Here is a 112,657-nt window from a genome sequence, read left to right as displayed (position 1 = left end):
AACGCGCTTTCGTGGCGCCTCATGCGGCGCAAGCAGCTGCAGCCCTGGGTGGGATTGCCCAACATCCTGTGCCGCGATTTCGTGGTGCCCGAGCTGCTGCAGGAGGCGGCCACCCCCGAGGCGCTGGCCCGGGCCACGCTCGACTGGCTGGACGCGCCTGAAAAGACCCGGGCGCTGCAACAAAGATTTTCAGAGCTGCATGTGCAATTGCAGCGCGATACGCCCACACTCTGCGCCGATGCGATCCAGAAAGTTCTTGAAGGCTGAGCAGGCCCCGCTGGTGTGGGACGCACCCGGCCTGATCGCGGGCGTCGACGAGGCGGGCCGCGGGCCCCTGGCCGGGCCCGTGGTGGCTGCAGCCGTGATCCTCGACGACATGCGGCCCATCCGCGGTCTCGCGGACTCCAAGACGCTGACCGCGCTGCAGCGCGAACGCCTGCACGACCAGATCCTCGCCAAGGCGCTGTGCTGCTCCATCGCGCAGGCTACCGTCGAGGAAATCGACACTCACAACATCCTGCAGGCGACCATGCTGGCGATGCGCCGGGCCGTCGAGGGGCTGCGGCTCAAGCCGGTGAAGGTGCTGGTCGACGGCAACCGCCTGCCCACGCTCGACGTGCTCGCCGAGGCCATCGTGAAGGGCGACGCCCGGGTCAAGGCGATTTCCGCCGCGTCGATCCTGGCGAAGGTGCACCGCGACCGGCTGTGCGAGCAACTGCACGTCGAATTCCCGCACTACGGCTTTGCGGGCCACAAGGGCTACGGCACGCCGGAGCATCTGGAGGCGCTGCAGCGCCATGGTGCCTGCGTGCATCACCGGAAGTCCTTCAGCCCGGTGGCGGCGGCGCTCCTCCGCACCGGCGGCGTCCTGAACGTGATGCTACCGGCCGAATCCGATGGGCAGCCGGCGATGGGCATCGGTGCCATCGAGGTCGCGCGGTCCGAGCTTCGCGCTGCTCCCTGAACCCGGCCCGATGACTTCCGATACCGGCGCCAGCCACATCAGCTCGCGCGACAACCCCCTGCTCAAGGACTTGCGCAAGCTTGCCCAGGATCCGGGCGCCTATCGCAAGCTGGGCCGCATCTGGCTCGAGGGCGACCATCTGTGCCGGGCGGCGCTGGCGCGGAGCGTGAAGCCCGCCATTGCCGTGTTCTCGGAGTCGTTCTGGCTGAAAGCGCCGGCGGAGTGGTCGATGGGTGCTATCAAAACCGTAGTTGTCGCGGACAGCCTGCTGCGCGACGTCAGCGGCCTCGAGTCGCCAGCGCCGATGGGCTTCGTGCTCGACGTACCGGCCCGCCCCGAATTGCTGCCCGATGCCCCGAGCGTCGTGCTCGACCGTCTGCAGGACGCCGGCAATGCCGGCTCCATCCTGCGCAGCGCCGCCGCATTCGGCTTCGCGCAGGTGATCGCGCTCAAGGGCACGGCCGCGCTGTGGGCGCCCAAGGTACTGCGCGCCGGCATGGGGGCGCATTTCGGCCTGCGGCTGATCGAAGGTGTGGACGCAGATGTGCTCGACAGCCTGAGTGTGCCCCTGGTGGCGACCAGCTCGCACCGCGGCGACTGGCTGCACAAGGCCGCTCTGCCGCATCCCTGCGCCTGGCTTATGGGGCACGAGGGGCAGGGCGTTTCGGCGGCGCTGGAAGCCCGGGCCTCGCACCATATCCGCATCGCGCAGCCGGGCGGAGAGGAGTCGCTGAACGTGGCCGCGGCCGCGGCGATCTGCCTGCATGCGAGCGGAGCAGCCCTGCTGGCCGAATAACACACCCAGTCCGGGCTACAATCGGGGGCTTACTCGCAAATCAGCGTCGCCCGGCCGCCTACAACGCCATCTTCCCCTTAAGCAGCAGTCCCCAGGCTATACGCCTGAGGCTCCGGGCGACCGTAACCATCCGGAGAACCCAGTGCTTTTGTCTCTCAAGGGAAGTTTCCCGCCCGCCATCCTGGCGCTCGCAGACGGCACGGTCTTTCTCGGCAACTCGATCGGAGCCACCGGCTCCACGACCGGTGAAGTGGTGTTCAACACCGCCATGACCGGTTACCAGGAAATCCTTACCGACCCGAGCTACTGCCAGCAGATCGTGACGCTCACGTATCCGCACATCGGCAACTACGGCGTCAACGGCGAGGACATCGAAGCCGACAAGATCCATGCCGCGGGCCTGATCATCAAGGACCTGCCCCTCGTCGCCTCCAACTTCCGCAAGACCGCCACGCTGACCGAGTACCTCGTGTCCGGCAACACCGTGGCCATCGCGAACATCGACACCCGCAAGCTCACCCGCCACCTGCGCACCAACGGCGCCCAGAACGGCTGCATCCTGGGCCTGGCCGCGGGCGAGACCGTGACGCAGGCGCTGATCGACAAGGCCATCGCCTCCGCCAAGGCCGCGCCGAGCATGGCGGGCCTCGACCTCGCCAAGGTGGTGTCGGTCAAGCAGACCTACGAGTGGACCGAGACCGAGTGGAAGCTGGGCTCGGGCTACGGCGTGCAGATCACGCCGAAGTTCCACGTCGTGGCCTTCGACTATGGCGTCAAGAAGAACATCCTGCGCATGATCGCCCAGCGCGGTGCGCGCATCACCGTGGTGCCGGCGCAGACGCCCGCGGCCGACGTGCTCAGGTTGAAGCCGGACGGCATCTTCCTGGCCAACGGCCCTGGCGACCCGGAGCCCTGCGACTACGCCATCAGCGCCGTCAAGGAGCTGATCGAGACCGGCATTCCCACCTTCGGCATCTGCCTGGGCCACCAGATCATGGCGCTGGCCTCCGGCGCCAAGACCTTCAAGATGAAGTTCGGCCACCACGGCGCGAACCATCCGGTGAAGGACCTCGACAACGGCCGCGTGAGCATCACCAGCCAGAACCACGGCTTCGCGGTCGACGAGAAGTCGCTGCCGGCCAACCTGCGTCCCACCCACATCAGCCTGTTCGACAACACGCTGCAGGGCCTGGCTCGCACCGACAAGCCCGCGTTCTGCTTCCAGGGCCACCCTGAAGCCTCGCCTGGCCCGCACGACATCGGCTACCTGTTCGATCGCTTCACGGCACTCATGGAAAAGAACAAGACGGAAAAGACGGAGAAAGAGAATGCCTAAGCGCACAGACCTCAAATCGATCCTCATCATCGGCGCCGGCCCGATCATCATCGGCCAGGCCTGCGAGTTCGACTACTCCGGCGTGCAGGCCTGCAAGGCGCTGCGCGAAGAGGGCTACAAGGTCATCCTGATCAACAGCAACCCCGCGACGATCATGACCGACCCGGCCACGGCCGACGTCACCTACATCGAGCCCATCACCTGGCAGACGGTCGAGAAGATCATCGCCAAGGAACGCCCCGACGCGATCCTGCCGACCATGGGCGGCCAGACCGCGCTGAACTGCGCGCTCGACCTGTGGCGCAACGGCGTGCTCGACAAGTACACGGGCGCTACCACCAACAGGCCCGTCGAGCTGATCGGCGCCACGCCCGAGGCCATCGACAAGGCCGAAGACCGCCTGAAGTTCAAGGACGCGATGACCAAGATCGGACTGGGCTCGGCCCGTTCCGGCATCGCGCACTCGATGGAAGAGGCCTGGGCGGTGCAGAAGCACGTCGGCTTCCCGACCGTGATCCGCCCCAGCTTCACGCTCGGCGGTACCGGCGGTGGCATCGCCTACAACCCGGAAGAGTTCGAGACCATCTGCAAGCGCGGCATCGAAGCCTCGCCGACCAACGAGCTGCTGATCGAAGAATCGCTGCTCGGCTGGAAGGAGTACGAGATGGAAGTCGTGCGCGACAAGGCCGACAACTGCATCATCGTCTGCTCCATCGAGAACCTCGACCCGATGGGCGTGCACACCGGCGACTCGATCACCGTGGCGCCCGCGCAGACGCTGAGCGACAAGGAATACCAGATCCTGCGCAACGCCTCGCTGGCGGTGCTGCGCGAGATCGGCGTGGACACCGGCGGCTCGAACGTGCAGTTCTCCATCAACCCGAAGGACGGCCGCATGGTCGTCATCGAGATGAACCCGCGCGTGTCTCGTTCGTCGGCGCTGGCCTCCAAGGCCACGGGCTTCCCGATCGCCAAGGTCGCGGCCAAGCTGGCCGTCGGCTACACGCTCGACGAGCTGCGCAACGAGATCACCGGCGGTGCGACGCCGGCGTCGTTCGAGCCCTCGATCGACTACGTGGTCACCAAGATCCCGCGTTTCGCCTTCGAGAAGTTCCCACAGGCCGATTCGCGCCTCACCACGCAGATGAAGTCGGTGGGCGAGGTGATGGCCATGGGCCGCACTTTCCAGGAATCGTTCCAGAAGGCGCTGCGCGGCCTCGAAGTCGGCGTCGACGGCATGAACGAGAAGACGCAGGACCGCGAAGTGCTCGAGAAGGAACTGGGCGAGCCCGGCCCCGAGCGCATCTGGTACGTGGGCGATGCCTTCGCTCAGGGCATGAGCGTCGAGGAAGTGTTCGCGCTCACGAAGATCGACCCGTGGTTCCTGGTGCAGATCGAGGAGATCGTGAAGATCGAGCTCGAGCTGGAAACCAAGTCGCTCGACGACATCGACGCCGCCACGCTGCGCCTGCTCAAGCAGAAGGGCTTCTCCGACCGCCGCCTGGCCAAGCAGCTGCGCACCACCGACACGGCCATCCGCGAGAAGCGCCGCGCCCTGGGCGTGCGCCCGGTCTACAAGCGCGTGGACACCTGCGCGGCCGAGTTCGCCACCAACACGGCCTACATGTACTCGACCTACGAGGACGAGTGCGAGGCCGACCCGAGCGACAAGAAGAAGATCATGGTGCTCGGCGGCGGTCCCAACCGCATCGGCCAGGGCATCGAGTTCGACTACTGCTGCGTGCACGCCGCGCTCGCCATGCGCGAGGACGGCTACGAGACCATCATGGTCAACTGCAACCCCGAGACCGTGTCGACCGACTACGACACCTCGGACCGCCTGTACTTCGAGCCGCTGACGCTGGAAGACGTGCTCGAGATCGTCGACAAGGAAAAGCCGCTGGGCGTGATCGTGCAGTACGGCGGCCAGACGCCGCTGAAGCTCGCCCTCGACCTGGAGGCCAACGGCGTGCCGATCATCGGCACCTCGCCCGACATGATCGACGCTGCCGAAGACCGCGAGCGCTTCCAGAAGCTGCTGCACGAGCTCAAGCTGCTGCAGCCGCCGAACGCCACCGCGCGCACCGAAGCCGAGGCGCTCGAGAAGGCCTCCGAGCTGGGCTACCCGCTGGTGGTGCGCCCGAGCTATGTGCTGGGCGGCCGTGCGATGGAAATCGTGCATGAGCAGCGCGACCTGGAGCGCTACATGCGCGAAGCCGTCAAGGTCAGCAACGATTCGCCGGTGCTGCTCGACCGCTTCCTGAACGACGCCGTGGAATGCGACGTGGACTGCCTGCGCGACGCCGAGGGCCAGACTCTCATCGGCGGCGTGATGGAGCACATCGAACAGGCCGGCGTGCACTCGGGCGACTCCGCCTGCTCGCTGCCGCCCTACAGTCTGAGCGCCGAGACGGTGGCCGAACTCAAGCGCCAGAGCGCCGCCATGGCGGCCGCGCTGAACGTGGTCGGCCTGATGAACGTGCAGTTCGCCATCCAGCAGAAGGACGGCAAGGACGTCATCTACGTGCTTGAAGTGAACCCGCGCGCCTCGCGCACCGTGCCCTACGTGAGCAAGGCCACCGGCATCCAGCTCGCCAAGGTGGCGGCCCGCTGCATGGCCGGCCAGTCGCTGAAGTCGCAAGGCATCGAGAAGGAAGTGACGCCGCCGTACTTCAGCGTGAAGGAAGCTGTGTTCCCGTTCGTCAAGTTCCCGGGCGTGGACACCATCCTCGGCCCCGAGATGAAGTCGACCGGCGAAGTCATGGGCGTGGGCAAGACCTTCGGCGAAGCTTTCGTGAAGTCGCAGCTGGGTGCCGGTACGCACCTGCCGAAGTCGGGCAAGGTCTTCATCTCTGTGAAGAACAACGACAAGGCGCGCGCGGTCGAAGTGGCTCGCGGCCTGGCCAAGCTGGGCTTCGAGCTGATCGCGACCAAGGGCACGGCCGCCGCCATCAACGCTGCCGGCGTCGAGTGCGCGACGGTGAACAAGGTGACGGAAGGCCGCCCGCACATCGTGGACATGATCAAGAACAACGAGATTGCCCTGGTCATCAACACGGTCGAAGAGCGCCGCAACGCGATCACCGACTCGCGCCAGATCCGCACCTCGGCGCTGCAGGCGCGCGTGACGACCTTCACCACGATCTTCGGCGCCGAAGCCGCGGTCGAGGGCATGGGCTTCATGGACGAGCTCGGCGTGATCTCGGTGCAGGAAATGCACGCGCAACTGGCCGCGGCCTGAGCGTCATCGCGATCATGGAAACGCAGCTCGTCGAACTCGGCCTGACCGACTGGAACGCGGCCACGCCCAACGAGGCGTGGATCGCGGAGCTGGAAGCGGGCAAGGTGCTGTACTTTCCGCGCCTGGGTTTCGAGCTGCTGCCCGAAGAGCGCAGCCTGCTCACGCCCAGCCTGCTGTCGCCCGATGTGCGCAACATCAGCCTCGACGCCAACGGCAAGCTCAAGGGCGCCGTGGGCGACGAGACGGTGCAGCGTGCGGCTGCCGCGATGGTGGGGCGCTTCAGGGCGCAGGCCACGCAGCTCATCCACGGGCTGCTGCCGCACTACGCGCCGGCGCTGCGGCTGGCGCCGACCAGCTACCGTCCTGCGCAGGTCGAGACGCGGGTGCAGTCGTGGCGCGCCGACGACCGGCGCCTGCATGTCGATGCATTCCCGTCGCGGCCGAACTACGGCGAGCGCATCCTGCGCGTCTTCACCAACGTGAATCCTGACGGCGCGCCGCGCGTGTGGCGCGTGGGCGAACCCTTCGAGGACATCGCGAAGCGCTTCCTGCCGCGCGCCAAGCCTTACTCGCGCTGGCAGGCCAAGCTGCTGCAGGCGCTGCATGTGACCAAGTCGTTCCGCAGCGAGTACGACCACCTCATGCTGCAGTTGCACGACGGCATGAAGTCGGACATGGCCTATCAGGAGAACTCGCCGCAGGAAACCGCGAAGTTTCCGCCGGGTTCGGTGTGGGTCTGCTTCTCCGACCAGACTTCGCACGCCGTGATGGCGGGCCAGTACATGCTCGAGCAGACCCTCCACCTGGACGCTTCCAAGCAATACAATCCCGCTTCGAGCCCGCTCGCCATCCTGAGCCGGCTGACAGGACGGACGCTCGTCTGAGCGCAGTCCCCCATCGACCGCCGAACGGCAGCGTTCGGCGGTTTCGCTTTATGGAGAACTAGATATGGCGACCATCCCCATCACCAAGCGCGGCGCGGAGAAGCTGCGCGAAGAACTGCGCCGGCTCAAGTCGGTGGACCGCCCCGCCGTCATCAATGCGATCGCCGAAGCGCGCGCGCAGGGTGACATCAGCGAAAACGCCGAGTACGAATCCGCCAAGGACCGCCAGGGCTTCATCGAAGGCCGCATCCTGGAGATCGAGGGCAAGCTCTCCGCCTCGCAGGTGATCGACCCCAGCGAGCTCGATGCCGGCGGCAAGGTGGTGTTCGGCTCCACCGTCGAACTCGAGGAAGAAGACAGCGGCGACGCTGTCAAGTACCAGATCGTGGGCGAGGACGAGGCCGACCTGAAGCAGGGCCTGATCAACGTTTCCAGCCCGATCGCCCGCGCGCTCATCGGCAAGGAAGAGGGCGACACCGCCGAGGTGCAGACGCCCGGCGGCCTCAAGCGCTACGAGATCGTGGCGGTCAGCTACCTCTGATCGCCGCGCGCATGAAGGACCTGAAAGACCGTATTGCGCTGATGCTGGCTGCCTTCTGGTGGGGCAGCCTGACGACGATCGGCTTTCTCGTCGTGCCGATGCTGTTCGCGAAGCTGGGCAACCCGGCGGTGGCGGGCAATTTCGCGGCGCAGCTGTTCGAGGCACAGAGCTGGATCGCCATCGCCTGCGGGGTGATCCTGCTGATCCACTTCCGCTCGAAGGCCGACGAGCGCATGAGCGGGCCGGCGATGACGACCATCTTCTTCATCCTGGGCGCGTTGCTGCTGGCGCTGCTGCAGCAGTACGCCGTGGCGCCGCGCATCGTGGCGCGGGAGAACCTGAAACTGTGGCATGCCATGGGAACGGGCATGTACTTCGTGCAGTGGCTCTGTGCCGGCGTGGTGCTGTGGCGCGTGGGAGGCCGCACGGCGGGCTGAAGGCAACGACGGAACGCACGGCAAAAAAAAGGCGGCTCGCGGGCCGCCTTTTCTCTTTTCTGTTTCTGCAGGGCGCTCCTACTCTTTCCAGTATTTCGCGACCCAGCGCGCCGGCTTGATGAACCGGAAGGCGCGGTTGCGGCGGCCAGCCAGCGCGTCGGGCGGGTTGCATTCGCCGTGGAACACCATGATCCGCGCGCCTTCGGGCACGAAGGGCTCTTCCCAGTAGTTGGTCGGCCAGGTCGGGATGCCGTGGTACTTGAAGCTGGGGCACCAGCCGTCGGGCCAGTAGGACAGCTTGCCCTGCTTGTGGAGCACGTCCGACAGGTAGGTCTGCTCGTTGCGGTACTCGGCCTGGACCTTGTCCATGTTGGCGCGGAAATAGGCCAGCACGTCGGCATGGGCGCCGAGCTCGAAGCGGTAGACCGACGAGTTGCCTGTGATGCGCCCGCGTCGCCAGGGACGGTCGTAGTCGTGAATGATCAGGAACTCGCCCGGCTGCTCGAAAAACGCGTCCAGGCTGCCGACGACCACCACGTCGAGATCGAGGAAGAGGGCGGGGCCGCTCAGGCCGTGCAGGTCTTTCTCGAAGGTGGTGAGCTTCTTCCAGGCGCCGTCGCGCTGGCCGGGGGCCAGATGCAGGTTGAGTGGGGGGATCGGCAGGCAGGTCACCTCGGGGCGAACACCGTTGCCGTCGTCGGTCAGGCAGACGAACTTGAAGTCGCCGCCGAGGTTGCGGCGGACCATCGCGTAGAGCCGGTTGACGTATTCGGGGCCGTACTTCGTGCCCCACTTCATGCAGAGGATATGGCGCTGGGCGCCTTGCGCTGGCGCCAAGTTCAATCCGCCTGGTTGCGTTTCTTGACCGACAGGGGCCGTTTCGCCTTGGCGCGCTTGATGGTGCCGCCAGGGGTGAGGCGCTGGTTGCCGAGCACGCGCAGGGTCTTGATTTCAGGGCGCTGGCCGCCGCGCTTGCTGTACTTGACGATCTTCACGTCGCGCGGGCCGGGCATGCGGTCTTCGTCGACCACGCGCTCCTTCTCGGCCTTGGGGCGCCACAGCACGAGCAGCTTGCCGATGTGCTGGATGGGGGCGGCGTCGAGTTCTTCGGCCAGTTCGCGCAGCATGGCGTCGCGGGCCAGGCGGTCGTCGGAGAAGACTCGGATCTTGATCAGGCCGTGGGCCTTGAGCGCCGCGTCGGCTTCCTTCTTCACGGCAGGGGTGAGCCCGTCTCCACCGACCATGACGATCGGATCCAGGTGGTGAGCTTCGGCGCGATGCACCTTGCGCTCGGCAGGGGTAAGTTGAATGGCGGGCATCCCCGTATTATCGACCCGTACACGAAGACCCCCATGAGCACCAAAGCCAAAAGCAAGAAAGTCAACAAGGCGTGGCTGCACGACCATATCAACGACCCCTACGTGAAGCTCGCCACGAAGGAGGGCTACCGGGCTCGCGCCGCCTACAAGCTCAAGGAGATCGACGAATCCCTCGGCCTGGTCAAGCCAGGGCAGCTGGTGGTTGACCTCGGCTCCGCCCCGGGCGCATGGAGCCAGTACCTGCGCCGGCGCATGTCGCCGGGCGGAGCCGCGGCCGGTGAACTGAACGGCACCATCGTCTCGCTCGACCTGCTGCCGATGGAGCCCATCGAGGGCGTGATCTTCCTGCAGGGGGATTTCCGCGAAGACGAGCTGCTGCAGCAACTGCTGGGCGTGCTGGCCGGGCGCAAGGCCGATCTTGTGGTTTCGGACATGGCGCCCAACCTGTCGGGCATCCATTCGGCCGACGCAGCCCGCGTTTCGCACCTGATCGAGCTCGCCATCGACTTCGCCCAGAACCACCTGAAGCCCGAGGGCGCGCTGGTGGCCAAGGTTTTCCATGGCAGCGGCTATGACGAGCTGGTGAAGCTTTTCAAGGCCAATTTCCGTGTCGTGAAACCCTTCAAACCCAAGGCGTCCCGGGACAAATCGGCCGAGACCTTCCTGGTCGGGGTAGGACTGAAGGCCGTGGATACGCCTTGATACCGGCCCGAGCAACAGCCGCGGCGGCACAAACCCACGTCAGGCTATGGCCGCATTAGGGAAATGCCAGCTTTTCGCAGCTTGAAAAGCCTAAAATGGGGCGCAATTGCGTACCCACAGCGCGTTTTTTCATTCACCTGTCACGCGCTTTAGCCTGGAGCTTCGTTTGAACAATCAGTGGTTTTCCAAAGTTGCCGTGTGGCTCGTCATCGCCATGGTGTTGTTCACTGTCTTCAAGCAGTTCGACACCCGCGGCGGCGTCGGCTCGGGGACAGTCAGCTACTCCGAGTTTCTGGACCAGGTCCGCAACAACCAGATCAAGAGCGCCGTCATTCCTGAAGGCGCCGCAGGCGGCGAGATCGTCGCCGTCACGAACGACGACCGCAAGATCCGCACGACTGCAACCGTGCTCGACCGCGGCCTCGTGGGCGACCTGATCGACCACAACGTCAAGTTCGACGTCAAGCCGCGCGAAGAAAGCTCCCTGCTCATGACCCTGCTGGTCAGCTGGGGGCCGATGCTGCTGCTGATCGGCGTGTGGATCTACTTCATGCGGCAGATGCAAGGCGGCGGCAAGGGCGGGGCGTTCAGCTTCGGCAAGAGCAAGGCCCGCATGATGGATGAGAACAACAACACGGTCACCTTCGCCGACGTCGCGGGCTGCGACGAGGCCAAGGAAGAAGTCCGTGAAGTGGTCGACTTCCTGAAGGACCCGCAGCGCTTCCAGAAGCTCGGCGGCCGCATTCCTCGAGGCCTGCTGCTGGTCGGCCCTCCGGGCACCGGCAAGACGCTGCTGGCCAAGTCGATCGCCGGCGAGGCCAAGGTGCCTTTCTTCTCGATCTCCGGTTCCGACTTCGTCGAAATGTTCGTCGGCGTGGGCGCTGCCCGCGTCCGCGACATGTTCGAGAACGCCAAGAAGAACGCGCCCTGCATCATCTTCATCGACGAAATCGACGCGGTGGGCCGCCAGCGCGGTGCCGGCCTCGGCGGCGGCAACGACGAACGCGAGCAGACGCTCAACCAGATGCTGGTCGAGATGGACGGCTTCGAAACCAACCTCGGCGTGATCGTGGTGGCTGCCACCAACCGCCCGGACATCCTGGACGCCGCGCTGCTGCGCCCCGGCCGTTTCGACCGCCAGGTCTACGTCACGCTGCCCGACATCCGCGGCCGCGAGCAGATCCTTGGCGTGCACATGCGCAAGGTCCCGCTGGGCCAGGACGTGAACCCGAGCGTGATCGCCCGCGGTACGCCCGGCATGTCGGGCGCAGACCTGGCCAACCTCTGCAACGAAGCTGCCCTGATGGCCGCCCGCCGCAATGCGCGCGTGGTCGAGATGCAGGACTTCGAAAAGGCCAAGGACAAGATCTTCATGGGCCCCGAGCGCAAGAGCATGGTCATGCCCGAGGAAGAGCGCCGCAACACGGCCTACCACGAGTCCGGCCATGCCCTCATCGGCAAGCTGCTGCCCAAGTGCGACCCGGTCCACAAGGTCACGATCATTCCGCGCGGCCGCGCCCTCGGCGTGACCATGAGCCTGCCCTCGCAGGACCGCTACAGCTACGACCGCGAGTACATGCTGAACCAGATCAGCATGCTGTTCGGCGGCCGCATCGCCGAGGAAGTGTTCATGCACCAGATGACCACCGGTGCCAGCAACGACTTCGAGCGTGCGACCAACCTGGCGCGCGACATGGTCATGAAGTACGGCATGAGCGATGCCCTTGGGCCGATGGTCTACGCCGAGAACGAAGGCGAAGTGTTCCTGGGCCGTTCGGTCACCAAGACCACGAACATGAGCGAGCAGACCATGGAGAAGGTCGACTCCGAAGTTCGCCGCATCATCGACGAGCAGTACGCCCTGGCGCGCCGCCTGATCGAGGAGAACAGCGACAAGATGCACGCCATGGCCAAGGCGCTGCTCGAATGGGAAACCATCGACACCGAGCAGCTCGACGACATCATGGCCGGCCGCGCGCCCCGTCCGCCCAAGGACTGGACGCCGCGCATCCCGCCTTCGGGCAGCGGTGGCGGCAGCGGCGGCACGCCGGCCGTGACGACCGACCCGGCTCCCAACGCAGCGTGAGCGCGAATCCGGCGTCAAACCACAACGGGGCCTCTGGCCCCGTTTTCGATGGCGAGCACGCGGCGGCCGGCAGCGCTTTCTGGCAGACCTCCCGCTTCCGCATCGACCTCGCGCAGCCGCGCGTGATGGGCATCGTCAATGTCACGCCCGATTCCTTTTCCGACGGCGGCGCTCATGCCTCCACCGAGACGGCCCTCCGGCACTGCGAGCAGTTGCTGAAGGAGGGCGCAGACATCCTCGACATCGGCGGCGAATCGACCCGCCCCGGCAGCCCGGCGGTGCCGCTCGAAGCCGAGCTGGCACGCGTGGTGCCGGTGGTGCGCGAGGCGGTGAAGCTCAATGCGCCGATCTCCATCGACACCTACAAGCCCGAGGTCATGCGCGCCGTGCTCGACCTGGGCGCGGACATCGTCAACGACATCTGGGCGCTGCGCCAGCCGGGCGCGCGCGAGGCGGTCGCGGCGCATCCTTCGTGCGGCATCTGCCTGATGCACATGCACCGCGATCCGCAGACCATGCAGGCCGTGCCCATGTCGGGCGATGTCGTTCCGGAAGTGCTTTCCTTCCTGCAACAGCAGGCGCAGCTTCTGCGCGCGCTCGGCGTCGATGCTTCTCGCATCACGCTCGACCCCGGCGTGGGTTTCGGTAAGACGGTGGCACAGAACTTCGCCTTGCTCGCGCGCCAGCGCGAGTTGCTCGCAGGCGGCTATCCGCTGCTGCTGGGCTGGTCGCGCAAGTCGTCGATCGGCGCCGTCACCGGCATCGAGATGGCGGGCGAGCGCATCGTGCCCAGCGTTGCTGCTGCCATGCTGGCGGCGGATCGGGGCGCTGCCGTGGTGCGCGTGCACGACGTGCGCGACACTGTCGCCTCGCTCGCGGTATGGCGCGCAATGAAGGCTCAGGAAAAGTCACAACTACAACCACAAGGACAGGCACCCACACCATGACCCGCAAATATTTCGGCACCGACGGCATCCGTGGCACCGTAGGCAAGGCGCCCATCACTCCCGACTTCGTCCTGCGCCTCGCGCACGCCGTGGGCCGCGTGCTCAAGAAGACGCAGTCTCGCCCCACGGTGCTGATCGGCAAGGACACGCGCATCTCGGGCTACATGCTCGAATCCGCGCTCGAATCCGGCTTCAATTCGGCAGGTGTCGACGTGGTGCTGCTGGGCCCGCTGCCGACGCCCGGCGTGGCCTATCTCACCCGCGCGCAGCGCGCGAGCCTCGGCGTGGTGATCAGCGCCAGCCACAACGCGTATCCGGACAACGGCATCAAGTTCTTCAGCGCGCAGGGCACCAAGCTCGACGACGCCTGGGAGCTGGCCGTCGAGGCCGCGCTGGAGGAAGACCCGGTCTGGGTCGATTCCGCCAACCTCGGCAAGGCCCGCCGCCTCAACGACGCGCCCGGCCGCTACATCGAGTTCTGCAAGAGCACCTTCGCCAACGACCTGACGCTGCGCGACATGAAGCTGGTGGTCGACGCGGCCCATGGCGCGGCCTACCAGGTGGCGCCCAACGTGTTCCACGAGTTGGGCGCGGAAGTTACGAGCATCGGCGTCGCGCCCGACGGGCTGAACATCAACAAGGGCTTCGGCGCCACGCACCCCGAGGCGTTGATCGCCGCGGTGACGGCGCAGAAGGCCGACTACGGCATCGCACTCGACGGCGACGCCGACCGCCTGCAGCTGGTCGACGCGAGCGGGCGCCTGTTCAACGGCGACGAACTGCTCTACCTGATGGTGTCCGAGCGCATCGCGCGCGGCGACAAGCCGGTGGGGGTGGTCGGCACGCTCATGACCAACAAGGCCGTCGAAGTCGCCCTGCGCGGGCAGGGCATCGAATTCGTGCGCGCGAAGGTCGGCGACCGCTATGTGCTCGAAGAGCTCGACAAGCGCGGCTGGCTGCTGGGCGGCGAGGGTTCCGGCCACCTGCTGGCGCTGGACCGCCACACCACCGGCGACGGCATCGTGAGCGCGCTGCAGGTGCTGCAGGCCTGCGTGCGCAGCGGCAAGACGGTGGCGCAGTTGCTCGAAGGCGTCACGCTGTTCCCGCAGACGCTGATCAACGTGCGCATCTCGCCCGACCAGGACTGGAAGGCCAACATGGCGCTGGCCAGCGAAACCACGCGCATCGAGGCCGAACTCGGCGATTCGGGCCGCGTGCTGATCCGCGCGAGCGGTACCGAGCCGCTGGTTCGGGTGATGGTCGAGGCTCGCGATGCGAAGCAGGCCGAATCGTGCGCCAGGCGCCTCGCGGCCACGCTGGAGCCTGCGCGATGACAGCAGCGGCCGGCGCGCAGCCGATCGAAGTCTTCATCGCCGACTACCGCAACGCCGCCCACGCGACCGCCCTGGTCGGTCTGCTCGACGCCTATGCCGGTGACCCGGCCGGCGGCGGCACACCGCTCGATCCCGCGGTGCTCGCAGGCTTGCCCTCGGCGCTGGCCGCGCGTCCCCAGGCCTTCAGCGTGCTGGCTTTCGACGGCGGGCAGCCTGTGGGCCTGATCAACTGCATCGAAGGCTTCTCGACCTTCGCCTGCAAGCCGCTGGTGAACGTGCACGACGTGGTCGTGCTGCCCAGCCATCGCGGGCAGCGCGTGGCGCAGAAGATGTTCTCGCTGGTAGAGGAAGAAGCTCGTCGCCGCGGCGCGTGCAAGCTCACGCTGGAGGTGCTTTCGGGCAACGCGCCCGCGCTGCGCGCCTACGAGCGCGAAGGCTTCGCGGGCTACCAGCTCGATCCGGCATTCGGCACCGCAGTCTTCCTGCAGAAGAAGCTCTGAGCGCAAGCAACCAAGGGAAAAGGGCCGGGGCGAATCGTTCGCCACCGGCCCTTTGTTCTTTACCGCCAGATCAGAAGCGCGTCACCGGCATTTCGGCGTCGGCCTTGCCCGGCGCGTACTTGCCCAGTTCCCACTTGGCGATCGCATTGCGGTGCACTTCGTCCGGACCGTCCGCGAAGCGCAGCGTGCGCGCGCCGGCGTAGGCCGAAGCCAGCGGGAAGTCGTCGCACATGCCGCCGCCGCCGTGGACCTGCATGGCCCAGTCGATCACCTGGCAGGCCATCGACGGCGCGACGACCTTGATCATGGCGATCTCGTTCTTCGCGACCTTGTTGCCAGCCACGTCCATCAGCCATGCAGCCTTCAGCGTGAGCAGGCGAGCCATGTCGATCTTGCAGCGGGCCTCGGCGATTCGCTCCTGCGTCACGGTCTGCGATGCCACGGTCTTGCCAAAGGCCACGCGCGAGGAGGCGCGCTTGCACATCAGCTCCAGCGCGCGCTCGGCCAAGCCGATCAGGCGCATGCAGTGGTGGATGCGTCCCGGGCCGAGGCGGCCCTGGGCGATCTCGAAGCCGCGGCCTTCGCCCAGCAGCATGTTGCTGGCGGGCACGCGCACGTTCTCGAAGTACATCTCGACGTGGCCGTGCGGCGCGTCGTCGTAGCCCATCACGTTCAGTGGGCGCACGATGCGGATGCCCTTGGCGTCGGCCGGCACCACGATCATGCTCTGCTGCGAGTGGCGCGGCGCCTCGGGGTCGCTCTTGCCCATGGTGATGAAGACCGCGCAGCGCGGGTCGGCCGCGCCCGAAATCCACCACTTGTGGCCGTTGATGAGGTACTCGTCGCCCTGGCGCTCGATGCGCGTGGAGATGTTGGTGGCGTCGCTCGAGGCCACTTCAGGCTCGGTCATGGCGAAGGCAGAGCGGATCTGGCCTTCGAGCAGCGGCTTGAGCCAGCGGGCCTTGATCTCTTCGGAGCCGTAGCGGGCAATGGTCTCCATGTTGCCCGTGTCGGGCGCCGAGCAGTTGAAGGCTTCCGAGGCCCATGGCACGCGGCCCATGATCTCGGCCAGCGGTGCGTATTCCTGGTTGGTCAGGCCCGCGCCGTCATAGCCCGAGGCGGCAGCGCTGTCGACCGGCAGGAACAGGTTCCACAGGCCCTGGGCCTTGGCCTTCTCCTTGAGCTTCTCGACCGTCTTGAGCGCCGTCCAGCGCTTGCCGGCGGCGGTGTTCGCGGCCAGCTCGGCGGCGTACTCGGCTTCGGCCGGATAGATGTGGTCGTCCATGAATGCCTGCACGCGCTTTTGCAGGTCCTTGGTCTTGGCCGAGTATTCGAAGTCCATCTTTGTCTCTCCTGGTGGGTGGGGCGGCTTATGCCTTTTGGGCAAACTGCCAGGCCATGTCGGCCATGGGGCGGGCGCCGCGGGCCGAAGCCACGGCTTGCTCGCTCGACGCGGTGCCGGCCTCGACTCGCTTGGCAATGCCTTGCAGGATCGCGGCCATGCGGAACAGGTTGTAGGCCTGGTAGAAGTTCCAGTCCGGCGCCAGCGCCTCGGGCGTGCTGATGCGGGTGCGCTCGCAGTAGCGGCGGATGTATTCGCTCTCGGTGGGGATGCCCAGCGAGGCGACGTCGACGCCGCCGATGCCGCGCCCGGTGGTCGGGGGCATGTGCCACGACATGCAGTGGTAGCTGAAGTCGGCCAGCGGGTGGCCGAGCGTCGACAGTTCCCAGTCGAGCACGGCGATGATGCGCGGCTCGGTGGCGTGGAACATCACGTTGTCGAGGCGATAGTCGCCATGGACGATCGACACCTTGCTCTCGTCGCGCGCGCTCGCGGGCATGTGCGCGGGCAGCCAGTCGATCAGCCGCTCCATGGCCTCGATAGGCTGCGAGAGCTCGCCCGCACCGTCGGCCGAGGCCTTGTACTGCTTGCTCCAGCGGCCGATCTGGCGCTCGAAGTAGTTGCCGGGCTTGCCGTAGTCGGCCAGGCCGCGGGCGGCGAAGTCGACGGTGTGCAGCGCGGCGATCACGCGGTTCATCTCGTCGTAGTGGGCGGCGCGCTCGGCATTGCTCATGCCGGGCAGCGACTGGTCCCACAGCACGCGTCCCTGCATGAACTCCATGACGTAGAAGGCGCGGCCGATGACGCTCTCGTCCTCGCACAGGCAGTACATGCGCGGCACGGGCACATCGGTGCCGGCTAGGCCGCTCATCACCTTGTACTCGCGCTCCACCGCGTGGGCCGAGGGCAGCAGCTTCGCGACCGGGCCCGGCTTGGCGCGCATCACGTAGCTCTGCGTGGGCGTGACCAGCTTGTAGGTCGGGTTCGACTGGCCGCCCTTGAACATCTCGACCGTCAGCGGGCCCTTGAAGCCGTCGAGGTTCTTCCCGAGCCAGGCTGCGAGCGCGTCGACGTCGAAGGCGTGCTGTTGCGAGACGGCACGGGTGCCGATGAAGGAGGAGAAGTCCTGGCTCATGTCGGTATGTCTATCTGCCTGTCGTTGTCGTTCTAGCTTTCAGCTTCCGAGACGCGCATCAGCGCCGAGCGGTCGAGCACCACGAGGCCGCCCGGCTCGATGCGGATCGTGCCCTCGCGCTCCATGGTCTTGAGCTCCTGGTTGACCCGCTGGCGCGATGCGCCCAGCAGCTGCGCCAGTTCTTCCTGCGCCAGTTGCAGGCCGATGCGCATCTGGCTGCCGTCTTCCAGGTTCGGCACGCCGTAGCTGCGCACCAGATGGATGAGCTGCTTGGCCAGCCGTGCGCGCAGCGGCAGGGTGTTGAGGTCTTCCACCAGCCCGAAGAGCGTGCGGATGCGCCGCGCCTGCAGCCGCATCAGCGCCTCGTACAGCTCCACATGCGAGGCCAGGATCTTCTGGAAGTCGGCGCGCGCCACGCACAGGATGGTGGTATCGCCATGCGAGTAGGTGTCGTGCGTGCGCCGGTCCCCGTCGAACATCGCCACGTCGCCGAACCAGATGCCCGGCTCCACGTAGGTCAGCGTCACCTGCTTGCCCGAGACGGCCGTCGAGCTGACCCGCACCGCGCCCTTGGCGCAGGCGATCCAGTGTTCGGGCGGATCGCCGCGGGCAGCGATCAGGTCGCCGTCCTTGTAGCGTTTGACGAAGGCGCATCGGAGGATGTCGTGCCGCAGCGATGGAGAAAGGGAAGAAAACCAGCGACCACTGTTGATCGCTTCACGTTCTTCGATGGTAAGAATGGGGTCGTCCATTGGTCTGTCCTCTCGGCGACTGGAAGGCTGGTGGGTGTCACGGGAGCGACGCTATGCGGCGTTGCTCGGTTACTCGGCTATTCGTAATGCGGCGGTTTCTTCTCGAGGAACGCGGCGATGCCGATGCCTGCGTTCGCGTGGTGCAGGTTGCGCACGAAATGGTCTCGCTCCTGCGCGAGCTGCGATGCCAGCGTGGCGCCCCGGGCCTCGCTCAGCAACTCCTTGATGCTGGCCAGCGAATTCGGCGCGCGGGCATTGAGCCGGCCCGCCAGCGCCAGCGCGCCCGCAAGGGCCTGGCCGCTTTCGGTGAGCTCGTTGACGAGGCCCAGCGCATGCAGGCGCGAAGCCTCGATGCGCTCGCCGTTCATCAACCATTCGCTCGCAAGCTGGCGCGGCAGCTGCCGGCCCAGGTGCCAGCTCAGGCCGCCGTCGGGCGACAGCGCCACGTTGCTGTAGGAGGCTGCGAAGACCGCATCGCGCGCCGACACCACGAAGTCGCAGGCCAGCGCGAGCGAGAAGCCCGCGCCGGCAGCCGCGCCCTCGACGGCGGCGATGACCGGCTTGGGAAAGGTGCGGATCGAATCGATCCAGTTGTGCAGGCCCTCGATGCTCTCGGCCTGAACCGAGCGGTCGAGCTGCCGGTTGGCCAGCAGCCGCTGCAGCGAGCCGCCGGCGCAGAACCATGAGCCTTCGCCCACGATGACCACGCTGCGGATCTCCGCGCTGTTCTCGGCGCCGTTGAGCGCCTCGATGCCCGCTGCGTAGATGTCGGGGCCCAGCGCGTTGCGCTGGCTCGGGTTGGAGATCGTCAGCACCATGGTGCTGCCCTCGCTCGTGCTCTTGAGTTCTGCGGTGCTCATGGCTCGCTTCCGTGCTCCTCGTTCATTTCGTGATCATTCTTCCTCGTGCAGCAGGCTCAGGCCCAGCGCGCCGCGGCGGCGCAGCCATGGGCTCGGGCGATAGCGCGGGTCGCCATACACCGTCTGCAGGTTGAACAGCACCTCGAGCATGTTGGTCGGTCCGTAGAGGTTGCCCATGGCCAGCGGGCCGCGCGGATAGCCCAGGCCCAGCTGCACGGCGGTCTCGAGGTCGGCCGGCGTGCACACGCGCTGCTGGCACATGTCGGCGGCGATGTTGACGATGGTGCCGATCACGCGCTGCGTGACGAAGCCGCCACTGTCGCGGATCACGCTGACGGCCTTGCCGTCGCGCGCGAAGAGTGCGTGCGCGGCATCGCGGATGTCTCGGCGCGTGGCCGGGTTGGTGGCGAGCACGCGGCGCTTGGTGGCCGCGTCGTCGATCAGCATGTCGATGCCGACGGTGCGCGTGGCGTCCAGGCGCTCGACCGCGGCCACCGTCGTCACGTCGAAGCCCAGCGGCGCCACCAGGATCAGCGAATGCGGCGCGGCGGTGGCGCCGCTGTCGATCTGCGCACCCAGCGTGTTCACCAGGCGCAGCAGCTCGGCACGGCGTGCCGCACGCGGCGACACCCACACCGAAGGCGTGCCCTCGACCACCGGTGCGGGCGCCTCGGGCGCCTGCTGCATCACGCCGTCGTCGTAGCGGTAGAAGCCTTCACCGGTCTTGCGGCCCAGCGCGCCGGCGGCAAGGCGCTGCGCGGTGATCACGCTGGGGCGGAAGCGCGGCTCCTCGAAGTACTGGTGATAGATCGACTCCATCACCGGGTGCGACACGTCGAGCGCCGTCAGGTCCAGCAGCTCGAAGGGGCCGAGGCGGAAGCCGGCCTGGTCCTTGAGGATGCGGTCGACGGTCGCGAAGTCGGCCACGCCTTCGCCCACGATGCGCAGCGCCTCGGTGCCATAGCCGCGGCCGGCGTGGTTGACGATGAAGCCGGGCGTGTCCTGCGCCTGCACGGCGCTGTGGCCCATCTGCGTGGCGTAGCCGGCGAGCTGCTTGCAGACCTCGGGCGAGGTCTTGAAGCCCGCGACCACCTCGACCAGCTTCATCAATGGCACCGGGTTGAAGAAGTGGAAGCCCGCGACGCGCGCCGGATGCTTCAGGCCGGCCGCGATGGCCGTCACCGAGAGGGAGGAGGTGTTGGTGACCAGGGTGGCGGTCTCGGTCACCACGCCTTCGAGCTCGCTGAAGAGCTTGCGCTTGACTTCCAGGTCTTCGACGATGGCTTCGACGATCAGGTCGCAGCCCGCCAGCGCCTGGATCGAATCGACAGCCTTCACGCGGGCGATGTACGCGTCGCGCATGGCGGCATCGATCTTGTTCTTCTCGTGCAGCTTGTTCCATTGGGCGCAAAGGGCTTCGCGCCCGCGTTCGGCGGCGCCCGCGAAGCTGTCGAGCAGCAGCACCTCGCTGCCTGCCTGCGCCGCGATCTGCGCGATGCCGCGCCCCATGGCGCCGGCGCCGACGACGCCGATTCGGGAGTAGTTCACTGTCATTTGCTGGAGATTTTCACTGGTTGGGTGGTATCCGGACCTGCGGGGCAGGCCTCGACACAGGTGCCGTACGCATCGGCACCGCCGTCGAAGTCTTCGATTTTGCAGCCCCGCGCGGGCGGGGCGCGACGGGTTTTACGCGGGGGCGCGCTTTCAGGGCGCACGACGGCTGCGGTCGATGGCCACGCTCAGCGAGATGGCGACCATCAGCAGGCCGAGGCCGACCCAGCTCATCCATGCGCCCGCATCGTTGGCGAGCAGCCAGCCACCCAGCGCTGCGCCCACGGCTTGCCCGGTGTAGATGCCGGAACTGTTGAGCGCCACCGAGCCCGGCGCCAGCGCGGGCGCCAGGCCCACCAGGCGGGCCTGCTGCGCCGAGTTGGTCGCGAAGCAGCCCAGTCCCCAGGGAACGAGCACCACCGCCAGCCACGCCAGCGTGGAGGCCAGCGGCCACAGCAGCAGGCTGGAGGCGATCAGCACCGTGGTGACGAGCACCATGCGCCCGGCGCCCACGCGGTCGATGAAGCGGCTGACCACCATGTTGCCGACCAGCCCGCAGGCACCGAACAACGCCCACATCACGCTCAGCGTGGTGGCGTCGGCGCCGAAGCTCTGCTTGAGGATCGGGCCGAAATAGCTGAACAGCACGAACTGGCCCGCGCCCTGCAGCGCCGTGACCGAGACGATGCCCATCAGCACCGGGCTGCGCAGCACGCGCGACCATGCGGCGGCCGTCAGCGCGGCGGGGCGGATGCCGTTGGGCAAGGTGAGCCACACCGATGTCGCGCTCGCGACACTGAGCGCCGCAATCGCCGCAAAAGCCATGCGCCAGCCAAGGTGCCCGCCGATCAGCGCGCCGATGGGCAGGCCCAGCACCGAGGCCATCGACCAGCCGAGAAAGACGAAGGTCACGGCGCGTCCGCGATGCTCGGGCGGTACCAGCAGGCCGGCGCAGGCAGCGGCTTGCGGCGTGAAGATGGCCGGCGCGATCACCGTGAGCATGCGCACCGGCAGCAGGGCGCCGAAGGTGGGCATCAGCGCGCAGAGCACGTGGCCGATGGCGTACCAGAGAAGGGTGAGGGCGAGGAGCTGGCGGCGGTCCCATCCGGCCACTGCGGCGGCCAGCAACGGTGCGCCTACGCACATGACCGCCGCGGCGGCAGTGATGAGCTGCCCCGCCGTGGCGGCCGTGACCGAGAGCGAGACGCTGATCTCGTTGAGCGTGCCGGGCACGACCATCACGCCCGTTCCGATCACGAAATTGCCGGCAAGCAGCGCCCAGAGCGCCCTCCGTGGCGCCGGCTGGCTCACCGACGGACCTGCAGCGCGCCGGGATTCACGATGTTCGTGGGGTTGCCGTTGATGTAGCTCACGACGTTGTCGAAGGCCTGGCCGAAGTAGCTCTCGTAGCTTTCCTGCTCGACGTAGCCGATGTGCGGCGTGCAGATGCAGTTCTCGAGGCGCAGCAGCGCGTGGCCCTGCAGCGGCGGTTCGCTCTCGAACACGTCGACGGCCGCGAGCCCCGGGCGGCCGCGGTTGAGGGCCGCGAGCAAGGCATCGGCCTCGACCAGCTCCGCGCGCGAGGTGTTCACGAACAGGGCGGTCGGCTTCATGCGCGAGAGGTCCTCGAGGGTGATGAGGCCGCTGGTCTCTTCGTTGAGCCGCAGGTGCACCGACAGCACGTCGGCCGCGGCGAAGAACTCATGGCGGTTCTGGGCCACCTGGAAGCCGTCGGAGCGCGCCTTGGCGCAGCTGGCTTCACGGCCCCAGATCACGACCTGCATGCCGAAGGCCTGCCCGTAGCGCGCCACCAGCTGGCCGATGCGCCCGTAGCCCCAGATGCACAGAGTCTTGCCCTTGAGTACGGAGCCGATGCCGAAATTGGGCGGCATCGAGGCCGACTTGAGCCCGGACTGCTGCCAAGCTCCGTGCTTGAGGTTGCTGATGTACTGCGGCAGCCGGCGCATGGCGGCCATGATGAGCGCCCAGGTGAGCTCGGCGGGCGCCTGGGGAGAGCCGGAACCCTCTGCCACGGCCACGCCGCGCTCGGTGCAGGCCGCGACGTCGATGTGCCCGGCGACGCGCCCGGTCTGGGAAATGAGCTTGAGCTTCGGGAGCTTCTCGATGAGCTGGCGCGAGATCTGGGTGCGTTCGCGGATCAGCACGATCACGTCGGCGTCCTTGAGTCGGACCGACAACTGCCCAATGCCTTTGACCGTGTTGGTATAGACCTTGGCCGCGTAGGCGTCCAGCTTGGAAGCGCAGCGCAGCTTGCGTACGGCGTCCTGGTAATCGTCGAGGATCACAATGTTCATGGCGTGCCATTGTGCCTCGCAGCATTGGAATGTCGCGCCGGCGAACGTTTGGATACCCGCCCTGCAGCCGCTTGCAGAGCGGTTCGGGCCCGGTACAGGATCCGATACCGGGCTCAGTGCAGGTTCAATGCAGACGTGTCGAGCGAGGGGCCGCGGCCAGTGTTTCGGCGGCTTCCAGAGCGGCCAGGCGGTCGAGTTCGGCGCAGACGTCGGCCATGCGGCCGGAGATCAGCACCCGATTGCTGTTGCGCTGCTGGCCCTTGCCGTCGACCACGCGGACCACGCGCAGCGGGCGTGCCGCAGCGGCTGCTTCAGAAGGGGCGGTGCCGCCGGTGCGGGCTGTACAGGCGGGGCGCACGGCCACGTAGCGCAGTCCAGCGGAGGACTCTGCGGAATCGAGATGATCCCTGCGATGGGAGGGGCGGCGTGCGGGCATCAGCCGGTTGGCCAGCGATTGCAGCGGCATCCAGATGTCGGCGATGGCGAGAAGGGCGATTCCCATGTGAACTCCAAAAAAGTATGAGGTTGAACACAGGCAGGATTTCTTGAATCGGCCGCGACAGGGTGATGGCGACTCTTCGCCATACGCCCGCCACCTGTCGCTGCCGGATGGGGTGCTGTTGCTCTGGAAAGCAGGTCGCAGCGGCCTACATCAGCATGGTGTTCCGAATGAGTCCGACGGCGAGGCCTTCGATTTCGAAAGGCTCGCCGGGCTGCACGATGATGGTCGGGTAATCGGGGTTCTCGGCGTGCAGCTCGATGACCTGTTTGTTGCGCTTCAGGCGCTTGACGGTCACTTCGTCGCCCAGGCGCGCGACAACGATCTGGCCGTTGCGTGCTTCCTTGGTGGCCTGCACCGCGAGCAGGTCGCCGTCCATGATGCCGGCGTCGCGCATCGACATGCCGCGCACCTTGAGCAGGTAGTCGGGCTGGCGCTGGAACAGCGTGTTCTCGACGTAGAAGGTCTGGTCGACGTGCTCTTGAGCCAGGATTGGCGAGCCGGCTGCGACGCGGCCGATGAGCGGCAGCGCCAGCTGGGCCATGCCGGGCAGCGAGAGGGAGAACTGTCCACCCTCGCGATGGCGCGTTTCGTTGAGCGAGCGCAGCGCGTCGCCCTTGAGGCGGATGCCGCGGGAAGTGCCGCTGACCAGCTCGATGACGCCCTTTCGCGCCAGTGCCTGCAGGTGCTCTTCGGCGGCATTGGCCGATTTGAATCCGAGTTCATTGGCGATTTCGGCGCGCGTGGGTGGCGCACCGGTGCGTGCGATGGCGCTCTGGATGAGGTCCAGGATCTGCTGCTGGCGGGCTGTAAGCTTCACGGCGAACTGCATGTGTGGTTCCTTGCGGCACTGGTTGGATATCCAGTGCCTGTATTTTTAACCAGTTTTTAGAAGTTGACAAGCCATGGTCAATTCCTCTTCGTCCGAACTGCCGCGCCGTGTGGTGGTTCTGGGCACCGGCGGCACTATCGCGGGCCGGGCCGCCAGCAGCGGCGACAACATCGGCTACACCGCCGCGCAGGTGGGCGTGGCCGACCTGCTGGGCGGCATCGAGGCACCCGACGGCGTGATGCTGGAGGCCGAGCAGGTGGCTCAGGTCGACAGCAAGGACATGTCCTTCGCCATCTGGCAGCAGCTGGCCCGGCGCTGCGCGCACTGGCTGGCGCAGGCCGATGTGGCGGGTGTGGTGATCACGCACGGCACCGACACGATCGAGGAAACCGCGTTCTTCCTGCATTCTGTGCTGGTGCCGTCCAAGCCCGTCGTGCTGACCTGCGCGATGCGCCCGGCCACTGCGCTGTCGCCGGACGGTCCGCAGAACGTTCGTGATGCGATCAGCGTCGCCGCCACACGGGGTGCGCACGGAGTCACCGTGGTGTGCGCGGGGGCGATCCAGGCCGGCGTCGACATTCAAAAGGTCCATACCTATCGGCTGGACGCCTTTGCTTCGGGCGATGCGGGCCCCGTGGGCTATGTGGAGGAGGGCGAGGTACGCCTTGTCCGGTCGTGGCCGCAAGGCGGAACGCTGCCGGTAGTGAAGCTCTTCGGTGCTACCGAGGTGCAGTGGCCACGCGTGGAGATCGTGATGAGCCACGCCGGTGCCAGCGGTGCGGTGATCGAGGCGCTGCTTCAGGCGGGCGGAGTGGATCCTCTGCGCGGGCTGGTGCTTGCCGCCACCGGCAACGGCACCTTGCACCATGCGCTGGAAGCGGCCGCGCTCAAGGCCCGGGACGCCGGCATCGAGGTGCTCCGAGCCACGCGCTGCTCGAGCGGGCGCATCCTGCCGAAGGCGGGGGATCCGCTTCGCGATGCGGGCTCGCTGACGCCCGCGAAGGCCCGCATCGCCCTGATGCTCGAATTGCTGGGCTGAAAGCAGAACCGCCCCTCTGGAGGGGCGGTTTGCTGCGAGTCGGATGATCGGTCGATCTTTCGATCAGCTGCTCAGCGCGGCCAATGCGCGCTGGGTGATCTCGTCGACCGTGCCCACGCCCTTGATGGCGCGGTACTTAGGCGCGGCGGCCGGATCGGCCTTGGCCCAGGCGGAGTAGTAGTCGACCAGCGGACGCGTCTGCTGGCTGTACACGTCGAGCCGCTTGCGCACGGTTTCTTCCTTGTCGTCCTCGCGCTGGATGAGGTCCTCGCCGGTCACGTCGTCCTTGCCTTCCACCTTGGGCGGGTTGAACTTGACGTGGTAGGTGCGGCCCGAAGCCGGATGCGAGCGGCGGCCGCTCATGCGCTCGATGATGTCGCCGAAGGGCACGTCGATCTCGAGCACGTAGTCGAGCTTGACGCCTGCCACCTTCATGGCGTCGGCCTGCGGAATGGTGCGGGGGAAGCCGTCGAACAGGAAGCCGCTAGCGCAGTCGGGCTGCGCGATGCGTTCCTTCACGAGATTGATGATCAGGTCGTCGCTGACCAGTGCGCCGGCGTCCATGACGGCCTTGGCCTGCAGCCCGAGGGGCGTGCCGGCCTTGACGGCTGCGCGCAGCATGTCGCCGGTCGAAATCTGGGGAATGCTGTATTTCTGGCAAATGAAGGCCGCTTGCGTGCCTTTGCCCGCCCCGGGCGCGCCCAGCAAAATTAGTCTCATGGTGTCCTCGGACGGTTCTTAGATTTTGTGTCGCGCCGAGCGTCGGCCCCATGGCTGGGCTGGGCGGAGTTGCTTCGAGGATAGCATGCGTGCCCTTCGGGAAATCCCGCTGTCGGTGGCCGTGGAGACGCGCAGGCTCAGGCGCCGGCCGCCGCGAAGACGGCTCGCACGCGCGCCAGGTCTTCCGGCGTGTCGATGCCGGGCCCCGGCGCCACATGGCTCACATGCACCGCGATGCGATGTCCGTGCCACAGCGCGCGCAGCTGTTCGAGTGCCTCCGTCGACTCGACGGGCGCAGGGGGCAGCGAAGGAAATCGCCGTACGAAGCCGGCGCGGTAGCCGTAGATTCCGATGTGGCGCAGTGCCGCGGGGGTGGCAGGCAGCATCGCAGGTGCGGCGCCATTGGCGGAGCCGTCGCGCCACCAAGGGATCGGCGCGCGGCTGAAGTACATCGCGTTGTCCTGCGCATCGAGCACGACCTTCACGACATTGGGATTCATGAAGTCGCCGACCGAGTCGATCTCGTGGGCGGCGGTGCTCATCGCCGCCTCGGCGTGCGTGGCGAGCGTGGACGCCACGGCGTCGATCAGCGCGGGGTCGATCAGCGGCTCATCGCCCTGTACGTTGACGACGATGTCCTCACCATCCAGGCCCAGTTGCTCGCAGGCTTCGGCCAGCCGGTCGGTGCCGCTGGGGTGATCCTGCCGCGTGAGCACAACCTCGACGCCATGCGCCTTGCAGGCTTCGACGATGGATGGATCGTCGCCAGCGACCACCACGCGTGCAGCGCCCGACTCGCTGGCGCGCTGCGCCACGCGCACCACCATGGGCACGCCGGCGATATCGGCCAGGGGTTTGTTGGGAAGCCGTGTCGACGCGAGCCGCGCCGGAACCAGAACGGTGAAGCTCACAGCCCGAGCTCTTCGTCGGAAAGCGTGCGTGCCTCGTTCTCGAGCAGCACCGGAATGCCGTCGCGCACCGGATACGCCAGGCGGGCGCTGCGCGAGCACAGCTCCTGCTTCTCGGGGTTCCAGGTCAGCGGCCCCTTGGTGACGGGGCAGACGAGCAGTTCAAGCAGCTTGGTATCCATCGAGCGATGATAGCTTTGCGTCGAGTGCGGCGAAGAATTCCGCGGACGGCACGAACTCCAGCGGCACGGCCAGCGCATCGGGCGCCTTGCGCCACAGCTTGACGGCGTCCTTTTCGGTGCAGACGAGGATCTGCTCCTTGCCGGACGGGCGTTGCCAGCTCTCGAAATCGAAGTGATCGGGCAGGGCGATGACGTCGGCGAGCGTCAGGCCGCGGGCGCGCAGCATTTCGAAGAAGGCTTCGGGCCGGGCGATCGCCGCCAGTGCGGTCAAGGGCTTGCCTGCGAGGGATGCCAACGATACGCGGTTTCCGTCGCTGCCCAGGGCATCGTTCGCGAGGGTCCGCGTGGCGGTATGGCCGCCCGCGAAGGCCGGCCGCGATCCGCTGTGCAGCACCAGATCGCAACGGCGCGGCCAGGCTTCGCGCAGCGGGCCGGCAGGCAACCGCCAGCCGTTTCCGATTCCCCGGTCGTCGAATACGCAGATCTCGATGTCGCGCGCCAATGCCAGGTGCTGAAGCCCGTCGTCGCTGACGATGACCTGCGTGGCCGGATGCCGCTCGAGCAGCGCGCGGGCCGCATCGATGCGCTGGCGCGCCACGAATACCGGGACCCCGGTCGCATGGTGGATCAGTGCCGGCTCGTCGCCCACATCCTGCGGATCGCTGTCGCCGAGCACTTCGCGGCAGTCATCGGTACGGCGGCCATAGCCGCGCGACACCACGCCGACCCGAATGCCCCGCGCCTGCAGGTGGCGCACGACGGCCATCACGACCGGCGTCTTGCCCGCGCCGCCAGCGATCACGTTGCCGACCACGATCACAGGTACGCGCACGCGCTCGGTCCGCAGCCATCCCATGCGATAAAACAAGCCGCGCACGGCGAACAGCGCGGCGTAGACGAGCGACAGCGGCCACAGCATGCAGGCCAGGAGGCCGCGGTGCAGCCAGGCCTCCTGCAGGCGCGAAGCCGGGTTGCCGCCGTTGCTGCCGCCGTCCGAAGGCACTCAGTGTCCGGCTTGCGCCGTCGACTGGGCCGCGAAGGTGATCTGCATCAGGCCGGCGCGGCGCGCGGCTTCCATCACCGTCACCACGGCCTGGTGCGGGCTCGTCGCGTCGGCGCTGATGATCACCACGCTGTCCTTGCCCCCGGTGGCCGCGGCGGCGAGGGCGGCCGTCACGGTTTCCACGCTGCGGTCGGCCACGGCATTCTTGTTGACCGAATAGCGGCCGTCGGCCGACACCGCCACGATCACTTCCTTCGGATAGTCGCGCTGGGCGTCGACGTCAGCCGTGGGCAGCCGCAGCTGCATCTCGGTGAACTTGCTGTAGGTGGTCGACAGCATCAGGAAGATCAGGATCACCAGCAGCACGTCGATGAACGGGATCAGGTTGATCTCCGGCTCGTCGCGCGCGCCGTGGCGGAACTGCATGCGGGCGCGGCTCATTTGCGCAGTGCGTTGAGATGGCGGGCGAAGCGCTCGCCGGAGAGTTCGAGATTCAGCAGGTACTCGTCGACCCGGCTGCGGAAGTAGCGCCAGAAGATCAGTGTCGGGATGGCCACGATCAGGCCGAAGGCGGTGTTGTAGAGCGCGATCGAGATCCCGTGCGCCAGCTGCGCCGGGTTGCCCGAGCCCACCGCGCCGCTACCGGGCGATTGCGAGCCGAAGATCTCGATCATGCCGATCACGGTGCCCAGAAGGCCCAGCAGCGGGGCGGCCGATGCGATGGTGGCCAGCGCGGGCAGGTAGCGCTCGAGCTTGTGGGCGACGGTGCGGCCCGAGGCTTCCATGGCGGCGCGCAGGTCGTCTTCGGTGCAGCGCGGATTGGCGTTCAGCGCGCGCAGGCCGGCGGCCAGGACCTGGCCGAGCATCGAGTTGCGTTCGAGTTTGGTCACGACATCCGGACCGGGAATGGCTCCGTGCGACGCGGTGATGGTTTCGTCGAGCAGCTTCGGCGGAAGTACCCTCACGGTCTTGAGACTCGTGAAACGTTCTATAACCAGCGCGAGCGCAATGATCGAACAAGCAAGCAAGGGCCAGATCGGCCAACCCGCGGCAACTATGATGGAAAACAAGAAAATCCTCCGGCCCGTAGACTGCAAATGCGCGGCGATTATCCACTGAGGTCACCATCGTCACGCGCCTTGTTTTTGTGTCAGCAAGGACGCACAGATTCTGTGGATAACTTTGTGATTAACCCGCTGCGCAACGCGTCCGGACCCGCATGGGACGGCCTTTTCGCTGGATCGACTGAATTTTGAGCAGCACTTTTTTCAATGAAATCAATGGGTTGCACGAGAAACCGTGCGCCTGTCTCGCCTCGGGGGGCCAGGGCCGGGGCCTTGCCGCGTGTTGTGGAAGAGTGGCATCTGGCCGAGCGTGCATTTTGTGAGCGTGCGTGAACAGAATTCCGCGCCGGGGCCGCGCGTCTGGGCCGTCGGCGCCTTGTGCCGGGCGGTGGCCGACGCGCTCGACGCGCGCTTCAATCCGGTGTCCGTGCGTGGCGAGATCTCCGGCTTTTCGCGCGCCTCAAGTGGACATTGTTACTTCGCGCTCAAGGACGAGTCGGGCCAGCTGCGCTGCGCGATGTTCCGCCGGGCCGCCGGCCTTCTCGATTTTTCGCCGCGCGATGGCGACCAGGTCGAGGTGCGCGGGCGACTTGCGGTGTACGAGCCGCGCGGCGATCTGCAACTGGTGGTCGAAAGCCTGCGCCGGGCTGGGCAGGGGGCCCTGTTCGAGCAGTTCCTGCAGCGCAAGGCGCGCCTGGAAGCCGAAGGCCTCTTCGATCCTGCGCGCAAGCGGGCGCTGCCGACCATGCCGCGCTCGATCGGCATCGTCACTTCGCTCGGCGCCGCGGCATTGCACGACGTGGTCACCGCGCTGCGAAGGCGTGTTCCACACATTCCGGTCGTACTGGCCCCCGCGGCTGTGCAGGGAGTCAACGCACCGGGTGAACTGGTGCGGGCGCTGCAGTCGCTGTATGAGCTCACGCCTGCCGTCGACGTGATTCTTCTGGTGCGCGGAGGCGGCTCCATCGAGGACCTCTGGGCCTTCAACGACGAGGCGCTGGCGCGCACCATCGTGCAGAGCCCGGTGCCGCTGGTCAGCGGCGTGGGGCACGAAACCGACTTCACCATCGCCGACTTCTGCGCCGACCTGCGCGCACCCACGCCGACTGCCGCGGCGGAGTTGGTGAGCGCGCCACGCGACGTGTGGCTGGGAGCGCTCGATCTGATCGAGGAGCGGCTGGGCGAGGCGCTGGGCGGACGCCTCGATGTGCTCGGGCAACGTCTGGACCAGGCTGCGGGGCGCCTTGGCCGGCCTTCGGGCCTCGTGAATCGGCAACAACTGCGCCTGGCACACCATGCGCAGCGTCTTCGCTACATGGTGCTGGCCAGAAGGGAGCGCCTCACGCAGGCGCCGCGCCTGATCGCCGCCGACTTTCCGCAGAAGCTGGGCCGCGCGGTTGTGCAGCGGCGAGATCGGCTGGAACGTGTGGCTCTTCGTATGCGGCTGCTCGATCCGGCACTGGTCTTGCAGCGCGGCTATGCATGGCTGACCGATACAGACGGTCATGCGATCGTCAGCGCGAAGCAACTTGCGCCTGGCGATGCAGTGAAGGCGCGATTGGCCGACGGTGAAGTCGACCTGACCGTCGCACCGGGCGGCGCGACGGGAACGCGTCCGACGTCGCCCCAATAATTACTTCCTAGAATCCTTCATTTCCACAACCAACCCACGAGAAAAAACCATGGAACATGTGCTCCCACCCCTGCCGTACGCACTCGACGCACTGGCACCCGAGTATTCGAAGGAAACCCTCGAGTACCACTACGGCAAGCACCACAACGCCTATGTGGTGAACCTCAACAACCTGCAGAAGGGCACCGAGTTCGAGTCGATGACGCTCGAAGAGATCGTCAAGAAGTCCAGCGGCGGCATCTACAACAACGCCGCCCAGATCTGGAACCACACCTTCTTTTGGAACTGCATGAAGCCGCAAGGCGGCGGCGCTCCCACCGGTGCGCTGGCCAAGGCCATCGAAGCCAAGTGGGGCAGCTACGACGCCTTCAAGGAAGCCTTCGTGAAGTCGGCCGTGGGCAACTTCGGCTCGGGCTGGACCTGGCTGGTGAAGAAGGCCGATGGCTCGGTCGACATCGTGAACACGGGCGCAGCCGGCACGCCGCTGACCACCGCCGACACCGCGCTGCTGACGGTGGACGTCTGGGAGCACGCCTACTACATCGACTACCGCAACCTGCGCCCGAAGTTCGTCGAGACCTTCCTGGCCAAGCTGGTCAACTGGGACTTCGCAGCGAAGAACTTCGGCTGATCCCGCGTTCTGCCGAAAACGAAAAAGCCGACCATGGGTCGGCTCTTTTTTTGGCTTTTTGCTGGCTATGGACGGCAGGTGCTCATCGTTTGCCGGCTGCGAAAAGCTCGCCGCCGAGCTTCGCGCCCTTCTTGATGTTCTTCTTGGCGAACCACCCCTGGTTCATCTCGAGCACGTAGCGCACCGGTTCTTGGGAGCAATGCGTGTTCTCGGTCATGGGCTGCATGTCCGCGAGGTTGACGATGCGGCCGTCGTCGGCAACGAAGGCGGCGGTCAGCGGCAGGATCGTGTTGCGCATCCAGAAGCACTGCGTGGCGGGCTGCTCGAACACGAAGATCATGCCCTCGGCCTGTGGCATTTCCTTGCGGAACATCAGGCCGATTTCACGTTGCAGAGGGGTTTGCGCGACCTGCGCGTCGATCTTGTACAGCCCGATCGACAACTGCGTGCGCGACAGATCGGTCTGGGGTTGCTGCTGGGCATGCGCCGGCATCATGAACGACGCGGATGCAAGGAGCAGGGGGAGCAGGGCGGCGAGGCGCTTGAGCATCGGACGACTCTTTCAGGGCGGGGCCAGGGCCCGGCCTGGATTGAAAAATACCAATAAAAATGCCCGCTGATGCGGGCATTGCCGGTGAGCGTGGAAGCTTACACCTTCTTGGCAGCGGCCGTGTGGGCCTTGGCCACGTGGCGAACCTTGTGCTTCTTGGCGGCTGCGTGCTTCTTGGCCGAAGCGTGCTTGGCAGCCTTGGCGGCGGGAGCGGGAGCAGCCGGAGCGGGTTCGGCTTGTTGAGCGAAAGCGCCGACTGCGAAGAGACCGGCGACCAGGGCTGCGAGCAGCTTGTTCATGAACATATCCTTTGAAATTCGTTGATCTGGATTGCCCTCCCTGCGGAAGGTAGACATTCAACGGAGGCCACTGCACCCGGTTGACAGCAACGAGGGAGCCTCAGGCGAAAAAAAAGCGCTCCGAAGAGCGCTTTTTTTGCGGGGCAGCCGAATTACTTCGGGGTGCCGCCTTGGGTCGACTTGCGCTTGACGCTGCCGTCCTTGTTGCGACGACGCTGGTCGCGGGTTTCGGCACGCTTCTCGCCAGAGGCAGCAGCCTTGTCGGCACCGATGGCGCCGCCTTCGGGGGTCTTGGCTTCGTCGCCAGCCGGGGCCTTGACCTGGCCAGCGGGCTTGGCAGCCTTCTTGGCTTCGGCGCGTTGCTGCGACTTGCTGTTGGTGGCGTTGCCTTGCTCGGGCGTCGTACCGGCCGGGTTCTGGGCGTAGGCGCCAGCGGCGAACAGGCCGGCGATCATGACTGCGAGAATTTTGCTCATTGATGATTCCTCTATCGAGAATTGGTTGGAAACGCCTCCCGGCGAGCAGAAGGTCAGCCACTAACGACGCCGTCGGGCCGCCGGTTGACAAACGCTTGCTGATGGGTTGCGTCTAAAATGTACAGCGATTTGTTCGCCGGCTGTACAGCTGAATACTCGCCGTGTCTGAATTCGCTGACAGTCGTCAAAAGTACGTCAATCCCGGAGTCGTCCCCTCTCATGACCAGTTATCAGCACATCAAAGTCCCGACCGAAGGCCAGAAGATCACGGTCAACGCCGACAACTCCCTCAATGTGCCTGACCAACCGATCATCCCCTTCATCGAGGGCGACGGTACCGGACTGGATATCACCCCGGTGATGCTGAAAGTGGTGGACGCCGCCGTGGCCAAGGCCTACGGCGGCAAGAAGAAGATCCACTGGATGGAGGTCTACGCCGGCGAGAAGTCGACCAAGGTCTACGGCCCCGACGTCTGGCTTCCCGAGGAAACGCTGCACGCCGTGCGCGACTACGTTGTTTCCATCAAGGGCCCGCTGACCACGCCCGTCGGCGGCGGCATCCGCTCCCTGAACGTCGCGCTGCGGCAGGAGCTCGACCTCTACGTCTGCCTGCGCCCCATCCAGTACTTCGAGGGCGTTCCCAGCCCGGTGCGCGAGCCGCACAAGACCAACATGGTGATCTTCCGCGAGAACTCGGAAGACATCTACGCCGGCATCGAGTTCGAGGCCGAAAGCGAGAAGGCGAAGAAGCTCATCAAGTTCCTGCAGGACGAGATGGGCGTCAAGAAGATCCGCTTCCCGAACACCTCGGGCATCGGCGTCAAGCCCGTATCGCGGGAAGGCACCGAGCGCCTCGTGCGCAAGGCGCTGCAGTACGCAATCGACAACGACAAGCCCAGCGTCACCCTGGTTCACAAGGGCAACATCATGAAGTTCACCGAAGGTGGCTTCCGTGACTGGGGCTACGGCCTCGCGGCCAAGGAGTTCGGTGCCGAACTGATCGACGGCGGCCCCTGGATGAAGTTCAAGAACCCGAAGACGGGCAAGGAGATCACCGTCAAGGACAGCATCGCCGATGCATTCCTGCAGCAGATCCTGCTGCGTCCCGCCGAATACAGCGTGATCGCCACACTCAACCTCAACGGCGACTACGTGTCCGACGCCCTGGCTGCGCAGGTCGGCGGCATCGGCATCGCCCCGGGCGCGAACCTGAGCGACACCGTCGCCATGTTCGAGGCCACCCACGGCACGGCCCCCAAGTACGCTGGCAAGGACTATGTGAACCCCGGCTCCGAGATCCTCTCGGCCGAGATGATGCTGCGTCACATGGGCTGGAAGGAGGCCGCCGACCTGATCATCAGTTCGATGGAAAAATCCATCGCCAGCAAGAAGGTCACCTACGACTTCGCCCGCCTGATGGACGGCGCTACCCAGGTGAGCTGCTCGGGCTTCGGCCAGGTGATGATCGACAACATGTAATTGCTGCGCTTCGACGTCCATGGCGGCGTTGCGGTAAACGAGGAGCCCTTGAACTTTCCGGAAGGAATTCAAGGGCTTTTTGCTGCTTCTTCAGTCAATTGCTGCGGACTTTTTTGCCTAAAACTCCTGCCTGGGGCACCGTTGCGGAAATACTGTCGCAACGGCCGCAAACCCCTTGAATTGTCGGATACGCGCCACCACGTTTTTTTCGCTCGGCACGGCGCTGGCACGCTCTATAGAATGATTTTCATGGCAACGAGAATTCCAAAAACTCCCAGCGCTCCACCGGCCCAGAAACCGGCTGGGGACGACGGGGATTCGGTCGTCCTGGAGCGCCGGCCGCAGAAAACCGCGCCGCCCCAGATGTACCAGGTGGTGATGCTGAACGACGACTACACGCCCATGGAGTTCGTGATCGTCGTGCTCCAGGAATATTTCAGCAAGGATCGCGAAACCGCGACCCAGATCATGCTCAAGATCCACCTCGATGGCCGGGGCGTCTGTGGGGTCTATTCCCGCGACATGGCGGCCACCAAGGTCAACCAGGTAATGGAAGCCGCCCAGCAGGCGGGGCATCCACTCCAGTGCGTCAGTGAACCTGTTGCATGAACCAGTTGAATTGCGCAAGCTCCAACCCATCTGAGAACTTATTTACAGCAAGGCAAAAGGAAATCACATGATTGCCCAGGAACTGGAAGTCAGCTTGCACATGGCCTTCGTAGAGGCCCGGCAGCAACGCCACGAGTTCATCACCGTGGAACATCTGCTGCTCGCTTTGCTGGACAACCCGAGCGCCGCGGAAGTTCTGCGCGCCTGCTCGGCCAACGTCGACGACCTGCGGGCGTCGCTCACCAACTTCATCAAGGACAACACGCCCCAGGTGGCGGGTACCGACGATGTCGACACCCAGCCCACCCTGGGTTTCCAGCGCGTGATCCAGCGCGCCATCATGCATGTGCAGTCCACCGGCAACGGCAAGAAGGAAGTCACCGGCGCCAACGTGCTGGTCGCGATCTTCGGCGAGAAGGACTCGCACGCCGTGTACTACCTGCACCAGCAGGGCGTCACCCGCCTCGACGTGGTCAACTTCATCGCCCACGGCATCAAGAAGAGCGATCCGCCGGAAGCCGTCAAGGGCAGCGGCGAAGCTCCCTCGGGTGAAGGTGAAGAGGGCGGCGGCGAGCGCAACGAGAAGGCTTCGCCGCTCGAGCAGTTCACCCAGAACCTCAACCAGATGGCCAAGGACGGCAAGATCGACCCGCTGATCGGCCGCGAGTACGAGGTCGAGCGCGTCATCCAGATCCTGTGCCGCCGGCGCAAGAACAACCCGCTGCTGGTCGGCGAGGCTGGCGTGGGCAAGACCGCCATCGCCGAGGGCCTCGCATGGCGCATCACGCAGGGCGACGTGCCGGAGATCCTGGCCGAGTCCAACGTGTTCTCGCTCGACATGGGCGCGCTGCTGGCCGGCACCAAGTACCGCGGCGATTTCGAGCAGCGCCTGAAGGGCGTGCTCAAGTCGCTCAAGGACAAGCCGAACGCCATCCTCTTCATCGACGAGATCCACACCCTGATCGGTGCGGGCGCAGCCTCGGGCGGCACGCTCGACGCGTCGAACCTGCTCAAGCCGGCGCTTTCCAGCGGCCAGCTCAAGTGCATCGGCGCGACCACCTTCACCGAATACCGCGGCATCTTCGAGAAGGACGCGGCCCTGTCGCGCCGTTTCCAGAAGGTCGACGTGGTCGAGCCTTCGGTGCAGGAAACCGTCGACATCCTGAAGGGCCTGAAGTCGCGCTTCGAGGAGCACCATGGCGTGAAGTACGCCGTGGCGGCTCTGCAGGCCGCGGCCGAGCTCAGCGCCAAGTACATCAATGACCGTCACCTGCCCGACAAGGCGATCGACGTCATCGACGAAGCCGGCGCCGCCCAGCGCATCCTGCCGCCGAGCAAGCGCAAGAAGACCATCAGCAAGACCGAGGTCGAGGAAATCGTCGCGAAGATCGCGCGCATTCCCCCGGCCAACGTCAGCAACGACGACCGCAGCAAGCTGCAGACCATCGAGCGCGACCTCAAGAGCGTGGTGTTCGGCCAGGACAAGGCTCTCGAAGTGCTCGCCTCGGCGGTCAAGATGGCGCGCTCTGGCCTGGGCAAGGGCGACAAGCCGATCGGCTCGTTCCTGTTCTCCGGCCCCACCGGTGTGGGCAAGACCGAAGCCGCGAAGCAGCTCGCCTACATCATGGGCATCGAGCTGATCCGCTTCGACATGTCGGAATACATGGAACGCCATGCGGTGAGCCGCCTGATCGGCGCGCCTCCGGGCTACGTCGGTTTCGACCAGGGTGGCCTGCTGACCGAGGCCATCACGAAGAAGCCGCACGCGGTGCTGCTGCTCGACGAGATCGAGAAGGCGCACCCGGACATCTTCAACGTGCTGCTGCAGGTCATGGACCATGGCACGCTGACCGACAACAACGGGCGCAAGGCCGACTTCCGCAACGTCATCATCATCATGACGACGAACGCGGGTGCCGAGACCATGAACAAGGCGACCATCGGCTTCACCAACCCGAGGCAGGCCGGCGACGAAATGGGCGACATCAAGCGCCTGTTCTCGCCCGAGTTCCGCAACCGGCTGGACGCCATCGTCAACTTCAAGGCGCTCGACGAACAGGTCATCCTGCGCGTGGTCGACAAGTTCCTGCTGCAGCTGGAAACCCAGCTCGGCGAGAAGAAGGTGGAAGTCACCTTCAGCGACAAGCTGCGCAAGCACCTGGCGAAGAAGGGCTTCGATCCGCTGATGGGCGCACGCCCGATGCAGCGCCTGATCCAGGACACGATCCGCCGTGCGCTGGCCGACGAGCTGCTGTTCGGACGCCTGACCGACGGTGGCCGCCTCGAAGTCGACCTCGACGACAAGGACGAAGTGCTGCTCGACATCCAGCCCCTTCCGAAGAAGGAAGGCAAGCAGAAACCCGAAGCAGAGGAAGCAGCGGCAGGCTGAATGAGCCCGCAGCGGTTTCTGCAATGAAGTCAAAGGCCGGTAGCATCGCTACCGGCCTTTTTCTTTGCGGCCACGCATATCGAACCGCGCACCAGCACCAACCGTTTTTCCGCCTTGATCCTCCCCGAACTCAGCCACGAATGGAAAACCGGCCTCTCCCTGGCATGGAGCGGCTACATCGCGGTGTTGTCGGTCTGGATCGTGATGCAGAAGCGCGCGCCGGTCTCGACGATGAGCTGGATCCTCTCGCTGGCGCTGCTGCCGTTCGCGGGCTTCGTCGTCTACTACTTCCTCGGGCCGCAGCGGCTGAAGAAGCAACGCCTGAAGCGCCTGCGCAGCCGCGCCAGTGCCTTCGCCCAGGCCGACGTGGCGCGGCTGCGCGACGCGGCGCGCGACGCTCCTCCAGCGCTGCAACAGATGGCCAAGCTGGGCACCGCGACCTGCGGCCTGCCGGTGTCCAGCGCGCTCGATGTCGAACTGCTCTCCGGCGGCGCGCGCACCTTCGACGCGATCTTCGACGCCGTGCGCGCCGCGCGGAACCACATTCACCTCGAGTACTACATCTTCGAGCCCGACCGCATCGGCACCGCGCTGCGCGACCTTCTGATCGAACGCGCGAAGGAGGGCGTGACGGTGCGCCTGCTGATCGACGCGCTGGGCTCCAAGCGCATAGGCCGCAAGTTCATGGCGCCGATGCTCGACGCGGGCGTCAAGGTGGCGCTGTTCCACGACACCAAGATCGGACGCCGCCTGCGCCCTGTGACCAACTACCGCACCCACCGCAAGATCGTGGTGTGCGACGGCCGCGTGGGCTTCACCGGCGGCGTGAACATCACCGACGAGGAAGACAAGCGCACCAACCCCGACGCGTATCACGACGTGCACCTGCGCGTCGAAGGCAGCGCGGTGCGCTGGCTGCAGACCACCTTCCTCGAAGACTGGACCTACGCCACCGGTGAAGACCCGCGCGGCATGGACGATGCCCTGAACGCCATGCTGCCGCAGCTGGAGGCCGGCGACATCCCGGTGCAAATCGTCACCAGCGGCCCCGACAGCCCGATGGAAGCCATCCACCGCATGCACGTCGAGGCCATCCATTCGGCCACGCACCGCGCCTGGCTCACCACGCCGTACTTCGTGCCCGGCGAGCCCGCGCTGATGGCGCTCACGAGCGCCGCGCTGCGCGGTGTCGACGTGCGCCTGCTGGTACCGCGGCGCAGCGACTCGGCCGTCGTGAGCGCCGCCGCGCGTTCGTACTTCGACGAGCTGATCGCCGCCGGCGTGAAGGTCTGGGAGTACAAGGCGCGCATGCTCCATTCCAAGACCCTGGTGGTGGACGACCATTGCGCGATGATCGGCACCGCCAATTTCGACAACCGCAGCTTCCGCCTCAACTTCGAGGTCTGCGCGGTGGTCTACGGCCCCGAGCTGACCCGCCCGCTGGCGGCGCAGTTCGAGACCGACCTGCACAGCTCCGGCGCGGTGCGCGCCAACCGGCGCCAGGGTTTCTGGCGCCGCCTCGGCGACGCGATCGCACGCCTGTCTTCACCCTTGCTCTGAATGAACCACACCTTTCTCTGGCACGACTACGAAACCTTCGGCGCGGTGCCGCGCCGCGACCGTCCCTCGCAGTTCGCGGCCATCCGCACGGACGCCGAGCTCAACGAAGTCGGCGAGCCGCTGATGATCTACTGCAAGCCCGCGCCGGACTACCTGCCCAGCCCCGAGGCCTGCCTCATCACCGGCATCACGCCGCAGCTGTGCCTGGAGCGCGGCATTCCCGAGCATGAGTTCGCCGCCCGTATCGAGAAAGCGTTCTCGCAGCCCGGCACCATCGGCGTGGGCTACAACACCATCCGCTTCGACGACGAGGTCACGCGCTTCCTGTTCTGGCGCAACCTGATCGACCCGTACGCGCGCGAATGGCAGAACGAATGCGGCCGCTGGGACCTGCTGGACGTGGTGCGCCTCACTTATGCGCTGCGCCCAGAGGGCATCGAGTGGCCGAAGAAGGAAGACGGCAAGCCCAGCTTCAAGCTCGAAGACCTGGCGCGCGCCAACGGGCTGCTGCACGAATCGGCGCACGATGCGCTGTCGGACGTGCGCGCCACCATCGCGCTGGCGCGCCTCATCCGCAGCAAGCAGCCCAAGCTGTTCGACTTCGCCTTCGGCCTGCACAGGAAGGACCGCGTCGCCACCGAGCTGGGCCTGCCCGCGACGCGCGAGACCGCCAAGCCCTTCCTGCACGTCTCGGGCATGTTCCCGGTCGAGCGCGGCTGCCTTGCAGTGATGTGGCCGCTGGCCAGCCACCCCACCAACAAGAACGAACTGCTGGCCTGGGACCTGGCCCACGACCCCAGCGAGCTGCGCGACATCGACGTCGAGACGCTGCGGCTGCGCCTCTTTACCCGCACGGCCGACCTGCCCGAGGGCGTGGTGCGCCTGCCGATCAAGGGCGTGCACCTCAACAAGTCGCCGATGGTGGTCGGCAACCTGCGCACGCTCGCGGCGCCCATGGCCGAGCGCTGGGGCGTCGATCTCGAAGCGGCGATGCGCCACGCGGCCATTGCGCGCGACCTGCCCGACATGAGCGCGATCTGGTCGCAGGTCTACGCCCGGCCCAGGGAGGCCACGCCCGATGTCGACGAAGACCTGTACGGCGGCTTCGTCGGCAACGCCGACCGGCGGCGCCTGAACCAGCTGCGCGGCTTGTCGCCAGAGGAGCTGGCCAAGGATCGCACGGGCTTCGACGATGGCCGTCTGGAAGAGATCCTCTTCCGCTATCGCGCGCGCAACTGGCCGCAGCTGCTGAACGAGGACGAGACCGAGCGCTGGGAATCACTGCGTGTCGCGAAGCTCTTCAAGGGCGAGGGCGGGGCGCGCACCATCGAGATGCTGTTCAGCGAAGTCGACGCGCTCTCCGAGAACGCCGACGAGCGTGGAGAAGAAATCCTCGGCGCGCTCTACGAATACGCCGAGGCCATCGCGCCCGAGGCCTGAGCAACGCAACCGAGCGCCCAGCCATGAGCCTGACGATCAACACCGAACTGTCGAAGGGGCTCGAAAGCTACGGGCTCTTCCTGTCCGACGGCTGCCTTCTGCCGACGCCGTTCCGCTTCGAGACTCCGGTGCGCATCTGGCACTCGGCCCAGCTGCATGCGAGTTGCTCCGTGGGTGCGTATACGAGCATCTCGCCCGGCGCGCTGCTCGTCGACGTGCGCATGGGGCGCTATTGCTCCATCGGCGACGGCGTGCAGACCCTGTCGGACCATCCGGCCGACTGGTTCACCACGCACATGCTGGCCTATGCGCCTAATTTCCCCGAGCCGTACCGCCACCAGTCGGTCGGCCAGTTTCCGTCGCACTCGCCGGTGACCATCGGCAACGACGTGTGGATCGGCTCGCGCGTCAGCCTCAAGAGCGGCATCGCCATCGGCGACGGCGCGGTGATCGGCGCGGGCGCGGTGGTGACGCGCGACGTGGCGCCCTTCACCGTGGTGGGCGGCGTGCCCGCCAAGGTGATCCGCCAGCGCTTTCCCGACGCACTGGTCGAGCGCATCCGCACCTGCCCCTGGTGGAATTGGGACCTGCGCACTCTGGCGCTGGACTGGCAGCACCCCGAAGCCGCCCAGTCGATGCTGGAGGAGGCCGTTGCCGAAAACCGCCTTTCGCGCTGGAATCCCGGCTGGCGGCTGCTCGACCGCGGCCAGCCGCCCGCCGAGGGCCAGCCCGCGCCGCTGGTCTTTCTGCCGGGCTGAACAACGACGATGCAAGGAGGTGCGCGCATGACAACCAGAAGAGCGACCCTGTCTGCTGCCCGTGTCGCGCTTGCGGCCGCCGGGGCCACCCTGGCGCTGGCCGGCTGCGGCACCTTGCCGCCCCCGGGGTCCGGCGGCGCAAGGGCCTGCGGGAGCGGCTTCGAGACCTTCGAGCGCGACACCCTGTTTTTCGGCCGTGCCATTCCCTCGGGCGGCCAGGTGTCGGACGCCGAGTGGACCGCCTTCCTCGACGGTGCCGTGACACCCGCGTTCCCGCAGGGCCTGACGGTGATCGATGCGGCGGGCCAGTGGCGCGGCGTGTCGGGCGAGGTGGTGCGCGAGCGCTCCAAGCTGGTCGTGCTGCTGCATGCGCGCAGCGAGAAGGACGACGCCGCCATCGCCGCCATCATCGGCGCGTACCGCCAGAGGTTCGCGCAGGAAGCCGTGCTGCAGGAGAGGCAGGCTGTCTGTGTCCGTTTCTGAGGCCTTGCCGCGCGATCGCAACGTCGTCCGCCGCCTGAGCGCGGCCGACGCCGAGGCCTATCGCGCCGTGATGCTCGACGCCTACGCCAGGGACCCCAGCGCCTTCACCTCCACGGTGGAGGAGCGTGCCGCCTTGCCGCTGAGCTGGTGGATGGAGCGCCTCGGGGCCGCAGATGGTGCGAGCGGCGACAGCGTGGTCTACGGCGCATTCGACGACAGCGGCGCGCTGGTCGGCGCGGCTGGCCTGAGCTTCGAGACGCGCGAGCGAGCCAGCCACAAGGCCACGCTGTTCGGCATGTCGGTGAAGGCCTCTGCGCGACGCGTGGGCTTCGGCCGCCGGCTGGTGCTGGCCTTGCTCGACCACGCGCGGGCGCGCGCCGGCCTGCGGGTGGTGCAGCTCACCGTCACCGAGGGCAACGAAGCCGCGCAGAAACTCTACGAGGACTGCGGCTTCCGCAGCTTCGGCGTCGAGCCGATGGCCATTGCGCTCGGTGGTGCCTTGCTTGGAAAGGTGCACATGTGGTGCGACCTCGGCGAGGGCCGGGCCTGACCCTTGGAGCTTGTCAGGCCGATGGCGCGGGTTCCGCGTCCGCTGCAGGCAGCCCGCTCAGGTTCTCGGACCACGCCAGCGCCGAGCGGCACCATATCCGGTGGCGCGGGGCCAGCAGTGCGCGCTGCGCCAGCGGGCCGATGCGAAGCGTGTAGCTGGGAGGCGTGTCGCTGTCGGCGCTGGCCCAGACCGGCGTACCGCAGTTCTCGCAGAAGCTCTGCCGGCGCAGCACGCCGCTGTCGGCCGTCTTCACGTAGCCGCGGGGCTTGCCGCTCAGCAGCCTGAAGCCGGCGGCGGGCACCGTCACCGACACGCGATACGCCGTGCCCGAGAGCACCTGGCAGTCGGTGCAGTTGCACAGCCCGACCTTCTCGGGATCGACCTCGGCTTCGTAGCTGATCCGGCCGCAATGGCAGGCGCCCTGTACTTTCATCATGCGAACTGGCTCCTTCGAGGGAAAGACCGCCATCCTAGGAACGCAGGCTGCCGTACGCAATGCCGGCTGCCGCCAATCCCCGGCGCGAGCGGCCCACGGCGCGCCCACGTATGCTCGCCCGCATGGACGCCAATTCCGCCGCGCTGGCCGACTTCGCCACGCGCCACCGCAAGCTCTTCGTGCTCACCGGCGCAGGCTGCAGCACTGAATCGGGCATTCCCGACTACCGCGACCTCGACGGCGAGTGGAAGCGCCCGTCGCCCGTCACCTACCAGGCCTTCATGGGCGAGGAATCCACGCGCAAGCGCTACTGGGCGCGCAGCCTGATCGGTTGGCCGACCATGGCGGGCGCACGGCCCGGCGCCGCGCACCGCGCGCTGGCGAAGCTGGGCGACGCGGGGCGCGTCGGCCTGCTCCTCACGCAGAACGTCGACGGCCTGCACGATGCGGCCGGCAGCCGCGGCACCGTCGACCTGCACGGGCGCATCGACACCGTGCGCTGCATGGGCTGCGAGCGGCGCACGCCGCGCTCCGAACTGCAGCTCGAACTGCGGCGGCGCAACCCGCGCTGGGCCGAGCTGGAAGCCCGCGCCGCACCCGACGGCGACGCCGACCTCGAAGGCCGCGATTTCTCCACTTTCGACGTGCCCGCCTGCCCGCACTGCGGTGGCCTGCTCAAGCCCGACGTGGTGTTCTTCGGAGAGAGCGTGCCGAAGGAGCGCGTCGCAGCCGCCTTCGCCGCGCTCGAAGAGGCCGATGCGGTGCTCGTGGCCGGCTCTTCGCTGATGGTCTATTCGGGCTTCCGCTTCGTGCAGGCGGCCGCCGCGGCAGGCAAGCCGGTGGCGGCCGTGAACCTGGGGCGCACGCGGGCCGACGCGCTGCTTTCGCTGAAGGTCGAGCAGCCTGTCGGCGAGGCGCTGACGACGCTCGCGCGGCAGCTGGCCTAGCTCCGGCCGGGCGTCCCGGTCAGCGAGCGGACGAAGGCATCCACCGCCGAGGTATATGCGCCGGGCTGCCCCAGTTCGTCGTTGATCTGCGCGTGCGAAAGATCTTCCGGCACCACCTCCGCACGGCCACCCGTTGCCCCGATGCGTGCCGCGAACTGCCGCGCCTGCGTGCACGAGCCGTCGCGGCGCTGCGTGGAGCACACCAGCAGCATCGGCGGCGCGCCAGGTGCGAGCGCGTCGGAGGGCGACACGCTGCGCCAGAAGGCGGGGTCGCTGCCGAACACGCGGTCGTAGAAGGGCATGTGCCGGCGCTGCATCAGCGCGGCCGTGTCCAGCGCCGCGCTGTCGAGCGCCACGGTGCCGAGCCAGGGGCGGGCGCCTTGCTGTCGCGCGATGGAAGGCGATGCGCTGAGCAGGGCGACGAGGTGCGCGCCAGCCGAATGGCCCATGAGCACGAAGCGGCCGGCGTCGCCGCCCCACGACGGTGCATTCGCCTGCGCGGTGGCGACGGCACGCGCCACGTCCTGCGCCTGCTGCATCACGTCGACCTGCGGCACGAAGCGGTAGCTCACCGAAACGAGGATGAAGCCCTGCTCGCGCACCCAGTGCGCGATCTTCCGGTTGACCACGGATGCGGCTGCCTTGTCGCCGAACATCCAGGCCCCGCCGTGGACCATCACGAGCACCGGCGCGCCTTGCTGCGCCTTCGGCGGCAGGTAGACGTCCATGCGCTGGCGCGGATCGGGGCCGTAGGGCTGGTCTGCCAGCAGGCGCACCCCGGCGGGCGGCGCGGCCGTTTCTCCGCCGGGCTGCTGCGCGTTGGCCGGCGCGAACGCCAGCGCCAGCAGCCAGGTCGCGCAGATCCGTGCAAGACGCTTCATGAAAAGGCTCCCGGTGGACCGATGAGGGCAGGATTTTCGCGCCGGCCCTGTAGCAGGGCTGGCCCTGGGGTTCAACCGGCGTGCTTCGGCGCCATCCAGCTCGTTGAGGCGCCCCGGCCCGGAAGGTGCAGGCTGGCCGTGGCGGCCGGCGTCTCGGCCAGCAGGCGGCCCTTGCGGAACACCTTGAGCCGCGCGGCGCGCAGGCGGATCGCCTCGACCGGGTCGCGCGCCTGCAGCAGCACGAAGCTGGCGTCGCGGCCGGCCTCGAGGCCGTAGTTCTCCAGGTGCATCACACGCGCCGCGTTGGTCGTCACCGCCTCGAAGCACTGGCGGATGCCGTCCTGGCTCGTCATCTGCGCCACGTGCAGGCCCATGTGCGCCACTTCGAGCATGTCGCCCGAGCCCATGCCGTACCAGGGGTCCATCACGCAGTCGTGGCCGAAGGCGACGTTAACGCCGGCCGCCATGAGTTCGGGCACGCGCGTCATGCCGCGGCGCTTGGGGTAGGTGTCGTGGCGGCCCTGCAGAGTGATGTTGATGAGCGGGTTGGACACCACCGACACGCCGCTCTGCGCGATCAGCGCTAGCAGCTTGCTCACGTAGTAGTTGTCCATCGAGTGCATGGAGGTGCAGTGCGAGCCGGTCACGCGGCCTTGCATCGCCAGGCGCTGGGTTTCGAAGGCCAGCGTCTCGATGTGGCGCGAAAGCGGGTCGTCCGACTCGTCGCAGTGCATGTCGACCAGCTTGCCGCGCGCCGCGGCAAGCTCGCACAACAGCTTCACGCTCGCCGCTCCCTCGGCCATGGTGCGCTCGAAATGCGGAATGCCGCCGACCACGTCCACGCCCTTGTCGAGCGCGCGCTCCAGGTTCTCGACGCCGCCGGGCGAGCGCAGCACGCCGTCCTGCGGAAAGGCGACCAGCTGCAGGTCGAGATACGGCGCAACCTTGCGCTTGACCTCCAGCAGCGCATCGACTGCCAGCAGGCTGGGGTCGCTGGTGTCCACGTGCGAGCGCACGGCCAGCAATCCCTTGGCCACCGCCCAGTCGCAGTACGCCAGTGCGCGCTCGATCAGCGCGTCTGCCGTCAGCAGCGGCTTGAGTTCGCCCCACAGCGCGATGCCCTCGAGCAGCGTGCCGCTCTGGTTGACGCGCGGCAGGCCGTAGCTCAGCGTGGCGTCCATGTGGAAATGAGGGTCGACGAAGTGGGGCGCGAGCAGCAGGCCCTGCGCGTCGAGCGTTTCGTGTGCCGGCGCATCCATGCCCTGAGTGATTTCGGCGATGCGTCCGCCCTGCACGGCGACCGACATGCCGGTGCGGCCGTCGGGGAGGGTGGCGTTGGTGATGAGGAGGTCGAGCATCGTGGGGGCCTTTTCCTGTTCCTCGCGAGGCTATCGGAGAGCCCAGCGGTTGTTCCGGTTGTGGATGTAGATGTACACGTTGTCGCTGCGGTCGCGGGCGACGCCGGCACGGCCCCAGGGGAATGCCGCCGGGTTGCGGGAAACGCCCATGGAGGCCAGCCAGCGCTCGTGGAAGCGATAGCGCTGGTCTACGCTGCCGTAGAAGTCGGCGTCCTCGAGCTTGCGCAGGGCGGGCGTCGTGAGAGTCAGGGAGCAACTGACCAACAGCAGTTCTTCGAAGCGCAGCATGAGCTGCACGGCCATGTCGCCGGATGTCGTGGTTGCGCGTGCGAAGACGCAGTCGACGAGCCGGCCTTCGACAAGCACGGCCTGGGCCGTCCGTGCGAAAGAGTCTGGCAGGCTGTCGGCGCGGGTGTCGGTACAGGCAACGACGCCGGCCGCCGAGAGACAGCCGTTCGTCGTGTCCAGATGGAGTGCCGTGTTCACCTCACCGCCCGGATGCCAGCGTCTCAGCGCGTGTTCTGCGCCCGGTACCGGTACTGCCCTGGCGCAGGCCCGACCTCGATGGTCACGCGGCGCAGCTTCTCGTCGTGCCCCGAATCGGCCTTTGCCGTGACGACGATGCCGCGCGGCGTGGCACGGCAGGTGAGGTCGGACAGCGAGATCTCCGCGTGGTCGTTGTCGAGTTCTGCAATTGCCACCGTGTGCTCGGCGCGCAGGCTGCCGTTGGCGTCGCGGCTCATCCACTGCACGTAGAGGAACGACTGGGCGTACTGCTCGGCATGCACTACGCGGTAGGTGCCCTGGTGGTCCTTGCCCCAGGTGCCGCACATCTGCACCCAGGTCACCGCGTCGGCCGTGCTGAAAGCCTCGTAGCCGTAGTTCATGCCCAGTGCGCGGGCGCCGTTGCCGCCCATTGCGAGCATGGCCAGCAATGCCGAGAGCAGGGCCCTTCGAGCGGCGTTGGCGGTCCTCGTGGTCATCAGCGTTCCCCCTTGCGGTACGGTTTCATCAGCGCCTGCGGGTAGCTCGCCTTGCGTGCCACCAGCACCAGCGCCAGGATCGACAGCAGGTAGGGCAGCATCAGGTAGATCTGGTAGGGCAGCACGGCGTCGCCGGATTGTTGCAGTCGCAGCTGGAGCGCATCGAAGAAGGCGAACAGCAGCGCGCCCAGCAGGGCCTTGCCCGGGCGCCACGAGGCGAACACCACCAGCGCCACGCAGATCCAGCCGCGGCCGTTCACCATGTTGAAGAAGAAGGCGTTGAAGGCCGACAGCGTGAGGAAGGAGCCCGCCACGCCCATCAGCGCCGAGCCCGCGACGATGGCGCCGGTGCGCGTGGCCGCGACCGAGACGCCCTGGCTTTCGGCTGCCTGCGGGTTCTCGCCGGCCATGCGCAGCGCCAGGCCCAGCGGCGTGCGGTACAGCACCCAGCCCACCACCGGCACCAGCAGCAGCGCGAACAGGGTGAGCGCGGTCTGTGCGTTCAGGATCGGGATGGGCAGCCAGTCCATCGGCGAGAAGGGCGTGATGGTGGGCGGCGTGTTCACCTTCGGAAAGCTCACGCGATAGCCGAAGTAGCTCAGCGCGGTCGCCAGCAGCGTGATGCCCAGCCCCGAGACGTGCTGCGATAGCGCCAGCCCCACGGTCAGGAAGGCGTGCAGCAGCCCGAACACCATGCCCGCGAGCGCGGCCACGCCCACGCCCACCCACAGCGGCGCGCCCGCGTACACCGCGAGCCAGCCGGTGAAGGCGCCCGCGACCATGATCCCCTCGATGCCGAGGTTGAGCACCCCCGCGCGCTCGCACAGCAGCACGCCGAGCGTGCCCAGGATGAGCGGCGTGGCGATGCGCAGCACCGCGACCCAGAAGGCGGCGTTGGAAAGAATGTCGAGCAGGTCGCTCATTTCGACATCCTCACCCGGTACTGCGTGAGCAGCGTCGCCACCAGCACCGCGATCAGCGAGGCCGCGACGATCACGTCGGCGATGTAGGTCGGAACGCCCACCGCGCGGCTCATGGTGTCGGCGCCGACCAGCACGCCCGCCACGAACACGGCGGCTGCGATCACGCCCAGCGGATGCAGCCCCGCCAGCATCGCGATGACGATGCCGGTGTAGCCATAGCCCGGTGACATGTCGAGCGTGACGTAGCTGGTGCGGCCCGCCACCTCTATGGCGCCCGCCAGCCCGGCCAGCGCACCCGAGAGCAGCGCCACCATCACCACCGTGCGCGTCACCGGCACCCCCGCGAAGGCGGCGGCGCGCGCGTTCGCGCCCACGGCGCGGATGTCGAAGCCCAGCACCGTGTACTTGAAGATGGCCCACACCATCACCGCCAGCGACACCGCCCACAGCAGGCCGGTGTGCACCCGCGTCTGCGCGACGAGCTTGCCGAGCTCCAGGTCGGACTGCAGCGACACGCTCTGCGGCCAGCCCATGGCGCTCGGGTCTTTCATCGGCCCGTCGAGCAGCGCCGACACGCCCAGCAGCACGATGAAGTTGATCAAGAGCGTGGTCACGACCTCGTCCACGCCCAGCCTGTTCTTCATGAGCGCCGGGCCCAGCAGCATCAGCGCGCCCGCGATGGCGGCGGCCAGCATCATCAAGGGAAACAGCAGCCACGGCGACAGCTCGAAGCCGGTGCCGCCGTGCATGCCGCCCACGGCGACGGCAGCCAGCGCGCCGGCGTAGAGCTGACCTTCGGCGCCGATGTTGAAGAGCCGCGCCTTGAAAGCGACGGTGGCCGCCAGCCCGGTAAGGATCAGCGGGATCGCGCGCGTCAGCGTCTCGCTCCACGCGAACACCGAGCCGAAGCCGCCCTGCAGCAGCAGCGCATAGGTGCGGCCGACCGGCGCGCCGGCCCACAGCACCAGCAGCGCGCTGATCGCCATCGTGAAGACGATCGCGCCGATGGGGGCGAGCACCAACGCCGTGCGCGAGGTTTCGTGGCGTCGTTCGAGCCGCATCATGACGAGGCTCCCTTGGCGGGAGCTGCTGTCGCACCGGCCATGGCCAGCCCGATGGCCTCGCGCGTCCAGGCCGAGGCCGGGCGCGCTTCGCCCAGGCGGCCGCCGTGCATCACCGCCACACGGTCGCCCAGCGCGAGCACTTCGTCGAGGTCGTCGGAAATCACCAGCACGGCGGCGCCCGCGTCTCGCGCGGCGATCAACTGCTGCTGCACGTACGCGACGGCGCCGATGTCCAGGCCCCAGGTGGGCTGGTGCGCGACGATCAGGCGCGGGGCTCGGTTGGGGTGCTTCCTGTCGGCCTTGTCCTGGCCGGCATCGGGCTCGGGTTGTTCGGGTGCCAGCAGGGCGCGTCCAAGAATCAGTTTCTGCATGTTCCCGCCCGAGAGCGAGCGAGCCGGCGCCATGAGGCCGGCACCGCGCACGTCGAAGGCCTTTTCGATGCGCCGCGCATGGAGGCGGGCGGCGGCGCGTTTCACGATCCACGACCAGCGCGAGAACACGGGGCTGCGCAGCCGCTCCGACACCGCGTTCTCCCATACCGGCAGGTCGCCGACCACGCCGACCGCATGGCGGTCTTCGGGGATGCGTGCGACGCCGCGCTGCACCAGCCGGGCAGGCGAGGGCGGCAACGCTCGGCCCATGAGCTGTGCGATGCCCGAGCTCGCGCGACGCGTGCCGCAGAGCAGCTCGGCCAGCGCGACCTGTCCGTTGCCCGAGACGCCGGCGATGGCGGTGATCTCTCCGGCGCGCAGCGTCAGCGATACCTCGCGCAGCCGGTCGCGCCCGTCGCCCTTGGCGGAGGCCGTGGTGCTCACGTGGTCGAGCACGCAGACGGCATCGCCCACCGATTTCGCAGGCCGGCGCTGCGGCGCCTCGACCGCGTGCCCGACCATCCACAGCGCGAGCTGCGCCTGCGTGGTGTCGGCCGTGCGTGCCTCGGCCACCAGCTTGCCGCCGCGCAGCACGGCGATGCGGTGCGACACGCGCAGCACCTCGTCGAGCTTGTGGCTGATGAAGATCACCGACAACCCCTGCGCCACCATCTGCGCGAGCGTGGCGAAGAGCGCCTCGCTCTCCTGCGGCGTGAGCACGGCGGTGGGCTCGTCGAGGATGAGGATGCGCGCTCCGCGGTACAGCGCCTTGAGAATCTCCACGCGCTGGCGCTCGCCGACCGAGAGGCTTCCTACCAGCGCGTCGGGCTGCACCGGCAGGCCGAAGCGCCTCGCCACGTCGAGCAGCCGCTCGCGCGCGGCGGCGCGGCGCGACACCGGGCGCCACAGCGGCTCGGTGCCCATCATCACGTTGTCGAGCACGCTCAGGTTGTCGGCCAGCGTGAAGTGCTGGTGCACCATGCCCACGCCGGCCGCCAGCGCGGCCTTGGGGTTGCCCGGCGGCAGCGGCGCGCCGAAGACCTCGATGCCGCCCTCGTCGGCGACGTAGTGGCCGAAAAGAATGGACATCAGCGTGGATTTGCCCGCGCCGTTCTCGCCAAGCAGCGCGAGCACTTCGCCGGACTTCAGGTCGAGCGAGACCGCGTCGTTGGCGACGAGGCTGCCGAAGCGCTTGGTGATGCCCTGCAGGCGCAGGACGGTGGCACTTGCTCCCCCCGCCGGAGGGAGCGACGACGCAGGTGCCGTCACTTCCACGCGGCCAGGAAGGCCAGCATGACCTTGGCGGAGTTGTCCGCCGCGATGCCCATGAAGGTGCCCATCTCGTTCTCGCCGTCGCCGCCGCCCGCGAGGTCGCTGAGCGAGCGGAAGGCGATGAAGGGCACGCCGTTGCTGTAGGCGACCATGCCCACGGCGGCGGTCTCCATGTCGAGCACGTTGGCCTGGAAGGTCTTGTAGGTGTATTCGCGGTAGGCCTTGTTGTCCATGAAGGCCTGGCCCGAGACGCCATTGCCGCCCACCACCAGCTGCGGCTTGCGCGGCAGGCACTTGCCTGCGCTGCAGTTGGCGAGGTCGACGTTGCGGATGCTGCGTGCCACCTCCAGCATCTTCGGGTCGGCCTCGAACCAGAACTTGCGCTGGATCTCGGGGTGCGCCGCCGAGCGAACCTCTACCGGGCGCGGGAACATCATGCCGAAGTTGGGCAGCATGGCGTCGGTGATGAAGGGTGGCGCGCTGTACTTGCCGGGCGCGGTTTCGCGAGCCATCAGCACCTCGAGGTACTGGCCCCATTGCGCCGGCACGGTGACGTCGCCCACGTGCAGCGACGGGTTCACGCCACCGGCGATGCCGCTGAACACGATGTTGGTCACGCGAAAGCGGTTGAGCACCAGCTGCGTGTTCATCGTGGCGTTGGTCATGCTGATGCCCGAGAGGAACAGCACGACCGGCTTGCCTTCCAGCGTGCCGGTGGTGAACTCCACCCCGTTCACACTGTGCTTCATCGGGCCTTGCAGGCGCGTGAGCAGCAGTTTCAGCTCCGGCTCGAAGGCCGACAGCACCGCGATGCGCGGCGTATCGTCGAGCCGGGTGCTGCTGTTGATGGCGACGGCGCCGCCCTTGTAGACACCCACGCAGCCGGTCAGCGAAATACCGAGTACCGCGGCGGCAAGAACGCCTCTGACTGTTCGGGGAACACCGCGGAACCGGCTTTGCCGGGCCGCAGGTGTTGCCCCCTGCAAGGGGGTAGAAGAAGCGACACGAAGTGCGCGCAGCCTGGGGGTGTACTTCATTTTGCGGTGGACTTCGGCTGCGAGTCGTCCACTTTCACGGTGAACTTGCCCGAGAGGATGTCGGCTTGCTTGGCCTTCACCTTCGCGACGATGTCGGCCGGAACCTTCTTCTCGAAGGTGCCCAGCGGCGCGAGTTCGGAGCCCTTGTATTTCATCTGCGCGTAAACGCCGTAGTCCTCGGCGGCGAACTTGCCTTCCTTCACGAGCTTGATCGCTCGGTCGGCGGCCGGCTCGAAGTTCCACAGGGCCGATGCCACCACCGTGTCGGGGTACTGGCTCTGGGTGTCGATCACGTTGCCGATGGCGAGCTTGCCCTTTTCCTTGGCGGCATCCGAGACTCCGAAACGCTCCGCGTACATCACGTCGGCACCCTTGTCGATCATGGCGAAGGCCGCTTCCTTGGCCTTCGGCGGGTCGAACCAGCTGTTGATGAAGCTCACGCTGAATTCCACCTTCGGGTTCGTCTCCTTCGCGCCGGCCATGAAGGCGTTCATCAGGCGGTTGACCTCGGGAATGGGGAAGCCGCCGACCATGCCGATGCGGTTGCTCTTGGTCATGCCGCCGGCCACCATGCCGCTGAGGTAGGCGGGCTCCTGGATGTAGTTGTCGAACACGCTGAAGTTGGGCGCCTGCGGCTTGAGCGACGAACCCATCAGGAAGGCGACCTTGGGGAAGTCCTTCGCCACCTTGCGCGCCGCCGCCTCCACGCCGAACACCTCGCCCAGGATCAGCTGGTTGCCGCCGGTGGCGTACTCGCGCATCACGCGCTCGTAGTCGGCATTGCTCACGTTCTCGGTGGCCTTGTACTCGATCTCCCCGCGCGCCTCGGCCGCCTTCAGCGCCTTGTGGATGCGGCCCACCCATTGCTGCTCGAAGGGCACGGTGTACACCGCCGCCACCTTTAGCTTGGCCTGCGCGAGTGCGAGGCCCGGGGCGCCAACCGCGGCAAGCGCTGCGGCAACGGCGACGGAACGGATGATCAATTGACGGCGTGCGGTCACGGTACTTCTCCTCGAGGTATGGAAATCTTCTTGTGGGGCCGCCTCACCGGCAGCCCGCGGCCACCGGACGATGGCGTGTGCGCTGGAGGGCGGGGTTACTTGGTGCCGAAGATGCGGTCGCCGGCGTCACCGAGGCCAGGGAGGATGTACCCATGGCTGTTGAGCTCGCGGTCGATCGCTGCGGTGTAGATCGCCACGTCCGGGTGCGCCTTCTGCATCGTCGCCACGCCCTCGGGGCAAGTCAGCAGGCAGACGAACTTGATCGACTTGGGGTTGAGCTCCTTCAGCCGCTCGACCGCCGCCACGGCCGAGTTGCCGGTGGCCAGCATCGGGTCGACCACGATCACGTCGCGGTTCTCCATCTCGCCGGGCATCTTGAAGTAGTACTCCACGGCCGTCAGCGTCTTGGGGTCGCGGTACAGGCCGATGTGGCCGACGCGCGCGCCGGGCACCACGGTGAGCATGCCGTCCAGGATGCCCGTGCCGGCACGCAGGATGGACACCAGCACCAGCTTCTTGCCGTCGATGACCTTGGCCTGCATCGTTTCGAGCGGGGTCTCGACCTCGATGTCCTGCATCGGCATGTCGCGCGTGACCTCATAGGCCATCAGCATGCTGATTTCGTTCAGGAGCCGGCGGAAGCTGTTGGTGGACGCATCCTTGCGGCGCATCAGCGTGAGCTTGTGCTGGATGAGGGGGTGGTCGAGGAGGTGGACGTTGCTGCTCATTGGAGTTCTTTGTGGCGTTGCTGAAAGACAGGGAACCCGAGAGTCTAAAAGACGGTGCCGTCACTCTCGATCAGCAGGGGCGGAGCACCGTCACGCAAGCGCTGTGCCAGCGCGCGGCCCGCCGCCCAGGTGCCGCCTTCGAGCACGCAGGCCAGCGGAAGCTCCTCCTCGGTGCGGTCGAGCACCTTGCGTACGCGCGGCGCCACCTCGTCGAGCAGCGCCACGGTGAGCGCGCGCCATTCGACGATGAATTCGTCGCCCACCTTCCAGGTGCGGGAGAGGAAGGCCGGATCCTTCGGCACGATCACGCCGCTGTCGATCAGCAGGCCGCCGTTGCGATACTCGGGCAGGGCGGTGAGCGCGTCGAGATGGCGCACCTTCACGCCGGCCCACTCGAAGGGTTCGAGCAGCGAGTACGTGAGCCACTGCGAGAGCTTGTGAAAGGGCATCCAGCCATTGGTGAGGCCGGGGCCGCGCACGGCGCTGTGGCGCCAGCAGTCGCCGAGCGCCAGCGCCGGGTCGCCCGAGCCGATGCCGCCCGGACTGTCGCTGCCGTCGGCCGCGATGCTGTCGACCGCGTTGGCCGCTGGCCAGATGCGCGAGAGCGTCTCCAGCAGCAGCGAAAGGATCTGGTGCGCCGTGATCTCGGCGGTGGGTGGCGTGGCCGCACCGAAAGGCGCCACCAGTGCATCGAACATGCCGGCGGGCCGGCCTTCGTCGCCGAAGGTCTCGGGCTGCTCGCTCATCGCCTCGCCGAGCCGGCGCAGCAACACAGCGCGGCCCGCGAGGCCGACCAGTGGATTGACCTCGCTCACCTGGAAGGCGTCGCCCAGCCGCTCGGTGACCAGGCCGCGCAGCCCGGCCGCATCGACCTGGAAAGGCCGGTCGGGGTCAGACGAGAAAAGGCCGCTCGTGAACGCGTGGAAGCTCGCCACGCCCAGCCCCTCGGAGCGCGTGAAGCGCTGGCCGGTGGCCGATTCGGTGTAGTGCCAGCCGGCGCCGGCACCGGCGTCGAGCAGCACGCTCACCAGCACCAGGTCGATGTGCGCGCTGGCGCGCTGGCGTGCGTCGACCTTGCCGAGCAGCCTGTCGAGTTCCTCGAGGCGGTTCACGCTGCCGGCCTCGAAGTGGCGCCAGCGGCTGTGGTACGGGATGGTGTCCCACGGATAGCGCTCGCGCGTGACCTCGGCTACGCTGCGCGCCGCGTCTTCGAGTGCGTCGTCGCCGCCGATGCGGAACCACTGCGACTCGCCGCGCCGCGCGCGAGCGAGCAGGGCGTTGGCGCGCTCGCGGATCGCGGCGGTGGTGCGCAGCAGCGTGGCCGCGCCTGCCGGATGGGTGGTGTCGACGGCGAATTCGATGGAGGGGTCCACCTCTCCCGCGCCGCCGGGCGGCAGGCTGCCGGAGCCGTCCGAGGGCAGGTTCGGGTCGTCGTGGTTTCGGTTGCTGTTCATTCGCTGAGTCCTCGGCCCTTGGCCTTCTTCAGTTCCTCTGCGTCCGGCACCGGGCCTGGCGTGAAGTAGCCGGCCGCCATCTTGGCGTCCATCTCGACGCGGGCGTCCGCGGGAATCAATTCGTCGGGGATGTTCACGCGCTCGCCGATCTCGATGCCCGAGCCGGTGATCGCGTCGAATTTCAGGTTGCTCATCGACACGAGCCGATGGATTTTTTTGATGCCGAGCCAGTGGAAGACGTCGGGCATCAGCTCCTGGAAGCGCATGTCCTGCACGCCGGCCACGCACTCGGTGCGCGCGAAATACTGGTCGGCCGTGTCGCCGCCCACCTGGCGCTTGCGTGCGTTGTAGACCAGGAACTTGGTCACCTCGCCCAGCGCGCGGCCTTCCTTGCGCGAATAGGCGATGAGCCCGACGCCGCCGCGCTGCGCGCCCTGGATGCATTCCTCGATCGCGTGCGTGAGATACGGCCGGCAGGTGCAGATGTCGGAGCCGAACACGTCCGAGCCGTTGCACTCGTCGTGGATGCGCGCGGTGAGCTCGACCTCGGGGTTGGCCAGGTCGCGCGGGTTGCCGAAGATGTAGAGCGTCTGCCCGCCGATGGGCGGCAGGAACACCTCGAGGTCGGAGCGCGTGACCAGCTCGGGGTACATGCCGCCGGTTTCCTCGAAGAGCGTGCGGCGCAGGTCGGTTTCGGAGCAGCCGAAGCGGCGCGCCACCTCGGGCAGGTACCACACGGGCTCGATGGCGGCCTTGGTCACCATCGCGGCGCCGCCTGCGGTGAGGAACTTGCCGTCGGCCTTGAGGCGGCCCTTCTGCAGCGCCTCGATCACCTCCGGCAGGATCACGTGCGCCTTGGTGATCGCGATGGTCGGGCGGATGTCGTAGCCCGCCGCCAGTTCGGTGGCGAACACCTCGGCCACCTGCGCGCCCCAGGGGTCCAGCGACACGATGCGCCCCGGCTCGCTCCATTGCGGATAGGGGCCGATCGTGTCGGTAGGCGCGGTGTTGGTCAGGTCGGCCTTGTGCTCGCGCTTGAGCGCGCCGGCCGCCACCGCGAGCGCCCGGTAGACGCTGTAGGAGCCGCTGTGCGTGCCGATCACGTTGCGGTGCGCCCGCTTGGTGGTGGTGCCGACCACCGGCCCCCGCTCCGCTGCCGTGGCTGCGCCCCAGCGGATGGGCAGCGCGCCGAAGCCGCCGGCGTGCGAGGTCAGCCGGATGTGGCCGGTCGACGTGGAGGGGTGCAGCGGGGGGAGGGGCATCGCGCCGGTGGCGCCGCCGGGGACGGAAGGGATCGTTGTGCTGTCAGCAGACATTGGTGGCCCTCAAAAAATGCAATGTACCGATCAGGCGTGCGGCTTGCAAGCAACGGGCCACGCGCGAGCCGCGGCGCGAATGGGGAACAATGCGCGGGGACGGCGGATGGACCGGATGCGATGGAGGAAAGAACGATGCGTGTGCTTCCCTGTGTATTTCTCGCCCTGGGCCTGCTCGGCCTGAGCGGCTGCGACAAGGCCAAGGAGGGTTTCTCCGAAGGCTTCGATACCGCCTTCAGGGCCAGTTTCCGGGAGAGCTTCATCGGCAGCTGCGTCAAGAGCGCGGGCGAGCGCGGGAACAAGTCGGAGGAAGAGCGTAAGAAGCTGTGCACCTGCGCGGCCGACAGCGTCATGAAGGACACCTCCGTGGCCGACCTGCAGGACCAGGAAAAGGTCGGGGCGCGAATCGGCCCGATCATCCAGCAGTGCTTGAAGCAACCCTGAAGCAGCCCCTGCCGGCGCCGCCGGCCCCGGCACAATCGGCCGGAACTTTTTCGACAAGGCTGTAACCAGCCAGCCCGATGGAACGAAACACCGTAGGCAGCAGGAAGAACCCCGGCGACGTGGAAGCGGCGCTGCGCGGCCTGTTCCTCCGCGGCCTCGACGGCGACGCGAAGGCCTACCGCGACTTCCTGCTGCAGCTCAGCGCGCATTTGCGCGCCTTTCTGGGCAAGCGCCTCTTTGGCTGGCCCGATGAAGTGGAAGACCTCGTCCAGGAATGCCTGCTCGCCATGCACAACCAGCGCCATACCTACCAGAGCGACCAGCCGCTGACGGCCTGGGTGCACGCCATCGCGCGCTACAAGATGATCGATCTGCTGCGCGCCAAGTCGGCCCGCGAAGATTTGCATGAGCCGCTGGACGACGACCTGGCCGTGTTCGCCGAATCGGCGCAGGAGGCCAGTGACGCGAAGCGCGACCTCGGCGGCCTGCTCGAGACCCTGCCGGATCGCCAGCGCCTGCCGATCGTGCACGTCAAGATCGAGGGCCGCTCGGTGGCCGAGGCCGCGAGCCTGACCGGCATGTCGGAATCGGCCGTCAAGGTCGGCATCCACCGGGGGCTGAAGGCGCTGGCCGCCCGCTTCGGAAATGGCTGGGGGGCTGCGGCATGAAGACCGACGACCTCGTCTCGATGCTGGCCAACGGCGAGGTGGCCGTCTCGCGCCGGCGCGCCAGTTCGCGCATCTGGCTGGCGGTGCTGCTGGGGCTTCCGTTCTCGTTCGCGATCCTGCTCGCCGGCTACGGGGTGCGGCACGACATCGTGCAGGCCATGTTCTGGCCGATGTTCTGGGTCAAGGTGCTGTTTCCGCTGTGCATCGCGGCCGCCGGCTTCGTGGCCGCCGAACGGCTCGCGCGGCCGGGCGTGAAGCCCCGGCATACCTGGATGGGCGCGGTGCTGCCGGTGCTCGGGGTGTGGCTGCTGGCGGCGATAGCCTGGTTCACCATGCCGGCCGACGATCGCATGCCGGCGCTGATGGGGCAGTCGTGGCGCATCTGCGCGGCGAGCATCGGGCTGATGGCGCTGCCGGTGTTCGCGGCCGCCCTGTTCGCGCTCAAGGGCATGGCGCCCACGCGGCCCGCGCTGGCGGGCGCGGCGGTCGGCGCGCTGGCAGGTGGCGTGGGAGCCTCGGTCTATGCGCTGCACTGCATGGAGCTGACCGCGCCGTTCCTCGCCGTGTGGTACGTGAGCGGGATCGCGGTGCCCGTGCTGGTGGGGGCGCTGCTGGGGCCGCGCCTGCTGCGCTGGTAGGCAGCAGTCAGGCGGGCCGGTTCCTGGGCTCTCAGCGCTTCTTGCTGCCGAAGATCCCGCCCAGCACGCCGCGCAGGATCTCCTTGCCCACCGAGGTGCCCATGGTGCGCACCGCCGACTTGGCCATGGTCTGCACCAGCCCGTCGTGCTTGGCGCCGCGCGGGCCGGTGGTGCCGAAGAGCATGTCGTTGAGCATGCCGCCCATGCCCGAACCCGAGGATTCGGCGGGGCCCTTGGCGGCGCCCGGCGCGGCAGGGGCAGGGGCGTCCGGCGCGCTTTCGGCGCGGCCCTTTAGCTTTTCGTAGGCCGATTCGCGGTCCACCGACTTCTCGTAGATGCCCGCGACCAGCGAGCCGTCGATCAGCGCCTTGCGCTGCTCGGGCGTGATCGGGCCGAGCTGGCTGGCCGGCGGCAGCACGAACACGCGCTCGGTCACGCTGGGGCGGCCCTTTTCGTCGAGCAGGCTCACCAGCGCCTCGCCGACCGCGAGTTCGGTGATGGCGGTCTCGATGTCCAGGCCCGGCTTCTGGCGCATGGTGCTGGCGGCCGCCTTCACGGCCTTCTGGTCGCGCGGGGTGAAGGCGCGCAGCGCGTGCTGCACGCGGTTGCCGAGCTGGGCCAGCACGGTGTCGGGAATGTCCAGCGGATTCTGCGTAACGAAATACACGCCCACGCCCTTGGAGCGCACCAGCCGCACCACGAGCTCGATGCGTTCCACCAGCGCCTTGGGCGCCTCGTTGAACAGCAGGTGGGCCTCGTCGAAGAAGAAGGCCAGCTTGGGCTGCTCGGGGTCGCCGACCTCGGGCAGCTGCTCGAAGAGCTCCGACAGCATCCACAGCAGGAAGGTGGCGTACAGCCGCGGCGAATTCATGAGCTTGTCGGCCGCGAGCACGTTGACCACGCCCTTGCCGCCCACGGTCTGCATGAAGTCGGCGATGTTGAGCATCGGCTCGCCGAAGAATTTGTCGCCGCCCTGGGTCTCGATCTGCAGCAGCCCGCGCTGGATGGCGCCCACGCTGGCGGCGCTGATGTTGCCGTACTGGGTGGTGAACTGGCTCGCGTTCTCGCCCACGTACTGCAGCATCGCGCGCAGGTCCTTCAGGTCGAGCAGCAGCAGGCCGTTGTCGTCGGCGATCTTGAACACCAGGTTCAGTACGCCGGCCTGCGTTTCGTTCACGTCGAGCATGCGGCCCAGCAGCAGCGGGCCCATGTCGGAGACCGTGGCGCGCACCGGGTGGCCCTGTTCGCCGAACACGTCCCAGAGCGTGACAGGGCAGGCGGCGGGCTCGGGCAGCTCGATGCCGCGTTCCTTCAGCGTGGCGGCCAGCTTGTCGCCGATGCTGCCCTTCTGGCTGATGCCGGTCAGGTCGCCCTTGACGTCGGCCATGAACACCGGCACGCCGATGGAGGAAAGCTTCTGCGCGATGGTCTGCAGCGTGACGGTCTTGCCGGTGCCGGTGGCGCCGGTGATGAGGCCATGGCGGTTGGCCAGGCCGGGCAAGAGGTTGCACTCGATGGTGTCGTGCCGTGCGATCAGAAGAGGGTCGGCCATGGGGCGCTCCGTCGTATGGGAAGCGGGCAGTCTAATCAACCGGCACTCCTATAATCCACGGCCCGCACGGTGGTTCAGGAAAAAGTTTTAGGAGGTTTTTTTGTCATCGACTGCCCAGCCCCCCATTCCCGCCAACGGCGACGCCTCCGAACAGTCGCCGATCGAAAAAGAGCTGGCCGTGCTGCTCGTGAACGCGCTGAATCTCGAGGTCGCTCCCGAGGACATCGTGCCGACCGAACCGCTGTACGGCGAAGGTCTCGGCCTCGACTCCATCGACATCCTCGAAGTGGCGCTCGAAGTCTCGCGCCGCTACGGCTTCCAGCTGCGTTCCGACGACGAACGCAACCAGCAGATCTTCCAGTCGCTGCGCACGCTCGCGGCACACGTGGCCCAGCATCGCGTAGCCACCTGATCCCATGTCCCGATGGCGAATAGCGCTCCTGCTGGTGGTGGGGGTCGCATATGCCGGCCTCTCCCACTGGATGACGCTGTTCCACGCGACCCAGCCGTGGGCGGTGGTCGTGCTGCTCGGTCCGCTGTGGCTCGCAGCCATGGGCCTGGCCGGCAGCTGGTTCGGCCGCTGGGGCGTCGCCATTGCTGCTGCAGTGGGCATCGGCGGCTTCTCGCTCGTCTTCCTCGGCGAGGCGGGCGACCCCAACCGGCTGTACGTGATGCAGCACGTGGCCATCAACGGCGCGCTGTGCGGCTGGTTCGGCTCCACGCTGCGCGGCAAGGGATTGCCCCTGATCACGCAGTTCGCGCAGCGCGTGCATCCGCTGCGCGGCCACATGCTTTCCTACACCACGCAGCTCACGCGCATCTGGACCGGCTTCTTCGCCGTGATGGTGCTGGCCTCGGTCATCATCTACCTGACACGGCCGTTCTCCGACTGGTCGCTGTTCGCCAACGTGCTGTCGCCGGTGATGGTGACGCTGCTCTTCGTGGGCGAGCACCTGGTGCGCTACCGGCTGCATCCCGAATTCGAACGCACGCGCCTCGTGGACGCGGTGCGCGCGTTCTATGGCACGTCGTCGGTTGACAGCAGCCCCGGCGGCCAATGAAACAGGCCTTGACACAGGCCCCGCCCGCGTGACGACAGACGACAACCGATTCCTGCCACTGCTCGCGAACCGCGACCCCGACGCACCCCTCGCATGGCGCGCGGGCGTTCCCGTGAGCGCGCGCCAGTTCCTGGCCGACGTGGCCCGCTTCGCTCCCACGCTTCCCGCGGAGGGCGATGCCGTCAATCTCTGCGGCGACCGCTATGCCTTCGCGGTGAGCCTCGGCGCGGCGCTGGTGCGCGGCCGCGCGAGCATGCTGCCGCCCGACGCGCGGCCCGACACGATCTCGCGGCTGCTCGAATCGCACGGCTCGCCGCTTTTCGCGCACACCGACGCCTCGCACATTCAGACGCCGGGTATCGAGCGCCTGCTGCTCGAAGGACTGGCCGGCCCCGCGGATGATGCCCCCGTGGACGTGCCGCGCATCGACGCGGGCATGCACGCCGCGAGCCTGCTGACTTCGGGCTCCACCGGCGTCCCCCAGCCGCACGCCAAGACCTGGGGCACGCTGGTGGGCGACGTGGCCGTGGCCGTCAAGCGCCTGTGCCGGGTGCTGGAGCGCCCGACGCTCGAAGGCCTGACCCTGGTCGCCACGGTGCCGGTGCAGCACAGCTACGGCCTGGAGTCGTCGGTGCTGCTGGCGATGCTGGGCGGCGCGGCCTTCGAGAGCGGCCGGCCGTTCTTCCCGGCCGACGTCGCGAAGACGCTGGCCTCGGTGCCGCGCCCGCGCGCGCTGGTGACCACGCCGTTCCACCTCAAGACGCTGCTGCTCTCGGGCATCGAGCTGCCGCCGGTCGACCTGATCCTGTCGGCCACCGCGCCGCTGTCCCCGCAGCTCGCGCAGCAGGCCGAGCAGGCGATGGGCGGCGTGCTGCTCGAGATCTACGGCAGCACCGAGTCGGGCCAGGTCGCCACGCGCCGCACCACCGACAACGAGATCTGGGAAACCTTCGGCGAGATCCGCGTGCATGCCGAGCCTTCGGCCGACGGCGGGCCCGAGCGCTTCATCTTCAGCGGCGACTTCATGCCCGAGCCCACGCCCATGGCCGACGTGCTCGAGCTGCTGGACGAGCGCCGCTTCCGGCTCTTCGGCCGCGCCAATGACCTGATCCACGTGGCGGGCCGGCGCAGTTCGCTCGCGCACCTGAATTTCCACCTCAACAGCATCCCCGGCGTGGACGACGGCGCCTTCTGGCTGCCCGACGAGGTGGCCGACGGCGTGGTGCGGCCGGTGGCCTTCGTGGTCGCGCCCACGCTGTCGGCGGGCGAGATCATCGCCGCGCTGCGCCAGCGGCTGGAGGCGGTTTTCGTGCCGCGCCGCGTGGTGCAGGTGAAGTCCTTCCCGCGCGAGGGCACGGGCAAGCTCACCGTGCGGGCACTGCGCGAATTCGCGCTGGCGCAGCTCGCGGAAGACGATACGCCGGTGCAGATGGCCCATGCGGTGCCGGCCGATCACCCCGTGTTCGCCGGCCATTTTCCGGGCCAGCCGCTGCTGCCCGGCGCGCTGGTGCTGGCCGAGGTGATGGAGGCCATCCGCCGCGTGCCGGCGCTGGTCACTCGGCTGGGCGGGCATCCCACGCTGGCAGCGGCCAAGTTCCTCGCGCCCGTGCGGCCCGGCGCCGTGCTCTCCATCGAACTGAACCCTGAGGCCGGCGCCTCCCGCGGCGTGCGATTCGACGTTCGCTGCGACGGCGTGGTGGCTGTCACCGGCCGCTGGACCGGCGTGCAAGAGTCGGACTGATGAAGCACACCGACGTCGAGAGGCGCGCCCTGGACGAGGCTTCCCGCAACGGCCAGGCGGAACCCAAGGGGGAGCGTGGCGAGGGCGGCGACTGGGCACGCGCGCCGGAGCGCAGCAACATGCTCGCGCTGCGCTTCATCGTGATGATGGCGCTGGTGTTCGGCCGGCACATCACGCGGCTGCTGCTGCCGCCCATTGCCCTGTACTTCCTGCTGTTCGCGCCAGCGCAGCGCCGGCACATCAAGCGCTACCTGTTCCGCGCCATCGGGCCGCAGGCGGGCTGGGTCGACGGCTTCCGGCTGCTGCATGCCTTCGCCTCGACGGTGCTCGACCGCGTGTATTTCCTGCGCGGGCGCATGGATCTGTTCAAGGTGAAGATCCGGGGCAACGAGCCGCTCGACCTCGAGATGGCGAACGGGCGGGGCGCCTTCCTGCTCGGCGCCCACGTCGGCAGCTTCGAGGCGCTGGGCGCCTGCAAGCAGCAGACGCACCAGCGCCACTTGCGCGTCGCGATGCTGATGTACCCCGACAACGCGCGGCGCATCACCGGCATCCTCAACGCCATCGCGGTGCCCGAGCTGCGCCCCCACGTCATCGCGCTGGGCCGGCCGCATTCGATGCTGGAGCTTCGCGACTGGCTCGACAGCGGCGGCATGGGCGGCATGCTGGCCGACCGCACGCTGCCCGGCGGCGAGGAACAGCCCGCGCACCAGCGCGGCAACAACATCGTGCTGCCTTTCCTCGGGCAGCCCGCCGTCTTCAACGACGGTCCCTTCCGCCTGGCCGCGCTGCTGCGCCGCAAGGTGTTCTTCATGGCGGGTCTCTACGACGGCGGCGCGCGCTACGATGTCCGGTTCGATCCGCTGGCCGATTTCGGCGAGCGGGCAGCCAGCCCGGCGGAGCGCGAGCAGCGCATCCGCGCGGCGGTCGAAGCCTACGTGGCGCGCCTGGAGGCGATGTGCCGTGCGTACCCCTACAACTGGTTCAATTTCCATGATTTCTGGCTCGAAGATGCGGCTTGACCGGCTCTGCAGGGCATTCGTGCTCGCGCTGGCCTTCTGCGCCGTGCCGGCCTGGGCGGCCTTCGACCTGCCCGAACTGATGACGCTGCTGGCCAAGCAGAAGAGCGGGGAGGCCCGCTTCACCGAGCAGCGCTTTGTGCACGGCCTCGAAGGCCCGCTGGACGCCAGCGGCACGCTGAGCTTCGACGCGCCCGACAAGCTGGTGCGCCGCACGCTGTCGCCGCGCGTCGAGACGATGGCGGTCGAAGGCAACACGCTCACGCTGTCGCGCGGCGGTCGCAACCGCACGCTGGCGCTCGACAGCATGCCCGAGCTGCTCGGCCTGGTCGAAGCGATGCGCGGCACGCTGACGGGCGACGGCGCCACGCTGCAACGCTACTTCCGCAGCACCGTGTCGGGCTCCGCCGCCAGGTGGACGCTCGACCTCGCGCCGCTGGACAGCCGCCTTGCCGCCCAGGTGCGCAGCATGCGCATCAGCGGCCGCGCGAGCGACGTGCTGGGGCTCGAGATGGAATTCGTCGGCGGCGACCGTTCGGTCATGAACATCACGCCGGGCGCCGCCGGCCCCGGGCCGGCTCCAGCGCCGGCCGGCGCTCCCGGACGCACCACGCCGTGATGCAGCCGGGGCAGCTGCAGCAGGCGGGCGGTCCGCCGGCCTGGAGGCGCAGGGCGGCCGTGCTGCTGGCATGGCTGCTGGTGCTGCTGTGCGGCGTGGTGGTCATCGCGCGCACGCAGATCGGCGCCGATCTCTCGGCCTTCCTGCCCAAGAGCCCCGACGTGCGCCAGCGCGTGCTGATCGAGCAGCTGCAAAGCGGCGTCGCCTCGCGCACGCTGATGCTGGGCATCGAAGGCGGCAGCTCGGCGCAGCGGGCCACCGTGTCGCGCGCGGTTGCGAAGGAAATGCGCGAGAGCAAGCTCTTCGAGCTGGTGCAGAACGGCGACGTGAGCGACTGGAGCGACAGCGGCACCTGGGTGTTCCAGCACCGCTACCAGCTCTCGCCGGGCATGAACCCGGGGCATTTCACCGTCGAGGGCCTGCGCGACGCGATCAACGAGACTCTGTCGATGCTGGGCACGCCGGCCGGCAACGTGATCAAGCCCTTCCTCGACCGCGACCCGACCGGCGAGACGCAGCGCATCGCCATGGAACTGGTGCCGGCCAGCTCGCCGCGCAGCGAGGACGGCGTGTGGATGTCGCGCACCGCGCCGCGCGCGCTGATGATCGCCACCACGCGCGCCGCCGGCAGCGACCTCGATGCGCAGGCCGTCGCCATCGCCCGCGTGCACTCGGCCTACGAGGCTGCGACGCGCGGCATGGGCGCCGAGGCTCCCAAGCTGCTGCTGAGCGGCCCGCCGGTGTTCTCGGTGATGAGCCGCGACAAGATCAAGACCGAGGCGATCCATCTCGCCGTGGTGGGCGGCGTCGTCATGGGCGGGCTGCTGCTTCTGGCTTTCGCCTCGCCGCGCGCGCTGGTCATCGCCTTCCTGCCGGTGGCCACCGGCGTGGTGATCGGCACCGCGAGCGTGAGCCTGGTGTTCGGCTCGGTGCACGGCCTTACGCTGGGCTTCGGCAGCACCCTGATCGGCGAGACGGTCGACTACGCCATCTACTACCTGATCCAGGCGCGCCAGGTCGGCGCGGGCGCGGTGGCCGGTACCGGCTGGCAGCGCTGGCGCGACCTGAACTGGCCCACCGTGCGACTGGGGCTGCTGACCTCGGTGTGCGGCTTCGCGGCGCTGGTGTTCTCGGGCTTCCCGGGGCTGGCGCAACTGGGCGTGTTCTCCATCGCCGGGCTCGTCTCGGCCGCGCTGGCCACGCGCTACGTGCTGCCGGTGCTGGCGCCCGATGGCGCCACCGGCATGGGCATGCGCCGCTACATGGCGCAGCTGGCAGGTGCGCTGGTACGCGGCCTGCCGCGCCTGCGCTGGCCGCTGGCAGCGCTGGGCGTGGCGGCGCTGGCGCTGGTGCTGTGGCAGGGCGGCCACCTGTGGCGCGCCGATCTCGGCGCCATGAGCCCGGTGCCCAAGGCTTCCCAGCAGCTCGACGAAATGCTGCGCAACGACATCGGCGCTAGCGACGGCGGCGTGCTGGTGGTGGCCTTCGGCGACGACGAGCAGGCCGCGCTGCGCCACACCGAGGCGGCCGCCGCGAAGCTGGATGCATTGGTCGACAGCGGCGAACTGGTCGGCTACGAGACCGTCACCCGCGTGCTGCCGAGCATGGAGGTGCAGCTCGCGCGCATCGCGGGCCTGCCCGATGCCGCGACCCTGCGCGCCAACCTGGCCGAGGCCACCAAGGGCCTGCCGCTGCCGGCCTCGCGGCTCGAGCCCTTCCTGGCCGACATCGAGGCCGCGCGCAAGCTGCCGCCGGTGCAGCGCGCCGAACTGGCCGAGGGGCCGCTGGGGCCGGTCCTGAACACGCTGATGTACCAGCGCCCTGGCGGCGGCTGGGGCACGCTGGTTGTGCTGCACCCCGGCGCGAAGTTCGACCAGGGCCGCCTCGAAGCGGCGCTGGCGGGTCTGCCCGAAGTGCAGGTGGTCGACGTGGGGCGCGAGCTGGCCAGCCTGTACCAGCGCTACCTGCACGAGGCCTTCGTGCAGGTGCTGCTCGGCGCGCTGGCGGTGGTGGTGCTGCTCGGCATCTACCTGCGCTCGTGGCGCCGGCTGCTGGCCGTGTGCCAGCCGCTGCTGTTCGCGGTGGTGCTCACGCTGGGCGGCATGGCCGTGCTGCAGGCGGCGCTGGGCATCCTGCACCTGGTGGGGCTGCTGCTGATCGTGGCGGTGGGCTCGAACTACGCGCTCTTCTTCGACCAGCTGCGCACGACCGGCAGGGCCGACGAAGACACGCTGGCCTCGCTGATGCTGGCCAACCTGACGACCGTGGTGTCCTTCGGGCTGATCGCGATCTCCGACATTCCGGCGCTGTCGTCCATCGGTCGGGTGGTCGCGCCGGGGGCGCTGCTGGCGCTGCTGCTGTCGGCGGCTTTCGCGCGGCGAGTGGGGCCTTCGAAGGCTTCGCGCGGCGCATGAGGGGAAAATCCGGCGCCATGTCTTCCGCTCCCGCGTCCACCAACGAATCCTGGCCCTGGCCGCCGGCCATCCGCGCCAGCGCGGCCTGGCACGCGGCAGCCATCGGCGCGGGCGTGCTGGTGCCGGGCGCCTTGCCGTGGGCCGTGGGCGCGATCGTGCTGAACCACGCGCTGATCACCGGCGCGGGCCTCACGCCGCGCAGCAGCCTGCTGGGCCCGAACGTCACCCGGCTGCCCGAGGCAGCGGCGGCGCGGCGCGAAGTCGCCATCACCATCGACGACGGCCCGGAGCCCGAAGTCACGCCACGCGTGCTCGACCTGCTCGACGCGCACGGCCAGCGCGCCACCTTCTTCTGCATCGCCGAGCGGGTGCTGGCGCAGCCGGCGCTGGCGCGCGAGATCGTTGCGCGTGGCCACAGCATCCAGAACCACACGGCGCGGCACCGGCACAACTTTTCGTTTCTCGGGCCGCGCGGGTTCGCGGCCGAAATCGCGCGGGCGCAGGACATCCTCGCCGAGGTCACCGGCCAGCGCCCGACCTGTTTTCGCGCGCCGGCCGGCCTGCGCAACCCGTTCCTGGAACCCGTGCTGCACCGCCTCGGCCTCTCGCTCGTGAGCTGGACGCGGCGCGGTTTCGACACCCGCGAGGGCGACGCCGCCAAGGTGATGGCGCGCCTGAGCCGCAACCTGCAGGCGCGCGACATCCTGTTGCTGCATGACGGCAACGCCGCGCGCACCGCTGCGGGACAACCTGTTTTGCTGGAGGTATTGCCCTTGTTGCTCGAACGCCTGCGCGCCGATGGACTGCGCTCCGTGACCCTGCCGGAAGGGCTGAAACCATGAACGCCGCGATGTCGCCTTCGCTTTCGACCGAGGTCGCGTGGCGCGAGCTGCACGAGGCCGCCACCATTCCGTACAAGAAGGGCGGCAACTTCGCCTGGCACTTCGCGCGCGGCAAGCTGGGACGCGACCCGGTGTTCCGCGGGCTCCTCGAACGCCGGCTCTTCGGCGCGCAGCACCAGCGCGTGGTCGACATCGGCTGCGGCCAGGGCCTGTTCGCGAGCCTGCTGGCGTCGATGAGCGCGATGCAGAAGCAGGGCCGCTGGCCCTCGTCGTGGGACGCCACGCCGCACGGCGCGGACTACACCGGCATCGAGCTCATGCCCAAGGACGTGGCGCGCGCCGAGGCCTCCATCGGCCACCTGGAGCCCACGCCCCGGCTGGTCTGCGCCGACATGTGCAAGGCCGATCTGCCCGAGTGCGACCTCGTGGTGATCCTCGACGTGCTGCACTACGTCAACCTCGAAGCGCAGGAGGGCGTGCTGCTGCGCGTGCGCGACGCACTGCGCCGTGGCGGCAACCCGCACGCGCGGCTGCTGCTGCGCGTGGGCGATGCGTCCAGCCGGCGCGGCTTCGCCATCAGCCAGTGGGTGGATCGCACGGTCACGCGCATCCGCGGCCACAAGGTCTCGCCGACCTGGGGCCGTCCGCTGGCCGAGTGGACGGCTGTGCTGGACCGCCTGGGCTTCCGCGTGCAGAGCATTCCGATGAGCGAAGGCACTCCCTTCGCCAACGTGCTACTGGTGGCCGACCTGGAGCCGGCCGCTTGACCGCGCCACAGACGCTCGACCGCGCGGGCATCGCCCTGCGCATTCCGCACAGCGGCAGCATGTGCCTGCTCGAGCGGCTCGAAGGCTGGGACACCGAATCCATCCGCTGTACCACCACCACCCACTCGCAGACAGACAACCCTCTGCGCACCGAAAGCGGGCTGCTGGCGCCGAACGCCATCGAATACGCCGCGCAGGCCATGGCCCTGCATGGCGGCCTGCTGGCAGAGGAGGGCAGCGCGCCGTCGGCCGGCTTTCTCGCGAGCGCGCGCAACGTGAAGCTGGCGGTGGCGCGGCTGGACGACGTGGCCGGCGCCCTGCAAGTCGGGGCCCGGCGCCTGTCGGGCGACGACCGGCAGATCCTCTATGAATTCACGGTTGCGGCCGAGGACGGCCGCATGCTGGCCGAAGGCCGCGCCGTGGTGGTCCTGAACACGCCGCTCGCCGCGGCAGCACAAGAAAGCACGCCGTCTCCATGAGCCTCGAAGGAAAACGCGCACTGATCACGGGCGCCAGCGGCGCGCTCGGCGCCGCCATGGCCGAGCGCCTGGCGCGCGACGGCGCCACGGTGCTGCTGCACGCCAATTCGCGGCCCGAGGCGGTCGAGCAACTGGCGGCATCGATCGCGGCCGCGGGCGGCAAGGCCGAATGCCACGTCTTCGACCTGTGCAGCGACGAGGCTTCGGCAGCCGCCTGCGCGTGCATCCTCGAAGGCGGGCCGGTGCAGATCCTCGTCAACAACGCGGGCGTGCACGACGACGCCGTGCTGCCCGGCATGCGCGCCGACCAGTGGCACAAGGTGATCGACGTGTCGCTCAACGGCTTCTTCCGCGTCACGCAGCCGCTGCTGCTGCCGATGATGCGCACGCGCTGGGGGCGAATCCTGAACATCTCGTCGGTGGCCGCGATTGCCGGCAACCGGGGGCAGGTCAACTACGCCGCGGCCAAGGGTGCGCTGAACAGCGCGACCAAGGCGCTGTCGCTCGAAGTGGCCTCGCGCGGCGTGACGGTGAACGCCATCGCGCCGGGGATCATCTCGTCGCCGATGGCCGATGCGGTGTTCGACCCCGCCGTCATCAACCAGATGGTGCCGGTGAAGCGCGCCGGGACGCCGCAGGAAGTGGCGGCGCTGGCCTCGTTCCTCGCGAGCGAGGATGCGGGCTATATCACGGGGCAGGTGATCTCGATCAACGGCGGGATGATCTGAGGGACCCTGCTCCGGAACACGGCGGCGGCTACTGCGGCGTGATGTCTCCGGTCGCCTTCCACCTGGCGATCCGCGTCATGTGGTATTGCAGGTAGAAGATGGCGAAGAAGAAGGTCATGGCTGCGGAGAGCCTGAGTCCGATCGGTTCGACATTGTTGTAGTGCTCGATCATCGAGCGCCTCATCGAGTAGCACCCGCAATAGAAGAGCACGTACGACAGGATCTGCAGCAGCAGGTCACGCCCCTGGTTGCCCGAGGAGTCGGAGGCGCTGTCCATCAGGCCCCCGATGACCGCCAGGATCATGTAGCCGATCAGGTACAGGGTCGCATTGGATCGAGGATCGATCTTGCGCACCCAGGTCGACTGGATGAAGGGCCAGACGAGGGCAAAGATGCCGAAGCTCAGCACCGTGAACAGCAGGACCAGCGCCCAATGCAGCCTGGGCGGCAGGTCCTGCTGCGGCACCACGGTCTGCTTTCCGAAGGAGGACGGAGGCGCGGCGTAGCCCGGCACCGCGGGCACCCGCTGCGGCGGCAAGGGAGGCGGCGAGACGGCGGCAGGCGCACCGGGCTGCGTCGCCCGTTCGCCGAACATCTGCAGGGCCGTCTGCCATTCGGCCATGCCCTCGCGCCAGACCATGTCCGTGGCGGCGATGTTGCCCCGGGCATAGAGCGCCCTGGCCTCGCTCTCTTCGTAGGGGCCGAAGGCCTGGCCGTTCCGGTTGACGTGGATGTGCAAGGCGAATCTCCCTCTTTCTGTTCTTGTGGGATGCAGGGTCTGCCCGAGCGCGCGCAGCCTCGACCGACCGGGCGAAGGCTCAAAGGGGCAGCGTGTCGAAGGCCGCGTAGGCCGTGGCCAGCCACGACTTCACTCGCTGGCGCTCCAGCAGGCCCAGCGCATGCGGGCCGTCGCGGTCGTTCACGGCCTTCCAGAAGCTGGTGTTCTGCGCGTCGATCTTGCGCATGCTCGCGTCGTGCAGGCGCGGCAGGGCGATTACGCGGGCGCCGTTCGCGGTGGCCTTCGAGAGCGACTGCGAGCCCAGCAGCATGCCGAAGTCGCTGCCGCGCCCGTAGTTCTGCACCACGATGTAGTTGGGGCGGCTGCCGAAGGTGTCGATCAGCGTGCCGAGCAGGTCGGTCGAGTCCTTGCCGTCGTCCAGCACGTGCCAGAAGTTGACGGTGACGCCGATCTCGGCGAACACGTCGAAAAGGTCCGATTCCTTGATCCAGCGCGCCAGCGGCGCCAGCGTCTGCGCCGCGAGGTCGACGATCACGCTCTGCTGCGGATTGGTCTCGAAGCCGTTGACGACCGTGTCCAGGCCCTCGAAGCTGTCGACCACCACCGGCGAGGCGAAGCCTTCGTAGAAGCGGGTGAAGGAGCTGTGCGAGCGGTCGGTGTCGAAGCCGGTGAAGGGCCGGCTGTGGTCGATGAAGTATTGGGCCAGCACCCGCGCGGTGACCGACTTGCCTACACCGCCTTTTTCGCCGCCGATGAAGTTGATGGAGCTCATGAGTTGCTGCTGCCTCGCATGGGTTGAGGAAGAGAGGGGGAGGGCCGGGCCATTCTAGGGGGCGGTTTTCTGCTTCGGCTTGCCACCCGCGGCCATCGCGTAACGGCGTGCAGCAAGAGACGGGCCCGCCCGGCTCATTTGGGCACGAGCGTGAAGAGAGGCATCACCACCCCCATAACCCAGTTCTGCCCGAAGTCGAGCGCCGCCCGGCGGTATTTCTCGTCCGCCTGTGCAGCCATGAGGTCGAGTCGCGCAACCACCTTGGAGAGTTCGCGGTCGGCCACGAGGTTGCGGCCGCGGTCGCTGATCTCGGTGGCCAGCAGCAGTGGCTGGCCGTCGGGGCCGGTCTTGGAGGAGATCAGCCACAGCGAGATCTCGAAGTTGCGCGCGGCCCGGAAGCTGTTCTCGGCGTTGACGCCGTCGAGCATGGTCTGGTCCCAGGTGTCGCCGTTGGCCTGCTTGAGCATGGTGGCCCAGCCGTAGACCAGCGCCGCGACGCGGTCGCCCTGGTAGCCCTGCGGCGTGGTGTCGAAGGCCATGCGGATGGCGTCGATGCCGCTGGCGCCCTTGAGTTCGGGCAGCGGCGGGCCCTTGAGCACGGCGTCCCAGGCGCGCTGGGTGGCTTCGTCCATGCTGGCGGCCGACTTGCGCCATTCGCGTGGGTTGCGCTTGTAGAGCGTGCTCTGCACCCGCCGCACCGACTGCAGGTTGTCGCGCAGCGAGAGATTGGCGATGCGGTTGGCGCCGGACTGCAGCCATTCCTGGTTGGTGTAGGGCTCGGCGCGCTCGGTGTCGCGCATCGACGAACAGCCGGCCATGCCGACCAGGGCGGCGAGCAGAACGGCAAGTCGGGTGGCCATGCGCGCCGGGCGGCGGGCCCATCGTGCGGCGAGGGGTGGAACCGGGGAATCGTGCATGCCCTGACGTTATCATCCACGGCTGGGGCGGCGGCCTGCTGCAAGCTGCGGGCCCGTGCAATTTTCCTTACAAATCAATACCTTGGCTCTACAGCCAAGGCAGGCCGACAAGTCGTGCGTCTTAATTCCATCAAGCTATCGGGCTTCAAGTCGTTCGCCGAACCCACCAACTTCATGCTGCCAGGCCAACTGGTGGGCGTCGTCGGGCCCAACGGCTGCGGCAAGTCGAACATCATGGATGCGGTGCGCTGGGTGCTCGGCGAATCGCGCGCCTCGGAGCTTCGCGGCGAGTCGATGCAGGACGTGATCTTCAACGGCACGACGACCCGCAAGCAGGCCAGCCGTTCGAGCGTGGAATTGGTGTTCGACAACGCCGACCACCGCGCCGGCGGCCAGTGGAACCAGTTCAGCGAGATCGCTGTGCGCCGCGTGCTGACCCGCGACGGCACCAGCAGCTACTACATCAACAACCAGCCGGTGCGCCGCCGCGACGTGCAGGACGTGTTCCTGGGCACCGGCCTCGGCCCGCGCGCCTACGCCATCATCGGGCAGGGCACGATCAGCCGGATCATCGAATCCAAGCCCGAGGAGCTGCGCCTCTTCCTCGAGGAGGCCGCCGGCGTCTCCAAGTACAAGGAGCGCCGCCGCGAGACCGAGAATCGCCTGGGCGACACGCGCGAGAACCTCACGCGAGTGGAAGACATTCTTCGCGAACTCAACGCCAACCTCGAGAAGCTCGAGAAGCAGGCCGAGGTGGCCGCCCGCTACAACGCACTGCAGGGCGATGCCACGAAGAAGCAGCATCAGCTGTGGTTCCTCAAGCGCAGCGAGAGCAATGCCGACCAGGCGAAGATCAAGGCCGATTCCGAGCGCGCGATCAACGACCTCGAATCGCGCACGGCCGACCTGCGCCACATCGAGGCCGAGCTCGAAACCGTGCGCCAGGCCCACTACGGCGCCGGCGACCAGGTCAACCAGGCGCAAGGCAAGCTCTATGAGGCCAGCGCCGAAGTTGGCCGGCTCGAAGGCGAGATCCGTTTCGTGGTCGAGGGCCGCCAGCGCGTCGAGCAGCGCCTCGTCCAGTTGCGCGAGCAGATGGGCCAATGGGGCCGCCGCCGCGAGGAAGCCGAAGCCGAGATCGAGACGCTGGCCGGCGCGGGCGTCGATGCCGAAGAGCAGGCCATCATGCTGGCCGCACAGCTCGAGGAACACGATGCGCGCATGCCCGAGCTCGAAGAAGCTGTGCAGCGCGCGCAGGACGAAGCCAACGCCCAGCGCACGACCGTGTCGCAGGTGCAGCAGCAGATCCAGGTGCTGGCCGCCGACCAGCGCAACATCGAGGAACAGAGCCGCCAGCTCATGCAGCGCAGCGAACGCCTGCGCGCCGACCAGAACGCACTGGCCGCGCCCGACGAGGCCCGCCTGCTCGACATGCAGGAGCAGTACGCGATGGCGCAGGAGGCGGCGAGCGAATCCGACGCGCGCCTGCAGGAGCTGCTCGAAGCCGTGCCGCAGCTCGACGACGATCGCCGCACGAAGCAACAGGCCGTCAACACCGAGGGCGCCCGCCACGCCGAGTTCTCGGCCCGCCTGGAGGCGCTGCGCGCGCTGCAGGAAAAGGTCAAGACCGACGGCAAGCTGGCCCCCTGGCTCGCCAAGCACGGCCTCGACGGCCTGCAGGGCCTGTGGAGCCGCATCCACATCGAGCAGGGCTGGGAGAACGCGCTCGAAGCGGCGCTGCGCGAGCGCCTGGGTGCGCTCGAGGTCAGCAGGCTGGAAATGGTCCGCGCCTTCGGCAACGACGCGCCGCCCGCGAAGCTGGCCTTCTACAGCCCGCCGGCCGCCAGCACGCCCGAGGGCTCGGCCGCGCTGCCGCGCCTGTCGAGCCTGCTGCGCCTGAACGATGCGGGCCAGCAGGCCCTGCTGAACGACTGGCTGCACGGCTGCTACACCGCCGCGAGCTTCGAGGAAGCGCTGGCCCAGCGCGGCTCGCTGCAGCCGGGCGAGGTCATCTATGTGCGCAGCGGCCATGCCGTGTCGGCGCACAGCGTCAATTTCTACGCGCCCGATTCCGAGCAGGCCGGCCTGCTGGCCCGCCAGCAGGAAATGGAAAACCTGGAGCGCCAGCTGCGCGCCCAGACGCTCATCACCGAGGAAGCGCGTACCGCGCTGGTCCGCGCCGAAGCCGCGTATGCCGACGCCGCCTCGCGCCTCGTCACGGCACGGCGCGAAGCCGCCGAAACCCAGTCGCGCGCGCACGAGCTGCAGGTCGAGACGCTGCGCATGACGCAGCTGGCCGAGCAGACCCGCGCCCGAAGCCAGCAGTTGGCTTCCGACATCGGCGAAGTCGATGCGCAACTCGAGGAGCTGCAGGAAAGGCGCATTGCCGCCGAAGGCCGCTTCGAGGAACTCGACATGCAGCTGGCCGACAGCCAGGAACGCCATGCCGAGCTCGACGAACGCGTGATCGAGGCCACCCGCGCGCTGGCCGCCAGCCGCGAGCAGCACCGCAGCCTCGAGCGCCAGGCGCAGGAGGCCACCTTCTCGCAGCGCACGCTCGAAGCACGCCGTGCCGAACTCAACCGCTCGATCGAGACCGCCGCGCAGCAGACCGTCGCGCTGACCGACGAGGACGAGCGCGCCCGCGCCGAGCTGAGCCGCCTGTCCGACGCCGCCGCGCAGGCCGGCCTGCAGGACGCGCTGTCGCTCAAGCTCGAACGCGAAGCCGCACTGGGCTCGGCGCGCAGCCAGTACGACGACCTCACGCTCAAGCTGCGCGCCAGCGACGAACGCCGCCTGCAGCTGGAGCGCGAGCTCGATCCGCTGCGCCAGCGCATCACCGAGTTCCAGCTCAAGGAGCAGGCCGCGCGCCTGGGCGTCGAGCAATACCAGCAGCTGCTGGACGACGCCGGTGCCGATCTCGAAGCCGTGGAGCAGTCGATCGAGGCCGACAAGGTGAAGCTCACCGGCCTGCAGAGCGAAATCGACCGCCTCAACCGCGAGGTGGTCGCGCTCGGCGCGGTGAACCTGGCGGCGCTGGACGAACTGGCCATTGCCAGCGAGCGCAAGACCTTCCTCGACGCCCAGTCGGCCGACCTGAACGAAGCCATCGGCACGCTGGAAGACGCCATCCGCAAGATCGACGCCGAGACACGCGACCTGCTGGGCGGCACCTTCAAGATCGTCAACGAGCACTTCAGCCGCATGTTCCCCGAACTCTTCGGCGGCGGCAACGCCAAGCTCATGATGACCGGCGACGAGATCCTCGACTCCGGCGTGCAGGTGATGGCGCAGCCCCCGGGCAAGAAGAACCAGACCATTCACCTGCTGTCGGGCGGCGAGAAGGCGCTCACGGCCATTGCGCTCGTGTTCGCCATCTTCCAGCTGAACCCGGCGCCTTTCTGCCTGCTCGACGAAGTGGACGCGCCGCTGGACGACGCCAACACCGAGCGCTATGCCAAACTCGTCTCCGCCATGAGCCGCGAAACCCAGTTCCTCTTCATCAGCCACAACAAGATCGCCATGGAAATGGCCGAACAGCTGATCGGCGTGACGATGCAGGAGCAGGGCGTGTCGCGCATCGTGGCTGTCGACATGGAGTCGGCGGTCTCGATGGTCGAAGCCGCATAAGCCGGGCGGCAACGATCCATGAGCAATCTCACACTCGCCCTGGCAATCTTCGGCGGCCTCGTTCTCGCGGCCGTTGTCGGCTACGAGGCCATGATGTCGCGCCGCAACGCGCCCCGCCAACCCGATGCAGTCGACGTCGCGCTCGACGAGGCCGAGCGCGCGCTGGCCGCTGGCGATGACGGCGTGGAGCCGGTGCTGCACGCCGATCCGAACAAGGTGCAGGGCTCCGACCGGCATGAGCCGCTGTTCGACCCCGATCTTCCTGCGCCCAGCGGCGTGCCCGCGCCCGCGGCCGAGCGCCGCGGCGGGCTCGATCCGCTGATCGACGTGATCGCGCCGATCTCGCTCGATGGCCTGGCCTCGGGCGACGCCGCCATCGCCGCCATGCCGCCCACGCGCCGCGCGGGCAGCAAGCCGGTGGCCATCGAGGGCCTGAACGAACACACCGGCCAGTGGGAGCCGCCCGTGCCCGGCCAGCGCTACAGCGCCTTCCAGGTCGGCGTGCAGCTGGCCAACCGCACCGGGGCGCTCAACGAGATCGAGTACTCCGAGTTCGTGGTCAAGGCCCAGGCCTTTGCCGATGCCGTCAACGGCGCGCCCGAGTTTCCCGAGATGCTCGACGAGGTGGCGCGCGCCCGCGAGCTCGACCAGTTCGCCAGCGCGCACGATGCGCAGCTGGGCTTCGTGCTGCGCGCGCTGCATGCGGCCTGGAGCCCGGGCTACGTGCAGCAGAACGCCGCGCGCCTCGGTTTCGTGGCTGGCATCATCCCGGGCCGCATGGTGCTGCCGACCAGCGAGGCGGGCCTGCCGCCGATCCTCGGGCTGGCCTTCGACACCCAGGCCGCGCTGGCCGACGATCCGGCCCAGTCGGCCATCCGCGAACTCAGCCTGAGCCTGGACGTGCCGCAGGTCGACCGTGCCGAGGAACCCTTCCGCCGCATGCGCGAAGCCGCCGCCACGCTGGCGCGCGAGATGGACGGCGTGGTCACCGACAGCGACGGCCAGCTGCTGCGCGACGAGACCATGGACGTGATCGGCGCCGACCTCGAACAGCTCTACGACACGCTCGACGGGCGCGACCTTGCGGCGGGCTCTCCGCTGGCGCGGCGGCTCTTCAGCTAATCCGATTCCTCCCCGGGAGACACCATGACGACGCGCGACGAAGCGGCACGCGAAGCCGCCGCACTGAGCGAACAGCTCCACAGGCACGCCCATCTCTACTACGTGCTCGACGCGCCCGAGCTGCCGGACGCGGAGTACGACAAGCTCTTCCAACGCCTGCAGGCCATCGAAGCCGAGTTCCCCGATCTGCGCACGCCCGATTCGCCGACCCAGCGCGTGGGCGGCAAGGTGCTCGACGGCTTCGTCAAGGTGCGCCACAAGGTGCCGATGCTGTCGATCCGCACCGAAACCGACATCACGCCCGGCGGCGCCAGCGCCTTCGATGCGCGCGTGCGCCGCGAGCTTGGCCTGGCCGAGGACGGCCCGCAGGTGAGCTACGTCTGCGAGCTGAAGTTCGACGGGCTGGCCATGAACCTGCGCTACGAGAACGGCGTGCTGGTGCAGGCCGCGACGCGCGGCGACGGCGAGGTGGGCGAGGAGGTCACGCAGAACATCCGCACGGTGCGCGAGATTCCCTTGCGCCTCAACGGCAAGGCGCCGCCGGTGGTCGAGGTGCGCGGCGAGGTCTACATGAAGCGCGCGGATTTCGACGCGCTCAACGAACGCCAACGCCAGAAGATCGCCGAGGAGCAGAAGAACGAGAAGGTGTTCGTCAATCCGCGCAATGCGGCCGCCGGTGCGGTGCGCCAGCTCGATCCGGCGATCGCCGCGGCGCGGCCGCTGAGCTTCTTTGCCTATGGGTTGGGCGAGGTGACGCCCGCCGCCGAAGGCGGGCCCGACTGGCCCACGCAGTTCGACTGGCTGCAGCAGTTCCACGAATGGGGCTTCCCGGTCGCCACGCAGACGGCCCGTGCCACAGGCGCTATCGAACTCATAGCATTCCACGAGAACATCGGCCGCCAGCGCGATGCCTTGCCCTACGACATCGACGGCGTGGTCTACAAGGTCGACAGCATCGAGCTGCAGCGGCAGCTGGGCTTCGTCTCGCGCGAGCCGCGCTGGGCCGTGGCCCACAAGTACCCCGCCCAGGAGCAGCTGACCGAGGTGGTCGGCATCGAGATCCAGGTCGGGCGCACCGGCAAGCTCACGCCTGTGGCCAAGCTTGCGCCGGTGTTCGTCGGCGGCGTGACCGTGACCAATGCGACGCTGCACAACGAGGACGAGGCCCGCCGCAAGGACGTTCGCGTGGGCGACACGGTGATCGTGCGCCGCGCGGGGGACGTGATTCCCGAGGTGGTCGGCGTGGCACCGGACAGCCTGGCCAAGCCGCAAGAGCAGCGCGGCGCCGTCTTCACGATGCCGCACAAGTGCCCCGTGTGCGGCTCGGAAGCCGTGCGCGAGGAGGGGGAAGTCGATTACCGCTGCACCGGCGGCCTGTTCTGCGCGGCGCAGCGCAAGGAGGCCATCCTGCACTTTGCGGCGCGCCGCGCCGTGGACGTCGACGGGCTGGGCGACAAGCTGGTCGAACAGCTCGTGGATTCGAACCTGATCCGCACCTTGCCCGACCTCTACAAGCTGGGCTTCACCACGCTGGCGGGACTGGATCGAATGGCGGAGAAGTCGGCAAAGAACCTCGTCGATGCCCTCGAAGCCTCGAAGAAGACCACGCTGCCGCGCTTCCTGTTCGGGCTGGGCATCCGGCACGTGGGCGAGTCGACCGCGAAGGACCTGGCCAAGCATTTCGGCAAGCTGGATTCGATCATGGACGCGACCGAAGAACAGCTGCTCGAGGTGAACGACGTCGGCCCGGTGGTCGCGCAGAGCCTGCGCACCTTCTTCGACCAGCCGCACAACCGCGAGGTGGTCGAGCAACTGCGCGCCTGCGGACTGACCTGGGAAGAGGGCGAGCCGGCCGCCAGGGCGCCGAAGCCGCTGGCGGGACTGACCTTCGTCATCACCGGCACCCTTCCTACGCTGAGCCGCGACGAAGCGAAGGATAAATTGGAGGCGGCCGGCGCGAAGGTGTCCGGCTCGGTCAGCAAGAAGACCCACTACCTGGTGGCCGGCGAAGAGGCCGGGAGCAAGCTCGAGAAGGCGCGCGAAGCCGGCGTGGAGATCATCGACGAGGCGCGTATGCTGGAGATCCTCGCCAACGGCGTTGCTGCGGCCTGAACGGGGCGCAGTCGGCAAAGGCGGCCACCGGCCCTCTTTACCGGCCGTTACGCGACTTCATCGGAGCGCAGTCAACAGGGTCTAAAACCTGGCGTTGAAAGCTAATTGAAGGCCACAAGGAGAGTCCCTCATGAAAAAAATTCGAGTTCTCGGTGCCCTTGCTGCAGCCGGTGGCGTCGTGCTGCTGTCGGGCTGCGTGGGCGTGCCCGCCGATCCCTACTACGGCGGGGGCTATTCGTCGGGGCCTTACTACAGCGAGCCTGCGCCTGTGGTGGTGCCGGCGCCGGTCTACATCAACGGCGGGGCCTACTACGAGCGGCGTCCGCGCTACTACGACAGGCCTTACTACGATCGTCCGGGCTATCCGGCACGCCCGCCGGTCTGGGGTGGCGGTGGCCGGCCGGTAGCTCCGCCGGTGGTGGTGCCGCCCCGGCCGCCGATCGCTGGTGGCGGTCCGGGTTCGATCCCCACACCACCGCGCGGCAACGCGCGACTGTGGACTTCTCCCGACTCCAAGACTCAGACCCCTCCCTGATTCCCCGTCGGGAGTGGAGAACCGGAGCCATCGCGATAATCCCGCCATGGCCATCCGCGAAATCCTGAAAATGGGCGACCCCCGGCTGCTGCGCATCGCGCAGCCGGTCGCCGCCTTCGATACCGACGAGCTGCACATGCTGGTGCGCGACATGTTCGAGACCATGCATGCTGTCAATGGCGCCGGCCTTGCCGCGCCGCAGATCGGCGTCGACCAGCAGCTAGTGATCTTCGGCACCGACGTCGTGAATCCGCGCTATCCCGATGCGCCACCGGTGCCGCGCACCGTGCTGCTGAACCCCATCATCACGCCGCTGAACGGCGAGGAAGAGGAAGGCTGGGAAGGGTGCCTGTCGGTGCCGGGCCTGCGCGGCGTGGTGCCGCGCTTCGCCAACATCCGCTACTCCGGGTTCGACCCGTATGGCGATCCGATCGAGCGGGTCGCCACCGGTTTTCATGCGCGCGTGGTGCAGCATGAAGTCGACCATCTCCTGGGCAAGCTCTACCCGATGCGGGTGCGCGATTTCTCGCGCTTCGGCTACACCGAGGTACTGTTCCCGGGCCTCGATGCTGCCGACGACGATTGAGCCGGGTCGGCTCAGTTGTACTTGCTGCTCAGTGCGAAGCGGCCGCCACCCATGAAAGCGAGGCCGAGGGCCGCGGCCAGGAACATGCCCTGCAGTTCGAGCGCCCAGCCGCCTTGCTTGCCGAGTGCGCCCAGTTCCTTCGTATGGACCAGCACGATCGCCACCACCATGTTGATGGCCACGATCCAGGCCGCAGGCCGCGTGTAGAGGCCGACGATCAGCAGCACCGGCGCCACCACTTCCCCGACGTAGACCAGGTAGGCCAATGCGCCCGGCAGCCCGTGCTGGGCCAGCATGCCGGAGATGAAGCCGACGCCGCCTTGGAGCTTGGCGATGCCATGCAGCAGGATCAGCACGCCAAGCGAAACGCGCAGGATGAACTTGCCGGTGTCGTCGGATTTGACCATTGTGTGGATTCCCATTGAGTGGTTGTTGAAGGGCCGTATGGTAGTGAACCCTGGGCCTGTCGATCCAGCCTTGTGCGGCGCATATGCATCCAACCCGGAGTTCTTTGGCAGAGTCCGGCGTCGGCCCGTACACTGCCTTTTGCTTACCGTTGTTGAGGAGAACACCAATGATGAACAAACGATTCCGCCCGGCACTGCTCGCAGGCGCCTGCATCGCCGCCATGGCCTTCGCTGCTCCGGCTTTTGCCGGCAAGACGCTCGACGCGGTCAAGCAGCGCGGCACCGTCAAGTGCGGCGTGACCAACGGCGTGGCCGGCTTCTCGGCGCCCGACACGCAGGGCAACTGGTCGGGGCTGGATGTCGACACCTGCCGCGCCATCGCGGCGGCCGTGCTCGGCGACGGCAAGAAGGTCGACTTCGTGCCGCTCAACTCTCAGCAGCGCTTCTCGGCCCTGCAGGCCGGCGAGATCGACATCCTCGCTCGCAACACCACCTGGACGCTCACGCGTGACGCCTCGCTGGGCTTCAACTTCACCACCATCACCTACTACGACGGCCAGGGCTTCCTGGTGCCGAAGAAGCTGAAGGTGACGAGCGCCAGGCAGCTGAAGAACGCCACCATCTGCACCCAGTCGGGCACCACCAACGAGAAGAACGTGTCGGACTACTTCCGCGCGCAGGGCATTCCGGTCAAGACCGTGGTGTTCGAGAGCTTCGAGGCCTCGTTCAAGGCCTTCTTCTCGGGCCGCTGCCAGGCCTTCACGACGGACGCCTCGGCGCTGGCCGGCCTGCGCAACAAGGAAGCGACCAACCCCGACGACTACATCATCCTGCCCGAGCTGATCTCCAAGGAGCCGCTGGCGCCGCTGGTGCGCCGCGGCGACGACGAGTGGTTCGCCATCGCCAAGTGGGTGCCGAACGCGCTCATCGAGGCGGAGGAGTTCGGCATCACCCAGGCCAACGCCGACGAGCTCAAGGCCAGCAGCAAGGACCCGGCACAGCAGCGCCTGCTGGGCAGCGGTGAAGACCTCGGCAAGCTGCTGGGCCTGGACAAGGACTGGTCCTTCCGCGCCATCAAGGCCGTGGGCAACTACGGCGAGATCTTCGAGCGCAACGTCGGGCCCAAGTCGGTGCTGAAGCTGCCGCGCGGCTCCAACAACCTGTGGAGCAAGGGCGGCCTGATCTACGCACCTCCCGTTCGATGAACGACCGGGCCTCGCGCCGCGGGGTCTGGCTGGCCTGGGCCGTCCAGGCCCTGCTGGTGCTGGCCGTGGTGGCCGGCGCCGTCTGGGTGGTGCACCACGCGCTCGAAGTGCTGCGTGCCCGCGGCGTGCGATCGGGCTTCGACTTCCTGACCGAGCCCACGGGCTTTTCCATCAGCGAAGGCTGGCTCGACTTCGATGCCAGCCAGCCGTTCTGGCGCGCCTTCCTCGCGGGCCTGATCAACACGGTGCGCGCGGCGGTGCCGGCGGCCATCTTCTCGGTGGTGTTGGGCACGCTGATCGGCATCGGCCGGCTGGCCCCGCATGTGCTGCTGCGCGGCATCTGCACCGCGTATGTCGAGCTGGTGCGAAACGTGCCGCTCTTGGTGCAGCTGCTGATGCTGGCTTTCGCGATGGCCAACCTGCTGCCCGATCCGACGGAGCCGGTACGGCTGCTGCCGGGCGTGTGGCTGAGCAAGGGCGGCCTCAGCGTGCCGTGGCCGATGATGGGCGAGGGCGGCCTGCATTTCGAGCTTCCAGAGCGCGGTGATTTCGGCGTGAGCGGTGGCGCGGCGCTGAGCCCGGAGTACGTGACCATCGTGGCCGGCCTGAGCCTCTATTCGGCCGCCTTCGTGGCCGAGATCGTGCGCGCGGGCATCCTGTCGGTGCCCCAGGGGCAGGTGCTGGCGGGGCAGGCGCTGGGGCTGTCGCCGGTGCAGCAGCTGCGCATCGTCGTGCTGCCGCAGGCCCTGCGGGTGATCGTGCCTTCGCTCACCAACCAGATCCTAAGCCTCACCAAGAACTCGTCGCTGGCGGTGGCGGTGGGCTATCCGGAACTGGTATCGGTGGCCAACACCACCATCGGCACGAACGGCCGGGCCTTCGAGTGCATCGCGATCATCATGGCGGTCTACCTGATGCTGTCGCTGGTGATCTCCTTGGGCATGAACCGCTACAACGCGCGCGTCGCATTGCGGGGCTGGCGATGAGGAATGCCGCGCGGGGGCCGATCGCCTGGCGCAGCGAACTCTGGGGTTCGCCGCTTCGCGCGGTCGCGACGCTGCTGCTGCTGGCGTTGTTCGCCTGGATCGGCTTCCACGTCGTCGAATGGGGCGTCGTGCACGCGGTGTTCCGTCCCGATGCCGAGGCCTGTCGCGCGGTGCAGCACGGCGCCTGCTGGGGCGTGGTGGCCGAGAAGTGGCGGCCGATGCTTTTCGGGCGCTTTCCGTACGAGGAGCAATGGCGCCCGGCCATCGCCGTGGTCGTGCTGTCGGCGGTGACGATGCTCAGCGCCTGGCCACGCAGCTGGCGCTGGTGGCTGGTGCCGCTGTGGGTCGTCGCGCTGCTGCTCTTCGTGCTGCTGATGCGCGGCGGCGTACTGGGCCTGAGCCATGTGCCCACCGGACGCTGGGGCGGCCTGCCGCTGACCATCGGGCTCGCGGTGGTGGGGCTGGCGCTGGCCTTTCCACTCGCGCTGCTGCTGGCGCTGGGGCGGCGCTCCGGATGGCCCGTGGTGCGCACGCTGAGCGCGAGCTACATCGAGCTGGTGCGCGGCGTGCCGCTGATCTCGGTGCTGTTCATGGCCTCCTTCCTGCTGCCGCTGCTGTGGCCGGCCGGGTGGCAGCCCGATGTGCTGGTGCGCGTGCTCGCGGGCCTGGCGCTCTTCGTGGCCGCGTACCTTGCGGAGATCATCCGCGGCGGCCTGCAGGCCGTGCCGCGCGGGCAGACCGAAGTGGCGATGGCGCTGGGCTTCGGCCGCTGGCCGGTGCAGCGCGACATCGTGCTGCCGCAGGCGCTGCGGCTCGTCGTGCCCGCGCTGACCAACAACGTGGTCGGCACGCTGAAGGACACTTCGCTGGTCACCGTGGTCGGGCTCTTCGAGCTCACGGGTGCGCTGGGGCTGGCGTTGGGCGGCGACCCGACCTGGCGGCCGTTCTACCTCGAGGGCTATCTCTTCATCGCTGCGGTCTACTGGTTGCTGTGTTTCGGGCTCTCGCGCTACAGCGTGTGGCTCGAAAAGCGGCTGTCGGCCGCGCCCTGACCGGTGGCGCCGCCGGCTCCTGTACACTCCGGGGCTTCATGTCGAGCCAACGCTTCCCCTTCGCATCCTTCGCAGCCCCCATGGGCCGCATGATGCCGCCTGCCTCCGCGCAGGCGATGGTCGTTGCCCGAATGATTACCACCATTACCACCGCGGCCACCTGAGCACGCGCAGGTGGCCGTTCCGGCAGCCACCTGGTGTATCGCTCTCTCCCCGAACGAATGAACCCAGCTCTGGCAGCTGGGTTTTGTTTTTTCGTCAGGAGTTGTCCATGTACCGCGATCCCGTTGAATCCCTAGAGCCCTTGCACCACCGCCATGCGGCCATTCGTACCCTGCGCGTGGGAATGATCGGCATCGGCACCGTGGGCTCGGGCACCTTCCGCGTGCTGGCGCGCAACCGGGCCGACATCGCCGCGCGGGCGGGCCGGTCCATCGAACTGGTGATGGTCGCCGCGCGCAACCTGGAGCGAGCGGCCGGCGTCGTGGGAGACAGCGTCGCATTGACGGCCGACGCGATGCAGGTCGCAACGCATCCCGACGTCGACGTGGTGGTCGAAGTGGCCGGCGGCACCGGCCCGGCGCGTGACTGGGTGCTGGCCGCCATCGCGCACGGCAAGCACGTGGTCACGGCCAACAAGGCGCTGCTGGCCGTGTACGGCGCCGAAATCTTCGCCGCCGCGCGCGAGAAGGGCGTGATCGTGGCTTACGAGGGCGCCGTGGCCGTCAGCATCCCCATCATCAAGGCGCTGCGCGAAGGCCTCGCCGCCAACCGCATCGAATGGGTGGCCGGCATCATCAACGGCACCACCAACTTCATCCTGAGCAAGATGCGCGACGAGGGCCTGGATTTCGCCGCCGCACTCGCGCAGGCCCAGGCGCTGGGCTATGCCGAGGCCGACCCCAGCTTCGACATCGAGGGCATCGACGCGGCCCACAAGCTGACCCTGCTGGCGGCCAACGCCTTCGGCATGCCGCTTCGCTTTGCCGACGCACAGGTCGAGGGCATCACCGCGCTGCAGGGCGTGGATGTGGCCTGCGCCGAGCAGTTGGGCTACCGCATCAAGCTGCTCGGCGTCGCGCGCCGGCAGGCGGCCGGCGTCGAGTTGCGCGTGCAGCCGGTGCTCGTGCCGGCCACGCACCTGATGGCGCAGGTGAATGGCTCGATGAACGCCGTCATGGTGAAGAGCGACGCAGCCGGCCTCACGATGTATTACGGCGCGGGCGCCGGCTCGGAGCAGACGGCTTCCGCCGTGATCGCCGACCTGGTCGACGTGGCGCGTCTCGATGGCGTCCATGCCGCTCAGCACGTGCCGCACCTTGGCGTCCATGCGCATGCGACCAACGCGCTGGCCGTGCTGCCGCGCGCAGCCGTCCACACATCGCACTACCTGCGCGTGCCGGTGCATGCGGTCAATCAGATCCAGGCCGTCGCGGCCAGTCTCGCCGAGCAGAAAGTGCCGGTGCGCCAGGTCGCGCTGGCCGCCGAGCGGCCCGGCATGGGGCCGCAGGTATTGGTGCTGACCGGCCCGGTGGAGCAGGGCACGCTCGACCTGGCCGTGCATGCGCTGCAGGCGCGCGCCGAGGTGGCGGGCGCGGTCACGACCCTGCGCGTGGAGTCGCTGGAAGGCTGAGCGGGCTCAGCTCGGCATAGCCGGTGAGCGGATCGAGCGTTCGCGCGAATCGCCAGTCGGGCAGCACGGCGACGAGGATCTCGGCCGTGGTCCGCACGACGCACCCCGGCGCCGCATGCCCGCCGGAGACACGGCCCTCGGCATCCGACACGCTGATGTGCAGATGCGATCCGTCCGGCGACAGGCTGCCCGCCAGCGTGAGGATTTCCAGGTCGCCCTCGATGCGGGCCGGCGTCGGCGCACCCGCGAACCGGATGCTCGCGCCGCTCAGGCTGCCGATGCCCGAGACGACGAAGGCCGCATCGCTCCCGCTTCGGCCCAGCGCCGAATCGAGCGAAGCGCGCAGGTCGTCGCCCGGGTTCAGCCGCAGCACCAGCGTCCGCATGCGGCTTCAGTTTCCGGAGAGCGCACCGTCCACGACCTGCTGCGCCTCCTCGAGGATGCGCGCGAGATGCTCCTCGCCCTTGAAGCTCTCGCCATAGATCTTGTAGATGTTCTCCGTGCCCGAGGGCCGCGCGGCGAACCAGCCGTTGGCGGTCACGACCTTCACGCCGCCGATGGCCGCGCCGTTGCCCGGCGCATGGCTCAGCACCTCGACGATCCTGTCGCCTGCCAGCTCGGTGGAGCGAATCTGCTGCGGCGACAGGCTCGACAGCCGCTTCTTCTGCTCGACCGTGGCCGGCGCGTCCACCCGGTTCGACACCGGCCTGCCCAGCGCCTGCGTCAGCTCGGCATAGCGCTCGCCGGGGTCGCGTCCGGTGCGCGCGGCGATCTCGGCGGAAAGCAGGGCTGGCACCATGCCGTCCTTGTCGGTGGTCCACACCGAGCCGTCCTTGCGCAGGAAGGTTGCGCCCGCGCTCTCTTCGCCGCCAAAGGCCAGCGAAGCGTCGACCAACCCGTCGACGAACCACTTGAAGCCCACCGGCACCTCGTGCAGCCTGCGGCCAAGCCGGTTGGCGACGCGGTCGATCATCTGGCTGCTCACCACCGTCTTGCCGATGGCCGCCTGCGCGGGCCAGTTCGGGCGGTGCGTGTAGAGGTAGTCGATCATCACCGCGAGGTAGCTGTTGGGCTGCATCAGCCCGGTGCTGCCGGCGACGACGCCGTGGCGGTCGTGGTCGGTGTCGCAGGCGAAGGCGATGCCGAAGCGGTCCTTCAGCTCGATCAGCTTGTGCATCGCGTCGGGCGACGACGGGTCCATGCGGATGCGGCCGTCCCAGTCGAGCGACATGAAGCGGAAGGTCGGGTCGACCTCGCGGCTGAGCACGTTCAGGCGTTTGAGCTTGTAGCGCTCGGCGATGGCGGGCCAGTAGCGCACGCCGGCGCCGCCCAGCGGATCGACGCCCAGGTCGATGTTCACGTCGCGGATCGCGTCCATGTCGAGCACCTGCGCCAGGTCTTCGACGTAGCTGTTCAGGTAGTCGTGGCGGTGCGTGGTCGAAGCGCGCAGCGCCTGCGCGAGCGGCATGCGCTTCACGCCTTCCAGGCCGTTCGCCAGCATCCTGTTGGCCGCGGCCTCCACGGCCGAGGTGATGTCGGTGCCGGCCGGGCCGCCGTTGGGCGGGTTGTACTTGAAGCCGCCGCTCTCGGGCGGATTGTGCGAGGGCGTGATGACGATGCCGTCGGCCAGCCCCGAGGTGCGGCCGCGGTTGTAGACCAGGATCGCGTGCGAGACGGCCGGCGTCGGCGTGTACTCGTCGTCCTTCGAGATCATCAGCTCGACGCCGTTTGCCGCCAGCACCTCGACCGCGCTGCCGAAGGCCGGAGTGGAGAGCGCATGCGTGTCGATGCCGAGGAAGAGGGGGCCGTCGATGCCTTGCTGCCTGCGGTAGTCGCAGATGGCCTGGCTGATCGCGAGCACGTGCCACTCGTTGAAGGCATCGTCGAAGGAAGAGCCCCGGTGCCCCGAAGTGCCGAAGGCCACGCGCTGCGAAGGCACCGACGGGTCGGGCCGGCCGGTGTAGTAGGCCGAGACGAGTCGCGGCACGTCGACCAGCAGTTCGATGGGGGCGGGCTTGCCCGCGAGAGGGTTGCTTGCTTGGCTCATGTGGACGGGAAGTCGAAGTTGATGAGATCCGAGATGCGCTCGACGGTGATGTCGGCGGGTGCGTGGGCCGCGTTGGCCCCGGCGTCGAGCGCATAGTGCCCTTGCCGCACGAAGACGGTTGTAAGACGCGGTCCCCAGATGGCTTTCATGGCCGAGAGGATGCGCAGCTTGTCGTCGATCATCACGTAGTGCCGCGCGGGGTGGTGCTGCTCGACGGCGTCGAGCATCTCCTCCTTGTGCACGTAGATCAGCACGCGGCCCTCGGTGGCCTCCCACAGGCCCGAGCGCTGCACCTTGCGCGGCTGCAGGACCACGTCGCCGTCCGAGAGGATCACGGTGGGGCCGTGGCGGCGCAGGTGCTTCAGCGTTTCGAGCGCGCCGGGGTAGAGCCTGTCGGCGAAGGGGTAGTCGACCACGAACCCGGACATCCGCAGCAGCTGCGGGTCGCTCATGCCGCTGCGGCCCGCGCCGGCGCGAAAGAGCTGCAGCGCGCCGAGGTAGTCGACGTAGCCGAGTTCGTCGCGCAGCTTCTCGAAGCCCGTCCAGTAGCGGCTGGCGACCTCGGCGCCGAAAGCCTCGTCGAGGCGGGCATGGAGATCGGCGATGAAGCGGTCGTTGTCGAGCAGGGTGTTGTCGACGTCGATCAGGAAGACCGTGGCAGGGGTTTGTGTCATGGGTTCGTGCCCGAGGGGCCTTGACTGCAATGGGCTGCGCGCGTTGCTTTCAGCATACCCCTCGAATGCGACGCCGGGCCGCGCCCCCGTGATTTAGTTGATGCATCGAGGCCCGCTGGCTTAACCTGTGCCACAGGGCCGCCCCCGGAGTTGAATAAGCTTCCGCACAGCATGAAGAACGACGAAGGAGCAAGAAAGATGCGCATCCACGCGAACGGTCGACACCTGCCCGTCATGGCTGCCCTGGGCCTCTGCCTCGCCCTGGCCGCCTGCCAGGCGCCCCCCGCCGACCGGCCCCTGACTTCGGAAGTGCCCGAACCCCCGAGCTTCGTCACGCCGCCCGAGACCTGCCAGGCGGCCTCCGTGCGCTTCGGACTGGGGCTGCGCATCACCCAGCAGTTGCTGGAGGAAATGCGCCAGCGCGCCGGCGCCCGCATGGCGCGCAGCGTGCTCGCGACCGAGCCGGCCGACCCGGCGCAGGACATGATGCGGCTCAACGTGCAGGTCGAGCCCACCGGCCGGGTGGTCGGCGCGTACTGCGGCTAGCGGACTTCGCCGGACCACGCCACCGTGATGTATACGAAGGTGTTGTGGTGCAAACACGTACCGGTAACAAATCTTCGCTGCAAAGGGTGGATCAGTCCCAATTGGGAGAACAATAGCCCGCGACTTCCGGAGCTCCAGTCTTTTGTCGAACCAGCAACCCACAGTCTCGTTGCCGTCGTACTACGACGGATCGGCCCGCCTCCCGCCGGATGAGGTGCTGCGCCCGCTGATGGCGGACTGGGCCCGGGCCGGCAAGCGGCTGGCCGCGGTCTGTTACATCGATGTCGACCGCTTCGCCGAGCTGAATTCGCGCCTGGGCATGGTCGCGGGCAATGCGGCCCTGGAGGAAGTGGCCCGCCGTATCAAGGCCGAGCTGCCGCGCGAGAGCGTGATGGCGCGCGTGGGCGGCGACGAGTTCGCGGCCCTGTTCGCCGGCCTCGGCACCTCGCAGTGCGCGCAGGTGCTGGAGCGCATCCAGGCATCGCTCGCCGAGCCCTGGGACTGGCGCGGCCAGTCGGCCAGCATCGACGCGAGCATCGGCGCCATGCTGCTCGACAGCAACGGCCCGCCCCCCGAGACGGCGCTGCGCCAGGCGCAGCACGCGGCCTTCTTCGCCAAGCGCGCGGCCGACGGCAAGGTGCACTACTTCGACGCCCCGCAGGCACGCGCCGACGAGCAGGTGGTGCGCGAGCGCCAGCGCATCCAGGAAGGGCTGCTGCAGGGCGAGTTCTTCCTTGTCTACCAGCCCAAGGTCGACATGCTGCGCGGCGTGGTGGTCGGCGTCGAGGCGCTGATCCGCTGGCAGCACCCCGAGCGCGGCCTGATGCCGCCCTCGCAGTTCGTTCCGCTGATCGAAGACGACGCGCTGGTCGAGCAGGTCGGCGACTGGGCCATCGCCACCGCGCTGTGGCAGGCGCACCAGTGGCGCCTCGCGGGCCTGCAGATCTCGGTGAGCGTGAACGTGGCGCCGCGCCACATGATGCGCTGGGACTTCGTCGAGCGCCTCGCACGGCACCTCGCGCAGTTTCCGAAGCAGGGCGAGGGCATGCTCGAACTCGAGATCCTCGAGACCACGGCCATCAGCCAGTTCGCGAACGTCGCCTTGTTCGTCGAAGCTTGCAAGCTGCTCGGCGTGGGCGTCACCATCGACGACTTCGGCACCGGGTACTCGTCGCTGACCTACCTGCGCCAGCTGCCGGTGTCGACGGTGAAGATCGACCAGTCCTTCGTGCGCGGCATGCTCGACAACAGCCAGGACCGGGCCATCGTGCAGGGCATCATCGCGCTGCTTCACGCGCTGGGCCTCACGGCCGTGGCCGAGGGCGTCGAGACGGTGAAGCAGGGCGAGGCGCTGCTGGCCATGGGCTGCACGCTGGGACAGGGCTTCGGCATCAGCAAGCCGATGGCGGCCAAGGACGTGGCGCCGTGGGTGACCCAATACGAGCGCGCCCCGCTGTGGGGCCGCGACGGGTGGCCCACCCTGGGCCTCCCCGGTTAGGGCCTGTTCACACTATTTCCGGGGTCGCGAAGGGCCGCCAGGGCGGGCCAATCAAGGCGCGCGACGACGTGTGTGCATGCGCACACGCTAGGAGCGCAACGCCGAGTGGCCCGCCCTGGCGGCCCTTCCCGCAGGGTTGGAGCACCAACGCGAGCCCGGAAATAGTGTGAACAGGCCCTAGAGCAGCGGCGTGTAGGGCGATGTCATCGGGCTCAGCGTGGTGCCGCTTCCGGTGCCGTAGCCGGGCACGCCGATGCTGCTGGAGCCGCCGAACACATAGCGCAGGTAGACGCTGCCGGTGAACTGCCGGTAGTTCTGCGCATTGTTGAACCCCAGCGCCCCGCCCAGGAACATCTTCGGCGCCAGCTGGTACTCCACCACCGCGGCCAGGTTGTAGGCCAGGCCGGTCTTGGAGCTGCTGGCGTAGGTGTTGTTGTAGGCCGAGCTGCTCAGCCCCAGCGCCAGCGCCTGGTAGGCGGCGCTCGATGCGGCCGCGTTGCGCGACGGGTCCGTCGGGAAGTAGGGCGACGACTTCTGGGTGAACGACTGCACGCCCAGCGAGGCGTTCAGGCGCCACGAGAGCCTGTCGCTGCGCCCGCTCCAGTCGACCGGGAAGGCCACGCTCACGAAGCTCTGCGGGCTGAAGTAGCCGCCTTGCCCGAAGGTGTAGTAGCTCAGATTCTTCTGGTAGCCCATCAGCCCGATGTTCATGCCCAGCGTGAGCTTGGAGTTCGGGCTGTTCAGCAGGTGCAGGTAGGCGCCGCCACCGGTTTCCACGCGCGAGTTGCTCTGCACGTTCCTGCCGGTGATGCCGTGCGCGGCGAGGTAGCTGTACACGCCGTAGGTGCCGTCGTCATAGCCGATGTCGCCGCGCACGCCGGTGGCGACCACGCCGCCCCAGCGCTCGTTGGTGCGCTCGTCCTTGGCGCCCGCGAACGACAGCACGCTGTCGGTCACGGCGCGGCGGGAGATGTCGGCCTTGTAGTTCCAGGAGTCGCCGATGCTGCCCTTGAATGTCACGTTGCCGACCACGTTGGTGGTGGGAAAGCCCAGCGGCGTGGTGCCGATGCCGGCATCGATGTTCTTGCCCTCGTAGCCCACGTTGAGCCCGACGCCGGCCGCATTCTGCTGGCCGGCCGAGGCGCCGCTGCGCAGCGCGTTCAGTGCGGCGCTGGGGCCGCCGCCGAAGCGGCTGCCGGTGGCGTAGTCGCTCGCGGGCGTGCCGGCATCGAGCACGGTGGGCGTCACGCCCACGACGATCTTGCCTTCACCCGCAGGGAAGCGCGCCTGTATCGGCAGCTGGAAGTCCGACAGCCGGCTCAGCCCCGCCTCGCCGGCGCGGTTGCGGTACACCGTGCCCGCCGTGAGGCTCACGGCGCGCTGCGATTCGAGCTCCTGCAGCTCGGCGGCCACCGAGCTCGTCGCGGGCGCGCTGCGCGGCGGCGCATTCCAGCCGGTGTCCGCGCGCGGCGTGTTGGCCTGCGCATACGCGGCATTCGCCTGCGGATAGCCGGGAGCCGGATAGCCGCCGGGCTGCTGCGCCGGCGGAATGTAGACCGGCGCGACCTGCTGCGTGCCGGGCACCGGGTACTGGGGCAATGGCTGCTGCATCGGCTGCGCGATGTACGCGGAGGCCTGTGGCACGTTGTTCGGGTTCGCTGCGGCATTGCGCGCCGTGCGCGTCGACGACGACTTGGCCGCCGTCGTGCGGCCCTTGGCGTTCGACGCCACAGCGCCGGGATTCCAAGGCAGGGCGCCAGGCGGATAGGCATTCGGTGCCGCAGCCGCGGGATAGGCCGGATACGCCTGGTTCGCCGCCGGATAGGCCTGCGCGACCGGGTAACCCGCCGGCACCGGAGATGCCTGATAGGACGCCGGTTGCATGCGCGCCTGAGCGAATGGATTGCCGTTGGCTGCCGGATAGCTGGCCGGCACGGCCGCGCTCGGCGCGCCGCCCGTCATGCCCGCAAAGGGATTGGCCGGCGGCAACGGCGAGGCCGCCATGCCGCCGGGCGCGAAGCCGCCCGACGCCACCTGCCGCTCGGCCTCGACCGCCGCGCGCAGGTACTGCTCGGCCTTGCGGCTCTCGCCCGCGTTGCGATAGACGCGTCCGGCCGCCGCGAGCACGCGCGACTGGTCGGGGGCCTGCTTGAGCGCGGCCATCACGTAGTTCTCGGCCGAGCTGTGGTCGCGCTGCGCGCTGGCGCTGGCCGCGGCGGCGAGCAGGGTGTCGAGATCGGTCGGGTTGCGCTGGAGCACGCGCTGGTAGAGCGCGAGCGCCTGGCCTTCGTCGCGCGCCGCCGAGTACAGCCGCGCCAGCGCGGCCAGCGCCTGCGGATCGTCCGGGCGCTCGGCGAGCACCGGCGCCATCGCGTTGTAGGCCGCTTCGAGGTTGCCGGCCTCGCGCAGCGAATCCGTCTGGCGCAGCGCGAAGGCGATGCGCAGGTTGTCGAAGTCGGCGCGCTGGCTGGCCGTCATGTTGGTGGTGGCCAGCTGGCGCAGCACGGCCGACAGCTCGATGTCCTGCCTGGTCTTGAGCAGCACCGAGGCGTACAGCAGCCGGTCGCCGGTGCTCGGCGTGGGCGAGCGCGCCAGCAGCTGGCGGCTCATGGCTAGGGCGCGCGGCGCGTCGCCGATCTCGGCATAGGCGCCCGCGAGCTGGCCCCAGAGCTCGGCCGGCATGTCGGCGCTGAGCGCCGACTCTGCCTGCGCGAGCACGCCGCGTGCGGCATCCACCTGGCCCTGGCGAGCCAGCGCCTGCGCGCGCGCCGCCTGCTGCTGCGCCCAGAGGCGGCGCTGCAGTGCCGCCATGTCGCGCGTGCGCGAGCCGGCGGGAATGCGTTCGAGGTACTGGATGCCCGCTGCCGCGTCGCCGGTCTCGGAGGCGAGCAGGGCGCTGGCGTAGAGCGCGTCGGGCATGTCGGGCTGCGACATCAGCAGGCCCTCCATCACGCCGCGCGCTTCGGACACCATGCCGCGCTTGCGGTAGAGATTGGCGAGGTCCAGCCGCACCCAGGGGCTGTCGGGCGCGGCGAGCATCGCGTCTTCCAGCGTGCGCTGCGCGCCGGCCGTATCGCCAGCATCGGCCTGCTGGCGGGCGCGGTTGCGCGCCTGCTCGACCTGGATGTCGCGCAATCCGCCCAGCTGCGTGGCCTGCTCGGGCGTGAGGCGGCGCGACAGGGCCAGCGCCTCGTCGGGGCGGCCGGTCTGGCCGTAGACCGAGATCAGCCCGCGCAGCGCCTGCGTGTTCTGCGGACGGCTTTCGAGCACGCGCTTGTAGCCCTGTTCGGCCTGCGCGTAGTCACCCGCGGCGGCGCGCAGGTCGGCCAGCGCGTTCTGGCCCACGGGTTCGCGCGGATCGATGCGCACCGCGCGTTCGTAGAGCGACTGCGCGCCCCGCAGGTCGTTCTTGCCCTGGGCGGCCCTGGCCTGCCCGACCAGCACCCAGTAGCTGGCGCTCTGCAGCGCCGAATTCCATTTGCTGCCGCCGCCGCGCACCGCGCGCTCCAGCAGCTCCTGCGCCTCGGCGAAACGCTCCTGGCGCAGGCGCACCAGGCCCAGTCCGCCCAGCGCCTCGGTGTCGTCGGCCTTGGTGCGAAGCGCCTGCTGGAAGCGCTGCTCGGCGGTGCTCGCATCGCCGCGGTCCAGCGCCTTGAAGCCTTCGCCCACCGGAACGCCGGGCGAGCTGGTGGCCGCGGCCTTGGCGGTGGTGAGGCTTTCCAGCCGCGCGGCCACGGCTGCGTCGGTCTGGTTGTTGCTCAGGTATTCCTGGTAGAGCGGAACGTCGGGCTGGCGGGCGTCGAGCCAGATCAGCGCCTGCCGCCACGCGGCGCGCGCGGCGCTGGCAACGGCTGGCTGCCTGGTCAGCTCGACCAGCTCACGGATGCCGGCGCGGCGCGTCGATTCGCTGTATGTCTTCTGCTGCGCCAGCGCGAGCTTGTAGCTGGTGTTTTCCGGGTGATCCTTCACCAGCTGTTCGAGGCCCCGGCGGCCTTCGTCGGCGCCCTGGGGCGTGCTGGCCAGCACCTGGTAGTACTCGAGTGCCAGCGCCTCGGGCGGCGGGCGGTTGTCGAACTGGCTGCGGTACAGCTCCACCGCCTCGGCGGCACGGCCGGCACGCGCGGCGGCGCGGGCGCGCTGCAGCGTGCTCTGCGCGCCGGCAGGCTGCTGCGACTGCTGCTGCAGGCGGGCGAGGCGGCTGTCGTTCGGGTTCGCGGTGCGCAGCCTGGCGATCCAGCCGCGCGCGGCCTCGGAGTTGCCGCGCGAGAGCTCGACCTGCGCCATGCCGTACATCGCGTCGGTCGACTGGGGCTGCACGCTCAGCAGCTTCTTCCAGCTTTCCTCGGCGAGATCGGCACGGCCCTGGGCCTGCCAGTAGTTGCCTTGCTCGATCAGCGCGGCGCTGGCGTCTGCCTGCGCGTGAGCGGGGTTGGCGGCGCACAGCGCGACGAGCATGCCGAGGCAGGCCGTCCATTGACGGGTTTGCGGCGAGAGCGAAAAAGGGCTTGGGAAAGGACGCGAGCCGGGGGCGACGCCGAGCGAGCGCCGGGGCTTCAGGCCGGTCGATTGGGACGGCATAGCGTTCTCCATGAGGTTTGCAGCTGGCCGTTGCGGCCGAATTCATAGCGGCCGTCGAGCCACGCCTGTCCGAAAAGCAACAGGCACTGTTCGTAGTACGGCAAGGGCGCCACGGGTGGCGTCGTTGCGTTGGGGGCGGGAGGCGTCGCACGGCCGCCGGGCACACGGGCGACCTGGTCGGCCAGGGCGTCGGCGGCGTCCAGCGCCTTGAGGTAGGGCAGCATTGCGCCCGAGAAGCCCAGCGGCGCCATGCCGCGGACCTGGCCGGTGACGGTGTCGACGTACTCGGGCACCGCGTGGTTCTCGGCGAGTGCCTGGCGCGGGCCGCGCAGGCTCAGCAGCAGCATCTTGCGCGCCGGGTCGCGCTCGGAAAGCATGCCTGCCCAGAGGTAAACGCGGATGGCGTCGTAGCTGCCGGTGACGCCCTTCTGCGGATCGGCCACGAACGAGCGCGAATCCTGCGACCAGGCGCACCAGTCGGGCGCGAAGCCCTTGGGCGTGACGGCGCCGAACATGCGCAGCGTGTTGTCGATGACCTCGTTCCACGGGCCGGCCGCGTCGGCCTGCTGGAAGTAGCGCAGCAGTTGCAGCGGCGCATAGCTCGGGTTGAGGCGCCACAGCGGCCCGCTCGCCACCGACTTGGGCCAGGGCAGCAGCATGCGCCCGAGGCCCGGCACGTTGATGATCTCCTCGCGCACCGCCAGCGCCAGCACTTCGCGGCCGAGCGTGCGATAGGCGGCATCGTTCCAGAGGCGGCCGGCTTCCATCAGCGAATAGGCGATCCACAGGTCGGCGTCCGAGGCGGCGTTGGCGTCGAGCACGCCCCAGCCGCCGGCCGGCTTGCGGCCCCATTGCCAGGCCGGCAACTGCCTGGCGAGGCTGCCGCCTGCGAGGTTGGCCTCGGTCCAGGCCAGCACGCGAGAGAAGGTGGCACGGTCGTTGTGGACCAGCGCGAAGAACATGCCGTACGACTGGCCCTCGGAGGTCGATTGCTGCTGCGGCGTGTTGAAGTCGATCACCCGGCCGTCGGGCTGTATGTGGCGCGCGGCGAAGGCGGCCCAGTCGGTGGCGGGGTGGCAGGCCGGTGCGGCAGCTGGAGCAGCGGCAGGCGCCGGGGGCGCTGCGGTGGGCGCTGCAGCGGCCATCCGGGGCAGCGCCAGCGCCAGCCCGGCCGCGCCCAGCAGGGCGCGCCGGCTCGCAAGCCGCTCGGGTGGGGGCGCCGTGTTCGAGCGTCGCATGAGTTCCTTACTTCCCCTTGGCCTTCACCGACAGCCGGCGGCGCGCGCGCAGCTGCAGGCCCGCGTACGACACGGCCGCGCCCAGCAGCGCCAGCACGATCACCAGCCCGGCCAGCATCAGCGGGCTGCGCGAGAGGTGCCACTGCACCCAGGCGACGGGCGGCAGGCGGCCGACGTAATACGTGTCCTGGCCCAGCACGCTGTTGACCTGCGTGTCGCGCACGATGGTCATGCTGCCCTGCACGCTCTTGAGCAGCTCGGGCGTCATCAGCGCGTTGAGCAGCGCGTCCTTCGACTCGCTGTTGGTGATGGCGGCGACCACGCTGCGGCCGCTTTGCAGCGGCGACTGGAAGCCGGCCAGCACCGCGTCGCGGCCGTCGGCGCTCACCGAGATCTGCATCGAGCCCGGCAGGTCCTCGCGGGTGCGTGCGCCGATCACGAAGTCGATGGCGTTGTCGATCCAGCTGTTGAGCTTCAGCTCGGGCGCGGTGCCGTTGCGCTTGAGCGGCATCCGGTCGGCCCATTGGGTGAACAGCGGCTGGTTCTGCAGGTTGCCAATGACCAGCAGGTCCTTGTCGGCCCACTGCGGCGCCTCGCCCGAGCGGCCCACCTTCACGCGCAGCGCGGGGTAGCCGGTGGAGCGGCCGATCTGGCCGAGCAGGCCGAGGAACATTTCGGTGTCGCTGCTGCTGGGCTGGTCGGGCAGGATGACGGCGGTGTCCGAAAGGTCGGCCATGCGCGAGAACGGGAAGCCGCCGTTGGCGTAGGCGGCCAGCTCGGGCATCGCGATGAAGTGCGGGAAGCCCGACACGTCGATCTTCGAAGTCGGGTCGATCGAGCCGCGCACGTTGTCCAGCTGCGGCACGCAGCGCCCGCCCACCGGCTCGAAGTAGTAGTGCAGCCTCAACTGGCTGCGCGGGCCCATGGCCAGCGGCGGCAGGATGATTTCCTTGCGTTCGGCCAGCGTGCCGTCGGGCATCAGCTTCACCGCCAGCGGGTTCCACCAGCGGTCGCCGGCCGGGTTGGCCGAGCGCAGCGGCAGGCCGCCCACGAAGTTCTCGTTGACGTTGACGTTCAGCGTCGACTGGTCGGGCCGCACGCGCGGGGTGTAGCGGTATTGCAGGTCGAGCGGAATGCCGCGGCTGCGCCAGGTGAACAGGTCGGGCGGCAGCTGCAGGTTCACGCGGACCACGTCGGGGTTGTAGCCCGACACCGAGAGGTCGGCCGCCGTGGCCAGTTCGCCCAGCTGCAGCGGACGGTCGCTCGGCACCCAGCGCGGCGCGTCGTAGGGCTTGCGCGCGGGCGGCTCCTGGAAGGCGGTGATCGATGCGGTCGCGCCCGCGAAGGCCTTGGCGTTGAGCGCCAGCGCGGCGGCGGCGGTGCGCAGGTCGGCGGGCGTGCTGCCCATCACCAGCAGCAGCTTGCCGTTGGCGTCGCGCGGGTTGTCGACGATCGCCAGGCCCGGCCCGCGGATGGCCGGCAGCGTGAGGCCCGGAATGCTCGAATCGGGCGTGACGAACACCACCGCGTGGCCGGTGGGCAGGTCGCCGCCCGACACCGGGAAGGTCGCGCCGCGGTAATCTGCCAGCGCGCCGAACCACGACGACACCACGCCCGCGGCCTCCAGCACCGGGCCCGAGCCGGCGGTGCCGAACACGAAGGGAATGCGCGCGCGGCGCACGTCGCGGCGGTCGAAGAAGGGCTGCGGCAGGGCGGCCAGGTCGTTGACCAGCTTCAGCGGCGCCACCGTCAGCTTCAGCGTGCTGGTGGCGTCGATACGCGCCCACAGGCTGGTGTGCGCCGGGTCCTCGCACTCGCGGGTGTAGTGGCCGATGAGTTCGACGTTGATGCGGTTGAACTCGGTGATCAGGCGCCGGTCGATCGGGATGTCGGCCGTCTGCGGCCGGCCCGCGCCCGCGGTGGGCACCGGCAGCGTGGCCACCAGCACGTCGTTCACCGTGACCTTCAGGTGCGAGAGCTCCGGGATCAGCGAGGGCGAGTAGGCGTAGTTCAGCCTGAACGAGGCGGCCGTCACCAGCTCGTCGGCGCGCACGTTGAACGGGATGCCCACGGTGCCGCTGATGCCGCGCAGCTGAACCGCGTAGTCGATGCCGAGTTGCGTGAGGTTGAGTTCGCGCACCGCGCCGCCGGCAGGTGCCGCGGCAGCAATGGAAGCCGGCGCCGCCTGCGGGGCTGCAGCGGCGGCCGCAGCCTGGGGCTCGGCCGGCCGGGGCTGGCCGAAGGCCGTGCCGGCGGCGGCGAGGGCCACGGCGAGGGCCACGGCGCGGGAGACGAACGGGGACGAAGCCACGCTGACGGGATGCTCGGCGCGGCGATGCGCGCGCTGGTTGGGCGTCACGTGGGTCGTCACGTGGATTCCTTCGCTTTGACGGGACGCAGCCGCGAGGCGGCCGCACGGTAGTAATGGCTGAACATGTCTCGGAAACCGGTGCCGCTGATGCTGATGATGTGGCCGAGCACGCGGTGGATCGGCACGCGCGGGTGGTTGCCCCAGCGCGCGGCCCAGATGTCGGCGCGGGCGGTGGTGCACTGCACCAGCGCGCGTTCCTGCGCGAAGCTCATCGGCACGAAGCTCAGGCCCAGGCGCTTGCCGCTGCTGAAGCGCACGGTGGAGGCGAAGCGCGATTCCTGGTCGTTGCGGTACAGCGCCACCTCTACCGGCGTTTCGAGGTCCAGCTTCAGGTCCTGCGGGAGCTCGAGGCCCAGGCCGCCGCTGGAGAAATCGAAGGTGTTGCAGCGCAGGGAGCGGCCATCGGCGAAGTACAGCGTGGCCGGCAGGTTGAGTTCGACGCGGTGCGATCCGCGCAGCTGGCGCGACTCGTTGGCCGCGGCCACGCAGGCGCCCAGGATCATCAGGTTGTAGACCGTCCAGGCGAGATTCAGCCACACGGTGGCGATGTGCTGCGAGTCGACCCAGGTCAGCCGCCACACGCCCAGGCACACGCCCACGAAGTTCAGCGCGAGCAGCACCAGGCTGGCCTTGGCGATGGTGCTGTCGAAATACTCTTCCTGGATCAGGCCGCCCTTGGCCGTCACGTTGAAGCTGCCCAGCTTGGGGTTGATGAGCGCCACCAGCGTCGGGCGGAAGATGTACCAGGCCAGCACCGCCTCGTAGACCTCGTTCCACAGCAGGTAGCGGAATCGCCCCTGTACCCGGCTGTTGGTCAGGTTGGCGTGCAGGATGTGCGGCAGCGCGAAGGCGAAGATCATCGAGGCCGAGGCGTGGATCACGCTCGCGCCGAAGTACAGGTAGGCCAGCGGCGCCGTCAGGTAGATGAGCCGCGGCAGTCCGTACAGGAAGTGCAGCATCGCGTTCACGTAGCACAGGCGCTGCGCCCAGTGCAGCCCGCGCCCGAAGAGCGGGTTGTCGATGCGGAAGATCTGCGCCATGCCGCGCGCCCAGCGGATGCGCTGGCCCACGTGGCCCGAGAGGCTTTCAGTTGCCAGGCCCGCGGCCTGCGGCAGCGCGAGGTAGGCGGTGTTGTAGCCCAGGCGGTGCATCTTCAGCGCGGTGTGGGCGTCTTCGGTGACGGTCTCGACCGCGATGCCGCCCACTTCTTCCACGATGGTCCGGCGCAGCACCGCGCAGGAGCCGCAGAAGAAGGTGGCGTTCCAGAGGTCGTTGCCGTCCTGGATCAGGCCGTAGAAAAGCTCGCCCTCGTTGGGCACCGTGCCGAAGGTGTCGAGGTTGCGCTCGAAGGGGTCGGCCGAGAAGAAGTAGTGGGGCAGCTGGACCATGCCCAGCTTGGGATCGCGTCCGAACCAGCCCATGGCGATCTGCATGAACGAGCGCGTGGGGATGTGGTCGCAGTCGAAGATCGCGACGAACTCGCCGGTGGTGTTCTTCAGCGCGGCGTTGATGTTGCCGGCCTTGGCATGGCGGTTGTTGTCGCGCGTGACGTGGGTCACGCCGACCTGTTCGCAGAACACGCGGAATTCCTCGCGCCGGCCGTCGTCGAGCACGAAGATCTTGATCTTGTCGCGCGGCCAGTCGATCAGCTGCGCGGCCAGCACCGTGGAGCGAACCACCGACAGCGATTCGTTGTAGGTCGGAATGAACAGGTCGATGGTCGGCCACTCGGCCGGGTCCTCCGGCAGCGGCACCGGCTTGCGCTCCAGCGGCCAGGCGGTCTGCACGTAACCCAGCAGCAGCACCACGAAGGCATAGAGCTCGGCCATCAGCAGGCCGACGCCCAGCACCAGGTCGAGCAGGTTGTCCATGAACATGGTCTCGGTCACCCGCCAGTAGGTGTAGCGCGAGGACACCACCACCGACAGGAAGATCAGAACCAGGCTGGCGAAGCGCCCGCGGAAGCGGTTGGTGACGAGCGCCGCCACGAAGATGCCCACGGACAGCACGATCTGCTGCTCGAAGGTCATCGGCGCGATGATCAGCGCGGGCAGCATCGTGAGCGCCACGATCCAGCCGAGGATGCGCACCGGCAGCAGCTTCAGGATGGCCGGCGCCGGACGGGGCTCCGGCTGGGCCGGCGCGGCGGACTGGGCGTGTTTCATCGGTTCGTTTCCGTGGTCCGCAGGGTCGGGAAGGACGCCGCCTGGCGCGCGGTGTCTAGGCGTTCGAGCAGGCGCTCGGCGCAGGCGTCGATGTCCTGCGTCGCCTGGCTCATGGGCGCGTAGCGCTGCACCGGCGCGGCCGAGGCCAGCGCCTCTGGCACCGCCTGGTCCAGGTGCAGCATGCCCAGCAGCTCGGGGCGCAGCCGCTGGCGCAGAAGTTCGAAGACATCGTGGTTGAGCCTCTTGCCCGGGTCGATCTGGTTCACCACGTAGCCGGTGCCGAGGTAGCCGCCGCGTGGGCGGGCGTACTTGTCGAGCATGCGCTCGACGATGGGCAGCGTGGCGAAGGAGCCCGCGTCGGCCAGCACCGCGACCACGCCGAAGCTGGCCGCGCGCAGCGCCTGCTGCAGGTAGACCGAGGGGCCGGGCGGGGTGTCGAGCACCACCAGCGTCCCGGCGGGCAGGCCGAAGCGTTCCAGCGTGTCGCCGAGCCAGCCGGGCGACCGGGCCAGCTGCTGCTCGAACGCGATCTGGCGTTCGTCGTCGACGTCGCCGAAGGGCAGCAGCATCACGCCGCCGTGCGCGGGACGGATGGCGCGGGCCCACGGCATCAGGCCGGTGGCAGCCTCGACCAGGCCGCTGTCGCAGGCCTGCGGCTCGTTGGCGATGTGGAAACGCAGCGCGTTCTGCGGATCGAGATCGATGGCCAGCACCTGCCTGCCGCGCTGCGCGAGCGCGGTGCAGAGGTTGGCGGCAATCGTCGTCTTGCCTACGCCGCCCTTGGAGGAGATTACGGGGATGACAACCATCGTCACGTCGGCCTTCGCCAGCGTGACATGGGACCCTGCGCCACGGCTGCCTTCTGCGGCGCGGCCAGACGTGCGAAAAGTTGCTCGAGCGGTGTCGCAGCGGAACCCGGCCCGGAGGCGATGGCGGCCGGAGCCGGTGCGGGCTCGGGTGCGAACACCGGGACCGCGGCCGGTGCATGGGCGGCTGGAGCGGCGACGAACGGTGCGGGCGAGGGCGCGTGCAGGGGTGTTGCCGCGCCGACCGGAACTGGAGCGGGCGCCAGTGCGGGCGCAGCGACCGGGGCGGCAGCCGTGACCGCCGGCGGATGGGTGATCTTCTCGCCCGACAGCAGTGGCCACACGCGCGGCGCCTCGGCGTCGGGCGGCGCGAATTCCTTGTAGCCGTTGCCGTTGCCGCCGAACTTGCCGAACAGGCCGGCGATGTCCTCGGGCATGTGTTCCTCGGTGCTCATGCGCCTGCCCTCGACAGGCGCAGATCGATGCGCGGCCCGGCCTGGACCTCGGGCTGCAACGCTTGCACGCGCAGTGTGGAGGGCATGTGCTGCGCCTCGAACCAGGTCTGGTAGGCACCTTCGAAGAAACCGACGCTCCAGTCGGTCGATCCGGGCCCGAAGGCCGCGGCCACAGGGCTGCAGGCGTGGGTGATGGCGACGCCGTCGGCTTCCTCGTTCAGCACGGCGAAGCCCCAGTCGATGCCGTCCCAGCGGGCGTTGAACTGGTCCTGCAACTCCTCGAGCGTGCGGCAGCGGGGGATCGGCAGGGCCTGCGCGAGACGCTGGCCGATGCGAAAGAAAAGCTGCCTCAGATCTTCCGGAGGCAACCCGGCGCTCAACTCGGCGGCCATGCCGCGGTTGAATTCCAACCATTGGGCGCTGCAGGATTTCTTTTCGTAATAGTCAATAAACGTCGCACCAGTTTCCATGCCGAGGCATTCTCTTGGATCAGTTAACTATTGACAATGAATGTGAACTAATTAGTACGAAAGAACTGAATTTGAGCTGGCCAACTGTCTGAATTCGGGGACGAGCTCGAGCCGCGACCTTCGTCGGGTCGAGTTCCATACGTCGCGCGAGCGCGATCGGATTCAAATTTCTGGTGAAGTGCGCTTTCGTCCCGCCGTCATCGGAGACAGGCGCGGACGACGCAGCCGTGCGCCCGCGTCGCGACTCGGCCCGGGGTCAGTCCGAGAGGGCTTCGCCCGCGTGCTGGAACATGGTGCGGCGGCCGTGCTTTACCGCGTACATGGCGGCATCGGCCTGCCGCAGGGCCTCCTCGGCGGAGGTGGTGCGCGGATCGACCGCCACCACGCCGACGCTGGCGCCCGCGTAGTCGATGGTCAGGTTCCTGAGCCGCAGTTCGCCCTTGGTGTTTTCCGCCAGCCGGTCGCCCAGCGCCATCGCGCCGGTACGCGGCGATTCGCCGAGGCCGGGGCCCAGGCCGATCACCACGAACTCGTCGGAGCCGAATCGCGCCAGCATGTCGCTCGCGCGCACGCAGTTCGACAGCTGCTTCGCCATGGCCGCCAGGAACTCGTCGCCGACCGCGTGGCCGTGCGCGTCGTTGATCTTCTTGAAGTCGTCCATGTCGATGAAGCCGACCAGCACGCTCTGGGTGCTGCGCGCGCCCTGCGCCAGCATGCGCTGCAGCGCGTCGACCAGGGCGCGGCGGTTCGGCAGGCCGGTAAGTACGTCGGTCGCTGCATTGGCCGAGAGTTCGATGCCGGCCTTGTCGAGCCTGGCGACCATCTGCTCGCGGTCCACCTGCTGGGCGATCAGCTTTGCGAACAGGCGAAGTACCGGCTCGGCGATGGCCGGCAGGGGCATCTGCCGGGCGCTGGCGGCGCACAGCGCGCCATGCAGGCCGCCGCCGTCGAGCCTGACGGGTGCGCTCGCGCAGGTCTGGATGCCCAGTTCGCGGGCCGCATCGGCATCGCCCCAGCAGCCGCCGGCATCGTCGGCGTAGATGCGGTCTTCTTCCAGCGCATGGCGACACAGCGTGTCGCCCCAGGGAACGTAGGCGCCTTCGGGAATGGTCAGCTCGCCCGCGTTGTGGGCGAAGAGGATGTGCTGGCGGGCCTTGTCGGGCTCGATGACCGTGAGATAGGCCGATTCAAGGCCGGTTGCCGCCTCGAGCATTTCGAGCATAGGGCGCGCGAGGTCTTCCAGCGTCGTGGCCGAGGAGACGGTTTCGGATAGCTGTTCGATCAGGAATTCCATGGCCGACATTCTGAGGGCTCCCGGGGTGTCAGGAGGCCAGTGCTTCCATCAATTCTGTTTCGATGGCCAGTTGCGTCTTCTGGCCCTGTAGTTCGGGGCCGCTGATCAGGAAGGTGTCTTCCACCCGCTCGCCCAGCGTCGTGACCTTGGCGAGTTGCAGGTTCAGGTGATGGCGCGCCAGCACCCGCGCCACCGAATACAGCAGGCCCGCGCGGTCGCTGGCCGAGATGCTGAGCAGCCAGCGCTGCGCCTTGTCGTCCGGCAGCAGGCTGATGCGCGGCTTGATCGGAAAGCTGCGCACCCGGCGCGACACCCGGCCCATGCTGGGCGGCGGCAGCGCGCCGGCCTCGGTGAGCGTTTGCGCCAGGCCCGACTCGACCATGCTGATCAGGTCGCGGTAGTGGTCCGGCAGGAAGGTGGTCACCACCTGGAAGGTGTCGAGCGCGTAGCCGTTGCTCGTGGTGTGCACCTTGGCGTCCAGGATGCTGAAGGAGGCCTGGTCGAAGTAGCCGCAGATGCGCGCGAACAGGTCGGGCTGGTCGGGCGTGTACACGACCACCTGCAGGCCTTCGCCCACCGGGGACAGGCGCGCCCTGACGATGGGCGCTGCCTTGGGTTCGGCCGGCACGTTCGGCGGCGGCACGAAGCGCGAGAGCTGCTTGGCGTGCCAGGCGATCTCGCCGGCGTCGTGGCGCATGAAATAGCCGACGTCGAGCGTGTCCCACAGGGCCTTGTGCGCCTCGAAGCGCTGGGCGTGCAGGGCGAGCTGCACCAGGGCCTCGCGCTTGCGCGACTCGACCTCGGCGTCCGGGTCGGGCATGCGGCCGCCCAGTGCCCGCAGGGTGTAGCGGTAAAGGTCCTCGAGCAGCTTGCCCTTCCAGGCGTTCCACACGCGCGGCGAGGTGCCGCGGATGTCGGCCACCGTCAGCAGGTAGAGCGCGGTCAGGTAGCGCTCGTTGCCCACGCGTTTGGCGAAGGCGCCGATCACCTCCGGATCGCTCAGGTCCTGCTTCTGGGCGACCTGGCTCATCACCAGGTGCTCGGCCACGAGGAATTCGATGAGCTTCGCGTCCTCGCGGGCGATGCCGTGCTGCTTGCAGAAGCGCTGCACGTCGCGCGCGCCCAGCGTGGAGTGGTCGCCGCCGCGGCCCTTGGCGATGTCGTGGAAGAGGGCGGCCACGTACAGGATCCAGGGCTTGTCCCAGCCGGCCGCCAGCTGCGAGCAGAACGGGTACTCGTGCGCGTGCTCGGCGATGAAGAAGCGCCGCACGTTGCGCAGCACCATCAGGATGTGCTGGTCCACCGTGTAGACGTGGAACAGGTCGTGCTGCATCTGCCCCACGATGCTGCGGAACACGCGCAGGTAACGCCCCAGCACCGAGGTCTGGTTCATCAGCCTGAAGGCGTGCGTGATGCCGTAGGGCTGCAGCAGGATCCGCATGAAGGTCTGGTGGTTGACCGGGTCGTTGCGGAACTTGCTGTCCATCACGTGGCGCGCGTTGTAGAGCGCGCGCAGCGTGCGCGCCGACAGGCCCTTCACGCCGATGGTCTTCTGGTAGAGCAGGAAGGTCTCTAGCACCGCGTGCGGCTCGCGCTCATAGAGGTCGTCGCTGGCGATCTCGATCAGGCCGGCGCGTTCGTAGAAGCGCTCGTTGATCGGCGTGTGCTGCTCGTCGCTGGGCTGCAGCCGCTCGGAGATGTTGAGCAGCAGGATCTGGTTGAGCTGCGACACCGCCTTGGCGGCCCAGTAGTAGCGCCGCATGAGCGCCTCGCTCGACTTGCGCTGGGACTCGCTCTCGTAGCCGAAGCTGGCGGCCACGGCGGTCTGCAGGTCGAACACCAGGCGGTCCTCGCGCCGGTTGGCGATCACGTGCAGCCGGGCGCGGATCAGCGAAAGCAGTGCCTCGTTGCGCTTGATCTGTTGCGCCTCGAAGGACGTGGCCAGGCCATTCTTGGCCAGGTCGTCCCAGCGGCTGCCGTAGCCGGCGGCCTTGGTCATCCAGAGGATGGTCTGCAGGTCGCGCAGGCCGCCCGGCGATTCCTTGCAGTTGGGCTCCAGCGCGTAGGGCGTGTTGTCGAACTTCTGGTGGCGGTGCCGCATTTCCTGCGACTTGGCCACGAAGAAGGCCTGCGGGTCGATGGCGCGCGAGAAGCGGCGGCGGAAGGCGGTGAAGAGCTTCTTGTTGCCGGCGATCAGGCGCGCCTCGAGCAGCGAGGTCTGCACGGTGACGTCCTTCTCGGCCTCCGCCAGGCATTCTTCGACAGTGCGCACGCTGGAGCCGATCTCCAGGCCGGCGTCCCAGCACTGGCCGATGAAGGCCTCGATGCGGGCCGGCTCGATACCGCCGGCCTCGCCCTCGGGCGGCAGCAGCAGCAGCACGTCGACGTCGGAATACGGAAACAGCTCCCCGCGCCCGAAGCCGCCCACGGCCGCCAGCGTGAGCGAGTCGCCGAAGCCGGCGTCGCGCCACAGGGTGCACAGCGTTTCGTCGGCCAGCGCCGAGAGCTGGCGCAGCACCGTGTGGACGCTGCGGGTGGGAGCGCGCGCGAAGCGCAGGGTGTCGAACAGGGCGAGCTTCTTGGCGCGATAGGCTTCGCGCAGCGTCGCCACGTCGATGTTGGCTGCTTCGATCACGGGCGGGGAGCGCGCTGCCGCGTCAGGTCTTGGTGGCGGTGACGAAGGAGGGCAGCGGCGGGCTGCCCGCCGACAGGGTCAGCACCTCGTAGCCGGTCTCGGTGACGAGCACCGTGTGCTCCCACTGGGCCGACAGCGAGTGGTCGCGCGTGACGATGGTCCAGCCGTCGTACTGGCCACCCTTGAAGTCTTCCTTCACGTCGCGCTTGCCGGCGTTGATCATCGGCTCGATGGTGAAGATCATGCCGGGTTTGAGTTCTTCCATGGTGCCCGGGCGGCCGTAGTGCAGCACCTGGGGCTCTTCATGGAAGCGCTGGCCCACGCCGTGGCCGCAGAACTCGCGCACCACCGAGAACCCGTGCCCCTCGGCGAACTTCTGGATCGCATGGCCCACGTCGCCCAGGTGCGCGCCGGGGCGCACCTGCAGGATGCCGTGCCACATCGCCTCGAAGGTGATCTGGCACAGGCGCTTGGCGGCGATCGACGCGTCGCCGATCACATACATGCGGCTGTTGTCGCCGAACCAGCCGTCCTTGATGACGGTGACGTCGACATTCATGATGTCGCCCTTCTTCAGGGGCTTGTCGTTCGGGATGCCGTGGCACACCACGTGGTTCACCGAGGTGCACAGCGACTTCGGGAACGGGACGCTGCTCGCGCCCATGTAGCCCACCGTGGCGGAGGTGGTGCCCTGCTTGACCATGTACTCGGCAGCCAGCCGGTCGACATCGTTGGTCGTGATGCCGGGCTTGATGAGGGGGGTGAGGTAGTCCAGCACCTCGGAGGCCAGGCGGCAGGCGACCCGCATGGCTTCGATGCCTGCAGCGTCTTTGTAGTTAATGCTCATGGCCGAATTATCCCATTGGCCCGGCTAAAATCCCGGGTTAACGCGGATGACCCCAGTCAGCGGCCATCCGCCTCGATTCCTTGATTTCCCAACGCGGCCCCCGAGGCCCCATCGACCGTGACGCAGCCCGCACCTCAAGCCCTTCCTGTCGTAACCATGTTCGAGGGCGGCAGCGCACTCAGCGACTTCCGCGCACGCCAACTCCTGCCGAAGCTGCAGGCCATCGAGCCGCGCATCGAGGGCATCTCGGCCCGTTTCGTGCACCTCGTGGTGACAGACGCGGCGCTCGGCCAGGCCGACCGCGAGCGCTTCGCAGCGCTGCTGACCTACGGCGACCCCTTCGAGGCGCCGGCCAAGGCGGGCACCAGTGTGGTGGTCACGCCGCGCCTGGGCACCGTGTCGCCCTGGGCCTCCAAGGCCACCGACATCGCCCACAATTGCGGGCTGGCCCTGCGGCGCGTCGAGCGCGTCACCCAGTACCACCTGAAGCTCAAGGCCCCGCTGATCGGCAAGGCCCCCGTGCTCGAGGGCGACGTGCTGGCCGCCGTGGCCGTACCGCTGCACGACCGCATGACCGAATCGGTGCTGGCCACCGTCGAGCAGGCCGCCAGCCTCTTCAGCGAACTGCCGGCCCAGCCGATGGCGCAGGTCGACGTGCAGGGCGGCGGCCGCGCCGCGCTGGTGGCGGCCAACACCGGCTTCGGCCTGGCGCTGGCCGAGGACGAGATCGACTACCTGGTCGACGCCTTCACCCGCCTGGGCCGCAACCCCAGCGACGTCGAGCTCATGATGTTCGCGCAGGCCAACAGCGAGCACTGCCGCCACAAGATCTTCAACGCCAACTTCACCATCGACGGCCAGGCCCAGCCGCAGAGCCTGTTCTCGATGATCCGCAACACCGAGAAGCTGAACCCGCAGCACACAGTGGTGGCCTACGCCGACAACGCCTCGATCATGGAAGGCACGGCCATCGAGCGCTTCGTGCCCGCCAGCGGCTCGCAGAGCTATCAAAAAGATAGCGCCCTGAGCCATGTGCTGATGAAGGTCGAGACGCACAACCACCCCACGGCCATCTCGCCGTTCCCGGGCGCCTCGACCGGCGCGGGCGGCGAGATCCGCGACGAGGGCGCCACCGGCCGTGGTTCCAGGCCCAAGGCCGGCCTGACAGGCTTCACCGTCTCGAAGCTCTGGCCGGAAGAGGGCAGCTACGGCAAGCCCGAGCACATCGCCAGCCCGCTGCAGATCATGACCGAGGGCCCGCTGGGCGGCGCCGCGTTCAACAACGAATTCGGCCGCCCCAACCTGCTGGGCTACTTCCGCGAGTACGAGCAGACCGTGGCGAGCGACGTCGACACCGTGCAGCGCGGCTACCACAAGCCCATCATGATCGCGGGCGGCCTGGGCAGCATCGATGCGACGCAGACCAAGAAGATCCAGTTCCCCGCCGGCTCGCTGCTGATCCAGCTCGGCGGCCCCGGCATGCGCATCGGCATGGGCGGCAGCGCCGCCAGCTCGATGGCCACCGGCGCCAACGCGGCCGAGCTCGACTTCGACTCCGTGCAGCGCGGCAACCCCGAGATCGAGCGACGCGCGCAGGAGGTCATCAACCACTGCTGGCAGCAGGGCGCGGCCAACCCCATCCTCGCGATCCACGACGTGGGCGCGGGCGGCCTGAGCAACGCCTTCCCCGAGCTGACCAACGACGCCGGCCGCGGCGCGCGCTTCGACCTGCGCGCAGTGCCGCTCGAGGAGTCGGGCATGGCGCCGAAGGAAATCTGGTGCAACGAAAGCCAGGAGCGCTACGTGCTGGCCATCGCGCCAGAGTCGCTCGAACAGTTCAAGGCGTTCTGCGAGCGCGAGCGCTGCCCGTTCTCGGTGGTCGGCGTGGCGACCGAGGAACGCCAGCTGCTGGTGGCCGACGAAGGCGCCGAGGTGCAGCCGGTCGACATGCCGATGGACGTGCTGCTCGGCAAGCCGCCGAAGATGCACCGCGACGTCAAGACCGTGGCGCGCAGCTTCAAGCCGCTCGACCTCACCGGCGTCGACCTGCAGAAGGCGGCCATCGACGTGCTCTCGCACCCGACGGTGGCTTCCAAGCGCTTCCTCGTGACCATCGGCGATCGCACCGTGGGCGGCATGAGCCACCGCGACCAGATGGTCGGCCCGTGGCAGGTGCCCGTGGCCGACTGCGCCGTGACGCTGGCCGACTACAAGGGCTTCGCAGGCGAAGCCATGAGCATGGGCGAGCGCACGCCGCTGGCCGCGCTCGACGCGCCGGCCTCGGGCCGCATGGCGGTGGCCGAGGCCATCACCAACCTGCTGGCCGCGCCCATCGAACTCTCGCGCGTGAAGCTCTCGGCCAACTGGATGGCCGCCTGCGGCGAGCCCGGCGAAGACGCCGCCCTGTACGAGACCGTCAAGGCCGTCGGCATGGAACTGTGCCCGGCACTGGGCGTGTCGATTCCGGTCGGCAAGGATTCCCTGTCGATGCGAACGCAGTGGAAGGACGGCGGCGAAGCGAAGAAGGTCACCTCGCCCGTGAGCCTGATCGTCAGCGCCTTCGCCACGCTTCCCGACGTGCGCGGCACGCTCACGCCGCAGCTCGACGCCGAGGAGGCCGACACCACCCTCGTGCTGATCGACCTGGGCCAGGGCAAGCACCGCATGGCCGGCAGCATCCTCGCGCAGACGCTCGACCAGAGCGGCGACACGGTGCCCGACCTCGACAACCCGGCGCAACTCGTGGCGCTGGTGAATGCCGTGAACGCGCTGCGCGCCGACGGCAAGATCCTCGCGATGCACGACCGCAGCGACGGCGGCCTGTTCGCCACCGCCTGCGAGATGGCCTTTGCCGGCCACGTCGGCGTGGCGCTCAATGTCGACATGCTCGTTACCGAAGGCGACGGCATCTCCGACAGCCGCATGGAGACCGGCGACGCCAAGAACTGGGCGCAGCAGGTCAGCGCGCGCCGCGAGGAACTCACGCTCAAGGCGCTGTTCAACGAGGAGCTGGGCATGGTGCTGCAGGTGCGCACCGCCGAGCGCAACGACGTCATGCAGGTGCTGCGCGCCCACGGCCTGAGCACCCACAGCCACTTCGTCGGCAAGACCCGTCCGGCCAGCTCCACCATGGACGCGGGCAAGGGCAAGATCGAAGTCTGGCGTGACGCCAAGTCCGTGTTCAGCGCGAGCCTGCACGACCTGCAGCAAGTGTGGGACTCGGTCAGCTGGAAGATCGCCCGCGAGCGCGACAACCCCGCCTGCGCCGATGCCGAACACGCCGCGGCCGGCGATCCGGCCGACCCGGGCATGCACGTGTTCCTGCCGAACGCGCAACAACCCGTTGCCCCGGCCATCCTGCAGTCGCGCCCCAAGGTCGCGATCCTGCGCGAACAGGGCGTCAACTCGCACGTCGAGATGGCCTACGCCTTCACCGAAGCCGGCTTCGAAGCCTTCGACGTGCACATGACCGACCTGCAGACGGGCAGGGCGGACCTCGCCGACTTCAAGGGCGTGGTCGCCTGCGGCGGCTTCAGCTACGGCGACACGCTGGGCGCCGGCATCGGCTGGGCCCGCAGCATCACCTTCAACCCGAAGCTGGCCGAGCAGTTCAAGACCTTCTTCGGCCGCGCCGACACCTTCGGCCTGGGCGTGTGCAACGGCTGCCAGATGTTCGCCGAGCTGGCCGACATCATTCCGGGCGCCGAGGCCTGGCCGCGTTTCACCACCAACCAGAGCGAGCGCTTCGAGGCGCGCCTGTCGATGGTCGAGGTGCTCGAGTCGCCCAGCATCTTCTTCGCGGGCATGGCCGGCAGCCGCCTGCCGATCGCGGTGGCGCACGGCGAGGGCTATGCCAACTTCAAGTACCGCGGCGACGCCGACAAGGCCATCGCCGCCATGCGCTTCGTCGACAACCACGGCAAGCCGACCGAGCAGTACCCGTTCAACCCGAACGGCAGCGCCGGCGGCCTGACCTCCGTGACCACGCCGGACGGCCGCTTCACCGCAGTGATGCCGCATCCGGAGCGCGTGTTCCGCAACATCCAGATGAGCTGGACCTCGGGCGACAAGAGCGAGCTGAGCCCCTGGATGCAGATCTGGCGCAATGCGCGCCGCTGGGTGGGCTGAGGCCTGGCTCTTCGCCACCCCGGGCGCTCCGGGCGCCCACGAAAAAGCGGCCCGAAGGCCGCTTTTTCATTTTCAGAACACCGCGGAACCGGCGTTGCCGGGCCGCAGGCCTGGGGGGTTATTCCACTTTCGCCTTGGCGCGCAGGTCTTCCTGGTACTTCTGCAGACGCTGCTGCTGCAACTGCTGCGTGATCTGCGGCTTCACTTCTTCCAGCTTCGGCAGCTGTGCTTGGCGGATGTCGTCGACGCGGATGATGTGCCAGCCGAACTGGGTCTTGATCGGGGCGGGGGTGGTCTCGCCCTTCTTGAGCTTGATCATGGCTTCCGAGAACTCGGGCACGAAGCTCGCGGGGTTAGCCCAGTCGAGGTCGCCGCCGTTGGCGCCCGAACCCGGGTCCTTGCTCTGCTTCTTGGCGATGTCTTCGAACTTGGCGCCCTTCTTCAGGTCGGCCATGATCTTCTTGGCCTGGTCTTCGGTCTCGACCAGGATGTGGCGGGCCTTGTATTCCTTGCCGCCGTTGGCAGCGACGAACTTGTCGTACTCGGCCTTCACGTCGGCGTCGGCGACCGGGTTGGTCTTGCGGTAGTTCTCGAACAGGGCGCGGATCAGGATGGCCTGGCGGGCGAGCTCGAGCTGGTTCTTGTAGTCCTCGGTGGCGTCGAGGCCCTGCTTCTGGGCTTCCTGCATGAACACTTCGCGCGCCACGATTTCCTCGCGCAGCTGGCCTTGCATCTCGGGCGTCACCGGGCGGCCGGCGGCTGCCAGCTGCTGGGCCAGGACGTCCATGCGGGCCTTAGGCACCGGCTTGCCGTTCACGATGGCTGCGTTCTGCGCCAGGGCCGCCATGGGGATGGCACCGAGCAGCGCTGCGGCCGCGACGGCCTGCAAGATTTGTTTTTTCATGGAATGAATGGTCGAACTGGGAAGGAAATGCGCGTGTAGGAGTTGCGCGGTAATGAAAGCAGGGGATTGGGGGAAGAAAGGAAAGAAGCAGCTGCCGGTGCGGGCGCGGCGTGCGAGCGATGCGTTGGACGACTGACTCAGAGCACCTCGATGGCGATGGCGTGCAGACCCTGTGCGATGAAAACGTGGAGGGCATCATACACAAGCCGATGCCGCGCCACGCGCGGCTTCCCGTCGAACAAGGGGGAGGCGATGCGCACCCTGAAATGGGTGCCCCGGCCCTCGGCGTTGGCACCCGCGTGCCCCGCGTGGGCAGCGCTTTCGTCGATCACCTCGAGCGCGGTCGGCGCAAGCGCCTTGCGCAGCGCCGCCTCGAGTTCGGCCGTGGTGGGAAGGGGAGCGGCCGTGCTCGTCATGCCGCGGGCTTGTCTTCTTCGTTCTTCAGGTGCGGCGCGATGTACAGGCCCTGCGCCACCAGGAAGACGATGGGGAACACGTAGCCCCAGAGCTTGAAGTTGACCCAGGCCTCGGTCGTGAAGTACGCCGCCACGTAGCCGTTGATGACGGCCATGAAGACGCAGTAGCCGATCCAGGCCACGTTGAGCCGGCCCCAGATGCGGTCGGGCAGCTCCAGCTGCGAGCCCAGCAGCATCTTCAGGAAGTTCTTCTTCAGCGCCCACAGCGCCACCGCGAGCGCCAGCGCCATGGCGCCATAGAGCACCGTCGGCTTCCACTTGATGAAGCGATCGTCGTGCAGCGCCAGCGTGAGCGTGCCGAACAGCAGGATCAGCACCAGCGTGGCTTTCTGCATTGCCTGCAGCTTGCGCTCGGTGGCGTAGATGATCGCCATCTGCACCACCGTGGCGGCCATGAGCACGCCGGTGGCGGTGTAGATGTTGCCCATCTTGTAGGCAATGAAGAAGAGCAGGATCGGGAAGAAGTCGAGGATCAGTTTCATCGAGCGGGTTGCCTGTTTCTTTTCTCTTATTTCTTCTGGAAGTCGAGCGACGCCGAGTTCATGCAGTAGCGCAGGCCGGTTTCGGTCGGGCCGTCGGGGAACACGTGGCCCAGGTGGGCGCCGCAATTGGCGCAGACATTCTCGGTGCGCACCATGCCGTGCGAGCGGTCGATGATGTTGCGGATGGCGCCCGGCACGGCTTCCTGCGAGAAGCTGGGCCAGCCGCAGCCGGCGTCGAACTTGGTCGCCGACTCGAAGAGCTTGGCGCCGCAGCAGATGCAGTGGTAGGTGCCGTCTTCCCAGTGCGCCTCGTACTTGCCGGTGAAGGGGCGTTCGGTGGCCGCGTGGCGCGTCACCTCGAAGGCCGCGGGCTCGGCGCCTTTTTCAGCGAGCAGGGCTTTCCATTCGGCGTCGGTTTTCTGTACGGGAGTGGTCATGATGAGCAGCTGATTTCGATC

Annotated in this window: 106 protein-coding genes (2 of these 106 running past the window's edge); 50 read left to right on the top strand and 56 right to left on the bottom strand. The window is 68.2% G+C overall.

Features of this window, described 5'->3' with window-relative positions; genetic code table 11:
* From lpxB to ABL844_RS17685, 8 genes are all read left to right on the top strand, one after another.
* Positions 1-267, top strand: partial view of a lipid-A-disaccharide synthase gene (gene lpxB, locus ABL844_RS17720; RefSeq protein ID WP_126024032.1) — the final stretch only. It extends 882 nt beyond the left edge of the window; only the last 267 of its 1,149 coding nucleotides appear in the window; its start codon lies beyond the left edge, outside the window; it ends in the stop codon at positions 265-267.
* The gene (gene rnhB / locus ABL844_RS17715; protein ID WP_260319257.1) at positions 239-964 is read left to right on the top strand and encodes a ribonuclease HII; all 726 of its coding nucleotides are present in this window, start codon (positions 239-241) and stop codon (positions 962-964) included. The genes lpxB and rnhB overlap by 29 nt, the downstream gene beginning before the upstream one ends.
* Positions 965-974: 10 nt before the next feature.
* Positions 975-1,760, top strand: a complete 786-nt coding sequence (locus ABL844_RS17710; protein ID WP_418128344.1) for a TrmH family RNA methyltransferase — start codon at positions 975-977, stop codon at positions 1,758-1,760.
* 142 nt (positions 1,761-1,902) lie between these two features.
* Positions 1,903-3,096, top strand: a complete 1,194-nt coding sequence (carA, locus tag ABL844_RS17705) for a glutamine-hydrolyzing carbamoyl-phosphate synthase small subunit (protein WP_418128342.1) — start codon at positions 1,903-1,905, stop codon at positions 3,094-3,096.
* A complete protein-coding gene (carB, locus tag ABL844_RS17700; protein ID WP_418128340.1) occupies positions 3,089-6,337 on the top strand; it encodes a carbamoyl-phosphate synthase large subunit in 3,249 nt (1,082 codons plus the stop codon). Before carA ends, carB begins: the two co-directional genes overlap by 8 nt.
* Before the next feature lie 14 nt (positions 6,338-6,351).
* Positions 6,352-7,221 carry a Kdo hydroxylase family protein gene (locus ABL844_RS17695; protein ID WP_418128339.1) on the top strand — a complete coding sequence of 290 codons (870 nt, stop codon included), beginning with the start codon at positions 6,352-6,354 and terminating at the stop codon, positions 7,219-7,221.
* 64 nt (positions 7,222-7,285) lie between these two features.
* Positions 7,286-7,762: a transcription elongation factor GreA gene (gene greA, locus ABL844_RS17690; RefSeq protein ID WP_126024038.1), complete on the top strand. Its 477-nt coding sequence runs from the start codon at positions 7,286-7,288 to the stop codon at positions 7,760-7,762.
* Positions 7,763-7,773: 11 nt separating this feature from the next.
* Positions 7,774-8,199, top strand: a complete 426-nt coding sequence (locus ABL844_RS17685; RefSeq protein ID WP_418128338.1) for a DUF4149 domain-containing protein — start codon at positions 7,774-7,776, stop codon at positions 8,197-8,199.
* A gap of 78 nt (positions 8,200-8,277) precedes the next feature.
* Here ABL844_RS17685 and ABL844_RS17680 read toward each other — a convergent pair whose 3' ends face one another.
* Positions 8,278-8,997: a glycosyltransferase gene (locus ABL844_RS17680; RefSeq protein WP_418128337.1), complete on the bottom strand. Its 720-nt coding sequence runs from the start codon at positions 8,995-8,997 to the stop codon at positions 8,278-8,280.
* A gap of 41 nt (positions 8,998-9,038) precedes the next feature.
* Positions 9,039-9,518 carry a YhbY family RNA-binding protein gene (locus tag ABL844_RS17675; protein WP_093202307.1) on the bottom strand — a complete coding sequence of 160 codons (480 nt, stop codon included), beginning with the start codon at positions 9,516-9,518 and terminating at the stop codon, positions 9,039-9,041.
* A 33-nt stretch (positions 9,519-9,551) separates the two neighbouring features.
* Here ABL844_RS17675 and ABL844_RS17670 point away from each other — a divergent pair, with 33 nt between their 5' ends.
* The 5 genes from ABL844_RS17670 to ABL844_RS17650 all read left to right on the top strand — a co-directional run bounded on the left by ABL844_RS17670 (position 9,552) and on the right by ABL844_RS17650 (position 15,087).
* Positions 9,552-10,220, top strand: a complete 669-nt coding sequence (locus ABL844_RS17670) for an RlmE family RNA methyltransferase (RefSeq protein ID WP_369662178.1) — start codon at positions 9,552-9,554, stop codon at positions 10,218-10,220.
* A 166-nt stretch (positions 10,221-10,386) separates the two neighbouring features.
* On the top strand, positions 10,387-12,306 hold the full coding sequence (gene ftsH / locus ABL844_RS17665; protein ID WP_019652445.1) for an ATP-dependent zinc metalloprotease FtsH: 1,920 nt from the start codon (positions 10,387-10,389) through the stop codon (positions 12,304-12,306).
* A 125-nt stretch (positions 12,307-12,431) separates the two neighbouring features.
* Positions 12,432-13,253, top strand: a complete 822-nt coding sequence (gene folP, locus ABL844_RS17660; RefSeq protein WP_418131921.1) for a dihydropteroate synthase — start codon at positions 12,432-12,434, stop codon at positions 13,251-13,253.
* Positions 13,250-14,587, top strand: coding sequence for a phosphoglucosamine mutase (gene glmM, locus ABL844_RS17655; RefSeq protein ID WP_418128336.1), 1,338 nt, complete (start codon positions 13,250-13,252; stop codon positions 14,585-14,587). The genes folP and glmM overlap by 4 nt, the downstream gene beginning before the upstream one ends.
* Positions 14,584-15,087: a GNAT family N-acetyltransferase gene (locus ABL844_RS17650; protein ID WP_126024042.1), complete on the top strand. Its 504-nt coding sequence runs from the start codon at positions 14,584-14,586 to the stop codon at positions 15,085-15,087. The genes glmM and ABL844_RS17650 overlap by 4 nt, the downstream gene beginning before the upstream one ends.
* Before the next feature lie 70 nt (positions 15,088-15,157).
* On the opposite strand, the gene ABL844_RS17645 is transcribed toward ABL844_RS17650, so the two are convergent.
* From ABL844_RS17645 to lexA, 9 genes are all read right to left on the bottom strand, one after another.
* Positions 15,158-16,429: an acyl-CoA dehydrogenase family protein gene (locus ABL844_RS17645; RefSeq protein ID WP_418128335.1), complete on the bottom strand. Its 1,272-nt coding sequence runs from the start codon at positions 16,427-16,429 to the stop codon at positions 15,158-15,160.
* 28 nt (positions 16,430-16,457) lie between these two features.
* Positions 16,458-17,564, bottom strand: a complete 1,107-nt coding sequence (locus tag ABL844_RS17640; RefSeq protein WP_126024044.1) for a phosphotransferase — start codon at positions 17,562-17,564, stop codon at positions 16,458-16,460.
* Positions 17,565-17,596: 32 nt separating this feature from the next.
* A complete protein-coding gene (locus ABL844_RS17635) occupies positions 17,597-18,316 on the bottom strand; it encodes a Crp/Fnr family transcriptional regulator (RefSeq protein WP_093202289.1) in 720 nt (239 codons plus the stop codon).
* Positions 18,317-18,393: 77 nt separating this feature from the next.
* Positions 18,394-19,176, bottom strand: coding sequence for an oxepin-CoA hydrolase, alternative type (locus tag ABL844_RS17630; RefSeq protein WP_418128334.1), 783 nt, complete (start codon positions 19,174-19,176; stop codon positions 18,394-18,396).
* Between the two features lie 33 nt (positions 19,177-19,209).
* Positions 19,210-20,730 carry a 3-hydroxyacyl-CoA dehydrogenase gene (locus ABL844_RS17625; protein ID WP_418128333.1) on the bottom strand — a complete coding sequence of 507 codons (1,521 nt, stop codon included), beginning with the start codon at positions 20,728-20,730 and terminating at the stop codon, positions 19,210-19,212.
* A gap of 150 nt (positions 20,731-20,880) precedes the next feature.
* The gene (locus tag ABL844_RS17620; protein WP_418128332.1) at positions 20,881-22,038 is read right to left on the bottom strand and encodes an MFS transporter; all 1,158 of its coding nucleotides are present in this window, start codon (positions 22,036-22,038) and stop codon (positions 20,881-20,883) included.
* The gene (locus ABL844_RS17615; protein WP_369662182.1) at positions 22,035-23,042 is read right to left on the bottom strand and encodes a D-2-hydroxyacid dehydrogenase family protein; all 1,008 of its coding nucleotides are present in this window, start codon (positions 23,040-23,042) and stop codon (positions 22,035-22,037) included. Before ABL844_RS17615 ends, ABL844_RS17620 begins: the two co-directional genes overlap by 4 nt.
* Before the next feature lie 124 nt (positions 23,043-23,166).
* Complete coding sequence (locus tag ABL844_RS17610; RefSeq protein WP_418116568.1) at positions 23,167-23,544, bottom strand: hypothetical protein; 378 nt, start codon at positions 23,542-23,544, stop codon at positions 23,167-23,169.
* A gap of 145 nt (positions 23,545-23,689) precedes the next feature.
* A complete protein-coding gene (gene lexA / locus ABL844_RS17605) occupies positions 23,690-24,373 on the bottom strand; it encodes a transcriptional repressor LexA (RefSeq protein ID WP_126024049.1) in 684 nt (227 codons plus the stop codon).
* Positions 24,374-24,446: 73 nt separating this feature from the next.
* On the opposite strand from lexA, the gene ABL844_RS17600 reads away from it, so the two are divergent.
* Positions 24,447-25,412, top strand: a complete 966-nt coding sequence (locus ABL844_RS17600) for an asparaginase (RefSeq protein ID WP_418128331.1) — start codon at positions 24,447-24,449, stop codon at positions 25,410-25,412.
* Positions 25,413-25,475: 63 nt separating this feature from the next.
* Here the strand turns inward: ABL844_RS17600 and adk are convergent, their stop codons facing one another.
* The 6 genes from adk to ABL844_RS17570 all read right to left on the bottom strand — a co-directional run bounded on the left by adk (position 25,476) and on the right by ABL844_RS17570 (position 29,295).
* Complete coding sequence (adk, locus tag ABL844_RS17595; protein WP_418128330.1) at positions 25,476-26,132, bottom strand: adenylate kinase; 657 nt, start codon at positions 26,130-26,132, stop codon at positions 25,476-25,478.
* A 137-nt stretch (positions 26,133-26,269) separates the two neighbouring features.
* Complete coding sequence (gene kdsB, locus ABL844_RS17590; RefSeq protein WP_369662185.1) at positions 26,270-27,043, bottom strand: 3-deoxy-manno-octulosonate cytidylyltransferase; 774 nt, start codon at positions 27,041-27,043, stop codon at positions 26,270-26,272.
* Complete coding sequence (locus tag ABL844_RS17585; RefSeq protein ID WP_007836935.1) at positions 27,040-27,222, bottom strand: Trm112 family protein; 183 nt, start codon at positions 27,220-27,222, stop codon at positions 27,040-27,042. The genes kdsB and ABL844_RS17585 overlap by 4 nt, the downstream gene beginning before the upstream one ends.
* Positions 27,203-28,141: a tetraacyldisaccharide 4'-kinase gene (lpxK, locus tag ABL844_RS17580; RefSeq protein WP_418131920.1), complete on the bottom strand. Its 939-nt coding sequence runs from the start codon at positions 28,139-28,141 to the stop codon at positions 27,203-27,205. The genes ABL844_RS17585 and lpxK overlap by 20 nt, the downstream gene beginning before the upstream one ends.
* An 84-nt stretch (positions 28,142-28,225) precedes the next feature.
* A complete protein-coding gene (locus tag ABL844_RS17575) occupies positions 28,226-28,651 on the bottom strand; it encodes an ExbD/TolR family protein (protein WP_371287180.1) in 426 nt (141 codons plus the stop codon).
* Positions 28,652-28,662: 11 nt separating this feature from the next.
* A complete protein-coding gene (locus ABL844_RS17570) occupies positions 28,663-29,295 on the bottom strand; it encodes a MotA/TolQ/ExbB proton channel family protein (protein WP_126024055.1) in 633 nt (210 codons plus the stop codon).
* Positions 29,296-29,608: 313 nt separating this feature from the next.
* Here ABL844_RS17570 and xseA point away from each other — a divergent pair, with 313 nt between their 5' ends.
* A complete protein-coding gene (gene xseA, locus ABL844_RS17565) occupies positions 29,609-30,922 on the top strand; it encodes an exodeoxyribonuclease VII large subunit (protein WP_369662440.1) in 1,314 nt (437 codons plus the stop codon).
* A gap of 49 nt (positions 30,923-30,971) precedes the next feature.
* A complete protein-coding gene (locus ABL844_RS17560) occupies positions 30,972-31,553 on the top strand; it encodes a superoxide dismutase (protein WP_019652466.1) in 582 nt (193 codons plus the stop codon).
* Between the two features lie 82 nt (positions 31,554-31,635).
* Here the strand turns inward: ABL844_RS17560 and ABL844_RS17555 are convergent, their stop codons facing one another.
* The 3 genes from ABL844_RS17555 to ABL844_RS17545 form a co-directional block, all read right to left on the bottom strand.
* Entirely contained in the window at positions 31,636-32,103 is a 468-nt protein-coding gene (locus ABL844_RS17555; protein ID WP_184637610.1) for a DUF192 domain-containing protein, read from the bottom strand.
* Positions 32,104-32,201: 98 nt separating this feature from the next.
* A complete protein-coding gene (locus ABL844_RS17550) occupies positions 32,202-32,402 on the bottom strand; it encodes a hypothetical protein (RefSeq protein WP_184637613.1) in 201 nt (66 codons plus the stop codon).
* A 152-nt stretch (positions 32,403-32,554) separates the two neighbouring features.
* The gene (locus tag ABL844_RS17545; RefSeq protein WP_126020304.1) at positions 32,555-32,878 is read right to left on the bottom strand and encodes a cell envelope biogenesis protein TolA; all 324 of its coding nucleotides are present in this window, start codon (positions 32,876-32,878) and stop codon (positions 32,555-32,557) included.
* A gap of 219 nt (positions 32,879-33,097) precedes the next feature.
* Here ABL844_RS17545 and icd point away from each other — a divergent pair, with 219 nt between their 5' ends.
* The 8 genes from icd to ABL844_RS17505 all read left to right on the top strand — a co-directional run bounded on the left by icd (position 33,098) and on the right by ABL844_RS17505 (position 42,146).
* Positions 33,098-34,357, top strand: a complete 1,260-nt coding sequence (icd, locus tag ABL844_RS17540) for an NADP-dependent isocitrate dehydrogenase (protein ID WP_126020302.1) — start codon at positions 33,098-33,100, stop codon at positions 34,355-34,357.
* 249 nt (positions 34,358-34,606) lie between these two features.
* Positions 34,607-34,966 carry an ATP-dependent Clp protease adapter ClpS gene (gene clpS / locus ABL844_RS17535; RefSeq protein ID WP_126020469.1) on the top strand — a complete coding sequence of 120 codons (360 nt, stop codon included), beginning with the start codon at positions 34,607-34,609 and terminating at the stop codon, positions 34,964-34,966.
* 67 nt (positions 34,967-35,033) lie between these two features.
* Complete coding sequence (gene clpA / locus ABL844_RS17530) at positions 35,034-37,355, top strand: ATP-dependent Clp protease ATP-binding subunit ClpA (RefSeq protein ID WP_126020299.1); 2,322 nt, start codon at positions 35,034-35,036, stop codon at positions 37,353-37,355.
* A gap of 114 nt (positions 37,356-37,469) precedes the next feature.
* Positions 37,470-38,915, top strand: coding sequence for a cardiolipin synthase (gene cls / locus ABL844_RS17525; protein WP_418128329.1), 1,446 nt, complete (start codon positions 37,470-37,472; stop codon positions 38,913-38,915).
* On the top strand, positions 38,916-40,355 hold the full coding sequence (gene sbcB / locus ABL844_RS17520) for an exodeoxyribonuclease I (RefSeq protein WP_126020296.1): 1,440 nt from the start codon (positions 38,916-38,918) through the stop codon (positions 40,353-40,355).
* Positions 40,356-40,378: 23 nt separating this feature from the next.
* On the top strand, positions 40,379-41,113 hold the full coding sequence (locus ABL844_RS17515) for a CatB-related O-acetyltransferase (protein ID WP_418128328.1): 735 nt from the start codon (positions 40,379-40,381) through the stop codon (positions 41,111-41,113).
* A 27-nt stretch (positions 41,114-41,140) separates the two neighbouring features.
* The gene (locus ABL844_RS17510; RefSeq protein WP_418128326.1) at positions 41,141-41,596 is read left to right on the top strand and encodes a DUF3574 domain-containing protein; all 456 of its coding nucleotides are present in this window, start codon (positions 41,141-41,143) and stop codon (positions 41,594-41,596) included.
* A complete protein-coding gene (locus tag ABL844_RS17505; protein WP_418128325.1) occupies positions 41,583-42,146 on the top strand; it encodes a GNAT family N-acetyltransferase in 564 nt (187 codons plus the stop codon). Before ABL844_RS17510 ends, ABL844_RS17505 begins: the two co-directional genes overlap by 14 nt.
* Before the next feature lie 13 nt (positions 42,147-42,159).
* Here the strand turns inward: ABL844_RS17505 and ABL844_RS17500 are convergent, their stop codons facing one another.
* Positions 42,160-42,582, bottom strand: coding sequence for a GFA family protein (locus ABL844_RS17500; RefSeq protein ID WP_418116559.1), 423 nt, complete (start codon positions 42,580-42,582; stop codon positions 42,160-42,162).
* Positions 42,583-42,704: 122 nt separating this feature from the next.
* Here ABL844_RS17500 and ABL844_RS17495 point away from each other — a divergent pair, with 122 nt between their 5' ends.
* Positions 42,705-43,529: an NAD-dependent protein deacetylase gene (locus tag ABL844_RS17495; protein ID WP_260319259.1), complete on the top strand. Its 825-nt coding sequence runs from the start codon at positions 42,705-42,707 to the stop codon at positions 43,527-43,529.
* Here ABL844_RS17495 and ABL844_RS17490 read toward each other — a convergent pair.
* The 12 genes from ABL844_RS17490 to ABL844_RS17435 all read right to left on the bottom strand — a co-directional run bounded on the left by ABL844_RS17490 (position 43,526) and on the right by ABL844_RS17435 (position 55,917).
* Positions 43,526-44,410: an alpha/beta hydrolase gene (locus ABL844_RS17490; protein WP_184637621.1), complete on the bottom strand. Its 885-nt coding sequence runs from the start codon at positions 44,408-44,410 to the stop codon at positions 43,526-43,528. The two genes, ABL844_RS17495 and ABL844_RS17490, sit on opposite strands and share 4 nt — an antisense overlap.
* Before the next feature lie 71 nt (positions 44,411-44,481).
* On the bottom strand, positions 44,482-45,768 hold the full coding sequence (locus ABL844_RS17485; protein ID WP_418128324.1) for an amidohydrolase family protein: 1,287 nt from the start codon (positions 45,766-45,768) through the stop codon (positions 44,482-44,484).
* Between the two features lie 30 nt (positions 45,769-45,798).
* Positions 45,799-46,254 (bottom strand): hypothetical protein, encoded by a 456-nt coding sequence (locus ABL844_RS17480; RefSeq protein ID WP_418128322.1) that lies wholly within the window; start codon positions 46,252-46,254, stop codon positions 45,799-45,801.
* A 23-nt stretch (positions 46,255-46,277) separates the two neighbouring features.
* Positions 46,278-46,751, bottom strand: coding sequence for a hypothetical protein (locus tag ABL844_RS17475; RefSeq protein ID WP_418128321.1), 474 nt, complete (start codon positions 46,749-46,751; stop codon positions 46,278-46,280).
* Complete coding sequence (locus ABL844_RS17470; RefSeq protein WP_418128320.1) at positions 46,751-47,674, bottom strand: ABC transporter permease; 924 nt, start codon at positions 47,672-47,674, stop codon at positions 46,751-46,753. Before ABL844_RS17470 ends, ABL844_RS17475 begins: the two co-directional genes overlap by 1 nt.
* The gene (locus ABL844_RS17465) at positions 47,671-48,735 is read right to left on the bottom strand and encodes an ABC transporter permease (RefSeq protein ID WP_418120483.1); all 1,065 of its coding nucleotides are present in this window, start codon (positions 48,733-48,735) and stop codon (positions 47,671-47,673) included. Before ABL844_RS17465 ends, ABL844_RS17470 begins: the two co-directional genes overlap by 4 nt.
* On the bottom strand, positions 48,735-50,384 hold the full coding sequence (locus tag ABL844_RS17460; protein WP_418128319.1) for an ABC transporter ATP-binding protein: 1,650 nt from the start codon (positions 50,382-50,384) through the stop codon (positions 48,735-48,737). The genes ABL844_RS17465 and ABL844_RS17460 overlap by 1 nt, the downstream gene beginning before the upstream one ends.
* The gene (locus ABL844_RS17455) at positions 50,375-51,259 is read right to left on the bottom strand and encodes a 5'-methylthioadenosine/S-adenosylhomocysteine nucleosidase (RefSeq protein WP_418128318.1); all 885 of its coding nucleotides are present in this window, start codon (positions 51,257-51,259) and stop codon (positions 50,375-50,377) included. Before ABL844_RS17455 ends, ABL844_RS17460 begins: the two co-directional genes overlap by 10 nt.
* Positions 51,260-51,414: 155 nt before the next feature.
* Complete coding sequence (locus ABL844_RS17450; RefSeq protein ID WP_126020265.1) at positions 51,415-52,419, bottom strand: BMP family protein; 1,005 nt, start codon at positions 52,417-52,419, stop codon at positions 51,415-51,417.
* A gap of 95 nt (positions 52,420-52,514) precedes the next feature.
* Complete coding sequence (gene upp / locus ABL844_RS17445) at positions 52,515-53,147, bottom strand: uracil phosphoribosyltransferase (RefSeq protein WP_093194973.1); 633 nt, start codon at positions 53,145-53,147, stop codon at positions 52,515-52,517.
* A gap of 44 nt (positions 53,148-53,191) precedes the next feature.
* Positions 53,192-54,601, bottom strand: a complete 1,410-nt coding sequence (locus tag ABL844_RS17440) for a URC4/urg3 family protein (protein ID WP_418128317.1) — start codon at positions 54,599-54,601, stop codon at positions 53,192-53,194.
* Positions 54,598-55,917, bottom strand: a complete 1,320-nt coding sequence (locus tag ABL844_RS17435) for a GTP cyclohydrolase II (RefSeq protein WP_418128316.1) — start codon at positions 55,915-55,917, stop codon at positions 54,598-54,600. The genes ABL844_RS17440 and ABL844_RS17435 overlap by 4 nt, the downstream gene beginning before the upstream one ends.
* A 135-nt stretch (positions 55,918-56,052) precedes the next feature.
* Here ABL844_RS17435 and ABL844_RS17430 point away from each other — a divergent pair, with 135 nt between their 5' ends.
* The 3 genes from ABL844_RS17430 to ABL844_RS17420 all read left to right on the top strand — a co-directional run bounded on the left by ABL844_RS17430 (position 56,053) and on the right by ABL844_RS17420 (position 57,667).
* Positions 56,053-56,361 carry a hypothetical protein gene (locus ABL844_RS17430; RefSeq protein ID WP_184637634.1) on the top strand — a complete coding sequence of 103 codons (309 nt, stop codon included), beginning with the start codon at positions 56,053-56,055 and terminating at the stop codon, positions 56,359-56,361.
* Between the two features lie 77 nt (positions 56,362-56,438).
* Complete coding sequence (locus tag ABL844_RS17425) at positions 56,439-57,029, top strand: sigma-70 family RNA polymerase sigma factor (protein ID WP_418121178.1); 591 nt, start codon at positions 56,439-56,441, stop codon at positions 57,027-57,029.
* Entirely contained in the window at positions 57,026-57,667 is a 642-nt protein-coding gene (locus ABL844_RS17420) for an NrsF family protein (RefSeq protein WP_418128315.1), read from the top strand. The genes ABL844_RS17425 and ABL844_RS17420 overlap by 4 nt, the downstream gene beginning before the upstream one ends.
* A gap of 31 nt (positions 57,668-57,698) precedes the next feature.
* Here the strand turns inward: ABL844_RS17420 and ABL844_RS17415 are convergent, their stop codons facing one another.
* A complete protein-coding gene (locus tag ABL844_RS17415; RefSeq protein ID WP_418116546.1) occupies positions 57,699-59,219 on the bottom strand; it encodes a helicase HerA-like domain-containing protein in 1,521 nt (506 codons plus the stop codon).
* A 100-nt stretch (positions 59,220-59,319) separates the two neighbouring features.
* Here ABL844_RS17415 and ABL844_RS17410 point away from each other — a divergent pair, with 100 nt between their 5' ends.
* From ABL844_RS17410 to fabG, 10 genes are read left to right on the top strand one after another with little or no spacing between them, the layout of a single operon-like run.
* Entirely contained in the window at positions 59,320-59,631 is a 312-nt protein-coding gene (locus tag ABL844_RS17410; protein ID WP_093194980.1) for a phosphopantetheine-binding protein, read from the top strand.
* Positions 59,632-59,635: 4 nt separating this feature from the next.
* Entirely contained in the window at positions 59,636-60,280 is a 645-nt protein-coding gene (locus ABL844_RS17405; protein ID WP_126020253.1) for a hypothetical protein, read from the top strand.
* 28 nt (positions 60,281-60,308) lie between these two features.
* Entirely contained in the window at positions 60,309-62,021 is a 1,713-nt protein-coding gene (locus ABL844_RS17400; protein ID WP_418128314.1) for an AMP-binding protein, read from the top strand.
* The gene (locus ABL844_RS17395) at positions 62,021-63,043 is read left to right on the top strand and encodes an acyl-CoA synthetase (RefSeq protein WP_418121174.1); all 1,023 of its coding nucleotides are present in this window, start codon (positions 62,021-62,023) and stop codon (positions 63,041-63,043) included. Before ABL844_RS17400 ends, ABL844_RS17395 begins: the two co-directional genes overlap by 1 nt.
* Positions 63,015-63,659: a LolA-related protein gene (locus ABL844_RS17390; RefSeq protein ID WP_418116538.1), complete on the top strand. Its 645-nt coding sequence runs from the start codon at positions 63,015-63,017 to the stop codon at positions 63,657-63,659. Before ABL844_RS17395 ends, ABL844_RS17390 begins: the two co-directional genes overlap by 29 nt.
* Positions 63,659-66,073, top strand: coding sequence for an MMPL family transporter (locus tag ABL844_RS17385; protein WP_418131919.1), 2,415 nt, complete (start codon positions 63,659-63,661; stop codon positions 66,071-66,073). Before ABL844_RS17390 ends, ABL844_RS17385 begins: the two co-directional genes overlap by 1 nt.
* A gap of 17 nt (positions 66,074-66,090) precedes the next feature.
* Positions 66,091-66,915, top strand: coding sequence for a polysaccharide deacetylase family protein (locus tag ABL844_RS17380; RefSeq protein WP_184637646.1), 825 nt, complete (start codon positions 66,091-66,093; stop codon positions 66,913-66,915).
* Positions 66,912-67,682: a class I SAM-dependent methyltransferase gene (locus tag ABL844_RS17375; protein ID WP_126020243.1), complete on the top strand. Its 771-nt coding sequence runs from the start codon at positions 66,912-66,914 to the stop codon at positions 67,680-67,682. Before ABL844_RS17380 ends, ABL844_RS17375 begins: the two co-directional genes overlap by 4 nt.
* On the top strand, positions 67,679-68,161 hold the full coding sequence (locus tag ABL844_RS17370) for a hydroxymyristoyl-ACP dehydratase (RefSeq protein ID WP_418128313.1): 483 nt from the start codon (positions 67,679-67,681) through the stop codon (positions 68,159-68,161). Before ABL844_RS17375 ends, ABL844_RS17370 begins: the two co-directional genes overlap by 4 nt.
* Entirely contained in the window at positions 68,158-68,889 is a 732-nt protein-coding gene (gene fabG, locus ABL844_RS17365) for a 3-oxoacyl-ACP reductase FabG (protein ID WP_418128312.1), read from the top strand. The genes ABL844_RS17370 and fabG overlap by 4 nt, the downstream gene beginning before the upstream one ends.
* 28 nt (positions 68,890-68,917) lie before the next feature.
* On the opposite strand, the gene ABL844_RS17360 is transcribed toward fabG, so the two are convergent.
* From ABL844_RS17360 to ABL844_RS17350, 3 genes are all read right to left on the bottom strand, one after another.
* Entirely contained in the window at positions 68,918-69,628 is a 711-nt protein-coding gene (locus ABL844_RS17360; RefSeq protein WP_418128311.1) for a DUF4339 domain-containing protein, read from the bottom strand.
* Between the two features lie 79 nt (positions 69,629-69,707).
* Positions 69,708-70,400: a mobilization protein gene (locus tag ABL844_RS17355; RefSeq protein ID WP_418128310.1), complete on the bottom strand. Its 693-nt coding sequence runs from the start codon at positions 70,398-70,400 to the stop codon at positions 69,708-69,710.
* A 134-nt stretch (positions 70,401-70,534) separates the two neighbouring features.
* The gene (locus tag ABL844_RS17350) at positions 70,535-71,260 is read right to left on the bottom strand and encodes a hypothetical protein (protein ID WP_369662209.1); all 726 of its coding nucleotides are present in this window, start codon (positions 71,258-71,260) and stop codon (positions 70,535-70,537) included.
* A gap of 171 nt (positions 71,261-71,431) precedes the next feature.
* Between ABL844_RS17350 and smc the strand changes: the two genes are divergently transcribed.
* The 5 genes from smc (at position 71,432) to def (ending at position 79,302) form a co-directional block, all read left to right on the top strand.
* Positions 71,432-74,947 carry a chromosome segregation protein SMC gene (smc, locus tag ABL844_RS17345; RefSeq protein WP_418128309.1) on the top strand — a complete coding sequence of 1,172 codons (3,516 nt, stop codon included), beginning with the start codon at positions 71,432-71,434 and terminating at the stop codon, positions 74,945-74,947.
* Positions 74,948-74,965: 18 nt separating this feature from the next.
* Positions 74,966-76,069 carry a cell division protein ZipA C-terminal FtsZ-binding domain-containing protein gene (locus tag ABL844_RS17340; protein ID WP_126020229.1) on the top strand — a complete coding sequence of 368 codons (1,104 nt, stop codon included), beginning with the start codon at positions 74,966-74,968 and terminating at the stop codon, positions 76,067-76,069.
* Positions 76,070-76,093: 24 nt separating this feature from the next.
* On the top strand, positions 76,094-78,181 hold the full coding sequence (gene ligA, locus ABL844_RS17335; RefSeq protein ID WP_418128308.1) for an NAD-dependent DNA ligase LigA: 2,088 nt from the start codon (positions 76,094-76,096) through the stop codon (positions 78,179-78,181).
* 130 nt (positions 78,182-78,311) lie between these two features.
* Positions 78,312-78,716: a hypothetical protein gene (locus ABL844_RS17330; protein WP_126020226.1), complete on the top strand. Its 405-nt coding sequence runs from the start codon at positions 78,312-78,314 to the stop codon at positions 78,714-78,716.
* Between the two features lie 46 nt (positions 78,717-78,762).
* Positions 78,763-79,302, top strand: a complete 540-nt coding sequence (def, locus tag ABL844_RS17325) for a peptide deformylase (protein ID WP_126020224.1) — start codon at positions 78,763-78,765, stop codon at positions 79,300-79,302.
* An 11-nt stretch (positions 79,303-79,313) separates the two neighbouring features.
* On the opposite strand, the gene ABL844_RS17320 is transcribed toward def, so the two are convergent.
* A complete protein-coding gene (locus ABL844_RS17320; RefSeq protein ID WP_418116520.1) occupies positions 79,314-79,709 on the bottom strand; it encodes a DoxX family protein in 396 nt (131 codons plus the stop codon).
* A gap of 170 nt (positions 79,710-79,879) precedes the next feature.
* Between ABL844_RS17320 and ABL844_RS17315 the strand changes: the two genes are divergently transcribed.
* The 4 genes from ABL844_RS17315 (at position 79,880) to ABL844_RS17300 (ending at position 84,585) form a co-directional block, all read left to right on the top strand.
* Complete coding sequence (locus tag ABL844_RS17315) at positions 79,880-80,914, top strand: amino acid ABC transporter substrate-binding protein (protein WP_184638737.1); 1,035 nt, start codon at positions 79,880-79,882, stop codon at positions 80,912-80,914.
* On the top strand, positions 80,911-81,900 hold the full coding sequence (locus ABL844_RS17310) for an amino acid ABC transporter permease (RefSeq protein ID WP_184637669.1): 990 nt from the start codon (positions 80,911-80,913) through the stop codon (positions 81,898-81,900). The genes ABL844_RS17315 and ABL844_RS17310 overlap by 4 nt, the downstream gene beginning before the upstream one ends.
* The gene (locus ABL844_RS17305) at positions 81,897-82,952 is read left to right on the top strand and encodes an amino acid ABC transporter permease (protein WP_418128307.1); all 1,056 of its coding nucleotides are present in this window, start codon (positions 81,897-81,899) and stop codon (positions 82,950-82,952) included. The genes ABL844_RS17310 and ABL844_RS17305 overlap by 4 nt, the downstream gene beginning before the upstream one ends.
* Before the next feature lie 271 nt (positions 82,953-83,223).
* Positions 83,224-84,585, top strand: coding sequence for a homoserine dehydrogenase (locus ABL844_RS17300; protein ID WP_418128306.1), 1,362 nt, complete (start codon positions 83,224-83,226; stop codon positions 84,583-84,585).
* On the opposite strand, the gene ABL844_RS17295 is transcribed toward ABL844_RS17300, so the two are convergent.
* The 3 genes from ABL844_RS17295 to ABL844_RS17285 are packed head-to-tail and all read right to left on the bottom strand — an operon-like array spanning position 84,551 to position 87,306.
* The gene (locus ABL844_RS17295; RefSeq protein WP_184637675.1) at positions 84,551-84,970 is read right to left on the bottom strand and encodes a PPC domain-containing DNA-binding protein; all 420 of its coding nucleotides are present in this window, start codon (positions 84,968-84,970) and stop codon (positions 84,551-84,553) included. The genes ABL844_RS17300 and ABL844_RS17295 overlap by 35 nt on opposite strands.
* A gap of 6 nt (positions 84,971-84,976) precedes the next feature.
* Positions 84,977-86,632, bottom strand: coding sequence for a phosphoglucomutase (alpha-D-glucose-1,6-bisphosphate-dependent) (gene pgm / locus ABL844_RS17290; RefSeq protein ID WP_418128305.1), 1,656 nt, complete (start codon positions 86,630-86,632; stop codon positions 84,977-84,979).
* On the bottom strand, positions 86,629-87,306 hold the full coding sequence (locus ABL844_RS17285) for an HAD family hydrolase (RefSeq protein ID WP_418116514.1): 678 nt from the start codon (positions 87,304-87,306) through the stop codon (positions 86,629-86,631). The genes pgm and ABL844_RS17285 overlap by 4 nt, the downstream gene beginning before the upstream one ends.
* Positions 87,307-87,477: 171 nt before the next feature.
* Here ABL844_RS17285 and ABL844_RS17280 point away from each other — a divergent pair, with 171 nt between their 5' ends.
* A complete protein-coding gene (locus ABL844_RS17280; RefSeq protein ID WP_418128304.1) occupies positions 87,478-87,852 on the top strand; it encodes a hypothetical protein in 375 nt (124 codons plus the stop codon).
* 142 nt (positions 87,853-87,994) lie between these two features.
* The gene (locus tag ABL844_RS17275; protein ID WP_418121162.1) at positions 87,995-89,350 is read left to right on the top strand and encodes a putative bifunctional diguanylate cyclase/phosphodiesterase; all 1,356 of its coding nucleotides are present in this window, start codon (positions 87,995-87,997) and stop codon (positions 89,348-89,350) included.
* Between the two features lie 177 nt (positions 89,351-89,527).
* Here the strand turns inward: ABL844_RS17275 and ABL844_RS17270 are convergent, their stop codons facing one another.
* The 10 genes from ABL844_RS17270 to map form a co-directional block, all read right to left on the bottom strand.
* On the bottom strand, positions 89,528-93,928 hold the full coding sequence (locus tag ABL844_RS17270; RefSeq protein ID WP_418128303.1) for a cellulose synthase subunit BcsC-related outer membrane protein: 4,401 nt from the start codon (positions 93,926-93,928) through the stop codon (positions 89,528-89,530).
* Positions 93,904-95,166 (bottom strand): cellulose synthase complex periplasmic endoglucanase BcsZ, encoded by a 1,263-nt coding sequence (bcsZ, locus tag ABL844_RS17265; protein ID WP_418128302.1) that lies wholly within the window; start codon positions 95,164-95,166, stop codon positions 93,904-93,906. The genes ABL844_RS17270 and bcsZ overlap by 25 nt, the downstream gene beginning before the upstream one ends.
* Before the next feature lie 7 nt (positions 95,167-95,173).
* Entirely contained in the window at positions 95,174-97,537 is a 2,364-nt protein-coding gene (gene bcsB, locus ABL844_RS17260; RefSeq protein ID WP_418128301.1) for a cellulose biosynthesis cyclic di-GMP-binding regulatory protein BcsB, read from the bottom strand.
* The gene (bcsA, locus tag ABL844_RS17255) at positions 97,534-99,702 is read right to left on the bottom strand and encodes a UDP-forming cellulose synthase catalytic subunit (RefSeq protein WP_418128300.1); all 2,169 of its coding nucleotides are present in this window, start codon (positions 99,700-99,702) and stop codon (positions 97,534-97,536) included. Before bcsA ends, bcsB begins: the two co-directional genes overlap by 4 nt.
* A complete protein-coding gene (bcsQ, locus tag ABL844_RS17250; protein ID WP_184637691.1) occupies positions 99,699-100,511 on the bottom strand; it encodes a cellulose biosynthesis protein BcsQ in 813 nt (270 codons plus the stop codon). Before bcsQ ends, bcsA begins: the two co-directional genes overlap by 4 nt.
* Before the next feature lie 2 nt (positions 100,512-100,513).
* Positions 100,514-100,963 carry a hypothetical protein gene (locus ABL844_RS17245; RefSeq protein ID WP_418128299.1) on the bottom strand — a complete coding sequence of 150 codons (450 nt, stop codon included), beginning with the start codon at positions 100,961-100,963 and terminating at the stop codon, positions 100,514-100,516.
* Entirely contained in the window at positions 100,960-101,433 is a 474-nt protein-coding gene (gene bcsD / locus ABL844_RS17240) for a cellulose biosynthesis protein BcsD (protein WP_126020188.1), read from the bottom strand. The genes ABL844_RS17245 and bcsD overlap by 4 nt, the downstream gene beginning before the upstream one ends.
* A 256-nt stretch (positions 101,434-101,689) precedes the next feature.
* Positions 101,690-102,727, bottom strand: coding sequence for a diguanylate cyclase domain-containing protein (locus ABL844_RS17235; protein WP_418128298.1), 1,038 nt, complete (start codon positions 102,725-102,727; stop codon positions 101,690-101,692).
* Positions 102,728-102,755: 28 nt separating this feature from the next.
* Positions 102,756-105,362, bottom strand: coding sequence for a [protein-PII] uridylyltransferase (locus ABL844_RS17230; protein WP_418128297.1), 2,607 nt, complete (start codon positions 105,360-105,362; stop codon positions 102,756-102,758).
* A gap of 22 nt (positions 105,363-105,384) precedes the next feature.
* The gene (map, locus tag ABL844_RS17225; RefSeq protein WP_418128296.1) at positions 105,385-106,209 is read right to left on the bottom strand and encodes a type I methionyl aminopeptidase; all 825 of its coding nucleotides are present in this window, start codon (positions 106,207-106,209) and stop codon (positions 105,385-105,387) included.
* Between the two features lie 156 nt (positions 106,210-106,365).
* Here map and purL point away from each other — a divergent pair, with 156 nt between their 5' ends.
* Positions 106,366-110,337 (top strand): phosphoribosylformylglycinamidine synthase, encoded by a 3,972-nt coding sequence (gene purL / locus ABL844_RS17220; protein ID WP_418131918.1) that lies wholly within the window; start codon positions 106,366-106,368, stop codon positions 110,335-110,337.
* A gap of 118 nt (positions 110,338-110,455) precedes the next feature.
* On the opposite strand, the gene ABL844_RS17215 is transcribed toward purL, so the two are convergent.
* From ABL844_RS17215 to ABL844_RS17195, 5 genes are all read right to left on the bottom strand, one after another.
* Positions 110,456-111,241, bottom strand: coding sequence for a peptidylprolyl isomerase (locus tag ABL844_RS17215; protein WP_184637698.1), 786 nt, complete (start codon positions 111,239-111,241; stop codon positions 110,456-110,458).
* A 137-nt stretch (positions 111,242-111,378) separates the two neighbouring features.
* The gene (locus ABL844_RS17210) at positions 111,379-111,657 is read right to left on the bottom strand and encodes a BolA family protein (protein ID WP_369662227.1); all 279 of its coding nucleotides are present in this window, start codon (positions 111,655-111,657) and stop codon (positions 111,379-111,381) included.
* Complete coding sequence (locus ABL844_RS17205) at positions 111,654-112,199, bottom strand: septation protein A (protein WP_019652541.1); 546 nt, start codon at positions 112,197-112,199, stop codon at positions 111,654-111,656. Before ABL844_RS17205 ends, ABL844_RS17210 begins: the two co-directional genes overlap by 4 nt.
* A 26-nt stretch (positions 112,200-112,225) precedes the next feature.
* Positions 112,226-112,636 (bottom strand): peptide-methionine (R)-S-oxide reductase MsrB, encoded by a 411-nt coding sequence (msrB, locus tag ABL844_RS17200; RefSeq protein WP_126020174.1) that lies wholly within the window; start codon positions 112,634-112,636, stop codon positions 112,226-112,228.
* Positions 112,633-112,657 carry the 3' portion of a protein adenylyltransferase SelO gene (locus ABL844_RS17195; RefSeq protein WP_418128295.1) on the bottom strand. Its footprint extends 1,457 nt past the window's final position, so only the last 25 of its 1,482 coding nucleotides appear in the window; its start codon lies off the right edge, out of view; it ends in the stop codon at positions 112,633-112,635. The genes msrB and ABL844_RS17195 overlap by 4 nt, the downstream gene beginning before the upstream one ends.

The organism is Variovorax sp. 278MFTsu5.1 (assembly GCF_048305045.1).
GTDB classification, from domain to species: domain Bacteria; phylum Pseudomonadota; class Gammaproteobacteria; order Burkholderiales; family Burkholderiaceae_C; genus Variovorax; species Variovorax guangxiensis.
The sequence above is the reverse complement of the archived record's forward strand: the minus strand, read 5'-3'. Positions and strand labels throughout refer to the sequence as shown.

Excerpts from the sequence above, each read along its gene's own strand:
- ABL844_RS17600 (WP_418128331.1), top strand. The coding sequence starts at position 24,447 with ATGGTCAATTCCTCTTCGTCCGAACTGCCGCGCCGTGTGGTGGTTCTG.
- lexA (WP_126024049.1), bottom strand. The coding sequence starts at position 24,373 with ATGCAGTTCGCCGTGAAGCTTACAGCCCGCCAGCAGCAGATCCTGGAC.
- ABL844_RS17550 (WP_184637613.1), bottom strand. The coding sequence starts at position 32,402 with ATGAACAAGCTGCTCGCAGCCCTGGTCGCCGGTCTCTTCGCAGTCGGC.
- ABL844_RS17625 (WP_418128333.1), bottom strand. The coding sequence starts at position 20,730 with ATGACAGTGAACTACTCCCGAATCGGCGTCGTCGGCGCCGGCGCCATG.
- ABL844_RS17415 (WP_418116546.1), bottom strand. The coding sequence starts at position 59,219 with ATGGCCGACCCTCTTCTGATCGCACGGCACGACACCATCGAGTGCAAC.
- ABL844_RS17440 (WP_418128317.1), bottom strand. The coding sequence starts at position 54,601 with ATGAACAGCAACCGAAACCACGACGACCCGAACCTGCCCTCGGACGGC.
- ABL844_RS17515 (WP_418128328.1), top strand. The coding sequence starts at position 40,379 with ATGAGCCTGACGATCAACACCGAACTGTCGAAGGGGCTCGAAAGCTAC.
- ABL844_RS17645 (WP_418128335.1), bottom strand. The coding sequence starts at position 16,429 with ATGGACTTCGAATACTCGGCCAAGACCAAGGACCTGCAAAAGCGCGTG.
- purL (WP_418131918.1), top strand. The coding sequence starts at position 106,366 with ATGTTCGAGGGCGGCAGCGCACTCAGCGACTTCCGCGCACGCCAACTC.
- clpA (WP_126020299.1), top strand. The coding sequence starts at position 35,034 with ATGATTGCCCAGGAACTGGAAGTCAGCTTGCACATGGCCTTCGTAGAG.
- ligA (WP_418128308.1), top strand. The coding sequence starts at position 76,094 with ATGACGACGCGCGACGAAGCGGCACGCGAAGCCGCCGCACTGAGCGAA.
- ABL844_RS17305 (WP_418128307.1), top strand. The coding sequence starts at position 81,897 with ATGAGGAATGCCGCGCGGGGGCCGATCGCCTGGCGCAGCGAACTCTGG.
- ABL844_RS17280 (WP_418128304.1), top strand. The coding sequence starts at position 87,478 with ATGAAGAACGACGAAGGAGCAAGAAAGATGCGCATCCACGCGAACGGT.
- ABL844_RS17315 (WP_184638737.1), top strand. The coding sequence starts at position 79,880 with ATGAACAAACGATTCCGCCCGGCACTGCTCGCAGGCGCCTGCATCGCC.
- ABL844_RS17330 (WP_126020226.1), top strand. The coding sequence starts at position 78,312 with ATGAAAAAAATTCGAGTTCTCGGTGCCCTTGCTGCAGCCGGTGGCGTC.
- ABL844_RS17320 (WP_418116520.1), bottom strand. The coding sequence starts at position 79,709 with ATGGTCAAATCCGACGACACCGGCAAGTTCATCCTGCGCGTTTCGCTT.
- ABL844_RS17465 (WP_418120483.1), bottom strand. The coding sequence starts at position 48,735 with ATGCGGCTCGAACGACGCCACGAAACCTCGCGCACGGCGTTGGTGCTC.
- ABL844_RS17390 (WP_418116538.1), top strand. The coding sequence starts at position 63,015 with ATGATTTCTGGCTCGAAGATGCGGCTTGACCGGCTCTGCAGGGCATTC.
- ABL844_RS17485 (WP_418128324.1), bottom strand. The coding sequence starts at position 45,768 with ATGCTCGACCTCCTCATCACCAACGCCACCCTCCCCGACGGCCGCACC.
- ABL844_RS17340 (WP_126020229.1), top strand. The coding sequence starts at position 74,966 with ATGAGCAATCTCACACTCGCCCTGGCAATCTTCGGCGGCCTCGTTCTC.
- pgm (WP_418128305.1), bottom strand. The coding sequence starts at position 86,632 with ATGAGCCAAGCAAGCAACCCTCTCGCGGGCAAGCCCGCCCCCATCGAA.
- ABL844_RS17425 (WP_418121178.1), top strand. The coding sequence starts at position 56,439 with ATGGAACGAAACACCGTAGGCAGCAGGAAGAACCCCGGCGACGTGGAA.
- def (WP_126020224.1), top strand. The coding sequence starts at position 78,763 with ATGGCCATCCGCGAAATCCTGAAAATGGGCGACCCCCGGCTGCTGCGC.
- carB (WP_418128340.1), top strand. The coding sequence starts at position 3,089 with ATGCCTAAGCGCACAGACCTCAAATCGATCCTCATCATCGGCGCCGGC.
- upp (WP_093194973.1), bottom strand. The coding sequence starts at position 53,147 with ATGAGCAGCAACGTCCACCTCCTCGACCACCCCCTCATCCAGCACAAG.
- ABL844_RS17650 (WP_126024042.1), top strand. The coding sequence starts at position 14,584 with ATGACAGCAGCGGCCGGCGCGCAGCCGATCGAAGTCTTCATCGCCGAC.
- folP (WP_418131921.1), top strand. The coding sequence starts at position 12,432 with ATGGGCATCGTCAATGTCACGCCCGATTCCTTTTCCGACGGCGGCGCT.
- ABL844_RS17385 (WP_418131919.1), top strand. The coding sequence starts at position 63,659 with ATGCAGCCGGGGCAGCTGCAGCAGGCGGGCGGTCCGCCGGCCTGGAGG.
- ABL844_RS17285 (WP_418116514.1), bottom strand. The coding sequence starts at position 87,306 with ATGACACAAACCCCTGCCACGGTCTTCCTGATCGACGTCGACAACACC.
- ABL844_RS17585 (WP_007836935.1), bottom strand. The coding sequence starts at position 27,222 with ATGGATACCAAGCTGCTTGAACTGCTCGTCTGCCCCGTCACCAAGGGG.
- ABL844_RS17430 (WP_184637634.1), top strand. The coding sequence starts at position 56,053 with ATGCGTGTGCTTCCCTGTGTATTTCTCGCCCTGGGCCTGCTCGGCCTG.
- map (WP_418128296.1), bottom strand. The coding sequence starts at position 106,209 with ATGAGCATTAACTACAAAGACGCTGCAGGCATCGAAGCCATGCGGGTC.
- ABL844_RS17405 (WP_126020253.1), top strand. The coding sequence starts at position 59,636 with ATGTCCCGATGGCGAATAGCGCTCCTGCTGGTGGTGGGGGTCGCATAT.
- ABL844_RS17420 (WP_418128315.1), top strand. The coding sequence starts at position 57,026 with ATGAAGACCGACGACCTCGTCTCGATGCTGGCCAACGGCGAGGTGGCC.
- ABL844_RS17575 (WP_371287180.1), bottom strand. The coding sequence starts at position 28,651 with ATGCAGTTCCGCCACGGCGCGCGCGACGAGCCGGAGATCAACCTGATC.
- adk (WP_418128330.1), bottom strand. The coding sequence starts at position 26,132 with ATGAGACTAATTTTGCTGGGCGCGCCCGGGGCGGGCAAAGGCACGCAA.
- ABL844_RS17205 (WP_019652541.1), bottom strand. The coding sequence starts at position 112,199 with ATGAAACTGATCCTCGACTTCTTCCCGATCCTGCTCTTCTTCATTGCC.
- ABL844_RS17295 (WP_184637675.1), bottom strand. The coding sequence starts at position 84,970 with ATGCGGACGCTGGTGCTGCGGCTGAACCCGGGCGACGACCTGCGCGCT.
- rnhB (WP_260319257.1), top strand. The coding sequence starts at position 239 with ATGCGATCCAGAAAGTTCTTGAAGGCTGAGCAGGCCCCGCTGGTGTGG.
- ABL844_RS17490 (WP_184637621.1), bottom strand. The coding sequence starts at position 44,410 with ATGAAGCGTCTTGCACGGATCTGCGCGACCTGGCTGCTGGCGCTGGCG.
- glmM (WP_418128336.1), top strand. The coding sequence starts at position 13,250 with ATGACCCGCAAATATTTCGGCACCGACGGCATCCGTGGCACCGTAGGC.
- ABL844_RS17475 (WP_418128321.1), bottom strand. The coding sequence starts at position 46,751 with ATGACCACGAGGACCGCCAACGCCGCTCGAAGGGCCCTGCTCTCGGCA.
- ABL844_RS17630 (WP_418128334.1), bottom strand. The coding sequence starts at position 19,176 with ATGAGCACCGCAGAACTCAAGAGCACGAGCGAGGGCAGCACCATGGTG.
- ABL844_RS17395 (WP_418121174.1), top strand. The coding sequence starts at position 62,021 with ATGAAGCACACCGACGTCGAGAGGCGCGCCCTGGACGAGGCTTCCCGC.
- ABL844_RS17670 (WP_369662178.1), top strand. The coding sequence starts at position 9,552 with ATGAGCACCAAAGCCAAAAGCAAGAAAGTCAACAAGGCGTGGCTGCAC.
- sbcB (WP_126020296.1), top strand. The coding sequence starts at position 38,916 with ATGAACCACACCTTTCTCTGGCACGACTACGAAACCTTCGGCGCGGTG.
- ABL844_RS17510 (WP_418128326.1), top strand. The coding sequence starts at position 41,141 with ATGACAACCAGAAGAGCGACCCTGTCTGCTGCCCGTGTCGCGCTTGCG.
- ABL844_RS17635 (WP_093202289.1), bottom strand. The coding sequence starts at position 18,316 with ATGGACGACCCCATTCTTACCATCGAAGAACGTGAAGCGATCAACAGT.
- bcsD (WP_126020188.1), bottom strand. The coding sequence starts at position 101,433 with ATGGAAACTGGTGCGACGTTTATTGACTATTACGAAAAGAAATCCTGC.
- ABL844_RS17495 (WP_260319259.1), top strand. The coding sequence starts at position 42,705 with ATGGACGCCAATTCCGCCGCGCTGGCCGACTTCGCCACGCGCCACCGC.
- ABL844_RS17235 (WP_418128298.1), bottom strand. The coding sequence starts at position 102,727 with ATGGAATTCCTGATCGAACAGCTATCCGAAACCGTCTCCTCGGCCACG.
- ABL844_RS17245 (WP_418128299.1), bottom strand. The coding sequence starts at position 100,963 with ATGAGCACCGAGGAACACATGCCCGAGGACATCGCCGGCCTGTTCGGC.
- ABL844_RS17350 (WP_369662209.1), bottom strand. The coding sequence starts at position 71,260 with ATGGCCACCCGACTTGCCGTTCTGCTCGCCGCCCTGGTCGGCATGGCC.
- clpS (WP_126020469.1), top strand. The coding sequence starts at position 34,607 with ATGGCAACGAGAATTCCAAAAACTCCCAGCGCTCCACCGGCCCAGAAA.
- ABL844_RS17640 (WP_126024044.1), bottom strand. The coding sequence starts at position 17,564 with ATGAGCCAGGACTTCTCCTCCTTCATCGGCACCCGTGCCGTCTCGCAA.
- ABL844_RS17555 (WP_184637610.1), bottom strand. The coding sequence starts at position 32,103 with ATGCTCAAGCGCCTCGCCGCCCTGCTCCCCCTGCTCCTTGCATCCGCG.
- ABL844_RS17300 (WP_418128306.1), top strand. The coding sequence starts at position 83,224 with ATGTACCGCGATCCCGTTGAATCCCTAGAGCCCTTGCACCACCGCCAT.
- bcsZ (WP_418128302.1), bottom strand. The coding sequence starts at position 95,166 with ATGCGACGCTCGAACACGGCGCCCCCACCCGAGCGGCTTGCGAGCCGG.
- ABL844_RS17380 (WP_184637646.1), top strand. The coding sequence starts at position 66,091 with ATGTCTTCCGCTCCCGCGTCCACCAACGAATCCTGGCCCTGGCCGCCG.
- ABL844_RS17615 (WP_369662182.1), bottom strand. The coding sequence starts at position 23,042 with ATGAACATTGTGATCCTCGACGATTACCAGGACGCCGTACGCAAGCTG.
- ABL844_RS17685 (WP_418128338.1), top strand. The coding sequence starts at position 7,774 with ATGAAGGACCTGAAAGACCGTATTGCGCTGATGCTGGCTGCCTTCTGG.
- ABL844_RS17470 (WP_418128320.1), bottom strand. The coding sequence starts at position 47,674 with ATGAGCGACCTGCTCGACATTCTTTCCAACGCCGCCTTCTGGGTCGCG.
- ABL844_RS17210 (WP_369662227.1), bottom strand. The coding sequence starts at position 111,657 with ATGACGAGCACGGCCGCTCCCCTTCCCACCACGGCCGAACTCGAGGCG.
- ABL844_RS17310 (WP_184637669.1), top strand. The coding sequence starts at position 80,911 with ATGAACGACCGGGCCTCGCGCCGCGGGGTCTGGCTGGCCTGGGCCGTC.
- bcsA (WP_418128300.1), bottom strand. The coding sequence starts at position 99,702 with ATGAAACACGCCCAGTCCGCCGCGCCGGCCCAGCCGGAGCCCCGTCCG.
- msrB (WP_126020174.1), bottom strand. The coding sequence starts at position 112,636 with ATGACCACTCCCGTACAGAAAACCGACGCCGAATGGAAAGCCCTGCTC.
- fabG (WP_418128312.1), top strand. The coding sequence starts at position 68,158 with ATGAGCCTCGAAGGAAAACGCGCACTGATCACGGGCGCCAGCGGCGCG.
- ABL844_RS17355 (WP_418128310.1), bottom strand. The coding sequence starts at position 70,400 with ATGAGCTCCATCAACTTCATCGGCGGCGAAAAAGGCGGTGTAGGCAAG.
- ABL844_RS17610 (WP_418116568.1), bottom strand. The coding sequence starts at position 23,544 with ATGGGAATCGCCCTTCTCGCCATCGCCGACATCTGGATGCCGCTGCAA.
- ABL844_RS17710 (WP_418128344.1), top strand. The coding sequence starts at position 975 with ATGACTTCCGATACCGGCGCCAGCCACATCAGCTCGCGCGACAACCCC.
- bcsQ (WP_184637691.1), bottom strand. The coding sequence starts at position 100,511 with ATGGTTGTCATCCCCGTAATCTCCTCCAAGGGCGGCGTAGGCAAGACG.
- ABL844_RS17680 (WP_418128337.1), bottom strand. The coding sequence starts at position 8,997 with ATGAAGTGGGGCACGAAGTACGGCCCCGAATACGTCAACCGGCTCTAC.
- ABL844_RS17435 (WP_418128316.1), bottom strand. The coding sequence starts at position 55,917 with ATGTCTGCTGACAGCACAACGATCCCTTCCGTCCCCGGCGGCGCCACC.
- greA (WP_126024038.1), top strand. The coding sequence starts at position 7,286 with ATGGCGACCATCCCCATCACCAAGCGCGGCGCGGAGAAGCTGCGCGAA.
- ABL844_RS17215 (WP_184637698.1), bottom strand. The coding sequence starts at position 111,241 with ATGAAAAAACAAATCTTGCAGGCCGTCGCGGCCGCAGCGCTGCTCGGT.
- ABL844_RS17270 (WP_418128303.1), bottom strand. The coding sequence starts at position 93,928 with ATGCCGTCCCAATCGACCGGCCTGAAGCCCCGGCGCTCGCTCGGCGTC.
- icd (WP_126020302.1), top strand. The coding sequence starts at position 33,098 with ATGACCAGTTATCAGCACATCAAAGTCCCGACCGAAGGCCAGAAGATC.
- ABL844_RS17675 (WP_093202307.1), bottom strand. The coding sequence starts at position 9,518 with ATGCCCGCCATTCAACTTACCCCTGCCGAGCGCAAGGTGCATCGCGCC.
- ABL844_RS17695 (WP_418128339.1), top strand. The coding sequence starts at position 6,352 with ATGGAAACGCAGCTCGTCGAACTCGGCCTGACCGACTGGAACGCGGCC.
- lpxK (WP_418131920.1), bottom strand. The coding sequence starts at position 28,141 with ATGCTGTGGCCGCTGTCGCTCGTCTACGCCGCGCTGTTCGCCGTGCGC.
- ABL844_RS17500 (WP_418116559.1), bottom strand. The coding sequence starts at position 42,582 with ATGATGAAAGTACAGGGCGCCTGCCATTGCGGCCGGATCAGCTACGAA.
- ABL844_RS17375 (WP_126020243.1), top strand. The coding sequence starts at position 66,912 with ATGAACGCCGCGATGTCGCCTTCGCTTTCGACCGAGGTCGCGTGGCGC.
- ABL844_RS17560 (WP_019652466.1), top strand. The coding sequence starts at position 30,972 with ATGGAACATGTGCTCCCACCCCTGCCGTACGCACTCGACGCACTGGCA.
- ABL844_RS17545 (WP_126020304.1), bottom strand. The coding sequence starts at position 32,878 with ATGAGCAAAATTCTCGCAGTCATGATCGCCGGCCTGTTCGCCGCTGGC.